This window comes from Rhizobacter terrae (assembly GCF_003852895.1).
In the GTDB taxonomy this organism is placed as follows: domain Bacteria; phylum Pseudomonadota; class Gammaproteobacteria; order Burkholderiales; family Burkholderiaceae_C; genus Albitalea; species Albitalea terrae.
This window is the reverse complement of sequence record NZ_QUSW01000001.1, coordinates 1405245-1514249: the sequence shown is the minus strand read 5'-3', so window position 1 is coordinate 1514249 and position 109005 is coordinate 1405245. Positions and strand designations below refer to the sequence as shown.

Annotated in this window: 104 protein-coding genes, 1 tRNA gene and 1 pseudogene (1 of these 106 cut by a window edge); 60 read left to right on the top strand and 46 right to left on the bottom strand. The window is 66.6% G+C overall.

From position 1 onward, the window contains the following. The 35 genes from DZC73_RS07045 to DZC73_RS06875 all read left to right on the top strand — a co-directional run. The coding region (locus tag DZC73_RS07045; protein ID WP_456238445.1) for an EF-Tu C-terminal domain-related protein at positions 1–354 on the top strand (354 nt) is incomplete at its 5' end. Between the two features lie 97 nt (positions 355–451). Beyond that, a complete protein-coding gene (gene rpsJ / locus DZC73_RS07040; RefSeq protein ID WP_019561663.1) occupies positions 452–763 on the top strand; it encodes a 30S ribosomal protein S10 in 312 nt (103 codons plus the stop codon). A 166-nt stretch (positions 764–929) separates the two neighbouring features. Then, entirely contained in the window at positions 930–1601 is a 672-nt protein-coding gene (gene rplC / locus DZC73_RS07035; RefSeq protein ID WP_124539433.1) for a 50S ribosomal protein L3, read from the top strand. Beyond that, entirely contained in the window at positions 1601–2221 is a 621-nt protein-coding gene (gene rplD / locus DZC73_RS07030) for a 50S ribosomal protein L4 (RefSeq protein WP_124539432.1), read from the top strand. Before rplC ends, rplD begins: the two co-directional genes overlap by 1 nt. Further along, positions 2218–2532: a 50S ribosomal protein L23 gene (gene rplW, locus DZC73_RS07025; protein WP_124539431.1), complete on the top strand. Its 315-nt coding sequence runs from the start codon at positions 2218–2220 to the stop codon at positions 2530–2532. The genes rplD and rplW overlap by 4 nt, the downstream gene beginning before the upstream one ends. Then, the gene (gene rplB / locus DZC73_RS07020; RefSeq protein WP_124539430.1) at positions 2532–3356 is read left to right on the top strand and encodes a 50S ribosomal protein L2; all 825 of its coding nucleotides are present in this window, start codon (positions 2532–2534) and stop codon (positions 3354–3356) included. The genes rplW and rplB overlap by 1 nt, the downstream gene beginning before the upstream one ends. Before the next feature lie 9 nt (positions 3357–3365). Further along, on the top strand, positions 3366–3644 hold the full coding sequence (rpsS, locus tag DZC73_RS07015; protein WP_124539429.1) for a 30S ribosomal protein S19: 279 nt from the start codon (positions 3366–3368) through the stop codon (positions 3642–3644). A 9-nt stretch (positions 3645–3653) separates the two neighbouring features. Next, positions 3654–3983: a 50S ribosomal protein L22 gene (gene rplV, locus DZC73_RS07010; RefSeq protein ID WP_124539428.1), complete on the top strand. Its 330-nt coding sequence runs from the start codon at positions 3654–3656 to the stop codon at positions 3981–3983. A gap of 8 nt (positions 3984–3991) precedes the next feature. Beyond that, the gene (rpsC, locus tag DZC73_RS07005) at positions 3992–4864 is read left to right on the top strand and encodes a 30S ribosomal protein S3 (protein WP_124539427.1); all 873 of its coding nucleotides are present in this window, start codon (positions 3992–3994) and stop codon (positions 4862–4864) included. A 2-nt stretch (positions 4865–4866) separates the two neighbouring features. Next, entirely contained in the window at positions 4867–5283 is a 417-nt protein-coding gene (rplP, locus tag DZC73_RS07000) for a 50S ribosomal protein L16 (protein WP_124539426.1), read from the top strand. 20 nt (positions 5284–5303) lie between these two features. Next, the gene (gene rpmC / locus DZC73_RS06995; RefSeq protein ID WP_124539425.1) at positions 5304–5504 is read left to right on the top strand and encodes a 50S ribosomal protein L29; all 201 of its coding nucleotides are present in this window, start codon (positions 5304–5306) and stop codon (positions 5502–5504) included. After that, complete coding sequence (gene rpsQ / locus DZC73_RS06990) at positions 5501–5785, top strand: 30S ribosomal protein S17 (protein WP_124539424.1); 285 nt, start codon at positions 5501–5503, stop codon at positions 5783–5785. The genes rpmC and rpsQ overlap by 4 nt, the downstream gene beginning before the upstream one ends. 112 nt (positions 5786–5897) lie before the next feature. After that, the gene (locus tag DZC73_RS06985; protein ID WP_124539423.1) at positions 5898–6401 is read left to right on the top strand and encodes a peroxiredoxin; all 504 of its coding nucleotides are present in this window, start codon (positions 5898–5900) and stop codon (positions 6399–6401) included. A 263-nt stretch (positions 6402–6664) separates the two neighbouring features. Next, complete coding sequence (gene rplN / locus DZC73_RS06980) at positions 6665–7033, top strand: 50S ribosomal protein L14 (RefSeq protein WP_011831006.1); 369 nt, start codon at positions 6665–6667, stop codon at positions 7031–7033. 20 nt (positions 7034–7053) lie between these two features. Beyond that, complete coding sequence (gene rplX / locus DZC73_RS06975; protein ID WP_124539422.1) at positions 7054–7371, top strand: 50S ribosomal protein L24; 318 nt, start codon at positions 7054–7056, stop codon at positions 7369–7371. Positions 7372–7380: 9 nt separating this feature from the next. Then, a complete protein-coding gene (rplE, locus tag DZC73_RS06970; RefSeq protein WP_124539421.1) occupies positions 7381–7935 on the top strand; it encodes a 50S ribosomal protein L5 in 555 nt (184 codons plus the stop codon). A gap of 8 nt (positions 7936–7943) precedes the next feature. Continuing rightward, positions 7944–8249 carry a 30S ribosomal protein S14 gene (rpsN, locus tag DZC73_RS06965; protein WP_124539420.1) on the top strand — a complete coding sequence of 102 codons (306 nt, stop codon included), beginning with the start codon at positions 7944–7946 and terminating at the stop codon, positions 8247–8249. Positions 8250–8273: 24 nt separating this feature from the next. After that, positions 8274–8669, top strand: a complete 396-nt coding sequence (gene rpsH / locus DZC73_RS06960; protein WP_124539419.1) for a 30S ribosomal protein S8 — start codon at positions 8274–8276, stop codon at positions 8667–8669. A 15-nt stretch (positions 8670–8684) separates the two neighbouring features. Continuing rightward, positions 8685–9218, top strand: a complete 534-nt coding sequence (gene rplF / locus DZC73_RS06955) for a 50S ribosomal protein L6 (protein ID WP_124539418.1) — start codon at positions 8685–8687, stop codon at positions 9216–9218. 12 nt (positions 9219–9230) lie between these two features. Next, complete coding sequence (rplR, locus tag DZC73_RS06950) at positions 9231–9596, top strand: 50S ribosomal protein L18 (protein ID WP_124539417.1); 366 nt, start codon at positions 9231–9233, stop codon at positions 9594–9596. Between the two features lie 21 nt (positions 9597–9617). After that, on the top strand, positions 9618–10136 hold the full coding sequence (gene rpsE, locus DZC73_RS06945) for a 30S ribosomal protein S5 (protein ID WP_124539416.1): 519 nt from the start codon (positions 9618–9620) through the stop codon (positions 10134–10136). A gap of 22 nt (positions 10137–10158) precedes the next feature. Beyond that, a complete protein-coding gene (rpmD, locus tag DZC73_RS06940) occupies positions 10159–10341 on the top strand; it encodes a 50S ribosomal protein L30 (RefSeq protein WP_124539415.1) in 183 nt (60 codons plus the stop codon). 21 nt (positions 10342–10362) lie between these two features. Then, positions 10363–10794 (top strand): 50S ribosomal protein L15, encoded by a 432-nt coding sequence (gene rplO / locus DZC73_RS06935; protein ID WP_124539414.1) that lies wholly within the window; start codon positions 10363–10365, stop codon positions 10792–10794. 46 nt (positions 10795–10840) lie between these two features. Next, positions 10841–12151, top strand: coding sequence for a preprotein translocase subunit SecY (gene secY, locus DZC73_RS06930; RefSeq protein WP_124539413.1), 1311 nt, complete (start codon positions 10841–10843; stop codon positions 12149–12151). A 52-nt stretch (positions 12152–12203) separates the two neighbouring features. After that, the gene (gene infA, locus DZC73_RS06925) at positions 12204–12422 is read left to right on the top strand and encodes a translation initiation factor IF-1 (protein WP_009855680.1); all 219 of its coding nucleotides are present in this window, start codon (positions 12204–12206) and stop codon (positions 12420–12422) included. A 64-nt stretch (positions 12423–12486) separates the two neighbouring features. Next, a complete protein-coding gene (gene rpmJ / locus DZC73_RS06920) occupies positions 12487–12600 on the top strand; it encodes a 50S ribosomal protein L36 (RefSeq protein WP_009548427.1) in 114 nt (37 codons plus the stop codon). 35 nt (positions 12601–12635) lie between these two features. Continuing rightward, the gene (rpsM, locus tag DZC73_RS06915; protein ID WP_124539412.1) at positions 12636–13001 is read left to right on the top strand and encodes a 30S ribosomal protein S13; all 366 of its coding nucleotides are present in this window, start codon (positions 12636–12638) and stop codon (positions 12999–13001) included. Positions 13002–13050: 49 nt separating this feature from the next. Further along, positions 13051–13452 carry a 30S ribosomal protein S11 gene (rpsK, locus tag DZC73_RS06910; RefSeq protein ID WP_025495798.1) on the top strand — a complete coding sequence of 134 codons (402 nt, stop codon included), beginning with the start codon at positions 13051–13053 and terminating at the stop codon, positions 13450–13452. A gap of 178 nt (positions 13453–13630) precedes the next feature. Next, complete coding sequence (gene rpsD, locus DZC73_RS06905; RefSeq protein ID WP_124539411.1) at positions 13631–14254, top strand: 30S ribosomal protein S4; 624 nt, start codon at positions 13631–13633, stop codon at positions 14252–14254. 142 nt (positions 14255–14396) lie between these two features. After that, entirely contained in the window at positions 14397–15386 is a 990-nt protein-coding gene (locus DZC73_RS06900) for a DNA-directed RNA polymerase subunit alpha (RefSeq protein WP_025495800.1), read from the top strand. A 94-nt stretch (positions 15387–15480) separates the two neighbouring features. Beyond that, positions 15481–15879: a 50S ribosomal protein L17 gene (gene rplQ, locus DZC73_RS06895; protein WP_124539410.1), complete on the top strand. Its 399-nt coding sequence runs from the start codon at positions 15481–15483 to the stop codon at positions 15877–15879. A gap of 77 nt (positions 15880–15956) precedes the next feature. After that, a complete protein-coding gene (locus DZC73_RS06890; RefSeq protein ID WP_124539409.1) occupies positions 15957–16877 on the top strand; it encodes an ATP-binding cassette domain-containing protein in 921 nt (306 codons plus the stop codon). Positions 16878–16879: 2 nt separating this feature from the next. Further along, complete coding sequence (locus tag DZC73_RS06885) at positions 16880–17665, top strand: ABC transporter permease (RefSeq protein WP_124539408.1); 786 nt, start codon at positions 16880–16882, stop codon at positions 17663–17665. Positions 17666–17723: 58 nt separating this feature from the next. After that, positions 17724–19610 (top strand): protein-disulfide reductase DsbD, encoded by a 1887-nt coding sequence (dsbD, locus tag DZC73_RS06880; protein ID WP_124539407.1) that lies wholly within the window; start codon positions 17724–17726, stop codon positions 19608–19610. Positions 19611–19664: 54 nt separating this feature from the next. Continuing rightward, positions 19665–19741, top strand: a tRNA-Met gene (locus DZC73_RS06875). Between the two features lie 93 nt (positions 19742–19834). Here DZC73_RS06875 and DZC73_RS06870 read toward each other — a convergent pair. After that, positions 19835–20182 (bottom strand): hypothetical protein, encoded by a 348-nt coding sequence (locus DZC73_RS06870; RefSeq protein ID WP_124539406.1) that lies wholly within the window; start codon positions 20180–20182, stop codon positions 19835–19837. A 176-nt stretch (positions 20183–20358) separates the two neighbouring features. Here DZC73_RS06870 and DZC73_RS06865 point away from each other — a divergent pair, with 176 nt between their 5' ends. Together DZC73_RS06865 and DZC73_RS06860 are read left to right on the top strand one after the other, a co-directional pair. Then, the gene (locus tag DZC73_RS06865) at positions 20359–22065 is read left to right on the top strand and encodes an alpha-glucosidase (RefSeq protein ID WP_124539405.1); all 1707 of its coding nucleotides are present in this window, start codon (positions 20359–20361) and stop codon (positions 22063–22065) included. Positions 22066–22212: 147 nt separating this feature from the next. Next, positions 22213–23712, top strand: a complete 1500-nt coding sequence (locus DZC73_RS06860; protein WP_124539404.1) for a methyl-accepting chemotaxis protein — start codon at positions 22213–22215, stop codon at positions 23710–23712. Between the two features lie 17 nt (positions 23713–23729). Here DZC73_RS06860 and DZC73_RS06855 read toward each other — a convergent pair whose 3' ends face one another. After that, positions 23730–24185, bottom strand: a complete 456-nt coding sequence (locus DZC73_RS06855; protein WP_198414787.1) for a helix-turn-helix domain-containing protein — start codon at positions 24183–24185, stop codon at positions 23730–23732. Positions 24186–24361: 176 nt separating this feature from the next. Between DZC73_RS06855 and DZC73_RS06850 the strand changes: the two genes are divergently transcribed. The 4 genes from DZC73_RS06850 (at position 24362) to DZC73_RS06835 (ending at position 31533) form a co-directional block, all read left to right on the top strand. Beyond that, the gene (locus DZC73_RS06850) at positions 24362–24694 is read left to right on the top strand and encodes a hypothetical protein (RefSeq protein ID WP_124539402.1); all 333 of its coding nucleotides are present in this window, start codon (positions 24362–24364) and stop codon (positions 24692–24694) included. A gap of 68 nt (positions 24695–24762) precedes the next feature. Further along, positions 24763–25941 carry a PLP-dependent transferase gene (locus DZC73_RS06845; RefSeq protein ID WP_124539401.1) on the top strand — a complete coding sequence of 393 codons (1179 nt, stop codon included), beginning with the start codon at positions 24763–24765 and terminating at the stop codon, positions 25939–25941. 517 nt (positions 25942–26458) lie between these two features. Beyond that, positions 26459–29422, top strand: a complete 2964-nt coding sequence (locus DZC73_RS06840) for a GH92 family glycosyl hydrolase (protein WP_124539400.1) — start codon at positions 26459–26461, stop codon at positions 29420–29422. A 242-nt stretch (positions 29423–29664) separates the two neighbouring features. Beyond that, a complete protein-coding gene (locus DZC73_RS06835; protein WP_124539399.1) occupies positions 29665–31533 on the top strand; it encodes a glycosyl hydrolase in 1869 nt (622 codons plus the stop codon). Here the strand turns inward: DZC73_RS06835 and DZC73_RS06830 are convergent. Then, positions 31506–32114 carry a cytochrome b family protein gene (locus tag DZC73_RS06830; RefSeq protein WP_124539398.1) on the bottom strand — a complete coding sequence of 203 codons (609 nt, stop codon included), beginning with the start codon at positions 32112–32114 and terminating at the stop codon, positions 31506–31508. The two genes, DZC73_RS06835 and DZC73_RS06830, sit on opposite strands and share 28 nt — an antisense overlap. 164 nt (positions 32115–32278) lie before the next feature. Here DZC73_RS06830 and DZC73_RS06825 point away from each other — a divergent pair, with 164 nt between their 5' ends. Both DZC73_RS06825 and DZC73_RS06820 read left to right on the top strand, forming a co-directional pair. Next, positions 32279–33019 (top strand): response regulator, encoded by a 741-nt coding sequence (locus DZC73_RS06825; RefSeq protein WP_124539397.1) that lies wholly within the window; start codon positions 32279–32281, stop codon positions 33017–33019. Beyond that, complete coding sequence (locus DZC73_RS06820) at positions 33016–34383, top strand: sensor histidine kinase (RefSeq protein WP_124539396.1); 1368 nt, start codon at positions 33016–33018, stop codon at positions 34381–34383. Before DZC73_RS06825 ends, DZC73_RS06820 begins: the two co-directional genes overlap by 4 nt. On the opposite strand, the gene DZC73_RS06815 is transcribed toward DZC73_RS06820, so the two are convergent. Both DZC73_RS06815 and DZC73_RS06810 read right to left on the bottom strand, forming a co-directional pair. After that, the gene (locus tag DZC73_RS06815; RefSeq protein ID WP_124539395.1) at positions 34322–34927 is read right to left on the bottom strand and encodes a glutathione S-transferase family protein; all 606 of its coding nucleotides are present in this window, start codon (positions 34925–34927) and stop codon (positions 34322–34324) included. The genes DZC73_RS06820 and DZC73_RS06815 overlap by 62 nt on opposite strands. A 99-nt stretch (positions 34928–35026) precedes the next feature. After that, positions 35027–35602, bottom strand: coding sequence for an HD domain-containing protein (locus DZC73_RS06810; protein WP_124539394.1), 576 nt, complete (start codon positions 35600–35602; stop codon positions 35027–35029). Positions 35603–35837: 235 nt separating this feature from the next. Here DZC73_RS06810 and DZC73_RS06805 point away from each other — a divergent pair. Beyond that, positions 35838–37124, top strand: a pseudogene (locus tag DZC73_RS06805) (3-hydroxyacyl-CoA dehydrogenase NAD-binding domain-containing protein); the annotation flags it as partial. Positions 37125–37231: 107 nt separating this feature from the next. Further along, the gene (locus DZC73_RS06800; RefSeq protein WP_124539392.1) at positions 37232–37498 is read left to right on the top strand and encodes a YtxH domain-containing protein; all 267 of its coding nucleotides are present in this window, start codon (positions 37232–37234) and stop codon (positions 37496–37498) included. Here DZC73_RS06800 and DZC73_RS06795 read toward each other — a convergent pair. Then, on the bottom strand, positions 37484–37741 hold the full coding sequence (locus DZC73_RS06795; protein WP_124539391.1) for a DUF3079 domain-containing protein: 258 nt from the start codon (positions 37739–37741) through the stop codon (positions 37484–37486). The genes DZC73_RS06800 and DZC73_RS06795 overlap by 15 nt on opposite strands. 231 nt (positions 37742–37972) lie before the next feature. On the opposite strand from DZC73_RS06795, the gene DZC73_RS06790 reads away from it, so the two are divergent. Both DZC73_RS06790 and DZC73_RS06785 read left to right on the top strand, forming a co-directional pair. Continuing rightward, the gene (locus DZC73_RS06790) at positions 37973–39649 is read left to right on the top strand and encodes an ABC-F family ATP-binding cassette domain-containing protein (RefSeq protein WP_124539390.1); all 1677 of its coding nucleotides are present in this window, start codon (positions 37973–37975) and stop codon (positions 39647–39649) included. A gap of 31 nt (positions 39650–39680) precedes the next feature. Next, positions 39681–40718, top strand: a complete 1038-nt coding sequence (locus DZC73_RS06785; RefSeq protein ID WP_124539389.1) for a histone deacetylase family protein — start codon at positions 39681–39683, stop codon at positions 40716–40718. A 20-nt stretch (positions 40719–40738) separates the two neighbouring features. On the opposite strand, the gene DZC73_RS06780 is transcribed toward DZC73_RS06785, so the two are convergent. The 9 genes from DZC73_RS06780 to DZC73_RS06740 all read right to left on the bottom strand — a co-directional run bounded on the left by DZC73_RS06780 (position 40739) and on the right by DZC73_RS06740 (position 50003). Next, a complete protein-coding gene (locus DZC73_RS06780; RefSeq protein ID WP_124539388.1) occupies positions 40739–41455 on the bottom strand; it encodes an amino acid ABC transporter permease in 717 nt (238 codons plus the stop codon). A 10-nt stretch (positions 41456–41465) separates the two neighbouring features. After that, positions 41466–42161: an amino acid ABC transporter permease gene (locus DZC73_RS06775; protein WP_124539387.1), complete on the bottom strand. Its 696-nt coding sequence runs from the start codon at positions 42159–42161 to the stop codon at positions 41466–41468. Positions 42162–42255: 94 nt separating this feature from the next. Then, positions 42256–43083, bottom strand: coding sequence for an ABC transporter substrate-binding protein (locus tag DZC73_RS06770; RefSeq protein WP_124539386.1), 828 nt, complete (start codon positions 43081–43083; stop codon positions 42256–42258). A gap of 128 nt (positions 43084–43211) precedes the next feature. Further along, on the bottom strand, positions 43212–44435 hold the full coding sequence (locus tag DZC73_RS06765) for an MFS transporter (RefSeq protein WP_124539385.1): 1224 nt from the start codon (positions 44433–44435) through the stop codon (positions 43212–43214). A gap of 90 nt (positions 44436–44525) precedes the next feature. Then, the gene (mmsB, locus tag DZC73_RS06760; protein WP_124539384.1) at positions 44526–45416 is read right to left on the bottom strand and encodes a 3-hydroxyisobutyrate dehydrogenase; all 891 of its coding nucleotides are present in this window, start codon (positions 45414–45416) and stop codon (positions 44526–44528) included. A gap of 10 nt (positions 45417–45426) precedes the next feature. Then, positions 45427–46533 carry an enoyl-CoA hydratase/isomerase family protein gene (locus DZC73_RS06755; protein ID WP_124539383.1) on the bottom strand — a complete coding sequence of 369 codons (1107 nt, stop codon included), beginning with the start codon at positions 46531–46533 and terminating at the stop codon, positions 45427–45429. 10 nt (positions 46534–46543) lie between these two features. Next, positions 46544–47329, bottom strand: a complete 786-nt coding sequence (locus tag DZC73_RS06750; protein ID WP_124539382.1) for an enoyl-CoA hydratase — start codon at positions 47327–47329, stop codon at positions 46544–46546. Further along, positions 47326–48486, bottom strand: coding sequence for an acyl-CoA dehydrogenase family protein (locus DZC73_RS06745; RefSeq protein ID WP_124539381.1), 1161 nt, complete (start codon positions 48484–48486; stop codon positions 47326–47328). Before DZC73_RS06745 ends, DZC73_RS06750 begins: the two co-directional genes overlap by 4 nt. 8 nt (positions 48487–48494) lie before the next feature. Then, positions 48495–50003 (bottom strand): CoA-acylating methylmalonate-semialdehyde dehydrogenase, encoded by a 1509-nt coding sequence (locus DZC73_RS06740; RefSeq protein WP_124539380.1) that lies wholly within the window; start codon positions 50001–50003, stop codon positions 48495–48497. Between the two features lie 142 nt (positions 50004–50145). On the opposite strand from DZC73_RS06740, the gene DZC73_RS06735 reads away from it, so the two are divergent. The 6 genes from DZC73_RS06735 (at position 50146) to DZC73_RS06710 (ending at position 72794) form a co-directional block, all read left to right on the top strand. Continuing rightward, complete coding sequence (locus DZC73_RS06735; RefSeq protein ID WP_124539379.1) at positions 50146–51615, top strand: helix-turn-helix domain-containing protein; 1470 nt, start codon at positions 50146–50148, stop codon at positions 51613–51615. 122 nt (positions 51616–51737) lie between these two features. After that, a complete protein-coding gene (locus DZC73_RS06730) occupies positions 51738–52319 on the top strand; it encodes a tetratricopeptide repeat protein (RefSeq protein ID WP_124539378.1) in 582 nt (193 codons plus the stop codon). 7 nt (positions 52320–52326) lie between these two features. After that, positions 52327–52695, top strand: coding sequence for a hypothetical protein (locus DZC73_RS06725; RefSeq protein WP_124539377.1), 369 nt, complete (start codon positions 52327–52329; stop codon positions 52693–52695). 47 nt (positions 52696–52742) lie between these two features. After that, a complete protein-coding gene (locus DZC73_RS06720) occupies positions 52743–53864 on the top strand; it encodes a tetratricopeptide repeat protein (protein ID WP_124539376.1) in 1122 nt (373 codons plus the stop codon). A gap of 212 nt (positions 53865–54076) precedes the next feature. Next, positions 54077–72508, top strand: a complete 18432-nt coding sequence (locus DZC73_RS06715) for a putative Ig domain-containing protein (protein WP_124539375.1) — start codon at positions 54077–54079, stop codon at positions 72506–72508. Then, positions 72498–72794, top strand: a complete 297-nt coding sequence (locus DZC73_RS06710; RefSeq protein ID WP_124539374.1) for a hypothetical protein — start codon at positions 72498–72500, stop codon at positions 72792–72794. Before DZC73_RS06715 ends, DZC73_RS06710 begins: the two co-directional genes overlap by 11 nt. Before the next feature lie 407 nt (positions 72795–73201). Here the strand turns inward: DZC73_RS06710 and DZC73_RS06705 are convergent, their stop codons facing one another. Next, entirely contained in the window at positions 73202–73963 is a 762-nt protein-coding gene (locus DZC73_RS06705; RefSeq protein ID WP_161974485.1) for a DDE-type integrase/transposase/recombinase, read from the bottom strand. 94 nt (positions 73964–74057) lie between these two features. On the opposite strand from DZC73_RS06705, the gene DZC73_RS06700 reads away from it, so the two are divergent. Beyond that, complete coding sequence (locus tag DZC73_RS06700; RefSeq protein WP_124539372.1) at positions 74058–74810, top strand: ATP-grasp domain-containing protein; 753 nt, start codon at positions 74058–74060, stop codon at positions 74808–74810. A gap of 2 nt (positions 74811–74812) precedes the next feature. Continuing rightward, the gene (locus DZC73_RS06695; protein ID WP_124539371.1) at positions 74813–75772 is read left to right on the top strand and encodes a hypothetical protein; all 960 of its coding nucleotides are present in this window, start codon (positions 74813–74815) and stop codon (positions 75770–75772) included. 60 nt (positions 75773–75832) lie between these two features. On the opposite strand, the gene DZC73_RS06690 is transcribed toward DZC73_RS06695, so the two are convergent. From DZC73_RS06690 to fliQ, 29 genes are all read right to left on the bottom strand, one after another. After that, positions 75833–76597 (bottom strand): Hint domain-containing protein, encoded by a 765-nt coding sequence (locus DZC73_RS06690; protein WP_124539370.1) that lies wholly within the window; start codon positions 76595–76597, stop codon positions 75833–75835. A gap of 108 nt (positions 76598–76705) precedes the next feature. Continuing rightward, on the bottom strand, positions 76706–78895 hold the full coding sequence (locus DZC73_RS06685) for a YcaO-like family protein (protein WP_161974484.1): 2190 nt from the start codon (positions 78893–78895) through the stop codon (positions 76706–76708). Beyond that, a complete protein-coding gene (locus DZC73_RS06680) occupies positions 78892–79698 on the bottom strand; it encodes a radical SAM protein (protein ID WP_124539368.1) in 807 nt (268 codons plus the stop codon). Before DZC73_RS06680 ends, DZC73_RS06685 begins: the two co-directional genes overlap by 4 nt. After that, positions 79695–80981, bottom strand: a complete 1287-nt coding sequence (locus tag DZC73_RS06675; RefSeq protein ID WP_124539367.1) for a glycosyltransferase — start codon at positions 80979–80981, stop codon at positions 79695–79697. Before DZC73_RS06675 ends, DZC73_RS06680 begins: the two co-directional genes overlap by 4 nt. Further along, entirely contained in the window at positions 80978–81721 is a 744-nt protein-coding gene (locus tag DZC73_RS06670; RefSeq protein ID WP_124539366.1) for a sigma-70 family RNA polymerase sigma factor, read from the bottom strand. The genes DZC73_RS06675 and DZC73_RS06670 overlap by 4 nt, the downstream gene beginning before the upstream one ends. A gap of 4 nt (positions 81722–81725) precedes the next feature. Continuing rightward, entirely contained in the window at positions 81726–82520 is a 795-nt protein-coding gene (fliP, locus tag DZC73_RS06665) for a flagellar type III secretion system pore protein FliP (RefSeq protein ID WP_235835010.1), read from the bottom strand. Continuing rightward, the gene (locus tag DZC73_RS06660; protein ID WP_124539365.1) at positions 82517–82888 is read right to left on the bottom strand and encodes a flagellar biosynthetic protein FliO; all 372 of its coding nucleotides are present in this window, start codon (positions 82886–82888) and stop codon (positions 82517–82519) included. The genes fliP and DZC73_RS06660 overlap by 4 nt, the downstream gene beginning before the upstream one ends. 8 nt (positions 82889–82896) lie before the next feature. Next, a complete protein-coding gene (locus DZC73_RS06655; protein WP_124539364.1) occupies positions 82897–83256 on the bottom strand; it encodes a FliM/FliN family flagellar motor switch protein in 360 nt (119 codons plus the stop codon). Between the two features lie 14 nt (positions 83257–83270). Then, positions 83271–84035, bottom strand: a complete 765-nt coding sequence (locus tag DZC73_RS06650; protein ID WP_124539363.1) for a FliM/FliN family flagellar motor C-terminal domain-containing protein — start codon at positions 84033–84035, stop codon at positions 83271–83273. Further along, entirely contained in the window at positions 84036–85229 is a 1194-nt protein-coding gene (locus DZC73_RS06645) for a flagellar hook protein FlgE (RefSeq protein ID WP_124539362.1), read from the bottom strand. It abuts the gene before it with no gap. A gap of 12 nt (positions 85230–85241) precedes the next feature. Continuing rightward, positions 85242–85637, bottom strand: coding sequence for a flagellar hook assembly protein FlgD (locus tag DZC73_RS06640; protein ID WP_124539361.1), 396 nt, complete (start codon positions 85635–85637; stop codon positions 85242–85244). Further along, a complete protein-coding gene (locus DZC73_RS29630; RefSeq protein WP_161974483.1) occupies positions 85627–86457 on the bottom strand; it encodes a hypothetical protein in 831 nt (276 codons plus the stop codon). Before DZC73_RS29630 ends, DZC73_RS06640 begins: the two co-directional genes overlap by 11 nt. After that, positions 86444–86926, bottom strand: a complete 483-nt coding sequence (locus tag DZC73_RS06625; protein ID WP_124539358.1) for a hypothetical protein — start codon at positions 86924–86926, stop codon at positions 86444–86446. The genes DZC73_RS29630 and DZC73_RS06625 overlap by 14 nt, the downstream gene beginning before the upstream one ends. A 2-nt stretch (positions 86927–86928) precedes the next feature. Next, positions 86929–88239 (bottom strand): FliI/YscN family ATPase, encoded by a 1311-nt coding sequence (locus tag DZC73_RS06620; protein WP_124539357.1) that lies wholly within the window; start codon positions 88237–88239, stop codon positions 86929–86931. Next, complete coding sequence (locus tag DZC73_RS06615; protein ID WP_161974482.1) at positions 88236–88904, bottom strand: FliH/SctL family protein; 669 nt, start codon at positions 88902–88904, stop codon at positions 88236–88238. Before DZC73_RS06615 ends, DZC73_RS06620 begins: the two co-directional genes overlap by 4 nt. Next, positions 88901–89452 carry a hypothetical protein gene (locus DZC73_RS06610; RefSeq protein WP_124539355.1) on the bottom strand — a complete coding sequence of 184 codons (552 nt, stop codon included), beginning with the start codon at positions 89450–89452 and terminating at the stop codon, positions 88901–88903. Before DZC73_RS06610 ends, DZC73_RS06615 begins: the two co-directional genes overlap by 4 nt. Further along, a complete protein-coding gene (gene fliF, locus DZC73_RS06605) occupies positions 89452–90876 on the bottom strand; it encodes a flagellar basal-body MS-ring/collar protein FliF (RefSeq protein ID WP_124539354.1) in 1425 nt (474 codons plus the stop codon). Before fliF ends, DZC73_RS06610 begins: the two co-directional genes overlap by 1 nt. A gap of 10 nt (positions 90877–90886) precedes the next feature. Continuing rightward, entirely contained in the window at positions 90887–91210 is a 324-nt protein-coding gene (gene fliE, locus DZC73_RS06600) for a flagellar hook-basal body complex protein FliE (protein ID WP_124539353.1), read from the bottom strand. Beyond that, the gene (gene flgC / locus DZC73_RS06595; RefSeq protein ID WP_124539352.1) at positions 91207–91638 is read right to left on the bottom strand and encodes a flagellar basal body rod protein FlgC; all 432 of its coding nucleotides are present in this window, start codon (positions 91636–91638) and stop codon (positions 91207–91209) included. Before flgC ends, fliE begins: the two co-directional genes overlap by 4 nt. Further along, on the bottom strand, positions 91638–92006 hold the full coding sequence (locus tag DZC73_RS06590; RefSeq protein ID WP_124539351.1) for a flagellar basal body rod protein FlgB: 369 nt from the start codon (positions 92004–92006) through the stop codon (positions 91638–91640). Before DZC73_RS06590 ends, flgC begins: the two co-directional genes overlap by 1 nt. A 35-nt stretch (positions 92007–92041) precedes the next feature. Further along, positions 92042–93181 carry a flagellar basal body P-ring protein FlgI gene (locus tag DZC73_RS06585; protein ID WP_124539350.1) on the bottom strand — a complete coding sequence of 380 codons (1140 nt, stop codon included), beginning with the start codon at positions 93179–93181 and terminating at the stop codon, positions 92042–92044. Position 93182: 1 nt separating this feature from the next. Beyond that, positions 93183–93767 carry a flagellar basal body L-ring protein FlgH gene (locus DZC73_RS06580; protein ID WP_124539349.1) on the bottom strand — a complete coding sequence of 195 codons (585 nt, stop codon included), beginning with the start codon at positions 93765–93767 and terminating at the stop codon, positions 93183–93185. Next, positions 93764–94462 (bottom strand): flagellar basal body P-ring formation chaperone FlgA, encoded by a 699-nt coding sequence (flgA, locus tag DZC73_RS06575; protein ID WP_124539348.1) that lies wholly within the window; start codon positions 94460–94462, stop codon positions 93764–93766. Before flgA ends, DZC73_RS06580 begins: the two co-directional genes overlap by 4 nt. Next, positions 94462–95241: a flagellar hook-basal body protein gene (locus DZC73_RS06570; RefSeq protein WP_124539347.1), complete on the bottom strand. Its 780-nt coding sequence runs from the start codon at positions 95239–95241 to the stop codon at positions 94462–94464. Before DZC73_RS06570 ends, flgA begins: the two co-directional genes overlap by 1 nt. Positions 95242–95243: 2 nt before the next feature. Beyond that, positions 95244–95954 carry a flagellar hook-basal body protein gene (locus DZC73_RS06565; protein WP_124539346.1) on the bottom strand — a complete coding sequence of 237 codons (711 nt, stop codon included), beginning with the start codon at positions 95952–95954 and terminating at the stop codon, positions 95244–95246. A gap of 25 nt (positions 95955–95979) precedes the next feature. Next, complete coding sequence (locus tag DZC73_RS06560; RefSeq protein WP_124539345.1) at positions 95980–98028, bottom strand: flagellar biosynthesis protein FlhA; 2049 nt, start codon at positions 98026–98028, stop codon at positions 95980–95982. Further along, on the bottom strand, positions 98025–99107 hold the full coding sequence (locus DZC73_RS06555; protein ID WP_124539344.1) for an EscU/YscU/HrcU family type III secretion system export apparatus switch protein: 1083 nt from the start codon (positions 99105–99107) through the stop codon (positions 98025–98027). Before DZC73_RS06555 ends, DZC73_RS06560 begins: the two co-directional genes overlap by 4 nt. Then, the gene (locus DZC73_RS06550; RefSeq protein WP_124539343.1) at positions 99107–99868 is read right to left on the bottom strand and encodes a flagellar biosynthetic protein FliR; all 762 of its coding nucleotides are present in this window, start codon (positions 99866–99868) and stop codon (positions 99107–99109) included. Before DZC73_RS06550 ends, DZC73_RS06555 begins: the two co-directional genes overlap by 1 nt. A gap of 16 nt (positions 99869–99884) precedes the next feature. After that, positions 99885–100151: a flagellar biosynthesis protein FliQ gene (fliQ, locus tag DZC73_RS06545; protein WP_124539342.1), complete on the bottom strand. Its 267-nt coding sequence runs from the start codon at positions 100149–100151 to the stop codon at positions 99885–99887. Positions 100152–100473: 322 nt separating this feature from the next. Here fliQ and DZC73_RS06540 point away from each other — a divergent pair, with 322 nt between their 5' ends. Then, on the top strand, positions 100474–101028 hold the full coding sequence (locus tag DZC73_RS06540; RefSeq protein WP_124539341.1) for a hypothetical protein: 555 nt from the start codon (positions 100474–100476) through the stop codon (positions 101026–101028). Between the two features lie 41 nt (positions 101029–101069). Here the strand turns inward: DZC73_RS06540 and mdeB are convergent, their stop codons facing one another. Further along, entirely contained in the window at positions 101070–103778 is a 2709-nt protein-coding gene (gene mdeB / locus DZC73_RS06535) for an alpha-ketoglutarate dehydrogenase (protein WP_124539340.1), read from the bottom strand. Between the two features lie 165 nt (positions 103779–103943). Between mdeB and yajC the strand changes: the two genes are divergently transcribed. The 4 genes in view from yajC to DZC73_RS06515 are tightly spaced (at most 43 nt apart) and all read left to right on the top strand, a layout consistent with a single transcriptional unit that may run on beyond the window. Further along, positions 103944–104273: a preprotein translocase subunit YajC gene (gene yajC / locus DZC73_RS06530; RefSeq protein ID WP_124539339.1), complete on the top strand. Its 330-nt coding sequence runs from the start codon at positions 103944–103946 to the stop codon at positions 104271–104273. 6 nt (positions 104274–104279) lie between these two features. Continuing rightward, complete coding sequence (gene secD, locus DZC73_RS06525; RefSeq protein WP_124539338.1) at positions 104280–106157, top strand: protein translocase subunit SecD; 1878 nt, start codon at positions 104280–104282, stop codon at positions 106155–106157. 27 nt (positions 106158–106184) lie between these two features. Continuing rightward, on the top strand, positions 106185–107219 hold the full coding sequence (secF, locus tag DZC73_RS06520; protein ID WP_124539337.1) for a protein translocase subunit SecF: 1035 nt from the start codon (positions 106185–106187) through the stop codon (positions 107217–107219). Between the two features lie 43 nt (positions 107220–107262). Continuing rightward, a protein-coding gene (locus tag DZC73_RS06515) for a DUF1631 family protein (RefSeq protein ID WP_124539336.1) crosses the window boundary here: on the top strand, positions 107263–109005 show its 5' portion. 582 nt of this gene lie beyond the right edge of the window; only the first 1743 of its 2325 coding nucleotides appear in the window; its start codon is at positions 107263–107265; its stop codon lies beyond the right edge, outside the window.

Here is a 109005-nt window from a genome sequence, read left to right as displayed (position 1 = left end):
CTGCTGCGCGGCACCAAGCGTGAAGAAGTCGAGCGCGGCCAGGTGCTGTGCAAGCCGGGCTCCATCAAGCCGCACACGCACTTCACCGCCGAGGTGTACGTGCTGAGCAAGGAAGAGGGCGGCCGCCACACGCCGTTCTTCAACAACTACCGTCCCCAGTTCTACTTCCGCACGACGGACGTGACCGGCGCGGTGGAGCTGCCCAAGGACAAGGAAATGGTCATGCCCGGCGACAACGTGAGCATCACGGTCAAGCTGATCGCCCCCATCGCGATGGAAGAAGGCCTGCGCTTTGCCATCCGTGAAGGCGGCCGCACCGTGGGCGCCGGCGTCGTCGCAAAGATCATGGAGTAAATGCATGACGACCGGGAAGCAGCGTCCTGCTGCCTCCCGGCCTTTGCACTACACATCGCGGTCGTCACCGGCCGCATCGCTCTTTTAAGGAATCGTCATGCAAAAGCAAAAGATCCGCATCCGCCTCAAGGCGTTTGACTACAAGCTGATCGACCAGTCGGCCCTCGAAATCGTCGACACCGCCAAGCGCACCGGCGCGATCGTCAAGGGCCCGGTGCCCCTGCCGACCCGCATGCAACGTTTCGACATCCTGCGTTCGCCGCACGTCAACAAGACCAGCCGCGACCAGTTCGAGATCCGTACGCACCAGCGCCTGATGGACATCGTCGACCCGACCGACAAGACGGTGGACGCGCTGATGAAGCTCGACCTGCCCGCCGGCGTGGACGTCGAGATCAAGCTGCAATAAATAGCCCTACGGTGAGGCAGTTGTCGCTCGAGCGGCTTCTGCTACAATCGCAGGCTTTCCGCAAAGGCGCGTCCATTTCGGACGCGCCTTTGCACCTTCGTCAGTCCAGCCAATCGATGTTGGACGTTTGAAACAAAGGCCTCGTTCGCGGGGCTGGAGAAAAACCATGAGTCTTAGCAATCGCCTCGGATTGCTGGGCCGCAAGGTGGGCATGATGCGCATCTTCACGGACGATGGCGACGCCATTCCCGTGACCGTGCTCGACGTGTCCAACAACCGCGTTGCCCAGGTCAAGACCGAAGAGACCGACGGCTACAGCGCCATTCAAGTGGCGTTCGGTTCGCGCAAGGCATCGCGCGTGACCAAGCCGGAAGCCGGCCACCTCGCCAAGGCAGGTGTCGAAGCCGGTGAAATCCTCAAGGAATTCCGTGTTGCGGCCGATGTGGCTGCCGGCTTCAAGCCCGGCGCCCAAGTGCCCGTGACCACTTTTGCCGTTGGACAGCTCGTGGACGTGCAAGGCACCTCCATCGGCAAGGGCTACGCCGGCACCATCAAGCGCCACAACTTCAGCTCGCAGCGCGCGTCGCACGGTAACAGCCGTTCGCACAACGTGCCGGGCTCGATCTCCATGGCGCAGGATCCGGGTCGCGTGTTCCCGGGCAAGAAGATGACCGGCCATATGGGCGACGAAACCGTCACCACCCAGAACCTCGACATCGTTCGCATCGACGAAGCACGCCAGCTCCTGCTGGTTCGCGGCGCGGTGCCGGGCTCCAAGAATGGCCACGTGGTCGTGCGCCCTGCTGTCAAGGTCAAGGTCAAGAAGGGAGCCCAGTAATGCAGCTCGAGCTCCTGAACGAACAGGGTCAGGCCACCTCGAAGGTCGACGCGCCGGACACGGTGTTCGCGCGTGACTACAACGAGGCTCTGGTCCACCAGGTCGTCGTGGCCTTCCAGGCCAACGCGCGCCAGGGCACCCGTGCCCAGCTCGACCGCGCTGAGGTCAAGCACACCACGAAGAAGCCGTGGCGCCAGAAGGGCACCGGTCGCGCTCGCGCCGGTATGTCTTCGTCGCCGCTGTGGCGCGGAGGCGGTCGGATCTTCCCGAACAGCCCCGACGAAAACTTCACCCAGAAGGTCAACAAGAAGATGTACCGCGCCGGCATGGCTGCCATCTTCTCGCAGCTCGCCCGCGAAGGCCGTCTGGCCGTGGTGGACTCGCTGACCGTCGATTCGCCCAAGACCAAGCAGCTCGCCGCGAAGTTCAAGGCCATGGGCCTGAACTCGGTGCTGGTGATCGCCGACCAGATCGACGACAACCTCGCCCTGGCTTCGCGCAACCTGTCCAACGTCCTGGTGATCGAGCCTCGCTACGCCGATCCGCTGTCGCTCGTGTACTTCAAGAAGGTGCTCGTGACGAAGGCTGCGATCGAGCAACTCAAGGAGATGCTGGGATGAGCACCTCGAAATTCAATGAGGGCCGCCTGGCCCAGGTGCTTGTGGCGCCCATCGTGTCCGAAAAGGCCACCATGGTTGCCGAGAAGCAGAACCAGGTGCTGTTCAAGGTCCTGCGCGACGCGACCAAGCCCGAGATCAAGGCTGCCGTTGAACTGATGTTCAAGGTCGAGGTCGAGTCGGTGCAGACCGTCACGCAAAAGGGCAAGGTCAAGCGCTTCGGGCGTTCGATCGGCCGCCGCGACCACGTCAAGAAGGCGTACGTGTCGCTGAAGGCGGGCCAAGAGCTCAACTTCTCCGGGGAGGCCGCGTAATGGCCGTCATCAAAGTCAAGCCGACTTCGCCTGGCCGCCGTGCCGTGGTGAAGGTGGTGCATCCGCACCTGCACAAGGGCAAGCCGGAAGCGTCTCTGCTCGAGCCGCAATTCCAGCACGCCGGCCGCAACAACAACGGCCACATCACGATGCGTCACAAGGGTGGTGGCCACAAGCACCACTACCGCGTCGTCGATTTCGTGCGCAACAAGGACGGCATTCCGGCGAAGGTTGAGCGCATCGAGTACGACCCGAACCGCACCGCCCACATCGCGCTGGTCTGCTACGCCGACGGCGAGCGCCGCTACATCATCGCCCCGCGTGGCCTTGAAGTCGGTGCAACCATCCTGAGCGGCGCCGAGGCTCCGATCAAGGCTGGCAACACGCTGCCGATTCGCAACATCCCGGTGGGTTCGACGATCCACTGCATCGAAATGCTGCCGGGCAAGGGTGCCCAGATCGCCCGCTCCGCCGGCACGTCGGTGACGCTGCTGGCCCGCGAAGGCATCTACGCCCAGCTGCGCCTGCGCTCTGGTGAAGTGCGCAAGATCCACATCGACTGCCGCGCCACGATCGGCGAGGTGTCCAACGAAGAGCACAACCTGCGCCAATACGGCAAGGCTGGTGCCATTCGCTGGAAGGGCATCCGCCCGACGGTTCGTGGCGTTGCCATGAACCCGGTGGATCACCCGCACGGTGGTGGTGAAGGCCGTACCGGCGAGGGCCAGGTCCCCGTGTCCCCGTGGAACACGATGACCAAGGGCTACCGCACCCGCAACAACAAGCGCACGCAGACGATGATCGTCTCGCGTCGCAAGAAGTAAGGAGCCGACATGACGCGCTCACTGAAAAAGGGTCCCTTCGTCGACCATCACCTGATGGCCAAGGTCGACAAGGCCGTCGCCGTCAAGGACAAGAAGCCGATCAAGACCTGGTCGCGCCGCTCGACGATCCTCCCCGACTTCATCGGGTTGACGATCGCCGTCCACAACGGCAAGCAGCACGTGCCTGTGTACGTCACTGACCAGATGGTCGGCCACAAGCTCGGCGAATTTGCGCTCACCCGCACGTTCAAGGGGCACCCGGCCGACAAGAAGGCCGCGAAGAAATAAGGAATGACGATGGAAACCCGTTCAATCGTTCGCGGTGTCCGCCTGTCTGCCGACAAGGGTCGGCTGGTGGCTGACATGATCCGCGGCAAGAAGGTGGACCAGGCCATCAACATCCTGACGTTCACCCCCAAGAAGGCAGCTGGCATCATCAAGAAGGCTCTGGAGTCCGCGATCGCGAACGCCGAGCACAACGACGGTGCCGACATCGACGAGCTCAAGGTCAAGACGATCTACGTCGAGCAAGGCGCTACGCTGAAGCGTTTCTCCGCGCGCGCCAAGGGCCGCGGCAACCGCATCAGCAAGCCGACTTGCCACATCTTCGTGACCGTCGGGAACTGAGGAAGACCATGGGACAAAAGATTCATCCGGTTGGCTTCCGCCTCCCCGTCACGCGCAACTGGGCCTCGCGTTGGTACGCGTCGAACCAGAACTTCGCGACGATGCTGGCCGAAGACCTGAAGGTTCGTGACTACCTCAAGGCGCGTCTCAAGAGCGCTGCGGTGTCGCGCATCCTGATCGAGCGCCCCGCCAAGAACGCTCGCATCACGATCTTCTCGGCTCGTCCGGGCGTCGTGATCGGCAAGAAGGGCGAGGACATCGAGAACCTGAAGGCCGAACTGGGCCGTCGCCTGGGCGTGCCCGTGGCGGTGAACATCGAGGAAGTGCGCAAGCCCGAAATCGATGCCCAGCTGATCGCCGACAGCATCACCCAGCAGCTCGAAAAGCGCATCATGTTCCGCCGCGCGATGAAGCGCGCCATGCAGAACGCCATGCGCCTGGGCGCCCAGGGCATCAAGATCATGTCCTCGGGTCGCCTGAACGGCATCGAAATCGCTCGCTGCGAGTGGTATCGCGAAGGCCGCGTTCCCCTTCATACGCTGAAGGCCGACATCGACTACGGCTTCTCTGAAGCCAAGACCACCTATGGCGTCATCGGCGTCAAGTGCTGGGTCTACCGTGGCGACCGTCTGGCGCATGGTGAAGCTCCGGGCGTGCAAGCCCCGGCGCAAGAGGAAGATCGCCGTCCGCGTCGTCCGGCTCGTCCGGGCGCCCCCGGTGAGCGTCGTGGTCCGGCCGGTGGCCGTGGCGACCGCGCTCCGCGCCAAGGTGGCGCGCCGGTTGACGGCAGCGACAAGCCGGCTGACGCCGGTGGCGACGCCGCCAAGAGCCCGGCCGTCAAGCGTGTCCGCAAGGCCGCGCCTGGCGCCAAAGGAGAATAAGCATGCTGCAACCCGCACGCAGAAAATTCCGCAAGGAACAGAAGGGCCGTAACACCGGCATCGCCACCCGCGGCGCGAATGTGTCGTTCGGCGATTTCGGCCTGAAGGCCACCGAGCGCGGCCGTCTGACCGCGCGCCAGATCGAAGCAGCCCGTCGCGCGATCTCGCGTCACGTGAAGCGCGGCGGTCGCATCTGGATCCGCATCTTCCCGGACAAGCCGATCTCGCAAAAGCCGGCTGAAGTCCGCATGGGCAACGGCAAGGGCAACCCCGAGTACTACGTCGCCGAGATCCAGCCGGGCAAGGTGCTGTACGAAATCAACGGCGTTCCTGAAGAGCTCGCTCGTGAGGCGTTCCTCTTGGCTTCGGCCAAGCTGCCGCTGAAGACGACTTTCGTGGCCCGCCAGGTCGGCCTGTAATCAGCCGACGGAGAAACACCATGAAAGCATCTGAATTCCGCAGCAAGGATGTCGCCGGCCTCGAGAAGGAAGTCGCCGACCTGCTGAAGGCCCATTTCGGCCTTCGCATGCAGAAGGCGACCCAGCAGCTGACCAACCATTCGCAGCTGGGCAAGACCCGCCGTGACATCGCTCGCGCCAAGACGATCCTGGCGCAAAAGAAGAAGGAAGCCGCGAAATGACCGCTGCAACCCAAACCGAAGCCAAGGCCAAGAACACCCGTACGCTGGTGGGCAAGGTCGTCAGCGACAAGCGCTCCAAGACCATCACGGTCCTGGTCGAGCGTCGCACCAAGCACGAGCTGTACGGCAAGATCGTCGCGAAGTCCTCGAAGTACCACGCCCATGACGAAAAGGGCGAGTACAAGATGGGCGACGTGGTCGAGATTGCTGAGAGCCGACCCATCTCCAAAACCAAGTCCTGGGTCGTGACCCGCTTGGTCGAGAAGGCTCGCGAGGTCTAATCAGGCCCGGACGCCAGGGCTTTCCAAGCCTTCGGCGCATGACGGTCGGCACGCTGGGATACTGGCGGCCGGCCGTTTTTCGTTGTGAATCTCAAGAAGCCAGGAGGCAAACATGATCAAGGTTGGCGACAAGCTGCCCGCGGGCAAGCTGCAGGAATACGTGGAAGTCGAAGGCAATGGGTGTTCGATCGGCCCGAACACCTTCGACATCGAAAAGGAAACCTCGGGCAAGAAGATCGCCGTCTTCGCGCTGCCTGGTGCGTTCACGCCGACCTGCTCGGCCCAGCATGTGCCGGGTTACGTCCAGCAAGCCGACAAGCTCAAGGCTGCCGGTGTGGATGAGATCTGGTGCGTCTCGGTGAACGACGCCTTCGTGATGGGCGCCTGGGGCCGCGATCAGAAAACGTCCGGCAAGGTTCGCATGATGGCTGATGGCAGCGCCGAGTGGACCAAAGCGCTGGGCCTGACGCTGGACCTGACCGCCAAGGGCATGGGTGTGCGCTCACAGCGCTTCTCCATGTTGGTGGACAACGGCGTGGTCAAGACGCTGAACATCGAGGCACCCGGCAAATTCGAAGTGAGCAACGTGGAGACCATGCTCAAGCAGGTCGCCTGAGCGGATTGGCCTGACGACAGAAGAGGCCGATACCCTGGAGGTGTCGGCCTAAAGCAAAGGCGTAGCTTGACAGGGGTTATCCCTGCGGGCCATAATCGCCGACTTCGCTGGAATTTCAGGCGCAACATGCGTTGCGCAAACGAGTCCGGCTCCGCCCAACCGCCAAAGGATGCAAGTCCGGAGGTGACGGGCCCAAGACTGATCGGGAGTTGGCGTCATGGTGGTCATGGCGCGGCGAGCGATTCAAGTTGGGGACAGAGAACATGATTCAAATGCAGTCGCGGCTGGATGTCGCGGACAACACTGGTGCGAAATCCGTCATGTGCATCAAGGTGCTGGGCGGCTCCAAGCGCCGCTATGCCGGCATCGGTGATGTGATCAAGGTCAGCATCAAGGAAGCTGCGCCGCGCGGTCGTGTGAAGAAGGGCGAGGTCTACAGTGCCGTCGTCGTTCGCACCGCCAAGGGTGTTCGCCGTCAAGACGGCTCGCTGGTCAAGTTTGACGGCAATGCCGCCGTCCTGCTGAACGCCAAGCTCGAGCCCATCGGCACCCGCATCTTCGGACCGGTCACCCGTGAACTGCGCACCGAGCGCTTCATGAAGATCGTTTCGCTGGCTCCTGAAGTTCTCTAAGCCGCGGTTAAGGACAGGCCATGAACAAGATTCGCAAAGGCGACCAGGTCATCGTGTTGACCGGCCGCGACAAGGGCAAGCGCGGCACCGTGACGCAGCGCGTCGATGACGACCGTGTGGTCGTCGAGGGTGTCAACGTCGTCAAGAAGCACGTTAAGCCGAACCCCATGAAGGGCACCACCGGTGGCGTGATCGACAAGACCCTGCCCATCCATCAGTCCAACATCGCCATCTTCAACCCCGCGACCGGCAAGGCCGATCGCGTGGGCGTCAAGTTCCTGGCAGACAAGACCAAGGTCCGCGTCTTCAAGTCCAGCGGCGAAGAGATCAAGGCGTAAGAGGTCATCATGGCTGAACAACAAACCGCACGCCTGCAACAGGTTTACCGCGAAAAGATCGTCCCCGAGCTCGTCAAGAAGTTCGGCTACAAGTCGATCATGGAAGTCCCCCGCCTGACCAAGATCACCCTGAACATGGGTGTAAGCGAGGCAGTGTCGGACAAGAAGGTCATGGAACACGCCGTGGGCGACCTGACCAAGATCGCCGGCCAGAAGCCGGTGGTCACCAAGTCCAAGAAGGCCATCGCCGGCTTCAAGATCCGTGACGGCGTGCCCATCGGCACCATGGTCACGCTGCGCGGCGTTCGCATGTACGAATTCCTTGACCGCTTCGTCACCATCGCGCTGCCGCGCGTGCGCGACTTCCGCGGGATCTCGGGTCGCTCGTTCGACGGCCGTGGCAACTACAACATCGGCGTCAAAGAGCAGATCATCTTCCCCGAGATCGAGTACGACAAGGTCGATGCCCTGCGTGGTCTGAACATCAGCATCACGACGACCGCGAAGTCGGACGACGAGTGCAAGGCGCTCCTCGCTGCCTTCAAATTCCCGTTCAAGAACTGAGGTGGCCCGTGGCTAAACTTTCCCTCATCAAGCGCGAAGAAAAGCGCGAGCAACTGGTCGCCAAGTTCGCCAAGAAGTACGCCGAGCTGAAGGCCACTGCGAACGACGCCAAGAAGTCGGACGAAGAGCGCTACGCCGCCCGCCTGGAGCTGCAGAAGCTGCCCCGCAACGCCTACCCGACCCGCATGCGCAACCGCTGCGAGCTGACTGGTCGTCCGCGCGGTACTTTCCGCAAGTTCGGCCTGGCCCGTAACAAGATCCGTGAGCTGGCCTTCAAGGGCGACATCCCCGGTGTCGTCAAGGCCAGCTGGTAATCGGCCCGATCAGGAGATATTCGAATGAGCATGAGTGATCCTATCGCCGATATGCTGACTCGCATCCGCAACGCGCAGATGGTCGAAAAGGCCAGCGTGACGATGCCGTCGTCCAAGCTGAAAGTGGCGATCGCCAAGGTCCTGAAGGACGAGGGCTACATCGAGAACTTCGCCCTGGTGGGTGATGCTGCCAAGCAGCAGCTCGAAGTGACCCTGAAGTACTACGCCGGCCGTCCCGTCATCGAGCACATCGAGCGTGTGAGCCGTCCCGGTCTTCGCATCTACAAGGGCCGTCACGACATTCCGTCCGTGATGAACGGTCTGGGTGTTGCCATCGTCACGACGCCCAAGGGCGTGATGACCGACCGCAAGGCGCGTCAAGCCGGTATCGGCGGCGAAGTGCTTTGCTACGTCGCCTAAGGGGGAGAGGAAGAAATGTCCCGCGTAGGAAAAATGCCGATCGCGCTCCCGCAAGGCGTGGAAGTGTCGATCAAGAATGATCAGATCAGCGTCAAGGGCGCCCTGGGTACGCTGGTGCGTCCCGTGAATGCGCTCGTGACCGTGACGAACGAAGGCGGCAAGCTGGCCTTCGCTCCGGCCAACGACAGCGTCGAGGCCGACGCCATGTCCGGCACCATGCGCGCCCTGGTGGCCAACATGGTCAACGGCGTGAGCAAGGGCTTCGAGAAGAAGCTGACGCTGGTGGGCGTGGGCTTCCGCGCCCAGGCTTCCGGCCAGAAGCTGAATCTGCAGATCGGTTTCTCGCACCCCGTGGCCAAGGACATGCCTGCGGGCATCAAGGTTGAGTGCCCGACGCAGACCGAAATTTTGATCAAGGGTTCCGACCGCCAAGTGGTGGGCCAGATCGCTGCTGAAGTCCGCGCGATCCGTCCTCCCGAGCCGTACAAGGGCAAGGGCATCCGCTACGCGGACGAAAAGGTTTCCCTCAAGGAAACCAAGAAGAAGTAAGGAGCGACGACCATGTTGAACAAAAAAGATCAGCGTATCCGCCGCTCCCGCCAGACCCGCGCACGCATTGCCGTGCAGCGCGTGGCTCGCCTGACGGTGCATCGCACGAACCTGCACATCTACGCCAGCGTCATCTCCGACGACGGCCAGAAGGTGCTGGCCAGCGCTTCCACCGCCGAAGCCGATGTCCGCAAGGAACTGGGCGCTGCCGGCAAGGGTGGCAACGCCGCTGCCGCTGCCATCATCGGCAAGCGCATCGCCGAGAAGGCAAAGGCCGCGGGCGTCGAGAAGGTTGCCTTCGACCGTGCTGGTTTCGCGTACCACGGCCGCGTGAAGGCGCTGGCCGAAGCCGCGCGTGAAGCCGGCCTCCAGTTCTAAGCGCGCAAGAGGAATCCGACAATGGCAAAGTTTCAACCCCGCGCTCAGGCCGAAGGCAACGACGACGGTCTGAAGGAAAAGATGATCGCGGTGAACCGCGTGACCAAGGTGGTGAAGGGCGGCCGTACGCTGAGCTTCGCTGCGCTGACCGTGGTCGGTGACGGCGACGGCCGCATCGGCATGGGCAAGGGCAAGGCCAAGGAAGTGCCGGTGGCGGTGCAGAAGGCCATGGAATCGGCCCGCCGCAACATGGTCAAGGTTTCGCTGAAGAACGGCTCGATCCACCACAAGGTGGTCGGGGAGCACGGTGCTTCGCGCGTCCTGATGGCTCCGGCCAAGCCCGGTGACGGCATCATCGCCGGCGGCCCGATGCGCGCCGTGTTCGAAGTCATGGGCGTGACCGACATCGTGGCCAAGAGCCTCGGTTCGACCAACCCGTACAACCTGGTCCGCGCTACGCTGAACGCGCTGAAGGCGACCAGCACGCCCGCCGAGATCGCTGCCAAGCGCGGTCTGACGGTCGAAGAGATCCTCGGCTGAGCCGGCGATCTGGAGAACTGAAATGACGGACAAGAAAACGGTCAAGGTCAAGCTGGTCAAGAGCATTGCCGGCACCAAGGAATCACACCGTGCCACGGTGCGGGGCCTGGGCCTGCGCAAGCTCAACAGCGAGCGCGAACTCGAAGACACGCCCGCGGTGCGCGGCATGATCAACAAGGTCTCGTACCTGGTGAAGGTGCTGTAAGCGCCGCCTCGAGGAAAGAACATGGAACTCAACACCATCAAGCCGGCCGACGGTGCCAAGAAGGCGCGCCGTCGCGTTGGCCGCGGCATCGGTTCGGGCCTGGGCAAGACGGCCGGTCGCGGCCACAAGGGTCAGAAGTCGCGTTCCGGCGGCTACCACAAGGTGGGCTTTGAAGGCGGTCAGATGCCGCTGCAACGCCGCCTGCCCAAGCGTGGCTTCAAGTCGGCCTCGCTGAAGTTCAATGCGGAAGTGACCCTGACCGACCTGCAGCGCCTGGGCGCCGCGGAAGTCGATCTGCTCACGCTCAAGCAAGCCGGCCTGGTGGGCGAACTTGCAAAAGTCGTGAAGGTCATCAAATCGGGTGAGCTGACCACGAAGGTCGCCCTCAAGGGCATCGGCGCCACGGCAGGCGCCAAGGCTGTCATCGAGGCGGCTGGCGGCTCGGTCGCCTGAGCGTCTCGGTCCCTCAACCGCAGTTCAGACTCGGAACGCACACCCAGTGGCAACCAACGCGAATCAGCTGGCCAAGAGCGGCAAGTTCGGTGACCTTCGTCGCCGGCTTGTCTTCTTGTTGCTCGCCCTCGTGGTCTATCGCACCGGGGCACACATTCCGGTGCCGGGCATCGACCCCCATGCGCTGGAGCAGCTGTTCAACAGCAAGCCCGGTGGCATCCTGAACCTGTTCAACATGTTCTCGGGTGGAGCGCTGTCGCGTTTCACGGTGTTCGCGCTGGGCATCATGCCGTACATCTCCGCGTCGATCATCATGCAGTTGATGACCTACGTGGTGCCTTCGCTGGAATCCTTGAAGAAGGAAGGCGAGGCCGGGCGTCGCAAGATCACGCAGTACACGCGCTACGGCACGCTGGGCCTGGCGATCTTCCAGTCGCTGGGCATTGCGCTGGCTCTGGAAGGCTCTGCCGGTCTGGTGCTGGCTCCGGGTTTCGGATTCCGCCTGACCACCGTCGTGAGCCTGGTAGCCGGCACGATGTTCCTGATGTGGCTGGGTGAGCAGATCACCGAGCGCGGATTGGGCAACGGCATCTCGATCCTGATCTTCGCGGGCATCGCTTCCGGCCTGCCCAACGCGATCGGCAACCTGTTCGAGCTGATCCGCACGGGCTCCATGAGCGTGCCAGTGGCACTATTCATCTTGGCGCTGGTGGGTCTGGTGACGTTCTTCGTGGTGTTCGTGGAACGTGGCCAGCGAAAGATATTGGTCAACTATGCGAAGCGCCAGGTGGGCAACAAGGTGTACGGCGGCCAATCGTCGCACCTTCCGCTGAAGCTGAACATGTCGGGCGTGATCCCGCCGATCTTCGCGTCGTCGATCATCCTTCTGCCTGCGACTGTGGTGGGTTGGTTCGCGACAGGCGATGGCCTGCGCTGGCTGAAGGACATCGCCAGCTTGCTGTCTCCGGGCCAGCCGATCTACGTGATGCTTTATGCCGCGGCGATCGTCTTCTTCTGCTTCTTCTACACGGCGCTGGTGTTCAACAGCCGTGAGACGGCAGACAACCTGAAGAAGAGCGGCGCCTTCATCCCGGGCATCCGCCCGGGCGAGCAGACGGCCAAGCACATCGATCGCATCCTGTCGCGCCTGACGCTGGCCGGTGCCATCTATATCACGCTGGTCTGCCTGCTGCCGGAATTCCTGGTGCTGAAGTACAACGTGCCGTTCTACTTCGGTGGCACTTCGCTCCTGATCATCGTCGTGGTGACGATGGACTTCTGGGCGCAGGTGCAGAGCTATGTGATGAGCCAGCAGTACGAATCACTGCTGAAGAAAGCGAATTTCAAGGCGGGTTGAAAGACCAGCCGAGAGCGAACGGACACGAACGAACGGACTGACGACACAGGGCATGGCCAAAGACGACGTCATTCAGATGCAAGGCGAGATTCTTGAGAATCTTCCCAATGCCACGTTTCGTGTGAAGCTGGAGAACGGGCATGTCGTGCTCGGCCACATCTCCGGGAAGATGCGCATGCACTACATCCGCATCCTGCCGGGCGACAAGGTGACGGTCGAACTGACGCCCTACGATTTGAGTCGGGCCCGCATCGTGTTCCGGGCCAAGTAAGACCAACGGAACACGACGAACGATTTGACAAGGAAGCGGCCTGACAAGGGCTTAGGAGAAGAGCATGAAAGTTGCAGCATCGGTCAAGAAGATGTGCCGGAATTGCAAGATCATCCGTCGCAAGGGCGTGGTGCGCGTGATCTGTACCGATCCGCGTCACAAGCAGCGCCAGGGCTGATCCACAGTCCGCTGACAGAGAATTAGGAAACGCACATGGCACGCATTGCTGGTATCAACATTCCGCCCCATAAGCACGCCGAGATCGGCCTGACCGCCATCTATGGCATCGGCCGCACGACCGCGCAGAAGATCTGCGAGGCCAGCGGTGTGCCTTTCGATCGCAAGATCAAGGACCTGACCGACGCCGATCTGGAAAAGATCCGTGAAGAAATCGGCCGCCTGACGATCGAAGGCGACCTGCGTCGCGAGATGTCCATCAACATCAAGCGCCTGATGGACCTGGGCTGCTATCGCGGTTTCCGTCATCGCCGCGGCCTGCCGGTTCGCGGCCAGCGCACCCGCACGAATGCCCGCACCCGCAAGGGTCCGCGCAAGTCGGGCGCCACGGTCAAGAAGTGATCGAGCGCTGACTCGACGCACACCGGCAAAGAATTGAGAGAAGGTCAACATGGCTAAAGCACCGAATACCGCCGCCCAGCGCGTGCGCAAGAAGGTTCGCAAGAACGTCGCTGACGGCATCGCGCACGTCCACGCGTCGTTCAACAACACCATCATCACGATCACCGATCGCCAGGGCGGCGCACTGTCCTGGGCATCCAGCGGTGGCCAAGGCTTCAAGGGCTCGCGCAAGAGCACGCCGTTCGCTGCCCAGGTGGCCGCGGAAGTGGCGGGCCGTGCAGCTCAAGAGCAAGGCATCAAGAACCTGGACGTGCGGATCAAGGGCCCCGGCCCCGGCCGCGAGTCGTCGGTTCGTGCATTGGCCTCTCTGGGCATTCGCATCAATTCGATTTCGGACGTGACGCCGGTTCCTCACAACGGCTGCCGTCCCCAGAAGCGTCGTCGCATCTAAGCGCGCTTCACCCCATGTCGGCGGTCGCTTCACGGCGACTCGCCGACTTTGTACTGAGGCCGGCCGTTTTCATATCGTCCGGCCTCGCATGTAAGACCACCGTCTGAGCGCCCACAACAACACTCGCCAGACTCGCGCAAGCCCCACCGCCTGCGTCAGATGACCAAAGGAAAGCAACGTGGCACGTTACCTCGGCCCCAAGGCCAAACTCTCCCGCCGTGAAGGCACCGACCTGTTCCTGAAGAGCGCCCGCCGCGCCATCAGCGACAAGGCCAAGTTCGACAGCAAGCCTGGCCAACATGGTCGCACCTCCGGTTCGCGCACCAGCGACTTCGGCCTGCAACTGCGCGAGAAGCAGAAGGTCAAGCGCATGTACGGTGTGCTGGAGCGCCAGTTCCGCCGCTACTTCGCCGAGGCCGAGCGCCGCAAAGGCAACACCGGCTCGAACTTGCTGACGCTGCTCGAGTCGCGCCTGGACAACGTGGTGTACCGCATGGGCTTCGGCTCGACCCGCGCCGAGGCACGCCAGCTGGTGTCGCACAAGTCGATCACCGTGAACGGCCAGGTCGTGAACATCGCTTCCTACCTCGTGAAGGTCGGCGACACCGTCGCCGTGCGCGAGGCGGCCAAGAAGCAACTGCGCATTGTCGACGCACTCAAGCTTGCCGAATCGGTGGGCATGCCCGGCTGGGTGCAGGTGGACGCTTCCAAGATGGAAGGCGTGTTCAAGAAGACCCCCGACCGCGATGAATTCGGTGCCGACATCAAGGAAGCCCTGATCGTCGAACTGTATTCGCGTTGATCCCCCTGCGGTGGGCCGCGTGGACCGCGCCCACCACCTGCGCTGTGCCGTGCCGGGCACACAGCGCGAGGTTCTCTGCCCGGCACTGTCCGCCAGCCTTATCGGTGTAACGAGCCGAGGGTATTGAGAGGAACTGGACTACATGCAAACCAATCTGCTGAAACCCAAAGCCATTCACGTCGAGCCGCTCGGTCACAACCGTGCCAAGGTCACCCTCGAGCCGTTCGAGCGTGGCTATGGCCACACGCTGGGCAATGCCCTGCGCCGGGTGCTGCTGTCGTCGATGGTGGGTTACGCGCCCACGGAAGTGACGATCGCGGGCGTGCTCCACGAGTACTCCACCGTGGACGGCGTTCAGGAAGACGTGGTTCACATCATGCTGAACCTCAAGGGTGTGGTGTTCCGTCTTCACAACCGTGATGAAGTGACCCTGGTCCTGCGCAAGGAAGGCGAAGGCCCCGTCACCGCCGGCGACATCCAGACCCCGCACGACGTCGAGATCATCAACCCTGACCATGTCATCGCCCACCTGTCGCAAGGCGGCAAGCTGGACATGCAGATCAAGGTCGAGAAGGGCCGCGGCTACGTGCCGGGCAACCTGCGCCGCTTCGGCGACGAGCCCACGAAGTCCATCGGCCGCATCGTGCTGGACGCCTCGTTCTCGCCCGTGGCCCGCGTGAGCTACACCGTCGAAAGCGCCCGCGTCGAGCAGCGCACCGACCTCGACAAGCTCGTGATGGAAATCGTCACCAACGGCGCGATCTCGCCGGAGGAAGCCATCCGCGCCTCGGCCAAGATCCTCGTCGAGCAGCTCGCCGTGTTCGCCCAGCTCGAAGGCCAGGTCGGCGACATCTTCGACGCGCCGGCCGCCCAGCGCAGCACGCAGTTCGACCCGATCCTGCTGCGTCCGGTGGACGAGCTCGAACTCACCGTGCGTTCGGCCAACTGCCTGAAGGCCGAGAACATCTATTACATCGGCGACCTGATCCAGCGTACCGAGACCGAGCTGCTCAAGACCCCGAACCTGGGTCGCAAGTCGCTCAACGAAATCAAGGAAGTGCTGGCCTCCCGCGGTCTCACCCTGGGTGCCCGCCTCGAGAACTGGCCGCCCCAAGGTCTTGACAAGCGTTGAGATAGTTTTTTGAAAAGTGGGCTGGAAAAACCAGCCCGGTGCACCCGACAGTACCTGACACGGCTGCCGGTTTTGATAAGGAAAGGAAAGCACCATGCGTCACCGTCACGGACTTCGCAAACTCAACCGTACCAGCGAGCACCGCGCCGCCATGCTGCGCAACATGTGCAATTCGCTGCTCACGCACGAAGCGATCAAGACCACGGTTCCCAAGGCCAAGGAACTGCGCCGCGTCGTCGAGCCGCTCATCACGCTGGCCAAGGAGCCGACCCTCGCCAACCGCCGCCTGGCGTTCGACCGCACCCGCGATCGCGATGTCGTCACCAAGCTGTTCGGCGAACTGGGCCCGCGCTACAAGGCCCGCCCGGGCGGCTACACCCGCATCCTGAAGATGGGTTTCCGCGTGGGCGACAACGCCCCGATGGCCTTCGTGGAGCTGGTGGATCGTCCCGAGCCGGCCGCCGCCGAAGAGGCTGGCGAGAAGGCTGAGTAAGCGTTCTTCGCACCGAGCGAAACAAGGAAAGGGTCAGCGCAAGCTGGCCCTTTCTGTTTTGGGCACACTCGCAGGCCATGTCCGAGCCCATCTTCCGCATCGAGCACCTGCACAAGACGTTCGGTGACAACCTCGTGGTGAACGACTTGTCGCTGGCGATCCAACCCGGCGAATGCCTTGGCGTGATCGGGCCCAATGGTGCGGGCAAGACCACCACCATCCGGATGTGCCTGGGCCAGGCGGCGCCGGACTCGGGACGCATCGAGGCCTTTGGCCTTCCCATTCCGCAGCAGGTGCGCGAGGCCAAGAAGCGCATCGGTGTGGTCACGCAGTTCGACAGCCTGGACCCTGATTTCACCTGCGCCGAGAACCTGCGGGTGTATGGCCGCTACTTCGGCCTGCCCAGGCACGTCATCGAAGAGCGCATTCCAAAGCTGCTGGAATTCAGTGCCCTGCAGGCCAAGGCCAATGCCCGGCCGGGCGAGCTGTCCGGCGGCATGAAGCGGCGCCTGAGCCTGGGCCGTGCGCTCATCAATGACCCTGACTTGCTGCTCCTGGACGAGCCCACCACCGGCCTCGACCCTCAGGCGCGCCACTTGATGTGGGAGCGGCTGCAGAACCTGCTGCAGCAGGGCAAGTCCATCCTGCTCACCACGCACTTCATGGACGAGGCCGAGCGCCTGTGCGACCGGTTGCTGGTCCTCGACCATGGCCGCAAGATCGCGGAAGGCGAGCCACGCCAGCTCATCCGCGAGCACCTGGAGAGCGATGTGGTCGAGGGCTATGGCGATGGTGCCCGGCAGGCGGCGCAGGCTCACGCACAACTGGCCTCTCGCGTGGAAACCAGTGGCGAGACCGTGTTCTTCTACCTGCGCGACCCCAAGCCGCTGCTGGACGTCCTCTCGCAGGACCACAGCGTGCGCTACCTTCACCGCCCGGCCAACCTGGAGGACCTGTTCCTCAAGCTGACGGGTCGCCAGATCCGCGACGAGGGCTGACCATGCTGATCTCGTTTTACGCCGCACCACGCATCACGGCGCGCTTCTATCCGGTGATGCTGCGCAACCTGCTCGTCTGGCGCAAGCTGGCCATTCCCAGCATCGTGGGCAACATCGCCGAGCCGCTGATCACGCTGGTGGCGTTCGGTTATGGCCTTGGCTCGCTGGTCGGCCAGATCGACAACCTGCCCTACGTCACGTACCTGGCCTCGGGCAGCATCGCGGTGAGCTGCGCCCTGGCCGCTACCTTCGAGGCGCTGTACTCCGCCTTCTCGCGCATGCACGTGCAGAAGACCTGGGACAGCATCATGAATGCGCCGATCGCGTTGGACGACATCGTCTTCGCCGAGATGCTCTGGGCGGCCTTCAAGAGCCTGTTCTCGGTGGGCGCCATCATGCTCGTCATCGTTGCGCTGAACATCAGCCGTGCGCCGACCATGCTGCTGGCGCTGCCGCTGCTGGGCTTCGTGGGTGTGACTTTTGCCTCGATCGCGCTGGTCTTCAACGCCCTGGCCAAGGGCTATGACTTCTTCACCTACTACTTCACCCTCATGCTCACGCCCATGACTTTCCTGTCGGGCGTGTACTTTCCCATCGAGCAGATGCCGGACTGGCTGCAGGCCTTCGCCCGCGTGCTGCCGCTGACGGCCGCGGTGGATCTGGTGCGTCCGCTGATGATCGGCGAGATGCCGGCCCGATGGCTGGCGCCGCTGGCCATTCTGGTGGCCTATGCGCTGGGCGGTTACTACCTGGCACTGGTATTGACCCGCAGGCGGTTTTTCAAATGACCGGAACCCTTGGGGCGGAAATACAGTCGATGATGGGATTCAACAAAGAGACGTCGGGATGCGAGTGAAGCTGGTCAGATGGCAGTCCTGGGTGTTCGCGGCACTGGGCGTGCTTGCCTTGCTGGCCGGCGTGCAGGCACGGGCGGAAGACGACTTCCTGGACCCGGAAGTGGCCTTCAAAGGCAGCGTGCGTGCGCAGGATGCCAAGACGGTCGAAATCATCTTCGACATCGCGCCCGGCTACTACCTGTATCGCGAGCAGTTCAAGTTCGCCGCCACCGGCGCCAGCATCGGCGCGCCGGTCTTCCCGCCCGGCAAGGTGAAGTTCGACGAGACCTTCCAGAAGAACGTCGAGACTCACCGCGGCTTGTTGCGCATCACCGTGCCGGTGGAGCAAGCCAAGAATCCATTTCGCGTGGCCGTGAACTATCAAGGCTGTGCCGACAAGGGCTTGTGCTACCCGCCGGCGCAGATGCGTGCGGACGTGAGCTTGGCCGGATTCGGCGGCGACGGCACGGCACGTGTTCTGCCGGGGCGTGAGATCCCCATCCCGGGTGCGTCGACGGATGTGTCACCTCCCGCATCGATGTCAGTCCCGGCGACTGGCGCCAAGGCTTCACAGGAATCTTCAGTCGCCGACGAAGGTGACGGCATCGAGACCGTGCTTCGCTCGGGCGGATTCTGGAAGACCGTGGGCGTGTTCTTCCTGGCGGGCATCGCCTTGTCCCTCACGCCCTGCGTGCTGCCCATGGTGCCCATCCTGTCGTCCATCATCGTCGGGCAAGGTGGCGGTACCGGCCAACACCGCGGGCGTTCCTTCACACTGTCCGTTGGCTACTCCCTGGGCATGGCAGTGGTCTATACCGCTTTGGGCGTAGCAGCCGGCCTCGCGGGCAACGGCCTCGCGGCCTACCTCCAGAACCCCTGGGTGCTCGGGACCTTTGCCCTGATGCTGGTGGTGTTGAGCCTGTCGATGTTCGGCGTGTACGAGCTGCAATTGCCAACGCGCTTCACCAGCTCCCTGAACGAGACCTCGCAGCGCCTGCCCGGCGGCCGGTTCGCGGGTGTGTTCGCGATGGGCGGGTTGTCGGCCCTGATCGTCAGCCCTTGTGTGGCGGCACCGCTGGCGGCTGCGTTGGTGTTCATCGGCCAGACGCGCGATGTGGTGCTGGGCGGCACGGCGCTCTTTGCCTTGTCGGTCGGCATGAGCGTGCCGTTGCTGCTCGTGGGTGCGTCTGCGGGTGCCCTGCTGCCGAAGGTGGGCGCATGGATGAACGAGGTGAAGCGTGTCTTCGGCCTTGTGCTCATCGGTGTTGCCTTGTATGTGATCCAACCGGTGCTGCCCACGAGCGTCGCGATCGCACTGTTGGGCGTCTTGCTGCTCGGTGCTGCGTATGTCGTGCTGGGTGCCGGCAAGCGAGACGGATCGAGCACGGGAACCGGCCGCAAGATTGCTGCGGCGCTGGTCGGTCTCGTCGGCGTGGCGCAGCTGGGCAGTGGTTTGGCCGGCGGCACCGATCCGCTGCGTCCGCTCTCGGTGTTCACTCCCAACAAGGCCGCGGCTGAACGCGTCGCCTCGGCGCTGCCTTTCGAGACGGTCCGCAGCGTGGCAGAACTCGACGCCAAGCTCGCGCAGGCGCGAAGCAGCAATCGCGTGGCGATGCTCGACTTCTACGCCGACTGGTGCGTGTCCTGCAAGGAGATGGAGCACCTGACCTTCACCGACACGAAGGTGGCGGCCAAGCTCGCCAACGCGATGCTCCTGAAAGCCGATGTGACGCACAACAATGCGGACGACCGCGAACTGCTCAAGCGCTTCCAGCTCTTCGGTCCACCAGGCACGATCTTCTTTGATGCACAAGGCAAGGAACTTGTGCGTCCGCGCGTGATCGGATTCCAGAACGTCGAGAAGTTCATCGACACGCTGAACAAGGCAGGACTTTGATTGGGATGAACTGTGAAAGTCCCATTTGGTTGTGCTATAGTCTGAGGCTTCAGTCGCGGGGTGGAGCAGTCTGGTAGCTCGTTGGGCTCATAACCCAAAGGTCGTTGGTTCAAATCCAGCCCCCGCAACCAAATCAAAAGGCCCTGATCGGCAATGTCGATCAGGGCCTTTCCCTTTTGCTTCCCTTTTTTGCTTCTCCTCCCGCCATCCTCCCTGCTTGATCGTCAGGCCGCGTTGAGCCGTCGCGAATGCAGCAGGCCCCACAGCGCCAGCACCAGACCCATCAGCGCCCACCCATCGGATTCCGGATTGGATGGGGCGACGATCGCGGATTCCTCCGCGCCCTCGCCGAGCACGATGTCCAGCGGGTCTTCGTGGCTGAAGACCATGCTGATCGTGTCGGGCCAGGTGCTGTCGAGGTCCAAGGCCCCGCTGAGCGAACCGGCACGCAATGATTGGTTAACAGCGTTCGTGTCAGATGTGGGGTGATCGCCGTGCGCGCACGTCATGGCCAGCGAAGCCACCGGTGAAAGGGCTGCCGATGCAAGCAGCCATCGTCCGAACGACAACATGTGAACTCCTTCCCTGAGTCATGCCTTGTAGTAGTCACGTGGGCGTTTCGCTCACGTGTGAAGACATTGTCTTGGAACACAAGCTCATGACGTGAGCCACCTGTTGTTGCCCCGTGGTTCCCGCGTTCGGCCACAATGTTTGGCATCCCCCCGAAGCACCATCACAAGGTGAATGCATGACTGAAGTACCTTCCAAGCACCCATCGTCCAAGACCGCTGCCGACAAGAATTGGTGGCGCGGCGCGGTGATCTACCAGATCTATCCGCGTAGTTACGCCGACTACAACGGCGATGGCATCGGCGACCTCGCGGGCATCGTCGAGAAGCTGTCGCACATCGCGAAGCTCGGTGCCGACGCGATCTGGATTTCGCCCTTCTTCCGCTCTCCGATGAAGGACTTCGGCTACGACGTGAGCGACTACCGCGACGTCGATCCCATGTTCGGCACGCTCGCCGATTTCGATCGCCTCGTCGCGCGTGCGCACGAGCTCGGCCTGAAGGTGATGATCGACCAGGTGCTCTCGCACTCTTCCGATCAGCACGCCTGGTTTGTCGAGAGCCGTTCGAGTCGCGACAACCCGCGCGCCGACTGGTACGTGTGGGTCGACCCGCAGCCCGATGGCTCGCCGCCCAACAACTGGCTCAGCGTCTTCGGCGGCAGCTCCTGGCAGTGGGACACGCGCCGCAAGCAGTACTACCTGCACAACTTCCTCGTCTCGCAACCAGACCTGAACTTCCACAACGAAGCCGTGCAGCAGCAGCTGCTGGACGACATCCGCTTCTGGCTCGACCGCGGCGTGGATGGCTTCCGCTTCGATGCGTGCAACTTCCACTTCCACGACCGGCAACTGCGTTCCAACCCCGCACAGCCCCTGGCCGCAGGGCAGGACCTGCCCGCCAACCCGTACGAGATGCAGGTGCACCGCTTCGACAAGACGCAGCCGGAGAACCTCGGCTTCCTCGAACGCATCCGCCAGTTGCTCGACGAATACGGTGCGGCCAGCGTGGGCGAGATCGGCGATCCGCAGGCCCTGCCGACCATGCTTGCCTACAGCGCGCAGAACAAGCGCCTGAACATGACCTACAGCTTCAGCCTGCTCACACCGGAGAAGAGCGCGGCCTACATCCGCCGGCAGGTCGAGGAGTTCGAGACGATGACGGCGCAGCCCGGCAACGGTGGCTGGCCATGCTGGACCATCAGCAACCATGACATGCCGCGCATGATGTCGCGCTGGGGCGGCCCCGATGCGCCGCTGCCCTTTGCACGGGTGGCCGGCGCCATGCTGCTGAGCCTGCGCGGCAGCGCCTGCTGGTACCAGGGCGACGAACTCGGCCTGCCCGAGGCCGACGTGCCCTACGAGCTGCTGCAGGACCCGGTGGGCATCACCTTCTGGCCGGCGAACAAGGGCCGCGATGGCTGCCGCACGCCCATGCCCTGGCATCGCGACCAGCCCAATGGCGGCTTCGGCACACCGGCGGGCAAGACGCCCTGGCTGCCGGTGCCTGAGGCACATCGTGCACGCGCGGTGGACGTGAGCGAGGCGGACCCGAACGCGCCCATCCACTTCCTGAGAGCCTTCCTGCAATGGCGCAAGACCGTGCCTGCGCTGCGCACCGGGCCCATCCGCTTCCTGGATGCCCCCGAGCCCGTGCTGGCGCTGGTGCGCACGCCCGAGGCCGGTGATGCCGGGCCGTCCTTGCTGATGCTGTTCAACCTGTCTGGTCAGCCCGCCAGCTTCGACCTGCCCGGCGCGCCTGCGAGCAGCGCCAGCGACGCCGCACCTTTTGCTCAGCTGCCGGTGTCGCAACGCGGGCAGCGCAATGGCAACCGCTTCGAGATGCCGGCGCACGGGCTCTACGTGGGTGCGATTGACGTCACCTGAGGTCGCGCACAAGTTCTCGGATCGGCCCGGATCAGGGTCGGTCCGCATCAAGCCTTCCACCGACGCGCCGACAAGCCCTGATGCGGCAAGACCGTCGCACAGGGAGCGCTTTTGAAGTCTTTGCGTCATACCCTGCTGGCACTGATCGTGTCCGGCATCTTGGCGGCCAGCCTGTTGATGGCCATGTCCCTCTGGGGCGCCCAGCGCGGCGCGTCTGCCGCGACAAGAACCTTCGTCGCCAAGGACGTCACCGCCGACATCCTGCCGCCGCCCATGTACCTCATCGAGCTGCGGCTCGTGCTCTCGCAGGCCACCGAAGGCAGCATGCCCATCGACAAGGCGGTGGGTGAGGCAGCGAGGCTGGAGAAGGAATACCAGGAGCGCATCGCCTACTGGACGGCCAATCCGCCCTACGGACTGGAGGCGCAGTTGCTGGGTGCGCAGCACCAGGCCGGGCAGCGCTTCATCGAATCATCGCGGGCTGTGCTGAAGGTGCTCAAGAAGGGCGATGCCGCCACGGCCCAGTCCGCTCTCAAGGCAGCCGATGCGCAATACCTGAAGCACCGAGAGGGCGTGGACGAGACGGTCCGGCAGTCCACCCGCTTTGCCGATGATGCGGCCAAGGGTTTTGATGACACGCTGTCGCTGGTCAGCCAAGTGCAATGGACGGTCTTTCTGGCCGCGGCGCTGGCGCTCGGCCTGCTCGGGCGTTTCGGGTGGAAGAGCATCTGGGCGTCCATCGGCGGCGAGCCGGCGGCTGCGGCCGCGGTGGCGCAGGCGGTGGCCTCGGGCGACCTCCGCGTGAAGGTGGAAGTCGCACCTGGCGATACCGGCAGCATCATGGCAGCCATGCGCACCATGTGCGAGCGTCTCACCGACGTGGTCGATGTGGTGCGTGCCAGCAGCGACTCCATCGCGACCGGGTCACGCCAGATCTCCATGGGCAATGCAGACCTCAGCCAGCGCACCGAGGAGCAGGCCACCAACCTGCAGCAGACGGCGTCGTCGATGCAAAAGCTGTCATCCAACCTGGAGGCCAGCGCGCAGGCGGCCACCGGTGCGGTGGACCTGGTGACACAGGCGCGCGACGCCGCGCAGCATGGCAAGCAGGTGGTCGATGGCGTGGTGTCCACGATGGAGGACATCGCCCGCAGCTCTCGCGAGATCGGCGAGATCGTCGCGGTCATCGACGGCATTGCCTTCCAGACCAATCTGCTTGCGCTGAATGCGGCCGTCGAGGCTGCACGTGCGGGCGAGCAGGGGCGCGGCTTCGCGGTCGTGGCGGGTGAAGTGCGTGCGCTGGCACAGCGCAGCAGCGAGGCAGCCAGGCAGATACGGACCCTGATCGGCGGCAGCAGCGAGCGCGCGGAGCGCGGCTCCTCGCTGGTGCAGCAGGCGGGCAATCAGATGGGCGACATCTTCGACCGCGTGCACCGCGTCGCGGACCTGATCGCCCAGATCGAGGCGTCCAGCTCGACGCAATCAACCGGCGTGCACGAGATGAACCAGGCCATGGTCCAGCTGGACCACATGACCCAGAGCAACGCAGCGCTGGTGGAAGAGTCGGCCGCGGCCACCGAAAGCCTCAGCAGCCAGGCACGGCGCCTCGTGGACGCGGTGGGCCGATTCAAGCTGCCGGCCGCCTGAACCCGGCGGCCGGTGCGTCAGCTTGCCTGGGCCTGCAGGGCTTCCAGGCGCTTGGCGACTTCCTTCTTGCCCTGGCCGCGCAGCGCAGCGATGGCGGGCAGGTGCTTGGCGTGCGGACGGACCTTGCCGCTTTCCCAGTTGTAAACCGACTGGCCGGTGGCGCCCAGCAGCAGACCCATGTCGTTGGCCGACAGCGCGAGCTTGATGCGCAGCGACTTGAGCCCCTTGGCGCTGAAGCGCAGGCCACCGGCGGATTCGTCGTCCTCGGCAGCTGCCTTGGCCGGCGTGGCCCGGGCGGCGCCCTTGCTCAACTGGCGCAACAGCCGTTCGGCAGTTTCCGCGCGCTTCTTCAACGTGGCGATCTGCGCGCGTTGCGTGCTCACGGCTTGTTTGAGGGATTGGATCTCCGAGCGCATTTCCTTGCGGGCGATGCGCGAGATCTCGGTTTTAAGGACGGCGGCGATATTAGGCATGGCGCGCATTTTGCCGTGTCAAGCTGACACCGCCATAGGGGCGGGTACGCAGGGTGTGACGGACTATTTCCATCCCCGTGCTTGAGGGGAGATCACCCTGGAGGGGGATGGAGCCGGGAACCAGCCTCTCCAAGAATGCCGGCACGGGAACTTCTCCGTACCAACCCTCAGACATCATGCTTCGCGATTTCGCCGGCGACTCCGACAAGGCAGCCACCCTCCGGGACCTGCTGCTGTTGTGGGGCCACGATCCCTCCGATTTCTCCATCGAAGAACACCTCAGTTCCGAGCTGGCGGATGCGCTCGGTCTGGACGGGGGCATGGTCGTCATCCGGCGCGGCTCCAACGGCGAGGAGCGTTACTACGCCACCGGCGGCGGCTTCTCCTGGAGCGGTGCCCTGGCCATGGACCTGGGTGGCGGCGAGTTCGGCCCGCCATCGTCGGGCCTGGTCGGGCGTCCGCACAGCATGCCGGCGTCGCGAGTGGTGAGTTCGCTGCAGGACCTCTGAGCGCGGACCGGGCCCGGCTCGGCCAGGAGTCCGGCCAGACTATCCTTGAGTCATGAAAGGACCGATTCATGACCCAGCCCCCCGCTTCGCGCGATGACGCGCGCGGTGCATCCGCCACCTTCCGCGCGGTGCTGCCGCCGGTGCATCGGGCCGCCACCGTGCTCTTCGACGACGTGGACGCCATGCGCCGCCACGACTGGCGCAGCCGCGAGGCCTTCGTGTACGGCCGCGAGGGCACGCCCACCACCCGCGAGCTGGAGAAGCAGCTGGCCGAGACCGAAGGGGCCCGCCACGCGCTGGTCCTGCCCTCGGGCCTGGCGGGCTATTCCGTGGTGGCCCTGGCGCTGCTCCAGCCTGGAGAGCTCATCGCCATGCCGGTCAATGGCTATGGCGGCGGCGGGCAGATGGCCGATGTGCTGCTGCGCCGCCTGGGCATCGAGGTGTCGGTGTACGAGCCCACTCAGCCAGACACCTGGGCCGAGAACATCCCGGCCGGGACGCGGCTGGTGTGGATCGAGGCGCCGGGCTCCATCACCATGGAAGTGCCCGACCTGACGCGGCTGGTCGCCCACGCGAGGTCCGTGGGAGCGCACGTCGCCATCGACAACACCTACAGCGCCGGCCTCCATCTCAAGCCCTTCGACCTGGGCATCGACGTGTCCTTGCAGGCCTTGACCAAGTTCCAGTCCGGTGCCTCGGACGTCACGCTGGGCAGCCTGTCCTGCGTGAACGAGGGACTGCTGACCCGGCTGCACGAGACGCGGCATTTCCTCGGCATGGGCGTGAGCGCGGACGATGCCTACCTCGTGCTGCGCGGGCTGCCCACCATGTGGCTGCGCTACGAGCAGAGTGCGCGCTCGGGCGAGCAGCTGGCGGCCTGGTTTCGCGGGCGGCCGGGCGTGCAGCGGGTGCTGCATCCGGCCTTCGAGGAGTGCCCCGGGCATGCACATTGGAAAGCGCATTTCACAGCCGCTGCGGGCCTTTTCAGCGTCACGCTGCACGAATCGGTGGACGAGGCGCGCGTGAAGGCGTTCGTGGAAGGGTTGCGCCACTTTCCGCTGGGCATGTCCTGGGGCGGGCATTCGAGCCTGGCCTTGCCTTACGCGGCCACGCACAACGCGGCGCAGCGGCTGCGCCGCCTGGGCGAGCCTGTGGGCGCGATCATCCGCTTCTGGGTGGGGCTGGAGCCGGTGGAGGCGCTGCTCGAGGACATCGCGCAGGCCTGGGGAGCGGCGATGAACCGCTGAGGCGCGTTCGACCTCTGGAAATCCCGGTGTGGCGTCAAGTCACATTGATGACTAATATTTTCACTCTATTAGTCACTAGTTGGGCCTAGCCACGTCGACCTGCCGGAGGAGATTTCCAGTTCTTTCGTCACGGCGACGCTCAGCTCTGGCTCACACCGCTGGCCAATTCTCAGGACAACAGCGACGCGACCTTCCTCGTCCGCTGAAGCAGTACTCCTTGGTACCAAATCCCCCTGAGTCCGCATGGCGTTCATGTGCAAGCGCCGTCTTCGTCACTATGATCAACTTACTTGATTAATTGACCGGCCACCCGATGGCACCCAGGCCGGCACGAAGACCCGCTGCTGTTGCACAAGAAGTTTTCGAACAACCGGTGATCGAGGAGACAGAACGGATCTGACGCGGCATCGGCCGCGCCTGGCGGGTCTTCAGCACGCAGCAGTGACGACTCCACGTACCACGCCGCGGCGCGGTCCGGCAAGCCGTCGTTCGTTCAAAACGTTGGAGGAGATCCTTCATGGCTCAGACCTTGTCCAGGTCCTGGCGGGGCTTCGCTCGCCTGTTCACCGCCGCATCGGCGATCGCGTTGGCGTCTTGCGGCGGTGGCTCGCAGGACAACGTGGCGCAGACCTTCCACATGGTGAACAACGCGGGGATGAAGATCCAGGCCGCGACCGCAGAAGCTGCGGCAGACCAGAATCTGCTTCCCTGGGTGAACCCGTTCATCGGCACCAAGATCGGCAACCCCAGCCCCGACAACCAGGGCACCGGCGGCGCGGTGGGTAACACCTTCCCGGGCGCGACGCTGCCCTTCGGCATGGTGCAGTACAGCCCCGACACCGGCTACGGCGAGTTCTATGCATTTGGCGGCTACAACTACGACAAGGGCGTGCTGCAGGGCCTGAGCCTCGTGCACAGCAGCGGCACGGGCTGCACCATCCAGCAGGACATTTCGATGCTGCCCATCGTCGGCAACATCGGCGTCTCGCCGGGCACCCACATCGAGAACTACCAGGTGGGCTTCTCGCACGCCAATGAACAGGCGGTGCCGGGCTACTACCGCGTGGGCATGAACAACGGCGTGAACACCGAGCTCACGGTGACGCGCCGTACCGGCTTCGGCCGCTTCACCTGGCCGGCCACCAACGACGCGACGATGATCCTCAACACCGGCCGCAACGGCGTGGGCGCACGCAGTGCGCAGCTGGAGATCGTCGGCAACGACTCGGTCCAGGGCTTCGTCGAGACCGGTGGCGTGTGTGGCGGCGGCGGGTACTTCGTGTACTTCTACGGCCAGTTCGACAAGAGCTTCGCGAGCTTCGGCACCTACCAGGGCGACACCATCACCGCCGGCTCGCGCACGGCGGCGCGTGCCAAGAACAACGGCGGCTGGGTGAAGTTCGCTGGCGGCGGGCAGGTGCGGCTGCGCATCGGCGTGTCGTACGTGAGCACGGCCAACGCCAAGCTGAACATGCAGACCGAGAACCCGAACTGGGACTTCGATGGCTTGAAAGCGTCGGCGCAGTCCACCTGGAACAGCACGCTCAACAAGGTGCAGGTCACCGGCGGCTCCAACGACGACCGCACGAAGTTCTACACGGCGCTGTACCACTCGTCGCTGCACCCGAACCTCTTCAGCGACGTGAACAACCAGTTCATCGGCTTCGACAACAAGATCTACAGCACGGGCGGTGGCTGGGACAAGTACGCCACCTTCTCCGGCTGGGACATCTACCGCTCGCAGGTGCAGTTGATCGGTTGGCTCTCGCCCAAGGTGGCCAGCGACATGGCGCAGTCGATGGTGGTCGATGCGCAGATGGGTGGCGGTGGCTATCCGAAATGGCCGACGGCGAACGACGACACCTGCGTGATGGTGGGCGATGCGGGCGCGGTGATCGTGGCCAACCTGTATGCCTTCGGCGGCACGGCCTTCGACACCACCGCAGCGCTCGGCTACATGGAGAAGGCGGCCACGCAGCCGGGCGTGCATTCACGCAACTGCGAGACACGGCCGGGCCTGTCGGAGTACCTGAGCCGCGGCTACATCCCCATGGGCAGCTCGGGCGTGTGGGGTCCGTCCGCCACCACGCTGGAGTTCGCGCTCGCGGACTCCGCCATCGGCCAGTTCGCCGGTGCCCTGGGCAACACCGCCAAGCGCGACCTGTACTTCACCAAGGCGCAGGCCTGGAAGACGCTGTACTCCAACAACAGCGGCTACATCCATCCGCGCGACACGGGCGGCTCGTTCAAGAACGGCTTCGACCGTGCGGTGGATGGTGGCGACTTCGTGGAAGGCAACTCCGCGCAGTACACCTGGATGGTTCCGCAGAACTACCGCGGCCTCATCGACCACATGGGTGGCAACGCCGCGGCCGTTGCGCGGCTGGACGAGCACTTCACCAAGCTCGACGCTGGCCCGGCCAGCCCGTATGCCTTCATGGGCAACGAGCCGGAGCACGGCTCTCCCTGGGCCTACAACTTCGCTGGTGCACCGTACAAGACACAGTCGGTGGTGCGGCGCATCCTGACCGACCTGTACCGCAACGGCGCTGACGGCCTCACGGGCAACGACGACCTGGGCGCTACCTCGGCCTGGTTCGTGTGGGGCGCGCTCGGCCTGTACCCGGAGATCCCGGGCCTGGGCGGCTTCACCATCGGCAGCCCGCTGTTCCCGAGCACGGTGGTGCGCATGGGCAATGGCCGCACGCTGACCATCAACGCATCGAATGCAGGCGCCAACGGCACCTACATCCAGAGCATGAAGGTCAACGGGGCAGCCTCGACCAGCACCTGGCTGCCGCTCACGGGCCTCGCGTCCGACACCACGCTGGACTTCGTTCTGGGCAGCGCCGCCAACACCGCCTGGGGCAGCGCACCGGGCGATGCGCCGCCGTCCTTCGATGCGCCGCGCACCAACACGCGCGCCACCTCGTTCTCGTCGGACTTCGAGAGCCTGGCCGCGCAGCCCGACTGGAACGACACGGTGGACTTCCAGGCCAACGTCGGCGGCTACTGCTGCGGCCTGAACCACATGGAGACCTCGGTGCGGCGCGAGAACGTCGCGCACAGCGGCAGCACGGCGCTCATGTACTCGGGCATGGACAACGATGCGACGCGCTCGTTCTCGTACAACAAGGTGTTCGACGTGAACATCGCGGTGACCAGCACCACGAAGCTGTCGTACTGGGTCTACCCACAGAGCAGCGCCACCCACAGCCGCTACGTGGCCGTGGACCTGATCTTCAGCGACGGCAGCAGCCTGCGCGATTCCGGCGCCACTGACCAGAACGGTGTGCGCGTGCATCCGGAGTTCCAGGGGCGTGGTGGACGGCTGGTGAACGACCAGTGGAACAACGTGCAGTCCAACATCGGGCAGTGGATGGCGGGCAAGACCATCGTGCGCATCCTGGTGGCCTACGACCAGCCGGGGGCGACGGGCAACTTCCGCGGCTACTTCGACGACATCCAGATCACGCCGTAGCTAGGCCCCCCAGTCGCTGGCGCTCCTGCCCCCAAGGGGCGCCACCCTGCGGACCGGCGCAGCCGGATCCGCGGGCGTTGCTTGATGGGTCGCATTGCTCCTTTGCCGTTCAAGGGGCTGATTCGACTGTTCGCCGGCTCTGATCGACAGCTCACCGGTGTGCTGCCTTTTGCTTCACCTGCCCTTCACAGTGCGCTGCCTACGATGCCTCCCATACCAACCGATTGCTCAGGGAGAGCGTGATGTCCATCCGCACCACAGCGCTGACCGGCCACGAGACCGGCACGCGTGCTTTGAAAGTCTGGTTCGCCGTCGCGACGGTGGCTGCAGCCTGTGCTGCGGCCTCCGTCGCGCATGCAGACACCATCTACACCCGGCCCAACGACGGATCCACTGCCAGGTTGAGCGACCCGGCGGCCACCCAGGAGACGCAGAACGCCTACAGCTTCATCAAGACCCGCACGAGCAAGGGCAGCTCCAACATGATCCTCGGGCAGCACATGGGCGGCCCGGGCGAGATGAACCAGACCTCGGTGTCCTTCGACATGCCGACCTTCCGCATCGACAGCGCCACCAACGGCCGGCATGCCTACCCGCGGCTGATCGGCGCGCGCTACGACAGCAACGTGGGCAAGGACAACTACCTGCTGGACGCCGGGCTGATCGACCAGATCAACACGCGGCTGATCGAGGTGTCCAACATCTACCACCCGATCGTGGCCATCACCGCGACGCCGCGCAACCCGTGGCACCAGGCCAGCGGCCGCGATTACTTCGATGGGCAAGGACCACTCGGCCAACTGGCCTATGCCAATCGCGCGACCGGCCCCGCCAAGCTCTTCTGGGATGAGATCGACACCATCGCCGACGGCCTGGCCAAGCTGAAGACGGCCGACGGCAAGCCCATTCCGGTGCTGTTCCGACCCTTCGCCGAATTCAACACCGGCGACAAGTACTACGGCCCGAACTCCAACCCGCAGCAGAACCAGACCCAGCATCCGCAAGAGTTCGTGGCGCTGTGGCGCGAGGTGGCCAACTACTACGTCAACCAGCGCCATCTGCACAACCTGATCTTCACGTGGGAGGCCTGGGTCTGGAACCGCCGGCACGATGAAGTGGCCGTCCTCGGACCCTGGTTCCCTGCCGCGTCGTCTCCCACCGACAAGCTGTGGGTCGACGTGGTGGCCGGCGCCTTCTACTTCGACCCCGTCGACCCGCGCTTCAGCCTGGACTTCACGAACGATCCCGTTCCCAATGACGAGAAGGTGTTCTACAGCCTGATGAACCTGGCGATCACCAACAACAAGCCCTTCGGTGCCGCCCAGTGGTCGGTGAACTACACCAAGCCGGGCGAGGCCTGCGTGCAGGGCGACAACAGGAACGCACAGCAGTTCATGACGAGCGTCGACAACCGCCACTACGTCGCGACGCCCACGACCCAGCACCTGTCATTTGTCTACTACTGGGCCGATGACAACAACGGCTACTGCATGTCGATGAACAGGCAGCTGCACTCGACCGAGTTCGCCGACGACCCGCGCGTGGCGAGCATCACCGGCATCGACGCCATCAATACCGAGAGCGGGCGGGTGGTGGAGTCCAAGGACGGTGGCACGGGTGGGCAGATCCAGCAGGGCCTGCCGCTGCGCACGGGCGACACCGTGCTGAACCGGCAGGTCAAGTCCGTGCTGTCCTTCGACACCTCATCGTCGACGCTGCCGGTCAACGCAGTGCTGTCCGACGCGCCCGCCAGCGTGGTGCTGAAGAAGAACCTTGCCAGCGATGCGATGCCCACGACCTTGGCGGACCTGGGCATTGAAGCCGCCGCCGTGCTGGGCGCCAGCACCAGCCTGGCGCTGGACGATTTCAACGCGATCGCCACGATGCTGCCGGGCCGCATCAGCGATCCGAAGGCGTCCTACCGTGGCCAGGTCGCGTACGGCCAGGTGCCGAGCGCCAACGTCAACCGCGCCGGCCGCACCCAGCTGCGCCTGGCCTTCAAGCTGGCCACCGACGGCAACGGCGCCGGCAACCAGATCGACTGGGTGGGTCAGACCACCTCCGGGCCGGAGCTGATCCTCAGCTACACCTTGCCCAACGCCAACCCCTGACGGCGCGGCTGCGTCCAGCGCAGCACCAGCACCGACACGACGAGGGTCGCCATCAGCCAGTAGATGGCGCCCTCGTTGAGGTGCTTGATGACGCCGTTGAACAAGCCGATCGCGAGGTAGTACCCGCCGATCAGGTGCAGGCGACGCCAGTTCGCGCCCATCGCGCGTTGCGCGGCGTTCGTCGAGGTGAGCGCCATGGCCGCGATGAACACGTAGCCCAAGCCGCCCAGCACCCACATCGCCGGGTTGACCAGGGCGGCGAAGGTGCCGGGACTGGCCTGGTGCAGCGTGGCGAGTGCGGCGGCGTGCATCGTGTGCGAGGCGGCGAACGACAGTCCCAGCTCGCGCCGGTTGGCGCGCAGCCAGCGCGTCGCAGCGCCCGGCCATCGGGCATGCAGGGCTGCTGCGCCGAAGGCCGCGCAGAACAGCAGCAGCGAGGTCCGGGCCGTGCTGCGGATGGCCATGCGGATGCCGGCCACCGGGTCCGCCTGGGCGGCGAAGGTGGCCAGCGCGCAGCCGGCAACGAGAAGCGACAGCAGGGCGATGAGCCCCCAGCGGGTGCGGTGCGAGGTGGTCGTCATGAGTGCGGGGCGCAGTGAACGAAGGCGCCATTGCCGCACCCGGTTGTATCGCCGCTGTGTACGCCGGGGGCGATCTTGTCGCCGGGCATGTCCGTGCCGCCTTCAGACAAAGTGCGATACAAAGTCGCGGCCGGTGGCGCCTCGCCGGCGCTTAAGGTCCGTCCATGTCCGCGCCCGACCACATCCTCATCGTCGACGACGACCCCGAGATCCGCTCGCTGCTGCGCGAGTACCTGGAGCGCCAGGGCTTGCGCGTGAGCACCGCGGCCGACGCACGGCAGATGCGCGCCGCGCTGGCCGGCGGCGGCGTGGACCTGGTCGTGCTGGACCTGATGCTGCCCGGCGAAGACGGACTGTCGCTGTGCCGCGACCTGCGCGCACGCGACGCCGACCCGCTGCCGGTGCTGATGCTCACCGCCCGCAGTGACGAGAGCGACCGCATCCTCGGCCTGGAGATGGGCGCGGACGACTACCTCACCAAGCCCTTCGCCGCGCGCGAGCTGCTGGCACGCATCAAGGCCATCCTGCGGCGCACGCGCATGCTGCCGCCCAACCTGCGCGTGCAGGAGACGGCCGACGGCCTGGCCTTCGGCGACTGGCGGCTGGACACGCGGGGCCGGCACCTGCTGGATGCACAGGGCACGCTGGTGTCGCTCACCGGCGCGGAATACCGATTGCTGCGCGTGCTGCTCGACCATCCGCAGCGCGTGCTGACGCGCGACCAGTTGCTCACCATGACGCAGGGCCGCGAAGCCGATGCCTTCGACCGCTCCATCGACCTGCTGGTGAGCCGCCTGCGCCAGCGGCTGGGCGACGAGGCGCGCGAGCCGCGCTACATCAAGACAGTGCGCAACGAGGGCTACGTGCTCTCGGCCGAGGTCCGGCCGGTCGGGATCGATCGATGAAGGCGGCCTGGCTGCCCCGCTCGCTGTCCGGCCGCCTGGCGCTGGTCTTCGCCGCGGCCCTCACCATCGCGCACCTGCTGACGCTGGCATGGTGGGCCGTGGGCCGCATGGACCTGGGCCGCAGCCTGATGCTGGACTACCTGGGCCCGGACGTGGCGGCCTCGGTCGCCATGTTGGACCGGCTGCCGCCGCAGGAGCGCCAGGCGTGGCTGCCGAAGATCGCGCGTCCGAACTATCGCTACAGCCTGGCCGAGGTGTACGGCATGCCGGACAACGGCCCCACCTCGCAGCGAGTCCGCGCCGCCCTGGCGCAGTCGTTGGGGCCAGCGCGCGTACTGGGTGTGTCCGCCGAACTGGGGCATGAGTCGTCCGGTGCGCGGCAGGTGAGCCTGCGACTGGCTGATGGTTCGCCGCTCACGCTGCACATGCTCCCCTTGGAGGCCGGCCTGTCGCGCGGCGTCGTGGCCCTGGTGCTGGCCCAGCTCGCCATCCTCGCCGCGGCGGCCTGGCTGGGTGTGCGCCTGGCCACGCGCCCGCTTGCTCGTCTGGCCGACGCGGCCGACGCCCTGGACCCCGACCGGCCCGGCGCTTCGCTGGCCCTGAGCGGCCCCGCCGAAGTCGAGCGTGCCGCGCAGGCCTTCAACGCCATGCAGCAGCGCATCGCCCAGCACCTGGCCGAACGCGCGCAGATCCTCGCGGCGGTGTCGCACGACCTGCAGACGCCCATCACCCGCCTGCGCCTGCGGGCCGACCTGCTCGATGACGGGCCGTTGCGCGAGAAGCTGCATGCCGATCTCGCGCAGATGCAGGCGCTGGTCGAAGAGGGCATTGCCTACGCCCGCAGCGGCCATGCCTTGCTGGAGCGGCCTTGCCGAGTGGACCTGCACGCGCTGCTCGACAGCGTGGTGGGCGACCATGCCGATGCCGGCGAACCGGTGAGTTTCGAGGGCGAGGCCGTGCCGCCATGGACCACACGCCCGCAGACCTTGCGGCGCCTGATCGTCAACCTCATCGACAACGCCTTGAAGTTCGCGGGCTCGGCGGAGGTCGTGCTCTCTCGCGACGACACGGACGTCCACATCACCGTGCGTGACCGCGGCCCGGGCATTCCGCCCGACCAGCTGCAAGCCGTGCTCCAGCCCTTCCATCGCGTGGAGGGCTCGCGCAACCGCGACACCGGCGGCACGGGCCTGGGCCTGGCGATCGCGCAGCAACTCGCGCAGGCGCTGGACGCCCAGCTGTCACTGCGCAACCGCGAAGGCGGCGGGCTGGAGGTTCAGCTTCGGCTGCCGATGCCTGCGCTCACCGCGGCCAGGGATCGGCCCAGGCCGGAATCTGCGCCAGGCGATCCAGCCAGCGCGTGACCTGCCTGAACTCCTGCAGCGGCATCTCCGCTTCGCGCCAGTAGTGCGCCATGGCAGCGAGCTGGAAGTCGGCGATCGTCAGGCGCTGGCAGGCGACGAACTCCCGGCCTTCGAGGTGGTGATCCAGCACCGCAGCGAATCGCTTGAGCTCGGGCACCTTGTCCGGCAGGGCATCACGGTCCGGCGGGCCGATGTGGAAGGTGGCCTTCACGATGTGCTCGAAGTAGAAGTCGCCCACGGCCTTCGCCCAGTGCTGGTCGTTCCACGACAGCCAGCGCAGCACCTCCACCTGCTCGGCCGGGTTGTTCGCGGGCCACATGTCCGAGCCCGCCTTGATGCACAGGTAGGCCATGATGGCCGAGGCCTCCCACAGCACCACGTCGCCGTCCACCATCGTGGGCGCCTTCATGTTGGGGTTGAGCCGGGCGTACTCGGGCGTCTTCATCTTGCCGTTGCTCTCGATGAACTCGGCATCCAGCCCCAAGTGCTTCGCCAGCGCCAGCACCCGGCGCGGGGCCTGGGCCTTGATCCAGTAGATCTTCACGGACTTTCTCCTTCGTCGTGGTGGTTCACATCACCACGACGAATGGCGCCGCCGGAAATCGACAGGGCGCCGGAAAAATATCCGGCGGCAACGGCGGGCTCAGGCCACGCTGAGCGACCCGATGCCGATCTTCGAGTCCACGAAGGGCTGCTGCTGCAGGTCTTCCAGCAGGCCGAGGTAGTACGCCAGTGACGGCGTGGCGCGGCCGGGCACCCTGGCCTGGTCATCCCACCGGCGCAGCTGCACGGCCTGGCGGGCGAAGGGCAGGTCCTCGAAGAAGCGTTGTTCTTCTTCGCCCATGGCGCCGCCTTGCAGCAGCAGCGAATGCAGGGAGGCTGGCGACAGGCTTTGCGCGTAGGCGGGGTCGGTGGCCACCAGGTAGCGCTTGGCCTGCACGTGCAGGCGCACCGGCTCGATGACGCTCGCACTGAAACCTTCGGCCAGTAGCGGCAGGGCACGCAGCTCATGCACGTCGTCCACCTCGTCGCCATACGGATCCACCACGATGAAGTGCCCGATGTCGTGCAGCAGCGCTGCAGCCACCAGCGGCGCGTCGGCATGGGCCCATTCGGCCAGCTGGGCGCATTGAAGCGCATGGTCGAGCGCGGTCACGCTGTCGCAGGCGCGGCGGCCGTGCTGCAGGAACAGGGCTTCGATGCGTTCGATGAGCGTCATGTGGGGCCTCCGTGGGGTGGGCGCCGTCGGGCGGGACGGTTCTCAAGGCCCCGGAGAATAGCGGCGGCTGTGTGTCATGGGTGTGTACCCACAATGGGAGTACGCCCGCAGCTTTCACGTCTCGTTACGGGCGCCCTGCGCGCGGGCAAGTCACCGGCGTGATAGACCTCGCCAGCGGGGCAGACGCACACTGGGGGCTTCCAATGCCAGCAAGGAGTCGTGCATGAGCACTGCCGCCCGACAGCACATCGACGCCGCCGAGCGCGCGGCCGCCACCATCCCGGGCATCGCGGCGGACACGCCCCTGCGGCCCATCCGCCAGGTGGGCGTGATCGGCGCGGGCACCATGGGCGGCGGCATCACCATGAACTTCCTGAACGCCGGGCTGCCGGTGGTCCTGGTGGAGACCAGGCAGGAGGCGCTGGACCGCGGGATCGCGACGATCCGCCGGAACTACGAGAACTCCGCGAAGAAGGGCAAGCTGACGGACGCCCAGGTCCAGGAGCGCATGGGGCTCATCATGCCCTCGCTGGACCTGGCCGGCCTGGCGGACGTGGATCTCGTCATCGAGGCGGTGTTCGAGGACATGGGCGTGAAGGAGTCGGTGTTCCGCCGGCTCGACGAGGTGTGCAAACCCGGGGCGATCCTGGCGTCCAACACCTCGTACCTGAACATCGACCGCATCGCGGCGTTCACGAAGCGGCCGGGCGACGTGCTGGGCCTGCACTTCTTCAGCCCGGCCAACGTGATGCGCCTGCTGGAGATCGTGCGTGGTGCGGCGACTGCGGCGGATGTGTTGGCCACCAGCGTGGCGCTGGCGCAGCGCATCAAGAAGGTGGCGGTGGTCTCGGGCGTTTGCGACGGGTTCATCGGCAATCGCATGCTGGCGCGCTACGGTGCGGCGGCGCAGGGGCTCATCCACGCTGGCGCCTTGCCGCAGCAGATCGACAACGCCCTGCAGGCCTTCGGCATGGCGATGGGGCCGTTCCGCATGGGCGACCTGGCGGGGCTGGACATCGGCTGGGCCACGCGCAAGCGGCGTGCCGCGGAGGCGGGCGTGACGATGGCGCCCATCGTGGCCGACAAGCTCTGCGAGGCCGGGCGCTTCGGGCAGAAGACCGGGGCCGGGTGGTACCGCTACGAGGCGGGGCAGCGCGAGCCGATTCCTGATCCGGTGACGGCGCAGATGATCGGCGAGTACCGGGCCGCGCATGGCATCACGCCCAGGACCATCAGCGACCAGGAAATCGTCGAGCGCTGCATCTATGCGCTGGTGAACGAAGGTGCGCGCATCCTGGATGAAGGCATCGCTGCGCGGGCGTCGGACATCGACCTCGTGTACCTGAACGGCTACGGCTTTCCGAAGGAACGCGGCGGGCCGATGTTCCATGCGGACCAGGTTGGGCTGGCCAAGGTCGTTCAGGCGCTGCAGCGTTTCGCGGCGGAGCCCGGGGCGGATGCGTCCTGGCAGCCGGCGGCGCTGCTGGTGAAGCTGGCCGGGGAAGGGCAGGGCTTCTTCTGACGGGCCGCGGTGGCGCGGGCCCCCATACTCGGGCATCCGTTGCCCATGGCCCGCATGAGTCCTGACATTTCCCGTCTCCCAATCTGCCCTTGCCGGCAGACCCCGCGATGCGATTCGCGCCCGAACTGATCGCCGTCATCGTCGGTGCAGTGGGTCTCCTGGCCGGACTGCTGTGGCTGCGTGCGAAAGGAAAGCGCACCCGCAACGTGGGCCGGCCAGTGTCCGACGGGCCGGCCAACCTGCGCTATTCCTGCGCGGGCTGTTCCCAGCAGTTCACGCACTCCAGGCGGACGCTGGCGGCCTGGAAGAGGGGCGACCGGCGCTTCTACTGCAACGCCTGCCACACGAAATCGAGAGGGTCACGGCGGGCTTGAGGGCTGATGGCCGGCCGCAACTTTGGCCGAGGAGCAGCCTGCAGCGTCGGGCTTGACATCCGCATCGCGCGCCGCAGCCGAGTCCAGCCCCCACTCCTGCCAGTCATCGCCCCAGGTCTCCACCGGGTGCTGGGTGCGTTCGGAGCCGTTTCCACAGGCCAGCGAGTCTGCCGGGCAATACCGGTCGCATCCCCAGCAGGTGCGCTCGGGGTGTGCGGGATGGATCGGGAACTTTTTTCTCATTCGCAACGTCGGCCCGACAAGGCGAGCGACGCTTCGAGTTTGCCCAGGGGTGGCCGTTGCCGCTTTGGCACAGATCAAATGGAGCCCGGCTGGACCGCCCGGCCACGCAGTGCTAGAGTCCGCCTCCTCATTTCTCCCGCCGCCATTCCGATGAGTCTTTGAAGCCCCACCAGCCACCGTGCCGTCCCTGTCGCAGGGCGGGATCACGTTCGCCTTTGGAGAGCTTCATTCATGACTGCATCGACCGCGCTGGCGCGCCAGCATTCCCTTTCCCGTTCGTCCTCACCTTCGCTTGGCAGCGTCGAGCTGCGCCATCTCAACTGGCATCGGCCTGACGGCGTGCCGCTGTGGCCTGTACCCTTGAACGCCACGTTCGGCCGCGGCGAGCGCATCGGCATCGTCGGCGTGAACGGCGCCGGCAAGACCGTGCTCATCGAGATGATGCTCGGGCTGCGCGAGCCGTCGACCGGCGCTGTCCAGCGCAGCGGCCAGTGGCATCATGTGGCGCAGGACCAGCGTCTGGCGCCTGGCTTTTCCGCCGCCGGCATCGCGGGGTTGGAGCAGCCGCTGCAAGCCATCGCGCGGCTGGAGCGCGGCGAGGGCAACGAGCACGACCTCGAACTGGCCCATGGCCGATGGACGCTTGCCGCCGAGCTCACGCAAGCCCTGCAGGAGGTGGGCTGGGCCGAGCAGGACCTGCTCGCACCCGCTTCGCACCTGAGCGACGGCATGCGCACGCGCATCGCGCTGGCCGGCGCCTGGCTGTCGAATGCGGACGGCCTGGTGCTCGACGAGCCCACCAACCACCTCGACCGCGAAGGGCGTGACTGGCTCATCCGCCGCATGCGCGAGTGGCCAGGCACGCTGCTGGTGGCCAGCCACGACCGCGGGCTGCTGCGGGAGGTGGACCGCATCGTCGAGGTCTCGTCGCAGGGGCTGCGCCACTATGGCGGCGATGTCGACTTCTACCGTGAGCAGCGCAATGCCGAGGCCGATGCGGCGCAGACCGCGCTCGGCCATGCCAAGGCCCACCGCGACACGGTGCTGCGCGACATCCGCCGCCGCCACGATGCGCAGCAGCGGCGCATGGCACGAGGGCGGGCGCAGTCGCGCGAGGCCAACTTGCCGCGCATCGTGGTCAATGGCATGCGAGGGCAGGCAGAGAAGTCCAACGGCCGCTTGCAGGCGCTGTTCAGCCGGCAGGGCGCGGCGGCCCAGGCCGCGGTGAGCGAGGCGGCCAGGAGGCTGCTGCCCGATCCATCGGCGGCACTGGCGCTGCCCGGCAGCGTTCTGGAGCCGACGCAGCGGCTGCTGGGCACCGACAGGCTGCGGTGCCTGCACGCCTCGCCAGGCTTCGCGTCGCTCACGGCAATGCTCAGCGGCCCGGTGCGCCTGGCACTCATCGGCCCGAATGGATGCGGCAAGACCACGTTGCTGCGAACGCTGTGCGGCGAGCTCCTGCCACGCTTCGGCAGCGCGAAGCTGCACCAGCCATTCGCCTGGCTGGACCAGCGCGCCGCCACCGCGTTGCCGGCCGGCGTGAGCACCGTGGATCACCTGATGTCCCTGGACTCGCGGCTGTCGCCATCGGACCTGCGCACCCGGCTTGCGCGGCTGGGCCTCTCGGCACGCGTGGTGGAAGCGCCCATCGCCGGCCTGAGCGGCGGCGAGCGCATGCGCGTGGCCCTGGCCGCCGCGCTGTGGCGCCAGCAGCCTCCACGCGTGCTGCTGCTGGACGAACCCACCAACCACCTGGACCTCGCCGCCGTCGAGTCGCTGGAATTCGCGCTCGCCGACTTCCCCGGCGCGATCATCGTGTCCTCGCACGATGCGGACTTCATCGACGCGCTGGACTGCGATCTGCGGTGGCGGTGGACGCCGGAGAAATGGGAGGTCGAGCACCTATGATGGCCCGGTCGATCCGAAGAGGCGCCGCGCGATGCTGATCTTCCACAACCCCAGCCATCACCTGCACGCCGGTCGCCAGGAGATGTTCCGCGGCCGCCTCGTGCCCTGCCACGAGACGCCGGCGCGGCTGGATCACGTGATGAGCGAGCTGCAGCGCCGGCCCATGGGCGCGTTGCACACACCGGGCGAAGCGGACATGGCGCTCATCCGCCGCATCCACGCACCGCGCTACCTCGACTTCCTGGCGACGGCGTGGACCGAGTGGATCGCGCTCGATCCGGCCAACGCCGAGCTGGACATCCTCCCGTCGGTGTGGCCGGGGCGAGGCCTGCGCTACGACGTGGAGCCTCGCAACTTCTCCGCACGCGTGGGCCTGTTCAGCTTCGATGCCGGCACGCCGATGAACGCCGGCACCTGGGAGGCGGCCCTCGCCGGCGCGGCCTGCGCCATCGATGCGGCGCATTCGGTGGCCGGTGGCGCGGGGGTGTCGATGGCCTTGACCCGTCCGCCCGGCCACCACGCCGGCCCCGACTTCTTCGGCGGCTACTGCTTCCTCAACAACTCCGCACTCGCTGCCCAGGCCTTGCGCGACGCAGGTGCCGCCCGGGTGGCCGTGCTCGACGTGGACTACCACCACGGCAACGGCACGCAGACCATCTTCTACGAACGTGCCGACGTGTTCACGGCCTCGATCCACGGCGACCCGAGCACCGAGTACCCGTTCTACCTGGGCCATGCGGACGAGACGGGGCAGGGCGAGGGCGCAGGCTGCAACCTCAACATTCCCTTGCCCGCGGGCACGGACTTCGAGGTGTGGCAGCAAGCGTTGCAGCGGGCGTTGGATGAGGTCGCGCGCATGGGTGCCGAGGCCCTGGTGGTTCCGCTGGGCGTGGACACCTTCGAGGGCGACCCCATCTCGCGCTTCAAGCTGCGCAGTGCGGACTACCTGCGCATGGGGCAGATGTTGGCGTCGGCAAAGCTGCCGACTGTCTTCGTGATGGAGGGCGGCTATGCAGTGGCGGAGGTCGGCGTGAACGTGGTCAACGTGCTGGAAGGCTTCCTTGGCTGAGACGCCGTTCCTCGTGGCATTCACGCCGGTGGCGTCACCGAGCTCGCAGAGTCGCGACGCGTGCGAACGCCGCCGCGCGCCTCGAACGCGAACGCCAGCCGCGACAACCCGAAGCACAGCACGAAGTAGGTCAAGCCCAGCAGCAGGTACACCTCGGCCGCCCGCGTGAACACCTGCGTGTTGATCTGCGCCGCGATGAACGACACCTCGGTGAGCCCGATGATGTAGCCCAGCGACGTCTCCTTGATCGTCGCCACGAACTGGTTCACCAGCGACGGCAGCATGTGCCGCAGCGCCTGCGGCAGGATGACCCAGCGCATGGACTGCGCATAGCCCAGCCCCAGCGACTTCGCGCTGTCGAATTGCCCCTTGGGAATCGCCTGGATGCCCGCGCGGATGATCTCCGCCAGGTACACGCCGTCGAACAGCACCAGCGCCATCAGCATGGTGGTGAACTGGTCGGTCTTGCGGCCGGTGATGCTGGGCAGGAAGAAGTAGGCCCAGAACACCACCATCAGCAAGGGCACGCCGCGCACCACGAAGACCAGTGCCGTCACCGGCCAGCGCACGCTGCGCCACGGGCTCACGCGCGCCAGGCCGAGCACGAGGCCCAGGGGCAGGGCCAGCAGCAGGGCCAGCGCGGCCAGCAGCACGCTCAGGGCCAGCCCGCCCAGCGGGCCGTTGGGGTACTGCCCCACGAGGAAGTACAGCCAGTAGGTGTCGATCAATTCCAGCATGGCTGCGTCCTCAGGCCGCGCGCACCGGATGGCGCTGCTGCACCCACGCCGCCGCGCCCGTGATGAGCAGCGACACGACGAGGTAGGCACTCGTGACGAAGGCAAAGGCCTCCGCGCTGCGGAAGCTGGCCGACTCCACCTTGGCCGCCTGGTACATCAGCTCGGCCACGCCGATCACGGTGGCCACGCTCGTGTCCTTCCACAGGTTCAGCGTCTGCGAGATCAGCGGCGGCACGGTGACGCGAAACGCCTGCGGCAGGATGACCCAGCGCATGGTGCCCAGGAAGCCGAAGCCCAGCGCGCGGCCCGCATCGAACTGCCCCTGCGGAATCGCGCGGATGCCGCTGCGGATGTCCTCGGCCATGTAGGCCGCGATGTACAGCGTGAGGGCCACGACCGCACTGGCCACCTCGATGTTGCCGGCGTACAGCCATTGCTTCACGGGTTCGGGCAGCAGCTCCGGTGCGCCGAAGTACCAGAAGAGCAGGTGCGCCAGCAGCGGCACGTTGCGAATGCCTTCCACATAGGCCGCGCCGAGCGCCCGAAGCACCGCCCACGGCGACAGCCGCAGCAGCGCCACCGCCACCGACAGCGGCAGGGCCAGCACCAGCGTCATGCCGGTGAGCGCCAGCGACAGCCACAGGCCGCTGATGAGCCAGTCGTGGTACTGGCCATGCAGCAGCAGGTTCACATCAAACGAGGGCATGCGTCGGAGTCTGCCAAAAAAGAAAAACGCCCTGCATGTTTGGCAGGGCGCGCACGGACCAGCAAGCCGGCGGACCTCATGGGCCGCACGGCTCTCAGATCTGGTCGGTGTCGATCTTGAAACTGCGCTTGTCGAACTGGAGCTTGGTGCCCGGGCCGTACCACTTGAGGAACAACTTGTCCGCGGCGCCCGAGCTTTCCAGCTCGCGCAGCACGCCGTCCACCTGCGCCTTCAGGGCCTTCTCGCCCTTCTTCAGGCCCAGCGCCAGCGGTTCGACGCTGATGTTCTGCGGCAGGATGGCGTAGTCCTTCTTCGCGGCGCCCAGCTTGGCGTGGTCGTTCACGAGCGAGGCTTCGTCGTTCACGTAGCCCACGCCCTTGCCCTGCTGCAGCGCGAGGAAGGCCTGCTGCGTGGTCTCGAAGGTGACCACGTCGACGCCGGGCACTGCCTTGCGGATGTTGGGCTCCTGCGTGCCGCCCTTGACGGTCAGCACCTTCTTGCCGGCCAGCTGCTTGATGTCGGTGACACCGCTGCTGGTCTTCACCAGCACCTTCTGGCCGGTGACGAAGGTGGTGAGCGAGAAGTCGATCTGCGACTCGCGCTCCTTGTTGTGGGTGAGCGAAGCGGCCAGCACGTCCACGCGCCCTTGCTGCAGTTCGGGGATGCGCGCGGCCACGGAGAGTTGCTTGAACACCGGCTTCACGCCCAGCTTCTTGGCAATCGCCTGGCCGATGTCGACTTCATAGCCGACGAGCTCGCGCGTCTTGGGGTCGACGAAGCTGTTGGGCTCATCCGTGCCGAGCACGCCGAAGACGATCTCGCCCTTCTTCTTGATGTCGTCCAGTTGATCGGCATGGACGGCCGCGCTGAACAAGCTGGCCGCGAGGGTGATGCCCAGCAGGGCCTGGGAACGCAAACGCATGGGACGAGGACTCCGGAAATGAGGAGGCGCAAGGGTAGACCCGGGCGTGTCGTTCGGGAAAGAACGATTGCGTATAACCATGTGGCGAACGTGCATGCGGTTCGCCGCGCGCTTTCAGGGCGTGGTTCTCAGGCCATGCGCCTGGTGCGCCGATGCAGCCACAGCGAGGCAGCAAACACCAGCAGACCGCCGATGGCCAGCAAGGCCCCGACCCAGCCGGTGGACGTCCACCCGAGGCCCGCCGCGATGGCCACGCCGCCCAGCCAGGCTCCCAATGCATTCGCGATGTTGAAGGCCGAATGGTTGAGTGCGGCGGCCAGGGTCTGTGCATGGTCGGCCACGTCCATCAGCCGGATCTGCAGGGCCGGCCCGATGGCGACCAGCGTGCCGAGCAGGAAGACATTGATGCACACCGGCACGGTGTAGGGCGCGGTGAACAGGAAGCCCACGAGCACCAGCACCGTCCAGGCCAGCACGCCAGCGATGGTGCGCATCAGCGACTTGTCCGCCAGCCGCGCGCCGACGAGGTTGCCCACCACCATGCCCAGGCCGAAGAGGCCCAGCGCCAGCGGCACGGCGGTGATCGGCATGCCCGTCACCTCGGTCAGCAGCGGCTTGATGTAGCTGAACACGGCGAACATGCCCCCGAAGCCCACCGCGCCGATGCCCAGGGTGAGCCACACCTGCGGCTTGGCCAGCGCGCCCAGTTCGCGCCAGGGGCTGGTGCCGTGCGGTGCTTCGAGTGGCGGCACGTAGCGCTGCACCAGCACGCAGGTCACCGCTGCGATGGCACCCACCAGCACGAAGGCCGAGCGCCAGCCCAGGTGCTGGCCCAGCCAGGCGGCCAAGGGCACGCCGAGCATGGTGGCGGTGGCCAGGCCCGACATCACCAGCGCCACGGCGCTGGCCCGCCGTTGGGGCGGCGCGAGGGCGGCGGCCACGAGCGCGGCCACGCCGAAGTAGGTGCCGTGCGGAAGGCCGGCCACGAAGCGCAGCAGGTTCAGGGATGCATAGCCCGGCGCCATCGCGCTGGCCACGTTGCCCAGTGCGAACAGCGCCATCATCGCGATGAGCAGCACACGCCGCTGCCAATGGGCCGCCAGCACGGCCAGCACCGGCGCACCGATGACCACGCCCAGTGCATAGGCGCTGATGGTGTGGCCCGCTTGCGGAATGGTGACGCCCAGGTCGCGGGCCATCTCGGGCAGCAGGCCCATCACGACGAACTCGCCGGTGCCGATGGCGAAGGAGCCGACGCCCAGGGCGAGCACGGCAGGTGCGAATGCCGCGTGGTTGCCTGCGGCCTGGCCCGCGGTGGAGGAGGGGGCCAGGGCAGACGGAGCGGATTCCATGGGAAACGATCAGAGGGTGAAAGCCATCCGATTGTGCAGGGCCCCGCCACCGGCCGCTGCCGTAAGGTCTTGGCCCACCCTGCGAATCACTTACTTCGCGCCCAGCAACTGCTGGATGCTGGAGAAGTCGAGCTGCCCCCTGCCGGCGCGGCTGTTGAGCGCATACAGGTTGCGCGCCAGCTCGCCCAGAGGCACGGCGGCACCGGCGCCAAGCGCGGCCTCCACCGCCAGGCCCAGGTCCTTGAGCATCAGGTCGTTGCCGAACCCGCCGCCGTAGCCGCGCGAGGCCGGTGCGTTGTCCAGCACGCCGGGCCAGGGGTTGCACACCTCGGTCGCCCAGCTGCGGCCGGTGCTCACGGCCATCATCTGCGAGAGGACCTTGGCATCCAGCCCATGGGCCGTGCCCAGGGCAAGCGCTTCAGCGGTGACGGCCATGATGACGCCCAGGGCCATGTTGTTGCACAGCTTGGCCACCTGTCCCGCGCCGCTGTCGCCCATGTGGAAGATGTTCTTGCCCATGCCTTGCAGCACCGGCCGGGCGGCCTCCAGCGTCGAGGCGGGACCGCCCACGATGAAGGTCAGCGTGCCGGCGGCGGCACCCACCGTGCCGCCCGACACCGGCGCATCGAGCATCAACACGCCGCGTGCGGCCGCGGCGCGCGCCACCGCTTGCACCGTGGCCGGCGCGATGGTGCTGCTGTCGATGACGAGCGTGCCCGCCGGCAGCACGGCCAGCAGGCCGTCATCGCCGAGGTACAGCGATTCGACGTGGCGGCTGGCCGGCAGCATCGACACGACGACGGCCGCGCCTTCGGCCGCCTCGCGTGCACTGGCCGCGACGCCCAACCCGAGCTCGCGTGCCTTGGTGCAGGCCTGGCTGCTGAGGTCGAAGGCGTGGACGGTGCATCCCGTCTTCTGGAGATTGCAGGCCATGGGCAGGCCCATCTGGCCCAGCCCGATGAATGCGATGGTGGTGCTCATGGGTGTCCTTTCAATGCAGGTCGTGCAGGGGATGGAGGCCGTCGTGCCGCTCGATGAAGTGCGCATCGACGTGCGCCCGCGTCACCTGGTCCAGCGTGGCCGGCGCCCAGATGGGTTTGCGGTCTTTGTCGATCAGCAGGGCACGCACGCCCTCGGCGAAGTCGTGGTGCATGCAGCTGCCCAGCGACACCTGGTACTCCAGGCGCAGCACCTGTGCCAGCGACAGGTGGCGCGCGGCCTGCCACAGGCGATGCGAGAGCGCGGCCGAGGTGGGCGAGCCCTTGGCGAAGGTCTTGCCGGCGGCGGACAGCCAGGCATCGGCATGTTCCGCCAGGCCGCGCAGGCGGGTGGCGATGGCCTCGAGCCCGTCGTCCAGCATCACGCTGCCGATGAGATCGACGTGGCGCCGCAAGACCGACTCGCCCGCCTCCGCCGGGAACTGCATCAGCAGCCGCGTGAGGTGCTCGCGGTCGGCCTGCGCATCGCCTTGCCAGCGCGCCGTGGCGATCGCCTGCAGCATGGTGTCCTTCAGCGCGTGGGGCAGCACCGCATCCGCCAGGCCAACAAAGCGTGCATCGGCGGCGTTCATCGGCGCACCGGTCAGGGCGAGGAAGAGCCCCGTGCGTCCCGGCATGCGCGGCAGGAACCAGCTGCCGCCGACATCCGGATAGAGGCCGATGCTGATCTCCGGCATCGCGATGCGCGTGCCCGGCGTGGCGACGCGGTGCGAGGCCCCTGCCATCAGCCCCAGCCCGCCGCCCATGACGATGCCGTGTCCCCAGCACAGGATGGGCTTGGGGCAGGTGTGGATGCGGTGGTCGAGCCGGTACTCGCGCTCGAAGAAGGCGGCGGCCTCGCGCGGCACCTGGCCGGGCTCGGTGTCGCGCATGCTGCGGTACAGGGCCTGCACGTCGCCGCCGGCGCAGAAGGCCTTCTCGCCTTCGGCATCGAGCACGATGCCGGCGATGCCCGGGTCGGCGATCCACGTGTCCAGGCGCGGTGCCAACTGGTCGATCATCGCCAGTGACAAGGCGTTCAGCGTGGTCGGCGAGGCCAGCGTGGCATGGCCGAAGCGGTGGCCGCCCGCCGTGTCGAACTCTCGGAGGATCACGGTCACGGCGGCGTCCTCAGGCGTTGCGCCATGCCGGCGCGCGCTTGTCCAGGAAGGCCTGCACGCCTTCGCGCTGGTCCGCGGTGTCGAAGAGGTCGACGAAGGCTTCGCGCTCGCGCAGCAGCATCACCTGCGGCGACGTCACGCGTGCCCCCTGGATCAGCCGCTTGCACGCGGCCACGCTCGTCGGGCTTTGCCGCTGCACGCTTTGCGCGAGCTGCAAGGCGCGTTGCAGTGCGTCGCCGGGCGGCGTGACTTCATCCACCAGGCCGATGCGCAGGGCGGTGGCCGCATCCACCCGCTCGCCCAGCAGCACCATGCGCTTGGCCCAGCTCTCGCCCACGGTCCACGACAGCCACTGCGTGCCGCCCGCGCAAGGCAGCAGGCCCACCGAGGCCTCGGGAAGCGCCATCACCGCCTGCGACTCCGCGATGCGCAGGTCGCAGGCCAGCGCGCATTCGAGTCCGCCGCCCATCGCATAGCCGTTGATGGCGGCGATGCTCACGCCACGGAATGCTGCCAGCGTCTCGAAGGCTTCGCCGAAGCGGCGTGCCATCTCGCGTGCGACCGCCTTGTCGCCATCGGCAAAGAGCTTGAGGTCGGCGCCCGCGCTGAAGAACTTCGGGCCCTGGCCGGTGATGACGAGGCTGTAGATGTCGCGCCGTGCCTCCAGTTCGCGCACGAGCCGCGCCAGGGCCGCCAGGCTCTCGCGAGTCCACGTATGGGCCGGCGGGTTGTTCAGGGTCACCACCGCGGTGTGCTCGCGCACCTCCAGCAGCAGGGGTGAGGAATCGTTGCTCATCGAATGGTCTCCGGTGCGTGGTCTTGAAGAAGCCGGCGCGCGACGATCACGCGCATGATTTCGTTGGTGCCTTCCAGGATCTGGTGCACGCGTGCATCGCGCAGGTAGCGCTCCAGCGGGTACTCGCGGATGTAGCCGTAGCCGCCATGGATCTGCAGCGCCTCGTTGCACACCTGGAAGCCGATGTCGGTGGCCAGGCGCTTGGCCATGGCGCAGTACACCTGCGCATCGGGCGAATCCGTGTCGAGCTTGCAGGCGGCCAGGCGCACCATCTGCCGCGCGGCCACGAGTTCGGTGGCCATGTCGGCCAGCTTGAACTGCATGGCCTGCATGTCGGCCAGCGCGCGGCCGAACTGTCGGCGTTCGTGCATGTGGCGCTGGGCGGCGGCCATCGCGCCCTGCGCTGCGCCCACCGAGCAGCAGGCGATGTTGATGCGCCCGCCGTCCAGGCCCTTCATCGCGATCCTGAAGCCTTCGCCTTCCTGGCCGAGCAAGTGCGACACGGGCACGCGCACCTGGTCGAAGGCGACGGCGCGCGTGGGCTGGCTGTTCCAGCCCATCTTCTCTTCCTTGCGGCCGTAGGTGATGCCCGGGCTTTGCGCATCGACGAGGAAAGCGGAGATGCCGGCCGCGCCTTCGCCGCCGGTACGCGCCATCACCACCAGCACATCGGTCGCGCCCGCGCCGGAGATGAAGGCCTTGCTGCCCTGGAGCCGGTAGTGGTCGCCGTCGCGTGTGGCAGTGGTGCGAAGCGAGGCCGCGTCCGAGCCCGCGCCGGGCTCGGTCAGGCAGTACGACGCGAGCTGTCGCCCACTGGTCAGCGCCGGGCCCCAGTGCGTTGCGACTGCAGGCGTGGCAAAGCTCGTCACCATCCACGCGGCCATGTTGTGGATGCTGAGGAAGGCGGTGGTCGACGGGCAGGCCGCGGCCAGCTCCTCGAACACCAGCGTCGAATCCAGCCGCGGCAGTCCGAGCCCGCCGTGGGCCGCGTCGGCATACAAGCCGCAGAAGCCAAGCTCGCCTGCATGCCGCAGCGTGTCGCGGGGGAAGAGCGACTGAGCGTCCCATTGCGCCGCATGCGGCGCCATCTCGTCGCGCGCAAAGTCCCGCGCCGCCTGCTGGAAGGCGCGCTGTTCCTCGCTCAGCTCGAAGTCCATGGCGCGCCTCAGCGCAGGCTGATGGTGGTGTTCACGCCGCCGGACACGCCGTGGTCGTCGAACCAGCGCGCGGTCACCGTCTTGGTCTGCGTGTAGAACGTGACGACCTGCTTGCCGTAGGGGCCGAGGTCGCCCAGCTTCGATGCACGCGAGCCGGTGAACGAGAACAGCGGCACGGGCACGGGGATGGGCACGTTGATGCCCACCTGGCCCACGTCGATGTCCTCCTCGAAGCGCCGGGCCGCGGCACCCGACTGCGTGAAGATGGCCGTGCCGTTGCCGTTGGGGTTGGCGTTGATGAAGGCGATGGCTTCGTCCAGCGTCGCGGCTTCGGCGATGCACAGCACCGGTCCGAAGATCTCCTGCTCGTACAGCGACATGCCCGGCTTCACGCCCGAGAAGATGGTGGGGCCGACGAAGTTGCCTTCCTTCAGCTGACCGTCCAGCGGCGGCAGGCGGCCGTCGAGTTCCAGCGTGGCGCCTTCATCGGTGCCGCGCGCGATGAGCGCCTCCACGCGCTCCTTCGCGGCGCAGGAGATGACCGGGCCCACATCGGTGCCGGCGCCCGTTCCCGCGCCCACCGTGAGGCCGCGCGCTTTCTCGACGATCCGCGGAATCCACTCGCGTGCCGCACCCACCAGCACCGCGACCGACACGGCCATGCAGCGCTGCCCCGCGGCGCCGAAGGCCGCGCCCACCAGCGCATTCAGCGTCTGTTCCTTGTGCGCATCGGGCAGCACCACCGCATGGTTCTTCGCGCCCATCATGCATTGCACGCGCTTGCCGGCCAGCGTGGCGCGCTGGTACACATGCGTACCCACGCGGGTCGAGCCGACGAAGGAGATCGCCTTGATGTCCGCGTGGTCGCACAGCGCGTTCACCACGTCCTCGCCGCCGTGCACCACGTTCAGCACGCCCGGCGGAATGCCGGCCTCCAGTGCCAGCTCCACCAGCCGCATGGTCACCATCGGATCCTGCTCCGAGGGCTTGAGCACGAAGGTGTTGCCGCAGGCGATCGCCATGGGGAACATCCACAGCGGGATCATCGCGGGGAAGTTGAAGGGCGTGATGCCCGCGCACACGCCCAGCGGCTGCAGCAAGGTGTAGGTGTCCACGCCCGAGGCCACGTTGTGCGCCCGCTCGCCCATCTGCAGGCTGCCGATGTTGGCGGCGTGCTCCACCACTTCCAGGCCGCGGAACACATCGCCTTCCGCATCGGCCAGGGTCTTGCCCTGCTCAGCGGTGAGCGTGGCGGCCAGCGACTTGATGTTGTCGCGGATGAGCTGCTGGTATTTGAGGAAGATGCGCGCGCGCTGGCCGATGGGCGTCTTGCGCCAGGTGGCGAACGCGGCCTGTGCGGCGGCCACCGCGTCGCGCACTTCATCGGCCGTGGCCATTGGCACCCAGGCGAGCCGTTCCTGCGTGGCGGGGTTGATGACCGGCCGCCATTCGGTGGTGCGCGAAGGCACCAGCCGGCCGTTGATCAAGAGCGGGATGCGGGGCAAGTCTTGGCTCATCGCGGGGTCTCCTGGACAGGTGGCTGAAGTTCACACAGAATCTATCCACACGTTTCACATCGCTCAACAAGTGATTGATGTGAAAGCGAAAACTTGCAAATGTCTTTGCAAGACATCTGTGGAATTTGCGAATCCTGTGAAGATGGAAACCACCGCCGCCACCGCCAATCCGCGCAAGCTCTTTGTCGGCCCGCGCGTGCGCCGCATGCGCGAACAGCTCGGCTGGAACCAGGGCCTGCTCGCGCAGCGCCTGGGCCTGTCGCTGAGCTACGTGAGCCAGATCGAGACCAACCAGCGGCCGGTCACGGCTGGCGTGCTGCTGCGCCTGGCCGAGGTGTTCGGCGGCGACGTGTCGCAGTTCAGCGAGGAGCAGGACAAGCGCCTGCTGGCTGAACTCGACGGTGCCCTGCAAGACCGCACGCTGTCGCCGGGCAAGGCGATGAACGTGAGCGCCACGCAGTTGTCGCGCATGGTCGAGCACGCGCCGGAGCTGGTCGAGTCCTTCCTCACGCTGTACCAGCGCCACCAGCGGCTGAAGGAAGAGCATGAGCACACGGTGGCCCGCTTCTACGGCGAACTGGGCAGCGAGCAGGTGCGCGCGTCGTCGGTGCCGCTGCCGCACGAGGAGGTGCGGGACCACTTCAACCGGCGCAACAACCACATCGAGACGCTGGACCACCTGGCTGAGGAGCTGGCGCAGTCGCTGCACCTGCGGCCGGGGCAGCGCGTGGAGGCCTTGCGCGGCGCGCTGTTGCAGCGCTGCGGCGTGGCGGTGGAGTGGCTGGACGCGGGCTCCGATCCGTCGCTGCTGCTGCGCCGCTACGAACCGCAGCGGCGCTGCCTGCGGCTGTCAGCGCATCTGAGCGATGCACAGCAGGCCTTCCAGATCGCGACGCAGTACGCGCTGCTCGCGGCAGCCGATGCGATCGCGGCCGAGGTGGAAGACAGCGGCATCTCCGATGAATCCACGCAGGCTCTGGCGCGGCAAGGCCTGGCGCACTACTTCGCGGGGGCGGTGCTGCTGCCGTACGGCGAGTTCCTGTCGGCGGCGCGCGAATGCCGGTACGACATCGAATGGCTGCAGCAGCGCTTCCACGTGAGCTTCGAGACGGTGTGCCACCGGCTGTCGACGCTGCAGCGGCCAGGGGCGCGGGGCGTGCCGTTCTACTTCGTGCGGGTGGACCAGGCGGGCAACATCTCCAAGCGGCAGAGCGCCACCGCCTTCCACTTCGCACGGCATGGTGGTGCGTGCCCGCTGTGGCATGTGCACGAGGCATTCGCGCAGCCCGGGCGCATCCTCACGCAGATCGCGGAGATGCCTGATGGGAGCCGGTTCTTCGGCATCGCCTGCACCATCGAGCGTGGCGGCGGCGGCTACCGGGCGCAGCGCAAGCTGTTCGCGATCGGGCTGGGGTGCGACCTCACGCACGCGCGTGAACTGGTCTATGCCAGTGGGCTGGACCTGGGGCCGTCCTCGCAGGCCGCGTTGATCGGGCCCGGGTGTCGTGTGTGCCCGCGCGAGAACTGCGTTCAGCGGGCATTTCCGCCGGCGGGCAAGGCGATGGTGCCGAACGTGGACTCGGAGTCGCTGGTGTCGTATCGGTTTTCGTGAGGCTGCATTTCCATCGAAGAGTTCACGCGAAAGTCCCCGTTGGTCCGTGAAGGGGTAAAACCAGCTGAGGTTGATCGGAGGCCCCCGACTAGAATCAGAAAGCGCCCGAACGCGCCCACGCCATGACGACTTCCCCCACCGACACCAGCCCCGCAGAGACCCTCTTCAGGCAAGGCATCGACCTCAGCCGGCAGGGGCGGTCCGACGAGGCCATTGCGGCCTGGTCGCAGGCCGTCAAGCTGGCACCGGTGTTTCCGCATGCCCACCACCTGCTGGGTGCGGAGTTGGCGCATGTGCAGCGCTATGGCGACGCGGTAGTGCATCTCACGCTCGCGGCTGACCAGGCCCCGGAAATGCTGGCAGCCCGTGTGCAACTGGCCCTGCTGTGGCTGACGCTGCAATCGTCTGCCCAGGCGCAGGCGGCGGCCCAACCGTTGCTGAACCTGCCCGAAGACAGCGCCTATCGGCACTTCGGCCTGGCGCTCACGGCCTTGTGCACCGGCGACCAGGCCGCGGCCATCCAGTCGTTGAAGGATGCGCAGGCCCGGGCCGTGGACAACGCACCTCTCGCGGCTGACATGAACATGCTGCTGCAGGCCTTGTTGCAAGCGGCAGGCGCCGTGGTGTCCGGCGAGACGCGCAAGGCGCCGGGCGAGGTTGACCACCAGGTGGCCATCTCGCTCTACGCCGGCCGCCGCACCTGAGCAGCCCATGGTCGACAAGCTGAATCCGGCGGGCCGCGTCGCATTGGCGGCGCAACTGTCTCGCGTGCTGCAGTCGGACAAGCGGACCATCCCCAACGACCTGCGCAAGCCGGCCGATCAGTCTCAAGCGCCGCTGTCGGTGCCGCAGCGCCTGGCACACCAGATCGCGGCCATCGACCCGGATGACCCGCGGCGCGGCCACAAGGCTTTCCGCGCCTTCATCGAATTGCGCATGCTCGATGAATTCGGCGAGAACCTGCGCAACGACGCGGCCTTCCAGCAACTGGTCGATGACGTCGTGAACACGATGCAGGCGGACGCCGGCCTGCGCGCCGACATCGACGAAGTCACGAGCCATCTGTTCAGCCAGGGCTGACGCCGCGTGCCGCCTCTTTCAGACGTTTTCCTGACCTGCCCCACGCCATGAATGCCAAGCTCACACCGGCCGATCGCCTGCTCGTCATGCTTCGCAGCGACCCTGCCAATGAATCGTTGTTGCAGGAATGCATGGCGACAGCGTTCGCCGAGAAGCGCCCGGCGCTCGGACGAGAGGCCATCGAGGTGGCCCGCCAGGCAGGTGTGGGCGCATCCTTGCTGGACTACCTGCGCGCGCAGGTCTTCATGAACGAACATCGGTGGCCTGAGGCCATCTCGCTCGTCAACGGGCTGCTGTCCAGCACCGACATGCCACCAGCCAACAGGGCGACGGCCTTGTTCACGCTCGGCCTTGCGTTGTTCCATTCCGGCAGCTTCACCGCTGCGGCCGAGTCCTTCGAGCGTGGCCTGCAGATATCGCCGGACCAGCCGTCGGTGCTGCCATGGCTCCTGCGCAGCCTGCATCAATCGGGCGATCCGGCGGCGGCCTGCGAGGCCTGGCGCCTGGCACCGGACTCGGTGCGCTCCGCCGAGGCCGCCGGCGTGGCCGGGCTGGCTTTCTTCGACACCAACGACCACGAACAGGCGGCGGCGCTGGCGGCGGCCTGCCTGGCCCAGCACCCCGATTGCATCGAGGCGCTGGTGGTGAAGGCGGCGGACGACCTGCTGCGCGGGGACGCAGCGGCCGCGTCGCCCATGCTCGAACGTGCAGTCGCCTTGAACCCGGGCGACGGCCGCGTCTGGTCGACGTTCGCCACCGCGCAACTGGCGCGCGGCGACGTCGATGGGGCGCTGGCCGCCTACGAACGGGCGACGCAGACTTTCACCGAGCACATCGGCACCTGGTCGGGCATGGCCTGGGCGCACATCATCCGGCGCGACTTTGCTTCAGCGCGGCGCTGCCTGGAACGCGCGATGGCCATCGACGACCGCTTTGGTGAAACGCATGGCGGCCTGGCCGTCATCTGTGCCTTGCAGGACCAGCGCGAGGAGGCCGGGCGCCTGATCGTCACTGCTCGCCGGCTGGACCCCGAAGGGTTCGCGTGGCGGTATGCCCAGGCGCTGCTCGATGGGGAAGCCCGCGATGCACAAAGCCTGCAGCGGCTGGCCAGCCGGCTGCTCGCGTCGCGCAGACAGCTCCAGCGCCGGGCGAACCAGACCCTGCATTGATTCGCGGACTCGGCGGGACTGGGCGTGACGCAGTGCACGCGTTGCCATCCCTTTTGCCGCAGTTCGAGGCGTATTCACGATCAACCCACTGAAACAAGGGGTCGCGCCTAAACCAACCGGAAATTCCGCTGACGTATTGCCGTACAGCCCCGATGGGACTTTCCCGTCGGCAGCCACAAGCAAGAACACAGCAGCATTCGCAGAGGAATTTCATGGTCGCGATCGTCAGCGGAAACAGCCTGGGCTTGAGCCTCACCTCCTTGGTGACCCTGGGCAACCAGGGGGGGGTGGGGTCGGCGGGGCAGGGGCGCAACGGCGAGCAGGCCTACGTCAACGTGGCCAACGGCAACCTGGTCGTGCAAGACCAGGACGAGCGCCTGGTGGGCGTGGGCCTCGGTGTCACGGCCTTGCGCACCTACAACAGCCAGGGCCGGCTGGATGACGACAACGCCGACAACTGGGCCGAAGGCATCTACCGCCAGCAGATCTCGGTGGTCGGCACGCTGGGCGCGGCCGGCAGCCAGATCGTGCGCACCGACCAGGACGGTGCCCAGGCCACGTATGCCTTCGATGCGTCCCTGTCGGCTTACGTCAACGTCAATGGCGCCGGGGCCCACGACAAGATCACCTGGTCGGCCACCCAGTTCACCTGGACCGATGGCAACACCGGCCTGCGGCAGGTCTACGACGCCACCGGCAGCGGGCGCCTGCTGTCCACCACCGACACCACCGGCAACAGCCTGAGCTACAGCTACGACGCGGCCGGCCAGATCGCCAGCATTGCCGATGCCTCGGGCGAGACCGTCTTCTTCGACTACACCGGCAGCAACCTGACCCAGGTCCGCACCGCCTACGGCACCGGGGCTGCGGCCACCACCCTGACGCGGGTGCGCTACAGCTACGACGCGCAGAATCGACTCAATGGCGTGACCGTGGACCTGAGCCCGACGGACAACGACGTGAGCGACGGCAAGGTCTACCACACCGGGTACACCTACGAAGGCACGAGCCGCCGCATCTCCACCATCACGCAAGACGATGGCACCCTGCTGCACATCGAGTATGTGCTGGTGGGCAGCGAATACCGCGTGGCCAGCGTGGCCGATGCGCAAGGGCACCTCACCACCTACACCTATGACACCGCGGCACGCCGCACGACGGTGGTGGATCCGGTCGGGCAGGTCACCGTGTTCGGGTATGACGCCGACGGGCAGTTGATCCGCATCGAGAATGCGGCCGGTGCCACGCAGTTTGCCTATGGCGAAGCAGGCCATCTGGTGCGGGTGGACCATGCCGACGGCACCTTCGTCACCATGGGCTACGACGCGCAGGGCAACCAGGTGTCCCAGCAGGACTCGGCTGGCAACGCCGTGTCCCGCACGTATGACGCTCGCAATCAGCTGCTCACCGAGACGGTGTTCGCGACCGCTGCGTCTGGCGCCGATGCGGCGCGCGACCCGCTGACGACGCGGCATGTGTATGACGCGGCTGGCAAGAACCAGCTGCGTTTCTCGATCAGTGCCGAAGGCCGGGTGACCGAATACCGGTACGACGCCAAGGGCAACCGCACGGCCAGCATCGCCTATGGTGCGCAGGCCTACCCGGTCAGCGGTTTGGCCGCGACGGCCGTTCCGACGGAATCGGCCATGGCGACCTGGGCAGCCGCGCAAGACGGCACGGCCGTGGTCCGTTCGGACATGAGCTACGACCACCGGGGCCAACTCGCCCGCAGCACCTCGTACGCTTCGACCGATGCGACCGGCGCCGGCGTGCTGGACGGCAACCAGTCCGTCACGCAGTACGTCTACGACCAATCAGGGGCCTTGCTCAAGACGGTGTCGGCCAAGGCCGCCACGACGCGCTTCACCTACGACGGCATGGGCCGCGTGCTCACGGCGCGCGATGCGCTGGGCAACACCACGACGACCACCTACGACGACGTCGGCAACAGGACCACGGTCACGCTGGCCAGTGGCCTGGTCACCATCAGCAGCTTCGACAATGCGGGCCGACTGTCGTCGGTCGTGCAATCGAACAAGGGCGTGGCCCTGGGCACGACGCGCTACTTCTACGACGCCGACAACCGCCTGCTGATGACGCAGGACCCGACCGGCGTGCGCAGCTGGGCGCTGTACGACAGCGTCGGGCGCAAGGCTGCGGACATCGATGCTTCCGGCCATCTCACCGAGTACCGCTACAACGCCAGCAATCTGCTGACGCTCAGCATCGGCTATGCCAACCCGGTCAACCTGTCGCTGCTGGTCGATGGCACCGGTGCGCCCGCCAATCCGGCGCTGGCTGCCATCCGGCCGTTGGCTTCTGCACTCGATGACAAGACCTGGCGCGCCTACGACGCGGCAGACCGCCTGGTGAAGGTGGTGGATGCGAAGGGCGGCGTCACGCAGACCCAGTACGACGGCGCGTCGCGCGTCGTGGCGAGTATCGACTACGAGCACACGGTGGATGTGTCCGCGTTCGGCGATTCGGTGTCGCCCGATGACATCCAGCCCTTGCGTGGCAAGTACAACCGCGTCACCCGCAACTTCTACGATCGCGACGGCCTGCTGCGCACCAGCATCGATGGCGAGAACTACCTGACGGAGTTCCGCTATGACGCCGCCGGCCGCCTGGTGGACCAGGTGCGCTACGCCTCCAGGGATGCCAACGTCTCCCTCGTGCTGACCAAGCCCGTGGCCGACCAGACCGTGCAGGTGGGCTCGGCCCTGAGCCTGGTGCTCGATGCCGACGTGTTCACCGACCTCGCCGACGGCGGCGAGATCAGCTATGCCGTTTCGCTGGCCGATGGCAGCGCCTTGCCCGATTGGCTGGTGTACGACCCGGCCACGCGCACGCTGGCGGGCACGCCGCCCGCCACGGCCTCCGGCCTGCTGTCGGTGCGCATCACCGCCACGAACGACACGGGCGCGCATGCCGTGACGAACTTCGCCGTGCGCGTGAACACGCCGCCGGCGGCCGTGGCCATCGCCAACCAGAGTGCGATCGGCGGTGGCTACTGGTCCTTCACCGCCCCGGCATTCACCGATGCCGACGCAGGCGACAACCTGAGCTACAGCGCCACCCTGGCCGATGGATCGGCCCTGCCGTCGTGGCTGAGCTTCGATGCGAATCTGCGCAGCTTCAGCGGCACACCGCCGCTGGGCATGGGCAGCAGCATCGCCTTGCGTGTGACCGGCACCGACATTGCCGGTGCGGCGACCTCGGCCACCTTCAACCTCGTCGTCAACAGCCTGCCGGTCGTGGTCGCTCCGCTCGTGGACCGCGTGGTCCAGGCCGGCTCCGCCTTCAGCGCCAGCGTGCCCGCGGCAAGCTTCGCCGACCCGGACGCCGCCGACCTGCTGACCTTCTTCGCCACGCGCACCGACGGCTCGCCGCTGCCTTCCTGGCTGAGCTTCGATGCCGCGACGCGGACCTTCTCCGGCACGCCCACCGCGGCGGATGCCGGTGTGGTGCAGGTCAGCGTGACCGCCATGGACCTGGCGGGCGCGCAAGTCTCGGCATCGTTCAGCCTCACCGTCAATGCCGCGCCCGTTGCGGCCACGCCCATCACGGCGCAGACGGCTCGCCCGCGCGCGCAGTTCAGCTTCAAGCTGCCGGCCACCGCCTTCTCGGAAACCGCCGGTGACTGGCTCAGCTACTCCGCCACCCTGGCCAGCGGCGCACCGCTGCCGTCGTGGCTAGCTTTCGAGCCCACCGTCGGCAGCTTCAGCGGCATGCCGCAGTACAGCGACGCCGGGTTGTTGTCGGTCAAGGTCACTGCGACCGACCGCTTCGGCCAGACGGCGGCCAGCGTGTTCACGATCAATGTCGACACGCTGCCCACCACCAACATCTCGGGCCTGAGCTACGGCCTGAAGGCCGGCAAGGCGTGGAACTACACGCTGCCGGCCAGCGCTTTCGTCGACCCCGACACCACCGACACGCTCAGCTACACCGCGACGCTGAGTTCCGGTGCCGCGCTGCCCGCATGGCTGAGCTTCAACCCGGCGACGCGCAGCTTCTCCGGCACGCCGACGGCGGCCAGCACGGTCACCGTGCGCATCACCGCGACCGACGCCCAAGGTGGATCCAAGTACGCCGACATCACCTTGCGCGTGGTGGCCAGCACCGGCAACGGCGTGCCCTATGCGGCCGACCCGCTGCTGGGCAGCGTGTTCGCGCCCACGGGCGCGGCCTTCAGCTACACCGTGCCCACCGGCGCCTTTGTCGATGTCGACGGCGATACGCTGACCTATACCGCCAGCGGCATGCCGGCGTGGATGAGCTTCAACGCCACCACCCGCACCTTCAGCGGCACGCCCTCGGCGACGGACCTGGGCAACGACGCCGTCATCACCATCAATGCCGCCGACCCGCTCGGCCGCATCGCCAGCGCCAAGCTCACCGTCAACGTGGGCGACCACCGCCCGCAGGTCAACCTCGGCGTGGCCTTGCAGGTGGCGACGCAAGGCCTGGCCTTCTCGTACACCGTTCCCGCAGGCGCCTTCAGTGATTCCGATGCCGGCGATTCGCTGACCTACAGCGCGACGCTCTCCGGCGGTGCGGCCCTGCCGGCCTGGCTGTCCTTCAACCCCGCGACGCGCACCTTCTCCGGCACCGCGGGTGCAACAGACCTGGGCACCCTGTCCATCGACTTGCGTGCCACCGACGGCAAGGGCCTGGCGGCGAGCAACGTCTTCTCGCTGCGCGTCAATGCGGCGCCCACCGTGCCCACCCTGGTGGCGCAGAAGGCCACGGTCGGCACTGCCTGGACCTACACCTCGCCCACCTTCCCTGATGCCGACGGCGACACGCGTGTGTACCGTCCGGTGGGCCTGCCCAGCTGGATCAACTTCGACCCGGCCACGCGGCGCTTCACCGGCACGCCCACGCAGGCCGATGCCGGCGTGTACACGCTCTACATCACCTCCACCGATGCGCTGGGTGCGGCTGTGACGGGCAGCTTCACGCTCACCGTCAACAGCACGCCGATGGTGGTGGTGCCCCTTGCCAACCAGTCCGTCCCCGTGGGCACGGCCTACCGCTTCCAGGTGCCCCCGGTCACGTTCCGCGACCCGGACGTGGGCAACACCATCACCCTGAGCGCCAAGCGTTCGACCGGCGCCGCGTTGCCCACGTGGCTCAGCTTCGACGCAGCCACCGGCACCTTCAGCGGTACACCGCCGTCCACAGCGGCAGGCCCGCTCGTGTTGACCGTGACGGCCACCGACAACTTCGGCGCCAAGGTGTCCACCACCTTCACCCTGAGCGTGGAGCGTCAGCCGGTGGTGCCTACCGCCATGCCGAACCAGAACGCGTCGGCCGGCCAGGTCTTCAACTACACGGTGCCCGCGTTCACGGAACTCACCGGAGAGCCGCTGCAATACCGCGTCACGGCAGGGACCGGCGAGCCCCTGCCGGCGTGGCTGCGCTTCGACGCGTCGACTCACACGCTCATGGGCATCCCGGGCGATGCCGATGCCGGCGTGCTGCAACTCAACGTCAGCGCCTCCGACCCGTCGGGCGCGACCTCATCGCGCAGCTTCTATGTGCTGGTGGCTGCCAGCACCCAGTCGAACACGCTGGCGGGTGCCGACCAGCGCACCCACAACATCTACAACGCCCGCGGGCAGGTGGTGGGCATCGTGGATGCCGAGGGATACCTCACCGAGAGCATCTACGACCTGGACGGCAACCTGCAGCAGGTCATCCGCTACGCCACGCCGGTCAGCGCCGACCTGGACACCGCCAAGACCCTGCTGGCGCTGCGCCCGGCGTCTTCGCCGGCCGACCAGTCCACCACCTACGGCTACGACCTGGACAACCGCGTCATCCAGCAGACCGACACCTCGGGCACGGTGACGCAGTTCGTGTACGACAAGGTCGGCAACCTCACCAAGACCACGGTGGCGGCCGGCACGGCCGACGTGCGCATGCTCAACGTGCGCTACGACATCCAGGGCCGCGTGACGGCACGCCTGTCCGCCGAAGGCGGGGCGCTGCTCACGGGCACGCTCACCACGGCGCAGATCAACACCATCTGGGCGCAGTACGGCACCAGCTATGCCTATGACGCTGCGGGCCGGCTCACCAGCGAGACCGATCCGAATGGCCTGAAGACGCTTTACGTCTACGACGGCGCGGGCCAACTCACCCACACCATCAATGCCGCCGGCGAGATCGCTGTGCGCAACTACAACTCGCTGGGACAGCTCACGTCCCAGGTGGCGGCCGGCAAGCGGCTGACCGCGGCGCAGCTGGCGGCGGTCAAGGGCGGCATCGCCGATGCGGCCTTTCATGCAATGGTCGATCCGGTGGTGGCGGCAGGCCCCAACTCCGTCACCAGCTATGAGTACAACGTGCTCGGGCAGGTGTCGCGCAAGGTGGATGCGCTGGGAGCGGACTGGGCCTATGCCTACGACAGCTTCGGTGAACTCAGCCAAGAAACCCGCGAGCTGACATCCGCCGAGAGCACGGTACCTGGCCAGGAAGTGATCCAGCATGGCTACGACCGGCGCGGTCTCGCCAACTACATGGATCACAGCTCGCCCGGAGCGTCCACCGGATCGTTCATTGGCTACGACGCCTTTGGCCGTGCCAACTACACCTCCGATGGCAATGGCAACCAGAGCACCGTCACCTACGACCGCCTGGGCCGAGTCATCGCCACCACCGACCCGCTGAACGCCACCCGCGTCACCACCTACGACGCCTTCAGCCGCGTCCACACCCAGACCGACGCGACCGGCAACACCACCACCTACGCTTACGACGACGCCGCCCGCAGCACCACCGTGACCACGGCCGAAGGCGTGAGCGTCACCACCGTGCGCAACCGCGAAGGCCAGGTGCAGACCGTCACCGATGCCCGCGGCAACACCACCACCTACAGCTACGACAAGAACGGCGCACTCACCGGCACCGCGACGCCGCTGACCACCACGGGCAGCAGCTACGACCACGCGGGCCGCCTGACGCAGACCACCGACGCCAACGGCAACAAGGTCGACTACACCTACGACGCCGCCAACCGTGTGCTCACGCGGGTCGTGGACAACGGCGGCCTGAAGCTCAAGACCTCCTACGAGTACGACGCCAAGGGCGAGCAGACCGCCATCGTCGACCCGAACAACGTGCGCACGGAGTTCAAGTACACCGATGGCGGACTGGTGTTCATGAAGACGGTGGACGTGGGCGGGCTCAACCTGGCCACGACCTACGACTACGACCCGCACGGCAACGTGCTCAAGGTCACCTCGCCAGGCGGCACGGTCACGCGCTACGTGTACGACGGCCTCGGCCGCCGCAAGGAAGAGCACGTGGATCCGGACGGCGTGGGCGCCCTCAACCTCACGCGCAGCTACACCTACGACGGCAACGGCAACGTCCTGACGTCGACGGACGAGAACGGCCACGTCACGCACTACGCCTACGACGGCGACAACCGCCTCGTGGCGACCATCGACCCCACCGGCCGGGTCACCGGCACGGTATACGACGCCGAGGGCCGCGTGCGCCTCAGCGGCAGACTGGCTGCGACGGTGGACGTGTCCACCCTCGGCGACCGGATCAGCCCCGACGAAGTGGCGGCCCTGCTGCAGTTCGACCCGGCCCACGACCTGGTCGAGCTGCGCAGCTACGACCGCGACGGCCGCCTGCGCTACACCGTCAACGGCGGTGGCGACGTGACCGAACTGCGCTACGACGCCAGCGGCAATGTGTCCGAGCAGATCGGCTATGCCACCAAGCTTGCATCGGTGAACCTCACGGATGCCTCGTGGGAGCCCGTGCCGGTGCGTGATCCTGCGCACGACGTCGTGAACCGCCGCTTCTACGACGCGCTCGACCGCGCCGTCTACAGCGTGGACGGCACCGGCGGCCTCGTGCAGCAGAAGTTCGACGGCAACGGCAACGTCATCGAGCGCACGGCCTATGCCACGCGCATCGATCCGAACACCGGGCTCACGCAAAGCCTGCTCGATGCCGCCGCCGCAGGCGTGGCCGACAACCCGGACAACATCACCCAGCGCTACCAGTACGACAAGGCCGGGCGCCTGAGCTATTCGGTGGACGGCATGGGTGCCGTGACCCACTTCGAGTACGACAGCGACGGCAACCTCGTTCGCCGCACCGACTACGCGACGACCATCGGTGCCGGCGTGGACCCCGCGTCCGTCAGGGTGGATGCTGCCCATGATCGCGTGACGCAGATGGTCTACGACGCGGCCGACCGCTGCGTGTACACCGTCGCGGCCGATGGCGCGCTGGTCAAGCGCAGCTACGACAACAACGGCAACGTGGTGCTGCAGTCGGCCTACGCCAACAAGGTGCCGGGTGGAACGCCCATCACCCTCGCGGCGCTCAACGGCATCCTCCACACCGATGCCGACCGCACCACCCGCGCGGTGTTCGACAAGGCGAATCGCCAGGTGTTCTCCATCGGCCCGGATGGCGCCGTCAGCGAGATGAAGTACGACGCGCACGGCAACGTCGTCCAGACGGTGTCCTACGTGGGCCAGCTTGCGCTGGACAACACCACCGTCGTCACTCGGGACAACTCGGACCTGACCACCTTGGTCAATGCACCGGACGACGGCCGGAACCGCCACACCCGCATGGCCTACGACGCGGCCAACCGCCTCGTCTTCACCGTCGACGCGACGGGCAGCGTCAAGGGCAGCGAGTACGACGGCGTGGGCCGCGTGGCCAGGAGCACGGTGTACGCCCGAGGCATCGACCCGGCGCTGGCCACCAGTGCCGAGGCGGTCCACACCGCGTTGGCCAACGCTGCTGACGCCGGACCCGACCGTGTCGACACCTTCGACTACGACGCCTGTGGCTACCTGAAGAAGCACACCGACGCGATGGGCGGTGTCGAGGAGTACGAATACGACGGCCTGGGCAACAAGGTCAAGTTCACCAACAAGAACCGCGCCGTCTGGAACTACGAGTACGACGCCAACGGCAAGCTGGCCCGCGAAATCTCGCCGCAGGTCGACCTGTTCACGCTGCTCACCCTCGTGGATGGCACGCTGACGGACGGCATCAACTACCACGAGAGCATCGTCACCGCCTACACCTACGATGCCTTCGGCAACCTGAAGACGCGCACCGAGGCGCAGGGCCGCCCCGGCGAGCAGCGCACCACGAGCTATTCCTACGACAAGCTGGGCCACCAGGTGCGTGTGGACTACCCGCAGGTGGCCGTCTACAGGGCCTCCGCCGACGCACTGTCCACCGGCGGGCTGGCTGCGCGCACGGAGTACGCCGCCACCGAGGTGTCGCTGTACACCCAGACGGTCTACGACGTCTTCGGCCAGGCCGTGGCCAACCGCGACGTGTCGGGCAACTGGAGCTACAAGGCCTACGACAAGGCCGGCGAGGTGCGCTACGACGTCGATGCCGCAGGCTACGTCACCGGCTATACGCGCGACACCTTCGGCGATGTGACGCAGCTCGACCGCTATGCCGCCGCGACCTCGATGGGTTCGCGCGGCGCCTCGGCGCCCGACATCGCCGCAGTGGAGACCGTGCTGGCCAGCGTGAGCCACACGGACGACCGCATCGTCACCAGCCACTACGACCGATTGGGCCGCACCGTGCTGGTCGAGGAGCCGCAGACCTGGGTGTACGAAGGCGTCACTGGCGAGCAAGGGGTCGGACGCATGTCGTCCAAGGCCACGCGCATGAGCTACAACGCCTTTGGCGAACTGCAGACGCAGGAAAGCCTGCGCACCGGCACCGTGGCTTCCGGCGAGTGGGTGGGCGTCAGCCACTACTACGACGCGCTCGGCCGCGAGACCGCCACGGTGGACGGCCTGGGTTACCTGACCACCAAGGACTACGACCGTGCCGGCAATCTCGTCGCCGTGACGGAGTTTGCCGAGGCCGCCGCCAGTTGGTCGGTGGACGGCTTCACCCCGGGCAGCACGTCGAGCAACGATCGCACGGTGCATTACGAGTACGACCTGCTCAACCGCAAGGTCCACGAGTACCGCGACGGCCTGACCTTCGGTGTGGCCTACGGCACCGGCGCCACCGAGGGCTACGGCAGGGTCGAGACCTTCTACGGCTACGACGCCGTGGGCAACCTCACGCGCACGACCGATGCCAACGGCGGCACCACCTACTCGTACTACGACGCGCTGGGCCGCGTCACCGCGGTGGCCGCACCGCAGCGCAGCAACCAGATCGACTGGTCGAGCGTGACCCCGCTGACCGAGTTCCGCCGCGACGCCTATGGCAACGTGCTGCTCAAGATCGACTACAAGCAGGGCGCGGCCTGGGCCAACGACAGCGGCTATGCGGCAAACGACACCAGCATCCGCCCCGAAGGCCGGCGTACCTACACGGCCTACGACAAGCACGGCCACGCCATCCAGACGACCGACGCCCAGCAGCACACGCAGTACGCGTCCTACGACGCGGCGGGCCGCCTGGCCAAGCAGTGGGCAGGCGTGACCAGCACTGACGGCCGCACCGTGCAGACCAGCTTCACCGTCACGCGATACGACGCGCTGGGCCAGGTGGTCGACACCATCCAGCCCGGCACCGTGGGGCAGCCGGTGGTGGAGCACCAGCAGGCCTACAACGCCTTCGGTGAAGTCACCTCGCGCAGCGTGAACGGCGTTCAGCAGGAATACTTCCGCTACGACGCGGCGGGCAACCTGTGGCAGACCAACGAAGGCGATGGCGTGGACCGCGCCATGCTGTACGACCAGCAAGGCCACCTCACCGCCGAGATCCGCAGCAGCACCGTGGGCGCCATCCGCGCGCTGGGCGATGCATCGCAGGCGGATGCGCTGGGCGGCACGCGCCGCGTGGAGTCGCGCTATGACGCGCTGGGCCGCGCGACGGAACGCGTCGAGGCCGAACGTGCCACGAACAGTGTGTCGGGGCAGACGGAAGTGGCGGTGAGCAATGGCATCACCGGCTCGGCGATCAATTCGACCGTCACGCCGACCGAGACGCTCGACGGCACCGGCAATCCGCAACTCACCTGGCTGGGCCAGAACAGCGTCACGATGAGCTGGGGCAGCCTGGCCGGCCTGGGCAACGGCTTGGTGAAGGTCGAGTTCGACTACCTGACCAGCACCAAGAGCGTACCGGTGTACAGGGAAGAGGGCTTGGACAACTGGGTGCTCGACGGGTACAAGACCGTTGGTGCCTTGCCGCGCACGCGCACCGCCATCGTGCCCGGAGCCGACACCGGCGCCACCGTCACTTGGGATGAAACCCTCGCCACCGCACCCACCGACATCGAAGGCGGCATCAGCGCCATCACCCGCGTGCGCGTCTACAAGCAGGACGCTGCCGGCGACTGGCAGCTGATGGCCGACAACGGCTCGGCGGCACCGATCGGCCGCCACGTGCTCGTGGCCAAGCCAGCGGACATGTCCATCGGCTACTCGCCGTCCAGCGAGTTCGAGTCTGTGATGCAACTGCGCTACCGAAAGGTGGGCGACACGAACTGGACGTCGACCACGCGGTACAACAACCATGTGCAAGCCCAGGTCATCGACTTCGGTGATTCGCTGTATGTGAACACCAGCGGGCTGTCCGCAGGCACCTACGAGTACGAGCTGGACTCCCGTGGTGCCGCCGATGCTGGTGTCACCAGCAAGAGCAGCGGCCAGTGGCTCATCAGCGCACCGCCCTTGGCGTCGATCAGCAGCGCACCGTCGTTTGCCACCAGCACGTCCAGCATGCTGCGGTGGGCGACACCCACCGCGGGTGTGCACGAGCGCTTCCATATCCGCCGCGTGGGCGAGTCGTCATGGAGCGGGCTGAGCATCCAATCCGTGGGTTCGGGCCTGTCGGGGGCAGACCTCTACTGGCAGGGCGACGGCGACTTCGAATACGAGCTGCTGTTCGAGGTGGACGGCGAGAGCACGCCGTACGCGCACGCCACCGGCACGGTGCACATCACGCCCAGCAAGCCGCCGGTCTACGTGCCGCCGGTGGGCGAGGCACCGGCCATTGCGGCGCCGCTGCAGACGGGCACGGTGCAGGTGGGCGGCCACATCATCGGCTATGACGCGTCGCATCACCCGGTGTACGAAGTGGATTCGTCCGGCCATGTGGTGGGCGCGACCTACCAGCCGGTGTTGCGCTGGGCGCAGCCGGCGGCGGGCACGGTGGCGACGTTCCAGGTGCGCGGGGTGGCCGATGGCATCACCCGCACGCTGCCGGTGGTGGCAGACATCGTGGACGGCGTGTCACGCGGCCAGCGCGTGGACCTCAGCTCGCTGGCCGTCGGCGAGTACGACACCCGGCTGACTTTCAGCGGGCCGGCGTGGCCGCTCAGTGGCCTGAGTGCGGGCCGGCTGGTGGTCACTGCAGGAAGCGCCGCACCCGTGGAAGGGCGATACGAAGACCGGACGGTCTACGTCACCGTGCCGGTGACGGTCACGCCCGAGGACCCGAGCCACTTTGCAGTGCTCGACGAGTACGGGCAGGTGTCGTCGTACACGGCCCCGGTGGTGGTGGGCGTCGACTACAACGGCTACTGGATCTTCGGTGAAGGCTACGCCGGGGACTATGCGGGCACCGGCTTGGACGGCCTGGCGCGCTACACCAACGTTCACGCCGTGCCGTTCACGCGCAACGAAACCCACGCTGAGGTGGTGAGCGTGTGGGTGCCCGGGCACTACGAGAACCAGACGGTGAACGTGACGGTGCCGGTGACGGTGATGCCGGAGGACCCGAGCCACTTCGCGGAGTACGACGAGTTCGGCCAGCTCAGCGGCTACACGGCGCCGGTGGTGGTGGGCCACGAAGAGAATCTGCTGTGGGTCTTTGGGGAGGGCTACACCGGCGACTTCGTGGGCTTCAACATCGACAGCATGCCCATCTACGAGAACGTGCGTGCGGTGCCGGTGACGCACTACGAGACGCACACCGAAGTTCAATCGGTGTGGGTGCCGACGCCCGATGCCGTGACGTCCAGCACGGCGCTGGCGTACACGGACCACACGCCGGCCTACACGCCGGGCCACACCATCCCCGGGGTGCCGGCGACGTACAGCGCGTCCACCACCACGGTGCTGGGCAGCCGGGCCATCAGCGAAGGCGGCAGCAACGACGCGGCGCTGACGATCACCGCGCCGCGCGACACGACCGAGCGGCCATTGGTGAAGCAGACCTTCGACCGCTGGGGCAACGTGCTGAGCGTGACGGACCCGCGCAGCGGCTACTGGCAGACGACGTACAAGTACGACTGGGGCAACCGCGTCATCCAGCAGAACAAGACGACGCCTGACGGCAACACGGACTACCGCGAGAGCGCGCGCATGCTGTACGACGCGCTGGGCAACCTGGTGATCAGCATTGATGCGCGGGGAAACTACAGCTACCGCAGCATCGATCAGGGCGGCAACGTGGCGGCCGAGCGGCAGGGCTGGAGCAACGCCACGCTGAATGCGTACGACGCCTACGGTGAGAAGGTGCAGAGCGTGGACACGCTGGGCAACACGACGCTGTACGAGTACGACGACGTGGGGCGGTTGAAGACGGTCAAGCACCTGTCCACCGGCTACTACGGCACGGTGCAGGCCAAGCGCTACACGGTCAACGCCGACAACACGCTGACCCAGGCGGCCGATTGGACGCCCACGGAGAGCAACGAGTACGACGAACTGGGCCGCAAGTTCCGCAGCACCAACGCCAACGGCGAGGTGACCAGCTACACGTACGACCTGCAAGGCAACGTGGTGAGCACTACCAGCCTGGGCCACACGACGACCGCCAGCTTCGACACGCAAAACCGCAAGGTCAGCGAGACCGACGCGAACGGCACCACGCAGACCTGGAAGTACGACTACTTCGGCCGCTTTGCGGCAGGGGTGGCGCACACCGACATCGGCGGGGCGCAGTACAGCTACACGTACAACGGCACCGGCGAACTGCTGACGCAGACGAACACGCGCGGGCAGAGCATCACCAACACCTACGACGGAGCAGGCCAGCTCGTTCGCACGCAGACGCTCACGCGCACGACCACCTACGGCGGCGGCGAGGGATGGCGAGACGAAGGCATCACCGGGTTCCTGCGCACGAGTGCTGCGGCAGGCTACACGGCGCTGTACCGGCTGATGCTGGCCGGCGGCCAGCACATGCTGACCACCAATGCGGCGGAGCGCTCGAGCCTCATCAGCTCTGGGGCGCACGACGAAGGGGTCATCGGCTACGTGGCGACGGCGGCGGATGCCACGCACGTGGCGCTGTATCAGCTCAGGGTGGGCGGGCATCGCGCCTACACCACGTCCTGGGCCGAGGTGCTCAGCGCGCAGGCCAGCGGCTGGACGCTGGAAGGCACCATCGGCTACATCGGCACGGTGGACGACGACACGAGCACGGCGCTGTACCGGCTGCTCAACGGTGAGACGGCCGACCACTACTACACGACCGACCGGGCCAAGCGCAACGCCATCGCGGGCATGCACGAGACGGACGTGGTGAACACCACCAGCACGACCTACGACCTGGCGGGCAACAAGCTCAGCGAGCGGGTGGAGCAAGGCGGAGTGGTGTACCAGGACAACCGCATGGCCTACGACGCGCAAGGCCGGCTGCGGCTGGTGACGGGGCTGTCAGGCCTGCGGGTGAACTACGACTACGACCGTGCGGGCAACCGCATCCACGTCAGGAGCGAGTACCAGCAGATCAGCGACGACGGCCAGAGCGTGAGCAAGCAGGTGAAGAACACTTGGAGCGCGTTCGACGAACAGAACCGCGAGGTGATCGCCGAGGGCGTGGAGCTGCCGGACTACTACAGCTACGGTGGCGGCAGCGGCGAGTACGGTGACGCATCGACCGAGTACACCGAACGCAGCGTGGAAGACGCGTACGGCAACTACCACCGCGTGGCGGTCAACCACGACCAGGGCCACGAGCTGGAGTACGACAGCAACGGCAACCGCATCCGCGACACCAGCTACGGCAAGGTGGCTGTGAAGTCGGGCGGGGTGGAGCATTTCGACGGGTACCTGGTGTACCGGCGCGACCCGGAGACGGGCGACATGATCATGGTGCGCGACGGGGAGGACTACCACCCGCGCGTGATCGCCCCCGGGGACTTGCGCTACGACTACAGCACCGGGCGCAACTACGTCTACTCGATGAGCAGCTTCGACGGCGACGGCTACAGCCTGTTCTATGTGGATCGGGTGGATGCGCACTACACCACCGACCCAGTGACGTACGCCGAGGGCAAGGGCATCCACAGCGAGTTCTACACCTACGACAACCTCGGACGGCTGGTGACGACCCAGCGCTCGGAGACGGGCTGGGGCGATCGCGTGACCACCGAGACGCGCGAGTACGACGGCGCAGGCCGCGTGGTGCACGAGGGGCCGGGTGTGGGCACGCTGAACGCGCAGTACGTGAGCATCCTGGGCGACCAGGTGAACTTCCGCAACCGCGTGAACCGTTATGACAGCCACGGCCAGCTGGCAGCGCAGCACGTGCAGGACAGCGACGGCCACGTGCCGTACGACATCAGCTACGACCTGTACGACAACGCGGGCAACCTGCAGCGCTACAGCCTGCACGGCTACGGTGACCACGACTACACCAACACCTACGTGTACCGCATCGAGAAGTTCGACGGCTACAAGGAAGCGGAGATCAACGGCAGCAGCGACACCTTCGAGTCGGGGCACACGGCGTACAGCTACGACCAGAACGGACGGCTGACGGGCATCAAGGACGACACCAAGCCGGCCAACGACCGCAGCTTCATCAACGACGTCAACGGTGTGGTGCTGCAGACCGTGCAAGACGGCAAGCTGCTGCGCAACCTGGTGGTCAACGGTGAGGTGATCGGGCAGTACGGCGTGGGTATTGATGCGGTCACGCCCAGGGATGAGGATGGCAATCCGAGGTTTGCGCAGATTGGTAGCCTGGATCAGAACTTCCGCAAGATCGATGGCAACTTCCCGGTAGCCAGCGTTGGGAGCTATCAAGTCCAGGCCGGTGACACGCTGCAAAGCATTGCGAGCAATTCTTACGGCGACTCCAGCCTGTGGTGGAAGATCGCGCAGGCCAACGGCATTGCGGGCAATGCTGACCTGCGGATCGGGCAGACGCTGACTCTGCCCAGCTCAGGCATCTCGGCTCATAACGATGCTGGGACGTTCCGCCCCTACGACGCCAGCACCATGATGGGTGACACCACACCGAATCTGCCGGCGCCAGATGGCGGCGACTGCGGTGGATTTGGCGCCTTGCTGCTGGTGGTGATTGCCGTGGCGGTGACGGTCATCACCAACGGAGCGACCGCCGAGAGCCTGCCGGAAGCCTTTGCTGCGCTGGCCTCATCGGGCGCTGCGGAGGCGGGTTCTGCGGCAGCCGTTGAAGCGGCGGCGGCTGGCGGTGACGCGCTGGCTGCTTACGTAAGTGCATCGGAGGCGTATCTCGCAGGTGCACAAGTCGGAGCGCAAATTGCAGGAGGACTCATCGGCGCCACGGCAGGTGCTGTGGCGAGCCAAGCCGTTGGGGTCGCGTTGCACCTGCAGGACAAGTTCGACTGGGGGCAGGTGGCCCAAGCGGCCATCAGTGGCGGCGTGGCCGGAGGCCTTCAGGGGCTCAACGTCTTCCAGAGCAGCCCGATTGCAAACCAAGTGGTGAGACAAGCCATTGGCAACGCGATCACGCAGCAGGTCTCGGTCACGATGGGCCTGCAAAAGAAGTTCAATTGGAAGGGCGTGGTGGCCGCCGGCGCGGGAGCGGCCGTGGGCGGGCTTGTCGCCCAGGAACTCAACGCGCAAGGCGAAGGCGCGACCGATCAGGCCAAGCAGGACTGGTTCGCAAGGGTGCAGCAGATTGGCAAGGCCACGCTGACTGGCCTTGCCGCTGGAACCACGACCGCCGCACTTCGTGGAGGTCGCTTCTCGATCCAGCAGGTGGCTTCGGATGCGTTCGGCAATGCGTTGGGTGAGAGCTTGGCCGACCTCGCAACGTCTTCGGATGAGGTTGGGCCGATTGGTCCGATGGAGCGCGAGCGCATCCTGGGGTACTTCGCAGATGGACCGGACAATCCGGATCGGTGGTGGGGCTTCCACGACTCAATCAAGAAGCCCGACAACCTCGACTGGCTGACTCAAAAGGTGCCAACGTCCGAAGCTGGGCAACTCGATGCAGCGATAGATCGCGTGAGCCGGCTGAGCGGTGTGGGGGACCCTCTGCGGGTCAATGGCCTGGGCAACCACATCGGAGGCGATACGTGGAGCCAAAGCCTTCTGTGGCTTGGTGCAAATGGCGAGACTGTTCTGCGGGGGGCTGGTATTGCGCAGGTGGGCAAACTAAGGCCGGTCTTTGGAGCCTATCCGAAGGGGGAACCATTGCCCTTGGGAGCCACGACCTCTGCGTTCATGGATGAGCAAAACCACCTTTACTACCGCGTAGTAGCACCAGGGTTTAATGAGTTGGTTAGCGCACCTGGGACGGTGGCTGGTGGAGGGACTGAACGATTCCCGCAGGTGAACATTACTGGCAAGCGTGCTTCGGAGACGTTTGACGAGGGCTTCATGAACGGGATGTCTGAAGCGCTCAGTCCGATGTGGCAAGGCGTCAAGCGGTTTGCATCTGACACCGTCGATCACTGGAACTATGAGCTTGGTATTCGACATGGCAATCCGGTCTATCAAACCGACTTCTACAAGTTTGGGAAGCAATATGGATTTACCGGTGCTTTTGTCACTAGCACGCTGGAGGGCGCAACAGCGCCATTTGCGGTAGCAGGCCTAGGCCTGAATGGAGCCGTGGAGACCGCAGTGGGATTGGGGCAAGGTGACTTTGGGCGAGCGGGGCGCGGTGCCGCTCAGATGACGATTTCGGGTGGAATGGTCGCAGCAACGGTTTACGGACCGAAGGTCATGGGGATGGGGCCGATGTTGGGGCGTGCCACGCTTCGAGGGATCAACGGCTTATTGGACGATGCAGTGACCTGGATTGGCAATCGCGCAGAGGCCAGCGCACTGCGATCCAACGCGTTTGCCAATATCGAATTTGAAGGCGCGGCTTCAGTCACAGGCCGTGGACTTTCCAAACCAGGAACCCCATATCTTCTCGTTGAAGAAGGGAAGGCTCCGATGTATGTGTCGGGCATGACTCTCCGGGCGAACGAAGAAATTTATGGAGTTGCGGGTGCAACCATTAACTCGGTCGATGAGATCCCTGCTCTCATGGAAAAGGCTGGATTTGCGGCGTCAGATTTCGATGAAATTCACTTCCAACAACTATCTCAAGACGCCTACGACAGACTTGTGGAACAAAGAGGCGGGCATTTTGATGCAATCTGGGGTGATGCTTCGTATGACGCAACGAAGAGGATTAAATATAGCTATGAAAAGATGTTGACGAAGTTTGATGGGGAATTGAAAATGCCTATCAAACTCCGTCCGGGCTTGCTTGCCCATGACGAGCAAGCAATATATGCCGTAGCGCACGAGATGTCCGAGATAAATAGATTTATGCGGGAAACTGCTGCGTCCACTCTAACCGGTGACCAAATGTATGCCGCCACACGCGCCTACAACCCTTTGTTAAAGACCAATTGGCACTATCAGGCCATCATAGATGGCGATAGTGCTGTGCTCAAATTCCGTGGGGTTAGTATTGCTAATGAGGTGTCAAATGCCAAATGAAATTGAGGAAAATATTGATAAGTTGGTTGATCTATGGTCGACGCAAATGATTGGCTCGCGCGACGTCGCCCTTATGCTCGAGGGGGAATTTGCCAAGTTGGGATGCGTAGATAAATTCCTTGAGCTTCCCGGTGACCTTAGAGAGGTTGTTTTTGAGGATGTAAGAATTTTCCAAGAAAGTGGTGAAATTCAGAGGAGGTTTTATCGTGAAAAGGATGGCGCCGTGGATTCCAGCGAGCAGATGAAGGCGTTCGTGAGGTTACTTGAACGCGCGGGATTGGTATAGCCTGCATCTGACTGCGGTGTCAGCGTGTCCGCGAGTTCCGTGGGCCTTTGAAATAAGTCCTTTCCTGTCCGCATGTGGCCGTTGCTCGCTCATTGCTCGTGAGGGAGTTTTTTCTTGACGAGGCTGTCGTCGATCCCGGGTCCTGGGCGCGGCGGATCCGCAAATGCGAGGCTTTGGTATTCGCCGGCTGCCTATTTGTTGAGCAATTTCGACCTTAAAGGCAATCGTTGCCCTGCGCCAGCCCACAGCGCATCGACCGCTGAGTATTCAAACATCGAAGCGAGTATGGCGCTAACAGCGGACATGAAACCCAATCAACAACGCCTCGACTTGCGCTGTGCAGCGCCCTTGGGCATGAGCGAGTTGCACATCGGCCATCGTCCTCGCCTGCCAAGCCTCTTCCGGCGTCAGGCAGGCCAAGGCTTGGCTCGGACAAACAAGGTTGTAGAACCGCGTGAACGCATCCAGAGCACTTTGCAGCGCCGTGGCCGTCTGGAAGCGAACGTCGTGCAGGGCCTGTTTCGAATTCCCCGTGCCTTGAGCGCGGCGAGCCATGGCAGGCTGGTGAACATTGCCTCGTTGTCGGAGCGAATGATTTCGGGCACCCCATGCTCGCTGCAGGCGAGCAGCACATGCCCGAGCAACTGGAAGGCGCATTTGCGCGGAAGCACTTTGAGTGCAAGGAGCTTGCGCGAACCGGCATCAATGATCGCCAGCACGGTGAAGGTCAAGCCAGAGTGCGAGCGGATGAAGGTCAGATCCAGTGCCCAGGTGTGGCCAACTGGGGTGAAGGAAGGGCGGCGCCGTTTGCGCTCGCGCCGCAACTGCCGAATCTCTTCGGCATGGTCGCGCATGACCTCCCACACGAAGGTGTGTCCCACCGTCTCGCAGTAGCCGTAAGCGCGATTGAAGGCCGCCTGCACTTGGCGGCAACTGCCCAGGTGACTGGCCAGGTAGATCACCTTGCGTGCAACCCAGTCGTCCTTGGCACGATGATGGCCCGGCCCCGATCTGTGCGAGCTGGGCGGTGCTCGTCTTCGCCGAGGTCCACGGTACGGCAGGCAAGTCATTTTGCGATGCCGAGCCAGCCAGAAAACAAGGAGCGCGCAGGCCCACAGTGCCTGTGTCGTGACGAGCGCGAACGCGACGTTCAAGAGAGCAGGGTTCATGCGCCAATACATCCGCGCCGAATGTTGGATGTTTAGCGTGCGCGTGAGCGGGTGAACAAGGTTCGGGTCTTACCATGCGAACTCGCGTCTACTTATGTTCAACATCGCCTTCCTCCAGCACAACGGCCAACATCGCCTGCGCGATGAAGAACAGCGACTTCACGACGACCTGACCCGCCGCGGCATCCCCATCGAGTTCTACACGCTCAAGCGCATCCAGCGCCGCGACCTGCCCTTGACGCGCAACTCGTTCATCGCCGGCGACATGGATGCGATGCACGGGGCCATGAAGCAGCTGGGCATCGAGATCCCTCTGGCCAACGACTATCCGAAGTGTCTGCAGCCCTTCATGCACCGCAAGGTGTGGAAGAGCACGCTGGGCGCCATCGAGCAGATGGCGTGGGACACGGGCCTCCCGCCTGTCTTCGTCAAACCGGCTGCGCGCCGCAAGAACTTCACCGGCTTTGTCGTGTCATCGGCCAGCGATCTCTATCGGCTCGGCAGCACCAGTCGGCGCCAACCCGTGTGGTGCTCCGAGGTGGTGAACTGGGTCAGCGAATTCCGCGTCTACGTCGTTCGCGATCGCATCGTCAGCATCGACCACTACGACGGCGCCCCTCAGCGAACGCTGGACCTGGATGTGGTGGCCGCAGCGCTTGCAACCTTCCGTGCTTCGGGAGAGGCGCCCTCGGCCTACGGCATCGACTTCGGTGTTCTGGAGTCCGGCCAGACCGCCCTGGTCGAAGCCAACGACGGCTATGCGCTCGGCGCCTACGCGATTGCCGCCGAGCCCTACACTGACCTCGTGCTGCAACGCTGGAGCGAATTGGTCTCGTCGCTGCCCTGACCATGCAATTCCTCTTCGACCCCCTCAACCACCTTCGCCCCATCCGTGCATGGGCCGGCACGCACGCTGCGACCCTGGCGCTCGACCCATCCAGCTTCGTGCTGCAGGTCTCCCAAGCCGGCAAGACCGTCTCCATGACCCCGCGGTTTTCCGTCCGCACGCCGACCGGCCTGGGCTACACCCACACGATCGGTGACAACGGCTCCTTCGTGGGCTGGCTGCCTTACCCGGCCCATCATTGGCCGTGCGCTGCCGACAAGCTCGTCTTCAAGCAGTGGTGCGCCGATGAAGGCCTGCGCACCCCGCCTTGGAGTTCGGCGTCGCCGCCCGCCGGAGGAGACTTCCTGGTGAAGGCTCGTCACGGCTCCTTCGGCAAGAACATCACCGGCCCCTGGGGCGCACATGCGCCGGCTCCCACCTCGGCGTTGCCGGAAGGCTCATTCTTCGAAGCCTTCAAGTTCGGCCGGTCCGCCAAGGCCTGGTACTGGCGCGATCAGCCTGTCGCGGTGGAGGTGCTGACTCCGCCGCATGTCGTGGGCGACGGCCAGCGCAGCATTCGTGCGCTGCTGACGCAGCCTCGCGGCAGCTTCGACCGCACGTATCCGACAGCGCCTGCCGAGCCGATGCTCGCCTGGCAAGGCTTTCGGCTCGATGACATTCCCGCCGCCGGCCGCAAGGTGTGGGTGGGCTTCAAGTACGTGACCGACTACGACCTGCGCACCCTGCTGGATCGTGACGTGCTGGACAGCCTGGATGCGCCCATCCGCGAGCAATTTCTCCAGACGGGTCCGGCCTTCCTGCGCACGGTGCCCGACCACATTCGCGACTCCATTTACACCGTGGACGCCGTGGTCGACAGCCAAGGCGCCGTGTGGTTCCTGGAGATGAACTGCCACCCCATGGTGCACCCCAAGGCCTACCGCCCCATGCTCGACTCGCTGTTCCCCGCGGCGAAGCCATGAACAAAGACAAAGGGCCGGCGGGCAATGCCCGGCCGGCCCTGTTCATCTGCGGCGATGTGTTCAGGCCGTCGCGGCAGACAAGGCGCTGACGAAGTTCACTGCCTGCTCGTCCTGGCGGATGCCCTGCCATGCACCCGCCTTGCCCTGCTCATGCAGCGAATGGCTGAACACCGGGAAGCCTTCCACCACGAAGCTGGTCGCGCCTTCGACGATCAGGTGGAACACCTCGGTCTCGGCCGCGACTTGATGGAACACCGGCCGCACGTGCAGCCAGCCGCTGGTGTGGGCCACCTGCTCGGGCAGGTCGAACCACAGGGGCACGACGGCATCGAGCGTGTTGCCATCGTTGGAGCCGCGCAGCTCGTACATGAGGTGGTGCAGGTTGTAGGTGCCCCAGCTTTCACGGCGTTCGCCGGATTGGGCCTGGCGGCTCACCCACAGGGGATGGTCATCGGTCATGAACAGCACTTCGTCGCCGATGCCGCGCAGCTCGATGACCTTGCGGGTCAGGCCCAGGCGGGTGGTCTTGCGGGCGCTCACGCGGGCCGGGCCGGTCATGGTCAGCACCATGTCGCCAGCTACGATGGACTCGATGGCCCGGGTCGAGCCGTCAGCCATGGTCACACGGTTGCCGGGCAGGAAGCAGCAGCAGCTGCTGTCCGACCCCAGGTTGTCGAGCAAGGCGTCTTCGGGCCGGTGGCGGTAAGGGCGCGTGGTGATGCTCCAGCCCTCCGCTTCGTCCTGCCGAGGGGCCCGGGCCTGGATGCGGCTTTCCTGGCCGTCCACGAAAACCGGGATGCCTTCCTTGCGAATGTCAGCGCTCATGTGATTACTCCGATCGATGGGGGCGCGGGTCGAGCCGGTACGGGCCGAACGTGCTGCGTACCAAGCTATCCGCGGTTTCAGGGTTTCGTTTAGTGCTCACGGCAAAAACTAGGGAAAAGGGTGAGGAAATTCACCGCCAGCCACCCGCTCCGCCCCCATGCCCAGCGGCATCCGCCCGGCACCGAAGCCCAGCGGAACCAGTCCGGGCGCCAGGGCGCGGACCGTGACGATGGGCGTGCCATCCCAGGTGGTGGGAGCATCAGGCAGGCTCAGGTCGGCCACGACGATGTCCCGTCCGTGGGCCGCAAGGCCAGCGCGCAAGGCCTCGAACGATGGGCACCACCCCGCCACGGCCGTGCCGAAATCCACCTGAGGCTCGTTGCTGCACAGGGCATCGGCCCGCCGGAAGTACCGGCGCTGGGCGTAGAGGTCGGCATGGTCGCGAGGCGTGCGCACGGCCCGGGCGGCGATGCCAGTTGGTTGGCGCGATGCCAGCCTCACGAGGGCCGCAGTGTGCGCTTCGAAGAAGGCTGACTCCAGCGCCGCCTCCGGTCCGAACCCGCTGGCAGCGGCCACGGTGGTGAAGCCTGCCTGCTCCGACTGCATCCACACGAACCACACCGGCATCCATGAGGCATCCAGTCGTTGCACCTGGACCTGCACGTGCCGCCCGGCCAGGTCCGCCGCGAGCGCGGCGATCTTCGCGGGCAGGGTCTTCAGCGCCACCGCCACGCCCGCCCGCTGCGCCAGCCAATGCCGCGAGAACGCATCGCGTTCGATGAGCTCGCACACCGCCGCCGACACCGCCTGTTCGCGACTGCGGTGGCTGGCGCAGCCCGATGAAGAGGCATGGGTGACGAGCCGCGCGGCGTAGTCCGGGTCGAAGCTGTTCCGATGAAAGACGAGGTCAGCCAGCACGAGCACCGGTTCGCCGGTGATGGCATGTCGGCATTCGGTCCAAAGCCGCGGCTCGTTCTCGTCGAAGCGCGCGAATGGAAAGCCGGCCTGCCGGTGCTGCGCGGGCGAGTACGCCACGAAGCGGTCCGGATGCAGCCATGGCCGGTCCAGGGCGTGGGCAGGCGCTTCCATGCAAGCCCCACGCTGGCGATAGGCGCTGCGCTCCACGGCTTCCGCGATGGCCTTGTCCAGCGCCAGCTTCGGATCCTGGTCGCGCCCCCAGCATGGGTTGCCCCACGCACCATCTGCACCGCGAACACAGGCGGATGCCGCGTTGAAGCTGCGACTCGGCAATCCCAATGACCAACTCGCCCGCACCGACCGGCGAGGGCGGGCATCGGCTCCGGGCAGGCTGCCGCCCACGCTTGCGATCAGCGGCGTACGGCCGTCCAGCGCCAGCATCCGCGAGAGCATGTCCTCGTCGAAGCCGCCCAGCGTGCGCAGGCCCAGCCCGACTTCGACGCAGGCCAGGGCGGCGTTGTTCATCACCGCACCGGCCTCGGTGAAGGCGTACTGGAAGAAGCGGTTGCGGTACTTGAGGGAACCAGGTTGCAGGTCGCAGCTCACGACGAGCGCAAAGGCCGCCCCTTGCAGACGCAGCGGCTGCATGAACGCCCGCGGCAGGAATCCGTCGGGGGCATCGATGCGCTCCAGCCCCACCTTTGCTCGTGCGTAGTGAACGCGGTAGACGCCGGGCGGCCGATCGTCCATTGCCTTCATCAGGCACAGCGTGATGTGCAGCGGATAGAAGCCGCCTGCGGACGCCACCGCCCGGTGGGTGCCCTCGGCATTGGCGCCGTACATGGCCTGCAGCATCGCGCCAAGCTGTGCCGCACTCACCGGCGCGTCGCCGAATGCGATGGCCGACTGCCGCTGCTCCACGAGGCGCAGCAAGGGGCTGTCCAGCGGCTCGGGCAGTGCGCGTGCTGTCGCGGGCCATGCTGGCGTTTCCGCCATCGGCCCCGCAATCAGCTGTCGCCATGTCTCGGGCGGTGCCGCCTGTCCCGTCCACGAGGGATAGCGTGCGACCTGTGAAGCCTCAATGAGGCTGCGCGCAGCGTCGACGAGCAGCCCGGCATCGAGCAGCGCATCCACGAAGCGGCAGAACGATTCGCCATATCCGGGCGCCTGGGCCAAGGCACGAATGTCGGCCAGGCTGCGTGAGCCGTCGCACCAGTCGTACAGACGCTGCAGGAAACGCGGCGGCGCCTTCACCACGTGTTCCTGTTCATGCAGGCGGGCCTTCAGCTCGCGGCCGCGGATCATCACACCCATGGCCAGCACCGGGCACAGGCGCCCGGGGTCTGCCAGGGCGTTCGCGATTGCGTCGTCGCGCTTCACGGCGCCTGTCTCACCGGCCGCGCAATCTGGTGGCATCCGATGCACGAGGCGGGCACCTTCTGCTGCGAGAAGTCACGCTCCAGCGCGTCGATGGATTCGAAGCGCGATGCATCCTTGATGAAGCAGCAGGGCATCTCCGTGCCGTCCATGTTGAAGTAGCGCATGCGCGGCCGCTCGATGTAGTCGCAGCGCCCGCGGTGCTGCCAGCCGACGATCGGCATCGCCTCGGCATAGTGCTTCTGGTAGTCGGCCTTCCACTGCAGCGGCTGCACGTAGTGGGGCACGCCCAGGCCCTGCAGGTACGCGCGCACGGGCGCCACGTCCTGCCCGTAGTCCACCGTGTGCACCAGCACGCGACGAGGCCCCATTGCTGCCACCAGGGCTTCGAAGCGCTCGACCACACGCTCCAGCTTGTAGCGGCCGATGCGGTCGGCCTCGGCCTTGTCCAGCGTGTCGATGGACACGCCCAATGTCTTGAAGCTGGCCGCGGCGCGGTCCACGTCGATGAGGCTCGCGTTGGTGATGGTGTAGGGCTCCTTGCCGCGCGCCGTGATGGCGTCCACCATGTCCCAGAAGCGCGGATGCGCCGTGGGCTCGCCTTCGCCCTGCAGCGACACCTGCTGCTTCGGCTCCCTGCCCAGGCTGTCGAGGATGCCGATGAATCGCTCCCACGGCATGTGGGTCTGCGGCATGTCGCGGCCCGCGCAGTAGAAGCAGCGGAAGTTGCAGATGGTGGTGACTTCGATCTGCACGAAGGGCACGCGCTCGCGCCAGGGCCGCAGCGGCAGGGCTTCCAGGGTCATGTCCTGGCCTCCTCCGGGACGGACGCTTGCGCGCCCTGCGCGAAATGCCGCCCCATGTGCTCGATGCTGGCCGCGATGCGCCGCGCCACGACCCGGGGATCGAAGCCCGCATGGCGCCGCGCCATGGCGTTGGCGGCATCACGGTAGCTCGGCGTGCCCAGCACACGGACGATGAGGTCGCGCCCCTGCGACTCGACGTCGGCCGGGCGCAGAAGTTCAGCGGCACCGAGACGGCGCACCTGCTGCGTCAAGGTGGCCTGCTCCATCTGCATGGGCACGGACACCATGGGCACGCCGGCCAGCAGGCTGGCCGCGGTCAGCCCGTGGCTGCCGTGGCTGAGCACGAGGTCCGCTTGTGGCAGCACGCTGTCCAGCCGCACCGGCGCATCGTGGAGCTGGCACGACGGGCCGGCCGCATTCCGCTCGGCCATCGTGGCTCCGGGCACCGAAGCCACCACCCGCGCACCGATGGCGCCGAGATGGCGAAGCACAGCCGCGGTGGCCGGGCCGCGTTGCATGTACACGAACACGCGCGGGCCCTGGCCCTGCGGCCATGCCGCGGGGGCGCCCGTGTCGGCGCTGAACAGCGGGCCGATGCAGGTCGGCTGCCGGCGCGGATCACCCACGGCGAACCAGGGTCGGTCCGGGCGCGGCTGGAAATGATCGATCTCAGGCCACGTCGCCAGCAGGCTGAGCTGCGCACGGAACACCTCGCCCAGCACCTGCATGGGCGGCGCCTGGTGTTCGACGCACAGGCGATTGATGCGCGCCACGATGCTGTCCTCCAGCGCGCGGACGCGGCTGGGCTCGGCCTCGGGCATGGCGGGGCGCAGGATGGGCAGCGTGCCGCCGAAGGGTGGCGATTCCCAGCCGGTGGCCACGTGCACCGCGGGCACGCGGTACAGGCGCCCGGCCAGCAGCGCCAGCGGCGCATGGTCGGCCAGGAGCACGTCGGGCCGGGCCACCGACAGCAGCCGCTGCCAGGCTCGCATGGCGTCGCCGAGCAGGTCGTCCGCGCCGAAGCCGTGCATGGCCAAAATCTGCGCGAAGCACGCGGGCTCCGTCTCGTCGCCGCGCACCGGACGCGGAATGCGCAAGACCTCCCAGGGCAGCGGCCCCATGCGCTCACGCACCGCCGCGGGGTCCGGCACCGCCAGGCTCACCATGTGTCCCAGTGCATGCAATGCCTGCGCAATCGGCAACAGGCGCAGCAGGTGGCCGAGGTTGGCGCCCAGCTCCCACGCCAGCAGCACCCGCAACGGCCGCTCGCTCACCGGGCTCATGGTGCTGCTCCATCGCCGTCGGGCTTGAGCAAGGCGCGCAGCCGCTTGAGGGCGCTGCGATGGATCTGGGAGATGCGCCCCTTGGTCAGCGACCACTGCACGCCGATCTCATCGAACCCATGCTGCTGCATGTAGTGCAAGGTCACCAGCCGCCGCTCCTGGTCGGGCAACTGGCGCACGGCGGCCTGCACGCTCTTCTTGAGCTGGCGCAGCTCGAGACCGGAATAGCTGTTGTCCGGGTAGGCCCGCTCTTCGCTCACGTACAGGCCGGTGTCTTCCAGCAGGAAACCCAGTGCCAGGCCCACCGCCACATCCGCCAGGCGCTGGAAAGCGTCCTCGCGCGGCGAGCTGCCTTCGCGGACCGATGCGGCCCGCTCCTTGATCGCACGCTGCCGCGTGGCGATCTGCTGCTGCTTCTCGCTGAGCGTCACCACCCCGTCCAGAATGGCGCCGGCCACGCGGCGGCTGGCAAAGGTCTCGAAGCGCACGCCGGCTGCCGGGTCGAAGCGGTCCAGCGCTTGCAGCAGGCCGAGCATGCCGAACTGGTAGTAGTCGTCGAACTCGAGCTCGGGGCTGATGCGGTTCGAGTAGGCCCGCGCCGCAAGGATGCGCACCAGCCGCTCGTAGCGCGTCACCAGCGCATCGCGGCAGGTGTTGTCGGTGCCACCGAGATAGCGCGCCCACAATGCCGCGTCCTGCGCGGCATCGGGCCGGGGTGGCGAAGGCGCGAGCGTCGTCATGCCTCTAGACGATGGTGCCCATCAAGGCCTTGATCAGCAGATGCCAGCCGTCGATCAGCACGAACAGCAGGATCTTGACCGGGATGGCGATGGTGGCCGGCGGCACCATCATCATGCCCAGCGACATCAGCACGCTGGAGACGACGATGTCGATGAGCAGGAAGGGCAGGAAGATCACGAAGCCGATCTGGAAGGCCGTGCGCAGCTCCGACAGCATGAAGGCCGGGATGAGGTGCACCATGCTGATGTCGTCCAGCGACTGCGGGGCCGGCGCGTTGGCCAGCTCGACCATCAGCGACAGGTCGCTCTCGCGGGTCTGCCGCACCATGAATTCCTTCAAGGGCCGCTTGCCCTGGTCCAGCGCCTGTTCCAGCGAGATCTTGCCGGCCTGGTAGGGTGCCACCGCGGACTCGTTGATCTGCGTGGCCACCGGCGACATCGCGAACACCGTCAGGAAGAGTGACAGGCTCATGATGACCATGTTGGGCGGCGAGTCCTGCAGGCCGATGGCGTGCCGTACCATCGACAGCACGATGACGATGCGCACGAAGGCGGTCGTGCAGATGAGCACGGCCGGGATGAGGCTGAGCGCGGTCAGCAGCAGGAATATGCGCAAGGCCGAGGACAGCTCGGCCGGGTTGCCGCCCAGCGGATTGGCGGCCACCACGCGGATCGGGTCGGACAGCGCCGCGGCGTTGGGCGCCTGCGCAGCGGCCATCGCCAGGGGCGCGCAGGCCAGGGTGGCCAGCAGCACCAGCAGCACCTGCACCATTCGCCAGAAGGGATGCAGCGTCTTCATGGCTTGTCCGCCGGGCGCGAGCTGACCAGGGTGGCGCCCTGGCCCGAGACCGACAGCAGCAGCACCTGGTCCCCGAACGCGACGGTGACCAGCCGCACCTGCGGTGTCAGCCGCACGGAGTCGACGACCTGCAGCCCCTGCGTGGGAACGGTTGCATTCAAAGGCACCGCGCCGATCAGCCTCCGCACCGCCGGGTGGCGCGCCAGCACTATCAGCGCTGCCAGCACGGCCACGCACACCAGCAGGGCCCAGCCCCATTGGCCGCCCGAGGGACCTTCAGCCGCCTCCGGCTTGAAAGGGATGGTGCTGGCGGCGCTGGCCAGGCCCGCGCAGGCGCAGGCCGAGGCTGCCAAAGCCTGGCGAAGCATGGCGCGCCTCACGCCTTGGCGCCGCCGACGACTTCGGTGATGCGCACGGCGAACTGGTCGCCCAGCACCGACAGCTGCCCGCGCGCGATGACGCGGCCTTCGACGCGCAGCTCGATGGGCGCGTCGACGTGGCGGTCCAGCTTGAGCACGGCGCCTTCCTTCATGGACAGCAGCTCGCCGATGGGCGATTGCGTCTCGCCCACAACGGCGCTGACACGCGCCTTCACGCCGCTGAACAGGCTCACGCGGTCTTCGAGCAGCGCCGACTTGCCGGCCTGCTGCGGCTTGAGCTCTTCGAGCTCGACCATGTGGAGCTGGTCGCTCGTCGCGGCGGAGGGCTGCGGATGGGACGTGTGGTGTTCGTTCATGTTGTCACGCAATGTCAGGAATGGTGGTGGCCCATGAGTTGCACGGCAAAGTGGTCGCCTTGCCGGCCCAGGTGCACGGGCAGCTCGGCCTGGCCGTCGATGGCGCTCAGGACGAGGGGTTGGTCGATGCGGCGGTCCAGCAGCAGCACGTCGCCGGCGCCCAGGTCCATCATGTCGGCCAGCGACAGCTCGGTGTGGCCGAGGACGACCTCGAGCGTCGCGGCCTGCGTGCGCAGTGCGGCGTCGAGGTCTTCGGCACGGATCGGCGCCGACTTGATGGCTTGCGGTATCCAGGCCTTGAAAGCCGTGACATCGGCCGCGAGTGACAGCACGCCGGTGCCGCGCCTGAGCGTGACGTGCACGATCCCGTGGCCGGGCATCTGCGCGGCCTGCGACAGGCTGGGCGGCCGGACCGTTGACGAGGCATCGCGCAGGTCCCGCAGGAGCCCGGCGACCCGGGTTCCCAGGTCGGCCGCGGCCTGCGCCACCGCCTGCGCGGACATCGACGGTGTTTCCGTCTTCGGCGCGGCGGGCAGGCCCATGGCGGAGGCGACATGCGAGGGCAGCTCGCTGCTCTTCCACATCCAGCCACCATGCAGCGGCTGCCACTCGTCCGTGGGCGCGGCGAGATCGTTGCCGTCGAAACGGTGCACGTCGGCCTGGATGTCGTCCAGGGTCGCGCCCCAGTCACCGGCCCAGTGCGCCAGGCACTGCGCAACGGCTTCGCGGATGGCGGAGATGGCGGTGTCGGGCACCAGCCGGAATGGACGCACGCTCACTTAGCCGTGTCCCTTCATGTCGAACAGTTCCTTGAGCATCTCGTCGGCGGTGCTCACGATGCGCGAGGCGGCCTGGTAGCCGCGCTGCATCACGATCAAGTCGCTGAACTCCACCGACAGGTCCACGTTGGAGAGTTCGAGCTGGCCCGCCGTGATCTTGCCCAGGCCGCCCGCATTGGCGCGACCCAGGCGCGCCAGGCTGGCGTCGCGGGCGATGAACTGGTTGCCGCCGGCGGACTCGATCGCTTCGCTGGAATCGAAGCGGGCGAGGGCGAGCTGCGGGCCATCCACCGTCTGGCCGTTGCTGTAGGTCAGCTTGAGCTTGCCGTCGACGTCGAAGGTCGCGTTCGTGAGCGTGCCGGGGGCGATGCCGTCCTGCGACGCGACGGCCAGCGAGGAGCTGGAGCCCGACGCGAAGGAGGTCACGTCCGCACCGAGCTTGACGGTCACGCTCATGGCGGCGGCGCCGGTGGGCGTGAAGCTGAAAGCCACGCTGTCCTTGCCGGCCACCACCTTGCCGTCGGCAAAGCTCACGCTGCCGGTGGTGAGGGTGGTGGTGCCGTCGATCACGTCCACGCTCCAGTCCTTGTCGGCGGCGGTCGTGCGCTTGAACACCAGCTTCAGCAGGTGCTCCGCGCCGGCGCCATCGATGACCTTCACGTTGTCCAGCGTGGAGGTCGTGAGCGTGCTCGACAGGTTGCCTTGCAGCACCACGTTCGCCGTGGCCTTGGCGGCGTTGGCGCGCAGGCCGGTGAGCGAGATGTCCACGAGCGCGCCGCTGTCGGCGAAGCCCATCACATGCTGCGAGGTGTCCTGCCCGGTGAGGAAGCCGTCCTTGTCGAACTGCATCTGGCCGGCGCGCGTGTAGCGGACGTCACCGCTGTCCTTGTCCTTGAGCACGAAGAAGCCGTCGCCAGTGACGGAGACGTCCAGCGCGCCGCCGGTCTGGCGGGTTTCGCCGGCCTTGAGGTTCAAGGTGGTGGCCAGTGCGTTCAGGCCGGTGCCGTATTGCGGAAAGCCGCCGTTGGACGACGCGGAGCCGCCCGAGCCGCCTTGGTAGAACAGGTCGGAGAACTGCTGCTGTGAGCCCTTGAAGCCCGGCGTGTTGAGGTTGGCGACGTTGTTGCTGATGACGCGCAGGCCCTTGGAGTAGCCCTCCAGGCCGGTCATGCCGACGTACAGTGAATCCAGCATGTGAGCTGCTCCTTATTGAACGGTCTGGATCTTGTCCAGCGTGATGCCCGAGACCACCGAGCCGCTGCTGAGCTTCACGTTCATCTGCGGCTGGCTGCCGGTGAGGTCCAGCGAGACGACCTGGCCGGTGTCGGTGCCGCTGGCGAGACTCACGGTCACCGTGCGGCCGATGAGCCCGACCGACTGCGTGGTGGACTGCACCGACAGCAGCGAGCCCATCGTCTCGTTGAGCTGGCGCGTCTGCTCCAGCGACGTGAACTGCGCCAGTTGCGCCATGAACTCGGTGTTGTCCATGGGCTTCATCGGGTCCTGGTTGGTCAACTGGCTGGTCAGGATCCGCAGGAAGTCCTGCAGGTTGATCTGCGAGTTCGACGATGTCGTGCTGGACGACACGCTCTCAACGGCCATGGTCTTCTCCTTGCGGATGTTCGGAATGGGGGATGGAATTCAGCTGCGGCCACGCGAGCGCGCGGCCGTTCAGCCGCACGCCGGTGACCTTCACGCCTTGGCGGGCGGACTCGGCGAGCAGGAACTTCAGTGACGGCGACAGCGTGGCGGCGTCGCCGCGCGCATCGCGCATCCACAGCACGGCGCCTTCACCGGTGTGTTCGAGGAAGACGTGGGTGTCGGCGGGAACGGTGAGCGGCTCGTCGCTGCGCTGCTCGGCGAGCTCGGACTGTTCGGGTGGCGCGGCCCCGTCTTCGCTTGCTGCGAACTGGGGCGTGGCGCGAAGGGGGACCGATGCCGTCCAGGCCGTGGCCGATGGCAGGGGCGGCACGGGCGGCGCAACAGCCTCGCCTGATGCGGCCGCCTCGCCGGATGACGCGGCCGCCATGCGCCCCGGCATCAGGTGTTGAAGCGGGGCTGCTGGCACGGTCTGCTGGTGCACGTCAGCGTTGCATGTCGATGCGGGCTCGGGCTGCGCCGGCGCGATCGTGCGCGCTGCCGAAGACGGTGGGTTGGCGATCGTGCGCGTGGTCTCGGTGGATGACTGCGCGCTGTCCCTGGTCGTTGACTGCAGGGGCGTGTCGGCCTGGACGGCTTGCTGGCGCACCGCTGTCTGCGGCTGCGGCGGCGTGTCCTGTCGCGCTGCTTGGGGATCTCGCTGGAGCAGCTCGAACAAGGCGCCGTCCATCGCCTTGCGCCAGGCCTGCTCGTTGGTGCGCACCAGGTCGCGCGCCTGCGAGGCGGCGTTGGCCGGCACGTCCATGCGGTCAATGCGTGCCATGTGGCTCTCCTGCACGATGGGATGCATTGGCGGCGTAGGCTTCATCGGCCAGCCGTCCCTGGACGCGGGCGTCGTCGGACCGCAGCTCATGCTGCAGCCGGTCTTTCATGGTGCCCAGCGCGCGCCGTTCCGCCACGATGCCGCCCAGTGCTTCGCGGGCGTCGTCGGCCACCTGCTGTGCGGCATCGACCGCAGCGCCGGCTTTCTCCATCTCGGCTTCGCTGTCGCCCTGCCATTGCCTCAGGCGCTGGATCTGGTCCAGGTCCAGCGCCGTTCCGGCCTGTCCGTGGGCCAGGCGCAGGGCGGCGAGATTGCCAGTGATGCGTGTCTCGATCACCTCGCGCGCGGCGAGCCGGCTGTCCAGTTCCGCGTTGGCGTCGTTCAACGCTCCCTTGGCGCTTTCCTCGCTCCATGCGCGCACCTTGAGCACTTGCTGCACGAGGTGGATGGTGTGCTTTTTCCTGTCCATGCTCATGCCTTGGTGGCGACCAGTTCGCGCAGTGCCTGGCGGGTATCGGCCAGTGCCGCCGACTCGCCGGTGGACTGCTTCAGGAATTCATTGATCCTGGCGACGGCGTCCTGCGCAGCATCCACCTCGAGGTTGGAGCCGCGCTTGTACAGGCCCATCTCGATCATCTCGCGATAGCGGCGGAACACCGTCATGGAACGGCGGGCGCCGTCCTGCGCGCGCAGGTCAACGTCCGCCAGCAGCGCCGAAGCGAGGCGGCTGACGCTTTGCATGATGTCGATCGCCGGGTAGTGTCCTTCGTGGGCCAGCTCGCGTGTCAGCACGATGTGGCCATCCAGCGTGGCGCGCAGCGTGTCGGCGATGGGCTCGTTGTGGTCGTCGCCTTCCACCAGCACGGTGTACACCGCGGTGATCGACCCGCCCGACGCCGCAGTGCCCGCGCGCTCGCACAGCGCCGGGATCTCGGCGAAGACGCCAGGCGTGTAGCCGCGCGCCGTGGGCGGCTGGCCGGCCGCGAGCTCGATCTCGCGCCGCGCCATCGCGAAGCGGGTGACCGAGTCCATCATCAGGAACACGTTCTTGCCCTGGTCGCGGAAGTATTCGGCCATGGCCGTGGCCGTCAGTGCCGCGCGGGCCCGCACGACGGCGGGCTGGTCGGACGTTGCCGCCACGACGACCGAGCGGGCCAGGCCTTCAGGCCCGAGGTGGTGCAGCAGGAACTCGCGCACCTCGCGGCCGCGCTCGCCTATGAGCGCCACCACATTGACGTCGGATTGCACGCTGCGCGCCAGCATGCCCAGCAAGGTGCTCTTGCCCACGCCGCTGCCGGCGAAGATGCCCACGCGCTGCCCGCAGCCGATGGGCAGGAAGGCATCGATGGCACGCACGCCGGTGCCCAGCTGGCGCTCGATGGCCGGGCGCGACATCGGGTTCAGCGGCTGGGGGCGCAGCGGCATGGGCGTGCCGGCCAGGAGTTCATGGCCTTCATCCAGCGGCTTGCCATGCGCGTCGAGCACGCGGCCGATGACCGCATCGCTCACCGCCACGCGCGATGAGTTGGTGCCGTGGACGACTTCGTCGCCCAGGCCGATGCCCAGGGACGGGCCGCACGGCATGAGGATGACCTTGCCGGGACTCAAGCCGATGACCTCCGCATCCACGCTCTCGCGGCCGCCCGGCCGCCGGATGGTGCAGACGTCGCCCAGCCGCACCGGCAGGGGGCTGGCTTCCACGGTGGCCGAGCGCACGCCGATGACCTCACCCGTCCAGCGGGTGAGTGGCGTGTGCCGGGCGATGTCGGCCAGGTGGTTCATTCAGCGGCTGTCCCGTTGCGCCTTGCACGGGCCTCGGCCAGCGCCTGGGCCAGCAGCGCGAGCTGCGTGTCGAAGGATGCATCCAGGCGCCCGGCGGCCGTGTCGGCCACGCAGCCACCCAGCTTGATGCCTGGGTCGGATTCGATGGCGATGCCCTGGTGTCCGCTGCCTTCGAGCACGACCTGCATCAGCGCGGCGTCCTCGGGATGCACGCGCAGCGTGGTGACGGCGCCGTCGCCCGCCTCGCGCAGCACGGCGGCGGCAACGGCGGCCACGGCGGCGCGCTCCACCGCGCCTTCGCCGAGCATGCGGCACAGCACCGTGAAGGCGAAGTCCTCGCACTGGCCGGTCAGCGTCTGCACGTGCCTGGCCTGGTTCGCACGCAACTCATCCAGGATGCGATTGACGCGGGCGCGCTCGGCATCCAGCGTGGCATCGATGTCGGCTTGCGCCTGCTTCATGCCGGCCTCATAGCCCGCACGCTCCGCGTTCTGCCGCAGTTGGCGAAGGTGCTTCTCTTCGTCCACCGCGATGCCCACAGGTCTGGCGGCCGGCTCGGCGTGTGCCGCCAGCGGCCGCGCCGCGGGAATGGGTCGCTGTGCCAGCGCGGCGCGCAGGGCCACGCGCGGCTGGGCCAGGGTGGCGTCCTTGACGATCTTTCTCATTGCGGCTTCCTCCACATCGATTGCATCCGCTTCATCCATGGCCTGGGCGATGCGGGATCTGTTGTCGTGTTCAGCTGGCGGGTGGGCACCTGCGCCGCGACGCCGGCCTCGCGCAAGCGGCTCGCGAGCAGCCCGATGGCGGCACGGCGGAATGCCGGCGATGCGGCGGATCCTTCAGCGATCGAGCCCGATGGAATGCCCAGGCGCGAGGCCACGTCCTCCAGCCATGGCCAGTCGCCGCAGGCGATCAGCTTGCGCACGAAGGCCGTGGGCTCGCGATGCAGAACGCCGGCAATGGCTTGGGCGCCGGCATGCCTCACCAGGCCGTCGTCATCCACCGGCATGGTGGCGATGGCCGCCACGCGCGGCGTGGGCTGGGCGAGTGCCGACTCGACCAGGCGGCGGTCCTGCGGAATGCCCAGTTCACCCAGTTCGGACAGCAAGCCGCGCAGGCGTTCCTGCTCGGCGCCGTCCAGGCGCGACAGCACCCACTCGCGGTCCGGGGCGGCCAGTGAATGGACCAGCAAGGCGGCTTGGCGGGAACTCATCAGCGGCCTCGCAGCGTCGAAGGGCCCGAGGCCGTGGTGTCCTGGTCGAGCCAGCCGCGCACCTGTCCCAGCAATTCAGCGCGTTGTGCATCGCTGAGGGAAACGGCTTCCCGGGCTGGCGTGTTGCCGCGGCGGGCGAGCAACCAGGCGAGGCCGGCCAGCACGGCCAGCCCCAGCAGGGCGGCGAAGTAAGGCACAGCCTGGCGGGGCTCTTCCGTGCGCTCGGTGCGCGGCGGCGCCACGGGCGCGGGATCGTCCTTCGCCACCGCGGCTGTGGCCGGCTCCGTCGCGCTGGCGATGCTGGACATCGACTGCACGGCGATCACGTCGCCGCGCTGGCGATCCAGGCCCACCGCGGCGGCCACGAGGTCGCGCACCTTGTCGGTTTCCGCTGCATCCAGCGGACGCCGCACCACCACCGCCACGTTCAGCCGCTTGAGCTGCCCGGCCGGCGAGACGATCTGCTCGGTGCGCTTGCCGGTCTGGTAGTCCGTCTCCTGCGTGGACGAGCCGGCCTTGTCGGCGCCGGCGCCCTCGTGGGTGGAGACGCGCTCGCGCACGATCACGCCGGTGGCCGGCGAATCGCCGGACGCCTGGCGGGCAGGCAGCACCTCCTCGGTGGTCACGCGTGTCTGTTCATGGCGGAACTCGGCGTCCACCGTCACCAGGCTTTCGCCGGGACCGTAGAGCTTGTCCACCACGGCCAGCGCCTTCTTGGCGAGGTAGGCCTCGGCCCCTTGCTTCTGGTCAAGGTTGGCGACCGCGGGCTCGGTGCCGATGGCGCCGTGCGACAGCACCACGCCGTGCTGGTCGAGCACGGCCACGTCCTCGGCGGTGATGTCGTTCACCGATGCGGCGACCAGCCGCTGGATGCCGGTGACCTGCTCGCCCGCGAGCACCCGCCCCGGCTTGAGGTGCACCGTCACCGAAGCCTTGGCCTTGGTGGCCGTCTTGCGGAACAGGCCCTGTTCGGGCAGCGCCAGGTGCACGCGCGCGTTCTGGATCTCGTCCAGCGACAGGATGGTGCGCGTCAGCTCGCCTTGCAGCGCGCGCTGGTAGTTCACCTTCTGCGCGAAGTCGGTCATCGCGAGGTCGGAGCTGTTGAACAGCTCGAACCCCACCGCGCCGTGCAGGGCCACCGGCGTGCCCATGAGCTTGATGCGCACCTTGTGGACCTGGTCCTTGGGCACGAGCAGCGTGCGGCCAGCGTCATCGACCTTGTAGGCCACCTTCATCTTGTCGAGTTCGCCGACCATGGCCGCGAGGTCGCGGTCATTGAGGTCGGAGAACAGCACGCCGTAGTCGGTGCGCAGCGTGGCCCAGGCCAGCAGCACGACCGCCGTCACGATGGCCGCCAGGCCCACGATGAAGCCCGTGCGCGCGCTGCGCGACAGGCCGTTCCAGAAATCATTCAACGCCGACATCTCGCGTCCCTCAGGCCTGCATGCGCATGATGTCCTGGTATGCCTCCAGGACCTTGTTTCTCATCTGAACCATGAGCTGGAACGACAGGCGCGCTTCCTCGGCACGCATCATCACCTCGTGCAGGCTGACGGGCGCACCCGAGGCCAGTTGCTGCAGGCCCTGCTCGGCCGACACCATCTGCTGGTTGACGCTGGCCACTTCCTGGCTCATCCAGGTGGCGAAGGTCTTGCCCTGGGGCTGTGCGGCCTGCTGGGGCGACAGCTGGGCGAGGTCAGCGGCGGACGCGGGGTCCTGCGCGACGGCGCCCAGGGCGGAAATGGATTCCGGGGTCATTGGCCTGCTCCGATCTCAAGGGCCTTGGCGGCCATGGCACGCGTGGCGCTGGCCGCCGCGACGTTGGCTTCGTAGCTGCGCAGCGCGTTCACCATCCGCACCATCTCGTTGGCGTGCTGCACGCCGGGGTAGGCCACCATGCCGCTCGCATCGGCATGGGGGTGCGACGGGTCGTGCACGAAGCGCGGCTGTGCGTTGGTCGGTACCACGCTGGCCTGCGGCAGGCCCAGCATGGCGCCCTCGGCCTGCATCACGCCTTCGAAGTTCACGCCCTTGAGCTGGGTCACCACCTGCATCGGGCGGAATGCACCGGCCTCGGTCTTGGAGGTGGTGTTCATGTTCGCGAGGTTCAGCGCGGTCACGTCGAGGCGCAGGCGCTCGGCGTCCATGCCGGCGGCGCTGATCTGGAATGCGGCGCGGTAGTCCATCAGCGCTTGCCTCCGTCGATGGCGGTGGAGACCATCGAATACTGCTTGTCCAGCAGCTTCACGAGGGCCTGGTAGTGCAGCGCGTTCTGCGACATCGCGGCCACTTCCTGGTCCAGCTTCACGCTGGTGCCGGTGTCGTGCACCAGCGTGGCCTCGCGTGCGCCGGCGAGGGCAGACGCATTGGCGCGGCCGGTCTGCAGCGCATCGCGCACGGCGCCCATGTGCTCTTCGAATTCCACCCGCACCGGCACGTGGCCCTCGGTGCCGGCGGCGGCGATGTTGCTGGCGTGGGCGAGCTGCCGCAGGTTCGCGGCGTCCATCGCCATGCGGACCAGGGCGGTGGTGGTGTCGTCAACAGGATGGATCACGTCGTGTCCTTGGGTAGTCGTCGTTGTTCGGTGGGTTACTGCACGATGAGATCGGCGTGCAGTGCGCCGGCGGCCTTGACCGCTTCGAGGATGGAGATGACGTCGCGCGCCGGCGTGTGCAGGCGCGCGAGCGCCTGCACCAGGTCGGCCACGGTGTTGTTGGTGGGTGGCAGGAAGACCGAACCCGCGTTCTCGTCCACGCTGATGCGGCTGTTGGCCACCTCCTGCGTGCGCACGCCGGGGCCGGTCTGGCGCACGAGCGTGGGCTGCGAGACGCTGTTCTCGGTGACCACCGACACCCGCAGCTCGCCATGGGACACGGCCACCCGCGAGATGCGCACGTCGCCGCCGCTGACCACGGTGCCGGTGCGTTCGTTCACGACCACCTTGGCGCGCCGGTCGGGCTGTACCGACACCGACTCCAGCGTGGCGAGGAAGCGTGGCACCTGGCCGGCGAATTTTTCCGGCACAGCGACGTCGACGCCCCCGGCGTCACGCACCTCGGCGATGGACTGCCCGAGCTGCTGGTTGATGGCGTCGGCGATGCGTGCGGCCGTGGTGTAGTCCGGCTGCGCGAGCACGAAGGTCACGCTGCGCTGCGGGCCGGCGGTGTCCGGCGCAGTGGCTTCCACGGTGGCGCCAGCAGAGACCGTTCCCACGGTCGGATGGTTCTTCTGCGTGAGCGTGCCGTTGGCGTCGTAGCGGTAGCCGCCCACAGACACCGAGCCTTGCGCCAGTGCATACACGTGGCCATTGGCACCCTTCATCGGAGCCAGCAGCAGCGTGCCTCCCACCAGGCTGCGTGCGTCGCCGACGGAAGTGACCGTCACGTCGATTGTGTCGCCGGTGCGTGCAAATGCCGGCAGCTGGGCCGTGACCATCACGGCCGCCACGTTGCGCGTGTTCACGTCGTCGGACGGGATGGCCACGTCGAAGCGCGACAGCATGTTGGCGATGGACTGGCGCGTGGCCTTGCTGCGTGCGGAATCTCCGGTGCCCGCCAAGCCGGTCACCAGCCCGTAGCCCACCAGGGCGTTCTCGCGCCAGCCCGAGAGCCTGCCCAGGTCCTTGATGCGCACGGGCGCGTCGGTGCTGGCGGCAGCGGCGGCGACGGCGGGCAGCGACGCCCCGAGGAGCGCGGCCAGCACGAATGCAAGAGTGAGGCGGGATCTCATGTCAGACCCCCAGCGCCGTCAGGATCTTCTGCCACCACGCCGGCTTCTGCTTGTCGCCGATGACGCCGTTGCCCAGGTAGCTGATCTTGGCGTCTGCCAACCTCGACGACAGCACGAGGTTGTTCTCCTGCAGGTCGACCGGACGGATCCGGCCTTCGAGATGGATGCGCTGGCGCTCGTCGTTGATCTCCAGCATCTGGTCGCCGGCCAGCATCAGGTCGCCGTTGGGCAGGATCTCCTTGATGGACACCGTCACCTGGGCCAGCAGGCGGCCGGTGCGCTCGGTGCGGCCGGTGCCCTGCATGTCGTTGCTCAGCGATGCGGAGCGGCGCAGGCGGCGCTGCGTGCCGGCCACTTCGACGGCGAGGTCGGCCGAGCGGTCGGAGTTGGTGTCGGCCGTGCTCGTGGCGCTGGAGGCCTCGAAGATCTGCACGGTGACGAGGTCGCCCACCCGCGTGCCCTTGCGGTCGGCGGTGAGGGGCTGGTAGGTGTCCTCGCGGTAGAGGCTGTCGACGGCGGACGCGGCCAGGGCCGTCATGGCCAGGCCGCACGCGATGACGATTCGGGCGATGTGTCGGTTCTTCATGGTCTCACCAGGATGCGCCGGTCGGCGGTCACTGTTCCTTCGACGGTGTCGCGCCGGCCGGGCAGCGCCACCTTCACGAGTTCGCCGGGCTTGCCGGCATTGAGCGCGGTGCCGCGCGCTTCCAAGGCGACGGCGCCGGCCTGCAGGCGCACGTCGACGAGGTCGCCGCGCAGCACGCTGTCTGCGGCCGCGAGGTCGCTCAGGCGAAGCACGCGGCCTTCGGGCAGCGGACGTGTCGGACGCCACAGGGCGACGTCGGGAACGGCGGCCAGATCAGGCTCGGCGATGGCGTCGGCGGTCACGGCCTGGACGTCCTCGGCGCGCAGCGGTACCCCCGGGTCGGCTGCATGCAGGAGCTTCCATGCGTTGGCATGCGCCTCGACGGTGAAGCCGACGCGCGCCGCCCGCACTGCCGCGGTTCCTACGGGTTCCAGCAGCACCGTCATCCGCCTGCGCAAGGCCGTGTCGGTGGACTTCACCGTCCATTGCGGCGCCGCGGCGAGGTCGCGCTCGGTGGCTGCATCGGCGTCTTCGCGGACCTCGAAGGTGCACGGCGGGCACTTGGCCTTGAGCGAGCGTTCCAGCGCGTCGCGCGCCGCCGCCATGGGGGCGAGCGGCGCGGCCAGGGCGGTGCTTGCTGCGAACAGCAGCGCGCCGCCGGCGATGCGCATGGAGGAGTTCGACGAGGTGGCCATCAACGCCTCAGGTTGTTGCTCATCGCCGCCATTTCATCGGCGGTCTGGATGACCTTGACGTTCATCTCGTAGGCGCGCTGCGCGACCATCAGGGTGACCATCTCGTCCACCAGCTTGACGTTGGAGGCTTCGACGAAGCCCTGCGCGATCGACGGGCCACCGCTGTCGCCCAGCTTGACCGGCACGGCTTCGCCCGAGACCTCGGTGCTCTTGAACAGGCGGTCGCCCTGTGCGCGCAGGCCGGACGTGTTGGCGAAGCCGACGAGCTCGATGCGGCCGAGCACCGGTGTCTGGCGGCCGTTCGCGTCGGTGCCGCTCACGCTGCCGTCAGCGGCGATCGCCAGCTTGCTGATGTCGCGGCCCACGTGGATGGCCGGGCGCAGCACGTGGCCTTCGACGGTGGCCAGCAGGCCGTCCTTGTCGACGACGAGCGAGCCGCCGCGCGAGAAGGCGGTGCTGCCGTCGGGCATCTGCACCTCGATGAAGCCGTCGCCGCGGATGGCGATGTCCATCGCGCTGCCGGTGTTTCGCAGCTCGCCGGCGCTGAAGTCCTTCACGGTGCTGGCGATCTTGACGCCGACCGGAGATGCCGCAAGGTTGCCGGTCGCAGCGGCGTCGCCTTCGGCAGTCGCGGCGGACGCACGCATCACGTCATGGAAGTTTGCGCTGGTGCGCTTGAACCCCGGCGTGTTGATGTTGGCCAGGTTGTTGGCGACCGTGTCGACGTTCGACTGGTGCGCCTGCAGGCCGGTGGCCGCGATGTATAGAGCGTCGTTCATGTTCAGACTTCTCCCAGTTTGCGAATGGCCTTTTCCAGCACCTCGTCGTAGCCCTGCACCACCTTCTGCATGGCTTCGAAATGGCGCGAGGTCTCCAGCAGGCGGACCATCTCCTGCGTGGACTGCACGTTGGAACCTTCGAGCGTTCCGGAGCGCACAGTGCTGCGCGCGGGGTCATCGGTGATGCGGGCGGCGCCGGCCTCATATCGGCCTGCGCCCAGCGCACGCATCTTCTCGGGGGCGTCGAAGCGCACCAGGCGCAACTGGCCGATGCGTTCTTCGCCCACGAAGACCTCGCCGCGCGCGTCGATGCGGACATCGTTCTCGCTGCCACGCAGCTTGAAGTCGCCGTCCAGCAGCTGCAGTGCGGAGCCATCGGGACCAATCACACGGCCGGCGGCATCCATCGCGAAGCTCCCGCCGCGCGAATACGACAGCAGCCCGCGCTCGGAGCGCAGCTCGACGAAGGCGCCATCGTCCACCGCGATGTCCAGCGCGCGGCCGGTGGGCTTCAGTGCACCCGCGCGGATGTCTACCACCTGCTCGACCGATGTGGCCGGCTGTGCGCCGTCCAGCACCTGGCCGAAGGGCGTGTGCACGTGCATCGCGCGCTTGTAGCCGGGCGTCGCGACGTTGGCGAGGTTCTGGCTCACGCTTTGCAGACGGTCCATGTCCGTCTGCATGCCGAGCGCTGCGATTTCCAAAGCGTTCATGGGAGGTTCCTGGCTTGGCGCCTGTTCATGAGGGCATCACCACCGAGCCGAACGACTGCAGCGGGACACTGTTGGGGACTTCGGTGAGCGACAGCACGCGCATGTGGGGCACGGCACGCTCGACCAGGGCGCGCACGTGGCGGCGCAGCTCGGGCGCGCACAGCAGCACGGGCAAGAGGTTGGCGCGCATCATCTGTTCGGAGTAGGTGGCCAGCTTGCCCAGCAACTGCTCGGCAAAGCGCGGCTCGAGCACCAGGCCGGACTGCGCATCGGAGCGGCGCATCTGCTGGGTCAATGCCTGCTCGACCGATGGATCCAGCGTCAGCACCTGCAAGGCCGTGGCGTCACCGAGCAACTGCTGGCAGATGGACGCGCCCAGGCGCTGGCGCACGAGCTCGGCCAGCATCGCGGGGTCCTTGGTCGTGCGGCCGGCGTCGACGAGTGTCTCGACGATGGCTTCCAGGTGGCGCACCGACACCTTTTCCCGCAGGAGATGCTGCAGCACTTTCTGCACGTCGGACAGCGGAAGGACCGTCGGTACCAATTCCTCCACGAGGCCGGGCTGGGACTGCCGAACGCGTGCCAGCATGCGTTCGGCTTCGGCGCGGGTCACGAGCGATGGTGCGTTCTGGCGCACCGTCTCGCTCAGGTGCGTCATGAGCACGGTGGCGGGGTCGACCAGCGTGTAGCGGGCATTGCGCGCGGCGTCGCGCTGTACTTCCTCCACCCACAGGGCCGACAAACCATAGGTCGGCTCGCGTGTCTCGACGCCGGGGACCAGCTTCGTGTCGCCGCTCGGGTGGATGGCCAGCACGCGGTCCAGGTGAAGTTCGCCGCGGCCGATCTGCACGCCGTGCAAGTGCAGCTCGTAGGCGTTCGGCGCCAGTTTGGCGACCGGCACATGGGTGAGCTTGGGAACCGCGACGCCGAGCTCGATGGCCACCTGCTGGCGCAGGCTTGCCACGCGTTCGGCGAGCATGGCACCGTCTTCACGCGCGATGGAAAGCAGGGATGCGCCCAGGCGAAGCTCCAGGGGCTCGACCTTCATCGTTGCGTAGACGTCCTGGGATGCCGGCGTGTCTGCAGTGGGCTCGGCCGGCGCGTCCGTCTGCGTGCTGGCCTTGCGTGACGAGGCGATCCAGGCGCCCACGCCGATCAGCACCAGCAGCCCCAGCGCAGGCCAGGCGGGAATGCCCGGCAAGGCCATGAGCAGCAGCAAAGCGGCCATGACCAGCACCATGGCCTTCGGATGCGACGTGATCTGGCGCAGCACCTCGGCGCTGAGGTTGCTGTCGGAGCCCGAGCGGGTGACGATGATGCCGGTGCCCACAGCGATCACCAGCGCCGGCACCTGGGTGACGATGCCGTCGCCGATGGTCAGCAAGGTGAAGGTCTGCAGCGCCTGCCCCCAGCCCATGCCCAGTTGCATGACGCCGATCACCAGGCCGCCGATGATGTTGATGAGCAGGATCACGATGCCCGCGATGGCATCGCCCTTCACGAACTTGCTGGCGCCGTCCATCGCGCCGTAGAACGCGGCTTCCTTTTCCAGGTTCTTGCGGCGGCGCTGGGCTTCGGCCTGGTCGATGAACCCCATGTTGAGGTCCGCATCGATGCTCATCTGCTGGCCGGGCATGCTGTCCAGCGTGAAGCGCGCGGCCACCTCGGACACGCGCTGGGCGCCGCTGGTCACCACCACGTATTGCACGACCACGAGGATGAGGAAGACGATCAGCCCGATGACGTAGTTGCCGCCCACCACGAAGGTGCCGACTGCGCCGATGACACGGCCTGCGTCGGCGTCGGTGAGGATGAGCCGCGTGGCCGCGACGTTCAGCGACAGGCGGAACAGCGTGGCAATCAGCAGCAGCGAGGGGAAGGTGGAGAAGTCCACCGGCCGCGCCATGTAGAACGTGAGCAGCAGCAACAGCAGCGCGAAGCTGAAGTTGCTGAGGATGAGCATGTCCAGCAGGCCGCTGGGGATGGGCGAGAACAGCACCGCCATCACGCCCACCACGAGCAGGACGAGGACCACGTCGGTGTGGCGACCCATCACGCGTTGAAGGGCATTCATGCGTTGCCTCCGCGGCGGCGGGCTTCGCGTGCGGCGTAGACCCACACGAGGATCTTGGCGGCCATGGGGTACCACTCCTGGGGAACCAGTCCGCCGATGGCAGTGTGCCGGTACAGCGCACGGGCCAGCGGTGGGTTCTGGACGATGGGAACGTTGTGGCGCCACGCCAGCTCACGCATCTGCGCGGCGATCGAACCGGCGCCCTTGGCGAGGATCACGGGGGCGGCTTCTCGGTCACGGTCGTAGCGCAGGGCCACGGCAATGCGGGTGGGGTTGGTGACCACCACGTCGGCCGACTTGACCTGGCCCATCGCTCGAGTCTGCTTCAGGCGCTCCATGCGGAGCTCACGCAGCCTGCGGCGCACGCGCGGATCGCCTTCGCGATGCTTGAACTCGTCCTTCAGCTCGCGCGCGCTCATGCGCATCTGACGGGCGAACTCCCAGCGCGTGTACATGAGGTCGATGAGGGCCAGTACCAGCAGCACCAGCCACAGCTTGGTGAGCAGGCCACCCACGAAAGCCGGCAGGCGAAGCGCATGCGCCTTGGCCGGCAGCCACGACAAGGCCATGAACGCAGCCAGCAATGCCTCGAAGGCCCACCAGAACACGCCGGCGAGCAGACCAAGTTTCACCAGGCTCTTGCCCGCGAGGTACACCGTCTTCAGGGAGAAGAGCCGCTTGAAGCCTTGGGCAGGGTTCAATCGATTGAAATCGGGCTTGAGCGGCTCGGCGGAGAGCACCACGCCGCTTTGCAGCAGGTGCGACAGCACCGCGGCAATGGCGATGGCCAGGAGCAGCGGAGCCAGCAGCTCGGCGGCCGCCACGGCCAGCGACGACAGCAGCGAGGCTGCATGTGCGGCGTCCAGCGACACCGGCACGGCGGGGTTCCACCAGCGGGCGCTGAGTTGTGCCCAGGATTGCATCAGCGGCTGGGCCATCACGTGGCAGGCCACCACCACGACCGCGAGCATTGCCACGGAAGAGATCTCGGGGCTGCGCGCGACCGAGCCCTTGCGGCGCGCCTGGTCGAGCTTGTAGGCGGTGGCCGGGTGGTTGCGATCGAGGTCCTGCTCAGCCATCAGCCCAACACCTGTTGCCAGTACTCGAAGACCATGCCGTAGCCCCGCGCGATCACCGGCGCGAGTTGCCGCGAGGTGATCGCGAGCATGCCCAGCCCGACGAGGATCTTCAAAGGGATGCTCACGAAGAACACGTTCATCTGCGGCAGCGACCGCGACAGCACGGCCAGCCCGGTCTCCAGCACCAGAAGCGCCATGAGCACCGGGGCGCACACCATGAGCGCGAGCACGAACACGAGCCCGAAGGCGCTGAGCAACTGCGGAAGTGCGAATTGGGTGAACAGGCTGCCGATGGGCACCTGCACCAGCGAATGGCTGATGCCGCGCAGCAGGGCATGGTGCGCGTCGATGGTGAAGAACACCACGACGGCAAGCCACTGCAGGCCGATGGACAGTGCCGATGCCTGCGAGCGTGTCGACGGATCGAAGATGCCGCCCGCGCCAAAGCCGATCTGCAGGTCCACCAGGCGTCCCGCGAAATGCATGGCCCCGAAGGCGGCATGCAGGCCCAGGGCGAGCACCGCGCCCAGCAACAGTTCGGAGCCGATCGACAGGGCCAGTGCGATGGGGCTGTCGATCTGCGGCCAGGCCGAAGCCGGCAGCGCTGCACAGAGGACGGCCGACAGCGAGACCGTGAACAGCACGCGGAAGAACATGGGCGCCTTGAACAGCGTCATGAGCGGCGTGAGCATCCACACCGCGCTCAGGCGCAGCGACAGCAGGGCAGTGCCCATCACCCAGTGTGGGTCGATGACCAACATGGCCGAGTCCGCTCGGCTAGAGGTAATTGGGAATGTTGGCGATCAGCCGCGTCGCGTATTCGGCCAGGCGCTTGAGCATCCAGGGGCCGGCGACGATCAGGACCAGCACGGCCGCGATCAACTTCGGAATGAAGGTGAGCGACGTTTCCTGAATCTGCGTCACCACCTGGAGAACACTCACGACCAAGCCGACGAGCAAGGTGCAAATGAGCAAAGGCGCGGCGATGATCGCCGCGTTCACGAGCAACTCACCGAAGAGTTGCGCTGCAAGATCCGACCGCATTCCCCCGACTCCCTAGCGTCCACCGCTCTTTGTTGTTACTACTTGTTTGCAGAGCGCACAGAATATCTGAATGCACAAATATGTCGTGTGAAGTTCAGCGCGGTTTAGCCCGTGTGCCCCACAAAGAGGGGGGTAGTTTCCCCAGGCTGAAACAACTGCCCTGACCGGGGTCTGACCAACCCCGCAGTAGTTCACGCCGATTCGCACGGCCGTGTGAAATTTGGGCCTTGTTTGGCTCGCTGCAAGCGCTGTTCAGGCACCGCGCGGCCTGTCAATCGAAGCGGTTAGCATCGGCCGCCTTCATTCGGTTGCAGGAGATCCCATGCTTCGCTCACGCCTGGCCGGTGCTGCCGGCCTTCTCGTCGCCACCCTGTCCCTCGGACTGTCGCCGGCCCATGCCACTGATGCGCTCAAGGCCAAGCCCAAGGCCGCCGCGGCCAAGCCGGCTGCCAAGAAGCCGGCCACAGTGGTGCTGCCCGCTGCCACGCCCGAGCAGATCGAGGCCGCCAAGCTCGTCTACTACGGACACTACGAGTGCGGTGAAAGGCAGTTGGTGGACATTGCCGAGAGCGCCAAGGACGCAGGCTATGTCGAGGTGAAGCACGGCAAGGAGACCTACCTCATGAAGCCGGTGCTCTCGTCCACCGGTGCGCTGCGCCTGGAGGATGTGAAGGACAGGACGCTGATGGTGCAGATCGCCAACAAGTCCATGCTGCTGGACGTGAAGGCGGGCCACCGCATCGTCGACGACTGCGTGAGTCCCAAGCAGCGCGAGCTGATGGAAGAGGCAGCCAGGGCCAAGGCCGCGGCCGGCCCGGCCTCGGCGCCGGGGCAGGACGTGAATTCAGCCGGTTCGTCGGCGCCCGTGACCAAGTAGAGAAGACGCCGCCAGCCGGCCCCGGTCGGCAGGCGGTTTGATCAGCGCAGCCATGGCGCCACGGCGTCGGTGCCGATGCCGTAGCGCTGCGCGGCCTCGGCCAGCAGGCCGCGGTCGCCCGCGCCTTCTCGCACCAGGGCTTGCAGCGCGGCTAGCACGATGTGGCCGCGGTCCACCTCGAAGAAGCTGCGCAACGCGCTGCGCTTGTCGCTGCGGCCGAAGCCGTCGGTGCCCAGGGTCACGTAGCGCGCATCCACATATTCGGCGATGAGCTGCGGCCAGGCGCGCACGTAGTCGGTGGCCGCGACCACCGGCGCGTTGCCGGCCAGCATGCGTTGCACGTGGCTCACGCGGTCGATGGCGCCGGCGTGCAGCCGGTTGCTGCGCTCCACCTCGCGGGCATCGCGTGCGAGCTCGCTGAAGCTCGTGACGCTGAAGACATCGCTGGACACGCCCCAGTCGTCGGCCAGCAACTGCGCCGCGGCCATCACCTCGCGCAAGATGGTGCCGCTGCCCAGCAGCCGCACGAATCCGCCCGGGCGCTGCGGCCGGTGCTGCGCGATGCGGTACATGCCGCGCAGCAGGTCCGCATGCGTTTCCGCTGCGAGCGATGGGTGCTCGTAGTTCTCGTTCATGAGCGTCAGGTAGTGGAACTCGTCGCATTGCTCGTCGAGCATGCGGCGCATCGCGTGGTCCATGATGACCGCCACCTCGCCCGCGAAGCACGGGTCCCACGCCCGGCAGTTGGGCACCATCGACGCCATGACGAGGCTGGAACCGTCCTGGTGCTGCAGGCCCTCGCCACCCAGTGTCGTGCGGCCGGCCGTGGCACCGAAGAGGAAGCCGCGTGCACGCTGGTCGGCCGCGGCCCAGATGAGGTCGCCCACGCGCTGGAAGCCGAACATCGAGTAGTAGATGTAGATCGGCAGCATGGGCAAGCCATGCACGCTGTACGAGGTGCCGGCAGCGATCCATGAGGCGGTTGCGCCGGCTTCGGTGATGCCTTCTTCCAGCAATTGGCCGTCGCGTGCCTCGCGGTACGAGAGCATGGAGCCTGCGTCTTCGGGCTCGTACAACTGGCCGTGCGGCGAGTAGATGCCGATCTGCCGGAAGAGGCTCGCCATGCCGAAGGTGCGCGCCTCGTCGGCCACGATGGGCACGACGCGCGGGCCGAGTTGCGCGTCCTTGAGCAGGCCGCTGAGCATGCGCACCGCGGCCATGGTGGTGGACATCTCCTTGCCCTCGGCCTGCAGTGCGAAGCCGCCCCAGTTCGGCAGCGCCGGCACCGCCAGCCGGAGCGCATCGCCCTTGCGTGCCGGCAGCGCACCGCCCAGCGCGGCGCGACGCTCCTGCAGGTAGTGCATCTCCAGGCTGTCGGTGTCGGGCTTGTAGAAGCGCAGTTGCGCCACGTCCTCGTCGCTCAGCGGCAAGGCGAAGCGGTCGCGGAAGGCCTTGAGTGCATCCAGGTCCAGCTTCTTGGCCTGGTGCGAGGTCATGCGCGATTCGCCGGCACCTCCCATGCCGTAGCCCTTCTTCGTCTTGGCCAGGATGACGGTGGGCCGGCCCTGGTGCGAGCGCGCGGCCGAGAACGCCGCATGCAGCTTTCGGAAGTCATGCCCGCCGCGCTTGAGTGAATCGATCTCGCCTTCGCTCATGTGGGCCACGAGCTTCTGCACCTCCGGGTCCTGCCGGAAGAAGTGCTCGATGTTGTAGGCACCATCCTTGGCGCCCAGGTTCTGGTATTGGCCGTCGACGGTGGAGGCCAGCCGCTGTAGCAGCACGTGGTTGCGGTCGCGGGCGAAGAGGGCGTCCCAGTCCGAACCCCACAGCACCTTGATGACGTTCCAGCCGGCGCCCGTGAACAGCGACTCCAGTTCCTGCACGATCTGTCCGTTGCCGCGCACCGGCCCGTCCAGCCGCTGCAGGTTGCAGTTGATGATGAACGTGAGGTTGTCCAGCCGCTCGCGCGCGGCCAGCGTGAGCGCGGCGATGGATTCGGGTTCGTCCATCTCGCCGTCGCCGAACACGCCCCAGACATGGCGGTGCGATGTCTTGAGCAGGCCGCGGTGCTCGAGGTAGCGCAGGAAGCGCGCCTGGTAGATGGCGCTGAGCGGACCGAGCCCCATCGACCCCGTGGGGAACTGCCAGAAGCCGGGCATCAGCCACGGGTGCGGGTAGGAACTCAGTCCCGGCCCGCTCAGTTCCTGCCGGTAGTGCGCGAGCTGCTCCTCGCTCAGACGGCCTTCGAGGAACGCACGCGAATACACGCCCGGCGCCGAGTGCGGCTGGAAGTACACGAGGTCCGCATTGCGCGGCGCATCGCCAGCGGAATCGTCGCCCTTGAAGAAATGGTTGAAGCCGACCTCGAAGATCTCCGCGGCCGAGGCATAGCTCGCGATGTGCCCGCCCAGCTCGCCATAGGCCTGGTTGGCGCGCACCACCATCGCCAGCGCGTTCCAGCGCATGATGGCCGTGAGCCGCTCCTCCACGCCCAGGTCGCCCGGGTAGCGGCCCTGCTGCTCGACGGGAATGGTGTTGCGGTAGGCGGAGTAGGGCTGCACGTGCGGCACGATGCCCAGCTGCTGCGCCTGCTCCTCCAGCCGTTCGAGGAGGAAGAGCCCGCGCTCGGCGCCGCTTTCGCGCACGACGGCTTCCAGGGCTTCGATCCATTCGCGCGTTTCCTGCGGGTCGGCGTCGCGGGCGGCGGCGATGAGCTGGTCGAGCAAGGTGGTGGGTTCGCGTCCGGCCATTTCGGCTCTCCTGTTCGTTTTGGTGCCAACGCGCACTGTAGTGCCGGCCCGAAAAGCCCGCCGGACCCCCGCCGTACAATCCCAAAGTTTTGCCGGGCGCAGCCGTGCCCGGTGCTGATTCGGGTTTTCCCGTGACCCGCTGACCCTGCTCAAAGGACCAAAGACGTGTTCATTTCCGAAGCTTTTGCCCAGACGGCCACTGGAGCCGCCGCTGAATCTCCGTTCGGCAGCATGGGCGGGATGATTTTTCCGCTGTTGATGGTCGCCGCCCTTTACTTCGTGGTCCTGCGCCCGCAGATGAAGCGCCAGAAGGAACACAAGTCCATGATCGAAGCCCTGGCCAAGGGTGACGAAGTGGTCATCGCAGGCGGCGTGCTGGGCACGGTGTCCAAGATCGGAGACAGCTATCTGTCGGTCGAGGTTGCCAAGGGCGTCGAGCTCCAGGTCCAGCGTTCGTCGGTTGTCCAGGTGCTGCCCAAGGGCACGATCAAGTAAGGCGTCATGAACCGCTATCCCCTCTGGAAATACGCGATGCTGGTCGTCGCGCTCTTGGTCGGCCTGCTGTATACGCTGCCGAACTTCTTCGGTGAGTCGCCGGCTGTGCAGGTCAGCAGCGGCAAGGCCACCGTGCGCATCGGACAAGACACGGTCAAGCGCGTGGAGCAGCTCCTGGCGGATGCCAAGCTGCAGGCCGATTTCGTCCAGCTCGAGGGCAACTCCGTCAAGGCCCGGTTCAAGGATGGCGACAGCCAGCTCAAGGCCAAGGACATGCTGGCGAAGGCGCTCAACCCGGACTCCTCCGACGAGACCTATGTCGTCGCGCTGAACCTGGTGTCGCGCTCGCCGCATTGGATGGCCTCCATCCGGGCCCTGCCCATGTACCTCGGCCTGGACCTGCGTGGCGGCGTCCACTTCCTGCTGCAGGTGGACATGAAGGCGGCGGTCAACAAGCGCATGGATGCGCTGGTCGGCGACATCCGTACCGCGATGCGCGAGAAGACCATCCGCGGCGGCACCTCGCGCGACGGAAACACCATCGTCGTCACCTTCCGTGACCAGGCCGCGCAGACGCAGGCGCAAGGCGTGTTCACCGACCAGTTCACCGACCTGCAATGGACGCCCGCGGTCGATGGCGCCGACTACAAGCTGATCGGCGCGCTCAAACCGACCGCCATCGTCGCCACGCAGGATGCGGCGATCAAGCAGAACATGACGACGCTGCACAACCGGGTCAACGAGCTGGGCGTGGCCGAGCCCGTGATCCAGCAGCAGGGCGCGGACCGCATCGTGGTCGAACTGCCCGGCATCCAGGACACCGCCAAGGCCAAGGACATCATCGGCCGCACCGCCAACCTCGAATTCCGCCTGGCTGACCGCAGCGCCGAGGCGTTGTCGGCCCTGGACGGCTCAGGCCCGGTGCCCTTCGGCCGCGAGAAGTACACCGTCGGCCGCAATGCACCGGTGGTGGTGTTCAAGGACGCGATCGCCACCGGCGAGATGCTGACCAATGCGCAGCCCCGCCCCGACAACAACCAGCAGCCCGCGGTCAGCGTGAGCCTGGACGCCAAGGGTGGCCGCCTGATGAAGGAGACCACCCGCAACAACATCGGCAAGCCGATGGCGGCCATCCTGTTCGAGAAGGGCAAGGGTGAGGTGCTGACGGTCGCGACCATCCAGGGCGAGTTCGGAAGCGAGTTCCAGATCACCGGCATGGGCACGACGGAGAACGCCGCCCAGCTCGCGCTGCTGCTGCGCGCCGGTGCACTGGCGGCGCCGATGGAGTTCATCGAGGAAAGCACGGTGGGTCCGACGCTTGGGGCGGACAACATCGCCCAGGGCTTCAACAGCCTGATCTACGGCTTCGCGGCGATCGCGCTGTTCATGTGTGCGTACTACCTGCTGTTCGGCATGTTCTCCACGCTGGCACTCATGCTGAACCTGCTCCTGCTGGTGGCGGTGCTGTCCATGCTGCAGGCCACGCTGACCTTGCCGGGTATCGCGGCCATTGCGCTGACGCTGGGCATGGCCATCGATGCGAACGTGCTGATCAATGAGCGTGTGCGAGAGGAGTTGCGAAACGGGGCGGCACCGCAAACCGCGATCAACGCCGGCTACGAGCGGGCGTTCGCCACCATCCTGGACTCCAACGTCACCACGCTGATTGCCGGCCTGGCGCTGCTGGCCTTCGGCTCCGGCCCGGTCAAGGGCTTCGCCGTGGTGCACTGCCTGGGCATCCTGACCTCCATGTTCTCCGCCGTGCTGTTCTCGCGTGGCCTGGTGAACCTGTGGTACGGCCGCCAGAAGAAGCTCAAGGGCGTGTCCATCGGCCAGGTGTGGAAGCCCAAGGCCGACGACGCCTCGCAGCCTGCCAAGGCCTGAGCCTGAGAACTCGAACAAGGATCTGACATGGAGTTCTTCCGTATTCGGCGCGACATCCCGTTCATGCGGCACGCGCTGGTGTTCAACGTGATCTCGCTGATCACCTTCTTGCTGGCGGTGTTCTTCCTGGTGAAGAACGGCCTGCACCTGTCCATCGAATTCACCGGCGGCACGGCCGTCGAGGCGGCTTACACGCAGGCCGCCGACGTGCCCAAGGTGCGCAGCACGCTCGAGGCCGCCAAGCTGAGCGACGTGCAGGTGCAGAACTACGGCAGCGCGAACAACGTGCTCATCCGCCTGCCCGCGCGAGCCGGCGTGAAGCAGGAAGACACGGTGATCCAGGTCATGGGCGCGCTGTGCGCTGCCCAGGGCGGCACGCCGCAGATCAAGCAGGACACCAACAACAAGGGTGAAGTGGTCAAGCGCTGGGCCAAGTGCGATGCCAACGGCAGCGAACCGGTGAGCCTTCGCCGCGACGACTTCGTCGGCCCGCAGGTCGGCCGCGAGCTGGCGGAAAACGGCGCCAAGGCGCTGGCCTTCGTGGTGGCCGGCATCATGCTGTACTTGGCCTTCCGCTTCGAGTGGAAGTTCTCGGTGGCGGCCATCATCGCCAACCTGCACGACGTGATCATCATCCTGGGCTTCTTCGCCTTCTTCCAGTGGGAGTTCTCGCTCTCGGTGCTGGCGGCGGTGCTGGCGGTGCTGGGCTACTCGGTCAACGAGTCGGTGGTGATCTTCGACCGGATCCGCGAGGCCTTCCGCAAGTACAACAAGATGACCACGCACGAGGTCATCGACCACGCCATCACCAGCACCATGAGCCGCACGATCATCACGCACGGCTGCACGCAGATGATGGTGCTTTCCATGCTGCTGTTCGGCGGGCCGACGCTGCACTACTTCGCGGTGGCGCTGACCATCGGCATCCTGTTCGGCATCTACTCGTCGGTCTTCGTGGCCGCGGCCATCGCCATGTGGCTGGGCGTCAAGCGTACGGACCTGGTCAAGGCCACCTCAAAGGAAATCGACCCGAACGACCCGAACGCCGGGGCTGTGGTGTAGAGTTCACGCATCCCTGTTTCCTGCGAGCACTCACTCCACATCCATGGCGACCGCCGCCAATTCGCTGGCACTGGCCGCACAGGCGCGGCGATCCTACGTGGAGGGCGTGCTCAACGGGCTGCCAAGCGTGGTGCAGGCGGTCGATCACGGTGCGCGAATCCTGCTGAGCCAGGTGGCCGATCCGGCCACCATGATGCGCCGGCGCGACGTCGTCGAAGACCTCGCGAAGTTCCACAACGCCTGGCTGCACGGGGCCATCAATGCCTTGCGCGCCGCGCTGCAGGGTGGCGGGTTCGCGACTGGCAAGTCGTCGGAGTTGCCGTCGGCGCAGCGCAGCGGCGTGTTCGCGTCGAGCGCCGGGCTGAGCCTGGTGGACAACGACACCATCGAAAGTGAAATCCTCAGCTCGCGCCTGGCGCTGGCGATGATGGACCGAGCGTCCTGGGAATTCACCGACATGCGCTCGCGCATCACCATGCTCGAGGGCCGCGACGAACTCGACCCCAACGACGTGCTGCGTCCGCATGTGGTGGCGCGCATCGTCACCAATGCGTGGCGGCAGGCTGGCCTGAGCCACGACGCCTGGCGAACCCTGCAGACGGTGCTGCACGACGAGTTCGCCCACTTTTCCGAAGAGGCCTATCACGAGACCAACCGCTGGTTGATCCAGCAGCGGGTGCTGCCGGAGATCGACCTGCGCCCTTTCATCCGGCGCTCGCGCAATTCCGCCTGGGGCTCCAGCGCGCCGGGCGCGGCGTCGCCTTCGGGCTTTGCCAACACCGGCAACCCCGCCGCGACGGCCGATCGGCCACGCGCCGAGGTCCATGAAGAAACCCGCCTGATGACGAGGGCTGGCGGCCTGGTGCGCGGTGCCGACCATGCCGAGGCGGTGCTGGGCCGGCTCAACAAGCTCATCGGTCGGCAATTGCCCGAATTCGCCAACACGCAGCAGGCCGCGCGGCCCACTTCGCAGGCGCTGCGTGCGGCCATCAGCGATGCGCAACAGGGCCTGGCGCGGCGGATGGCGTCGGACGAACAGGTGGTGGCTGCCGGTGCGCCGGGTGTGCACGTCAGCACGCCCATGCTGCTGGAGGAAATGCAGCAGCGCAAGCAGCAGCTCAAGCAGGCGGCCAGCACGCCGGTGGAGCGGGCGACGATCGAGATCGTCGCGCTGCTGTTCCAGAGCATCCTGATGGAAGAACGAATTCCAGCCACGGTGCGGGTGTGGTTCGCTCGCCTGCAGATGCCCGTGTTGCGCGTGGCCATCAGCGAGCCGGACTTCTTCGCCACCACCGACCACCCGGCGCGCCGGCTCATCGACCGCATGGGGGCGTGCGTGATGGGCTTCGACGCCACCATGCGTGCCGCGGGCGATCTCGTGGAGAAGGAGATCAAGCGTGTGGTGCAGGTGGTCGAGGCCTATCCCGACACCGGCCGCCGTGTCTTCCAGACCGTCCTCACCGAGTTCGAGAAATTCCTGGAGCACTACTTCAAGAACGAGAACGAGGCGTCGCGCAAGGGTGTGTCCCTGGCCCAGCAGGTGGAGCAGCGCGAGACGCTGGCCATCCAGTACACCATCGAGCTGCGCAAGATGCTCAACGAGGTGCCGGTGCAAGAAGGCGTGCGCGAGTTCCTGTTCCAGGTGTGGGCCGACGTGCTCGCCACCACCGCGGTCAAGTTCGACTTGCAAAGCGAAGAGACCAAGGCGATGAAACGCGCCGCGGCGGACCTGATCTGGTCGGCCAGCGCCAAGGTGTCGCGCGAGGAGCGGGCGGAGGTCATCCGC

Bases quoted from the DNA above. Each gene is read 5' to 3' on its own strand.
- rpsJ (WP_019561663.1), top strand. From the start codon at position 452: ATGCAAAAGCAAAAGATCCGCATCCGCCTCAAGGCGTTTGACTACAAG.
- rplC (WP_124539433.1), top strand. From the start codon at position 930: ATGAGTCTTAGCAATCGCCTCGGATTGCTGGGCCGCAAGGTGGGCATG.
- rplD (WP_124539432.1), top strand. From the start codon at position 1,601: ATGCAGCTCGAGCTCCTGAACGAACAGGGTCAGGCCACCTCGAAGGTC.
- rplW (WP_124539431.1), top strand. From the start codon at position 2,218: ATGAGCACCTCGAAATTCAATGAGGGCCGCCTGGCCCAGGTGCTTGTG.
- rplB (WP_124539430.1), top strand. From the start codon at position 2,532: ATGGCCGTCATCAAAGTCAAGCCGACTTCGCCTGGCCGCCGTGCCGTG.
- rpsS (WP_124539429.1), top strand. From the start codon at position 3,366: ATGACGCGCTCACTGAAAAAGGGTCCCTTCGTCGACCATCACCTGATG.
- rplV (WP_124539428.1), top strand. From the start codon at position 3,654: ATGGAAACCCGTTCAATCGTTCGCGGTGTCCGCCTGTCTGCCGACAAG.
- rpsC (WP_124539427.1), top strand. From the start codon at position 3,992: ATGGGACAAAAGATTCATCCGGTTGGCTTCCGCCTCCCCGTCACGCGC.
- rplP (WP_124539426.1), top strand. From the start codon at position 4,867: ATGCTGCAACCCGCACGCAGAAAATTCCGCAAGGAACAGAAGGGCCGT.
- rpmC (WP_124539425.1), top strand. From the start codon at position 5,304: ATGAAAGCATCTGAATTCCGCAGCAAGGATGTCGCCGGCCTCGAGAAG.
- rpsQ (WP_124539424.1), top strand. From the start codon at position 5,501: ATGACCGCTGCAACCCAAACCGAAGCCAAGGCCAAGAACACCCGTACG.
- DZC73_RS06985 (WP_124539423.1), top strand. From the start codon at position 5,898: ATGATCAAGGTTGGCGACAAGCTGCCCGCGGGCAAGCTGCAGGAATAC.
- rplN (WP_011831006.1), top strand. From the start codon at position 6,665: ATGATTCAAATGCAGTCGCGGCTGGATGTCGCGGACAACACTGGTGCG.
- rplX (WP_124539422.1), top strand. From the start codon at position 7,054: ATGAACAAGATTCGCAAAGGCGACCAGGTCATCGTGTTGACCGGCCGC.
- rplE (WP_124539421.1), top strand. From the start codon at position 7,381: ATGGCTGAACAACAAACCGCACGCCTGCAACAGGTTTACCGCGAAAAG.
- rpsH (WP_124539419.1), top strand. From the start codon at position 8,274: ATGAGCATGAGTGATCCTATCGCCGATATGCTGACTCGCATCCGCAAC.
- rplF (WP_124539418.1), top strand. From the start codon at position 8,685: ATGTCCCGCGTAGGAAAAATGCCGATCGCGCTCCCGCAAGGCGTGGAA.
- rplR (WP_124539417.1), top strand. From the start codon at position 9,231: ATGTTGAACAAAAAAGATCAGCGTATCCGCCGCTCCCGCCAGACCCGC.
- rpsE (WP_124539416.1), top strand. From the start codon at position 9,618: ATGGCAAAGTTTCAACCCCGCGCTCAGGCCGAAGGCAACGACGACGGT.
- rpmD (WP_124539415.1), top strand. From the start codon at position 10,159: ATGACGGACAAGAAAACGGTCAAGGTCAAGCTGGTCAAGAGCATTGCC.
- rplO (WP_124539414.1), top strand. From the start codon at position 10,363: ATGGAACTCAACACCATCAAGCCGGCCGACGGTGCCAAGAAGGCGCGC.
- infA (WP_009855680.1), top strand. From the start codon at position 12,204: ATGGCCAAAGACGACGTCATTCAGATGCAAGGCGAGATTCTTGAGAAT.
- rpmJ (WP_009548427.1), top strand. From the start codon at position 12,487: ATGAAAGTTGCAGCATCGGTCAAGAAGATGTGCCGGAATTGCAAGATC.
- rpsM (WP_124539412.1), top strand. From the start codon at position 12,636: ATGGCACGCATTGCTGGTATCAACATTCCGCCCCATAAGCACGCCGAG.
- rpsK (WP_025495798.1), top strand. From the start codon at position 13,051: ATGGCTAAAGCACCGAATACCGCCGCCCAGCGCGTGCGCAAGAAGGTT.
- DZC73_RS06900 (WP_025495800.1), top strand. From the start codon at position 14,397: ATGCAAACCAATCTGCTGAAACCCAAAGCCATTCACGTCGAGCCGCTC.
- rplQ (WP_124539410.1), top strand. From the start codon at position 15,481: ATGCGTCACCGTCACGGACTTCGCAAACTCAACCGTACCAGCGAGCAC.
- DZC73_RS06890 (WP_124539409.1), top strand. From the start codon at position 15,957: ATGTCCGAGCCCATCTTCCGCATCGAGCACCTGCACAAGACGTTCGGT.
- DZC73_RS06885 (WP_124539408.1), top strand. From the start codon at position 16,880: ATGCTGATCTCGTTTTACGCCGCACCACGCATCACGGCGCGCTTCTAT.
- dsbD (WP_124539407.1), top strand. From the start codon at position 17,724: ATGCGAGTGAAGCTGGTCAGATGGCAGTCCTGGGTGTTCGCGGCACTG.
- DZC73_RS06870 (WP_124539406.1), bottom strand. From the start codon at position 20,182: ATGTTGTCGTTCGGACGATGGCTGCTTGCATCGGCAGCCCTTTCACCG.
- DZC73_RS06865 (WP_124539405.1), top strand. From the start codon at position 20,359: ATGACTGAAGTACCTTCCAAGCACCCATCGTCCAAGACCGCTGCCGAC.
- DZC73_RS06855 (WP_198414787.1), bottom strand. From the start codon at position 24,185: ATGCCTAATATCGCCGCCGTCCTTAAAACCGAGATCTCGCGCATCGCC.
- DZC73_RS06850 (WP_124539402.1), top strand. From the start codon at position 24,362: ATGCTTCGCGATTTCGCCGGCGACTCCGACAAGGCAGCCACCCTCCGG.
- DZC73_RS06845 (WP_124539401.1), top strand. From the start codon at position 24,763: ATGACCCAGCCCCCCGCTTCGCGCGATGACGCGCGCGGTGCATCCGCC.
- DZC73_RS06840 (WP_124539400.1), top strand. From the start codon at position 26,459: ATGGCTCAGACCTTGTCCAGGTCCTGGCGGGGCTTCGCTCGCCTGTTC.
- DZC73_RS06835 (WP_124539399.1), top strand. From the start codon at position 29,665: ATGTCCATCCGCACCACAGCGCTGACCGGCCACGAGACCGGCACGCGT.
- DZC73_RS06830 (WP_124539398.1), bottom strand. From the start codon at position 32,114: ATGACGACCACCTCGCACCGCACCCGCTGGGGGCTCATCGCCCTGCTG.
- DZC73_RS06825 (WP_124539397.1), top strand. From the start codon at position 32,279: ATGTCCGCGCCCGACCACATCCTCATCGTCGACGACGACCCCGAGATC.
- DZC73_RS06820 (WP_124539396.1), top strand. From the start codon at position 33,016: ATGAAGGCGGCCTGGCTGCCCCGCTCGCTGTCCGGCCGCCTGGCGCTG.
- DZC73_RS06810 (WP_124539394.1), bottom strand. From the start codon at position 35,602: ATGACGCTCATCGAACGCATCGAAGCCCTGTTCCTGCAGCACGGCCGC.
- DZC73_RS06800 (WP_124539392.1), top strand. From the start codon at position 37,232: ATGCGATTCGCGCCCGAACTGATCGCCGTCATCGTCGGTGCAGTGGGT.
- DZC73_RS06795 (WP_124539391.1), bottom strand. From the start codon at position 37,741: ATGAGAAAAAAGTTCCCGATCCATCCCGCACACCCCGAGCGCACCTGC.
- DZC73_RS06790 (WP_124539390.1), top strand. From the start codon at position 37,973: ATGACTGCATCGACCGCGCTGGCGCGCCAGCATTCCCTTTCCCGTTCG.
- DZC73_RS06785 (WP_124539389.1), top strand. From the start codon at position 39,681: ATGCTGATCTTCCACAACCCCAGCCATCACCTGCACGCCGGTCGCCAG.
- DZC73_RS06780 (WP_124539388.1), bottom strand. From the start codon at position 41,455: ATGCTGGAATTGATCGACACCTACTGGCTGTACTTCCTCGTGGGGCAG.
- DZC73_RS06775 (WP_124539387.1), bottom strand. From the start codon at position 42,161: ATGCCCTCGTTTGATGTGAACCTGCTGCTGCATGGCCAGTACCACGAC.
- DZC73_RS06770 (WP_124539386.1), bottom strand. From the start codon at position 43,083: ATGCGTTTGCGTTCCCAGGCCCTGCTGGGCATCACCCTCGCGGCCAGC.
- DZC73_RS06765 (WP_124539385.1), bottom strand. From the start codon at position 44,435: ATGGAATCCGCTCCGTCTGCCCTGGCCCCCTCCTCCACCGCGGGCCAG.
- mmsB (WP_124539384.1), bottom strand. From the start codon at position 45,416: ATGAGCACCACCATCGCATTCATCGGGCTGGGCCAGATGGGCCTGCCC.
- DZC73_RS06750 (WP_124539382.1), bottom strand. From the start codon at position 47,329: ATGAGCAACGATTCCTCACCCCTGCTGCTGGAGGTGCGCGAGCACACC.
- DZC73_RS06745 (WP_124539381.1), bottom strand. From the start codon at position 48,486: ATGGACTTCGAGCTGAGCGAGGAACAGCGCGCCTTCCAGCAGGCGGCG.
- DZC73_RS06740 (WP_124539380.1), bottom strand. From the start codon at position 50,003: ATGAGCCAAGACTTGCCCCGCATCCCGCTCTTGATCAACGGCCGGCTG.
- DZC73_RS06735 (WP_124539379.1), top strand. From the start codon at position 50,146: ATGGAAACCACCGCCGCCACCGCCAATCCGCGCAAGCTCTTTGTCGGC.
- DZC73_RS06730 (WP_124539378.1), top strand. From the start codon at position 51,738: ATGACGACTTCCCCCACCGACACCAGCCCCGCAGAGACCCTCTTCAGG.
- DZC73_RS06725 (WP_124539377.1), top strand. From the start codon at position 52,327: ATGGTCGACAAGCTGAATCCGGCGGGCCGCGTCGCATTGGCGGCGCAA.
- DZC73_RS06720 (WP_124539376.1), top strand. From the start codon at position 52,743: ATGAATGCCAAGCTCACACCGGCCGATCGCCTGCTCGTCATGCTTCGC.
- DZC73_RS06715 (WP_124539375.1), top strand. From the start codon at position 54,077: ATGGTCGCGATCGTCAGCGGAAACAGCCTGGGCTTGAGCCTCACCTCC.
- DZC73_RS06710 (WP_124539374.1), top strand. From the start codon at position 72,498: ATGCCAAATGAAATTGAGGAAAATATTGATAAGTTGGTTGATCTATGG.
- DZC73_RS06705 (WP_161974485.1), bottom strand. From the start codon at position 73,963: ATGAACCCTGCTCTCTTGAACGTCGCGTTCGCGCTCGTCACGACACAG.
- DZC73_RS06700 (WP_124539372.1), top strand. From the start codon at position 74,058: ATGTTCAACATCGCCTTCCTCCAGCACAACGGCCAACATCGCCTGCGC.
- DZC73_RS06695 (WP_124539371.1), top strand. From the start codon at position 74,813: ATGCAATTCCTCTTCGACCCCCTCAACCACCTTCGCCCCATCCGTGCA.
- DZC73_RS06690 (WP_124539370.1), bottom strand. From the start codon at position 76,597: ATGAGCGCTGACATTCGCAAGGAAGGCATCCCGGTTTTCGTGGACGGC.
- DZC73_RS06680 (WP_124539368.1), bottom strand. From the start codon at position 79,698: ATGACCCTGGAAGCCCTGCCGCTGCGGCCCTGGCGCGAGCGCGTGCCC.
- DZC73_RS06675 (WP_124539367.1), bottom strand. From the start codon at position 80,981: ATGAGCCCGGTGAGCGAGCGGCCGTTGCGGGTGCTGCTGGCGTGGGAG.
- DZC73_RS06670 (WP_124539366.1), bottom strand. From the start codon at position 81,721: ATGACGACGCTCGCGCCTTCGCCACCCCGGCCCGATGCCGCGCAGGAC.
- fliP (WP_235835010.1), bottom strand. From the start codon at position 82,520: ATGAAGACGCTGCATCCCTTCTGGCGAATGGTGCAGGTGCTGCTGGTG.
- DZC73_RS06660 (WP_124539365.1), bottom strand. From the start codon at position 82,888: ATGCTTCGCCAGGCTTTGGCAGCCTCGGCCTGCGCCTGCGCGGGCCTG.
- DZC73_RS06655 (WP_124539364.1), bottom strand. From the start codon at position 83,256: ATGAACGAACACCACACGTCCCATCCGCAGCCCTCCGCCGCGACGAGC.
- DZC73_RS06645 (WP_124539362.1), bottom strand. From the start codon at position 85,229: ATGCTGGATTCACTGTACGTCGGCATGACCGGCCTGGAGGGCTACTCC.
- DZC73_RS06640 (WP_124539361.1), bottom strand. From the start codon at position 85,637: ATGGCCGTTGAGAGCGTGTCGTCCAGCACGACATCGTCGAACTCGCAG.
- DZC73_RS29630 (WP_161974483.1), bottom strand. From the start codon at position 86,457: ATGGCACGCATTGACCGCATGGACGTGCCGGCCAACGCCGCCTCGCAG.
- DZC73_RS06625 (WP_124539358.1), bottom strand. From the start codon at position 86,926: ATGGACAGGAAAAAGCACACCATCCACCTCGTGCAGCAAGTGCTCAAG.
- DZC73_RS06620 (WP_124539357.1), bottom strand. From the start codon at position 88,239: ATGAACCACCTGGCCGACATCGCCCGGCACACGCCACTCACCCGCTGG.
- DZC73_RS06615 (WP_161974482.1), bottom strand. From the start codon at position 88,904: ATGAGAAAGATCGTCAAGGACGCCACCCTGGCCCAGCCGCGCGTGGCC.
- DZC73_RS06610 (WP_124539355.1), bottom strand. From the start codon at position 89,452: ATGAGTTCCCGCCAAGCCGCCTTGCTGGTCCATTCACTGGCCGCCCCG.
- fliF (WP_124539354.1), bottom strand. From the start codon at position 90,876: ATGTCGGCGTTGAATGATTTCTGGAACGGCCTGTCGCGCAGCGCGCGC.
- fliE (WP_124539353.1), bottom strand. From the start codon at position 91,210: ATGACCCCGGAATCCATTTCCGCCCTGGGCGCCGTCGCGCAGGACCCC.
- flgC (WP_124539352.1), bottom strand. From the start codon at position 91,638: ATGGACTACCGCGCCGCATTCCAGATCAGCGCCGCCGGCATGGACGCC.
- DZC73_RS06585 (WP_124539350.1), bottom strand. From the start codon at position 93,181: ATGAGATCCCGCCTCACTCTTGCATTCGTGCTGGCCGCGCTCCTCGGG.
- DZC73_RS06580 (WP_124539349.1), bottom strand. From the start codon at position 93,767: ATGAAGAACCGACACATCGCCCGAATCGTCATCGCGTGCGGCCTGGCC.
- flgA (WP_124539348.1), bottom strand. From the start codon at position 94,462: ATGGCCACCTCGTCGAACTCCTCCATGCGCATCGCCGGCGGCGCGCTG.
- DZC73_RS06570 (WP_124539347.1), bottom strand. From the start codon at position 95,241: ATGAACGACGCTCTATACATCGCGGCCACCGGCCTGCAGGCGCACCAG.
- DZC73_RS06565 (WP_124539346.1), bottom strand. From the start codon at position 95,954: ATGAACGCTTTGGAAATCGCAGCGCTCGGCATGCAGACGGACATGGAC.
- DZC73_RS06560 (WP_124539345.1), bottom strand. From the start codon at position 98,028: ATGAATGCCCTTCAACGCGTGATGGGTCGCCACACCGACGTGGTCCTC.
- DZC73_RS06555 (WP_124539344.1), bottom strand. From the start codon at position 99,107: ATGGCTGAGCAGGACCTCGATCGCAACCACCCGGCCACCGCCTACAAG.
- DZC73_RS06550 (WP_124539343.1), bottom strand. From the start codon at position 99,868: ATGTTGGTCATCGACCCACACTGGGTGATGGGCACTGCCCTGCTGTCG.
- fliQ (WP_124539342.1), bottom strand. From the start codon at position 100,151: ATGCGGTCGGATCTTGCAGCGCAACTCTTCGGTGAGTTGCTCGTGAAC.
- DZC73_RS06540 (WP_124539341.1), top strand. From the start codon at position 100,474: ATGCTTCGCTCACGCCTGGCCGGTGCTGCCGGCCTTCTCGTCGCCACC.
- mdeB (WP_124539340.1), bottom strand. From the start codon at position 103,778: ATGGCCGGACGCGAACCCACCACCTTGCTCGACCAGCTCATCGCCGCC.
- secD (WP_124539338.1), top strand. From the start codon at position 104,280: ATGAACCGCTATCCCCTCTGGAAATACGCGATGCTGGTCGTCGCGCTC.
- secF (WP_124539337.1), top strand. From the start codon at position 106,185: ATGGAGTTCTTCCGTATTCGGCGCGACATCCCGTTCATGCGGCACGCG.